A 115343-nucleotide genomic window follows, 5' to 3' on the forward strand; every position below is an offset into this window, starting at 1 on the left:
GGCGAATTTCGCGACAAACTCGTCATGGATTTCATCGACGACGTAGAAGCGTTCCGCCGAGGTGCAGATCTGCCCGCTGAGGTGAAACGCCGCCGTCACCGCCCCCGCCGCTGCCACTTCCAACGGTGCATGCCTGGAGATGATCAGCGGATCGCTGCCACCGGCCTCGATCACGCAAGGTTTCATCCGTTCGGCGCAGGCCACGGCCACCGCTTTGCCTGCCGCCACGCTGCCGGTGAAGGCCACCGCGTGGGTCTGCGCCGACTGCACCAACAACTGCGCGGTGAGCGCATCACCCGGCACACAAGACACCAGCCCAGGCAGCAACGCGGTGAAGTGCTCCATAAACTTGAGGGTGCACAGGGTCGTGGCTTCCGCCGGTTTGATGATGCAGGCATTGCCCGCCGCCAAAGACGCGGCGACGGTCCAGCACATCAGCAGGATCGGAAAGTTGAACGGCATGATATGCACGCTGACGCCATACGGCTCGTAACGCACATGCTGGAACGAGCCGATTTGCGTGGTGCCGGCGACCTTGCCGGCATCGTCCCGGGCCATCTCCGCGTAGTAGCGAAAGATCGGCGCGCAGTTGGCCAGCTCGCCCATGGCCTCGGGAAACGGCTTGCCCATCTCCAGGGTCATCAAGCGTGCGACTTCACGGTTGCAAGCGATGTTCTGTTCGATGGCGTTGGCCAGTTGATGCAGGCGCGCGGCGCGGCTTTTGGCATCCACTACGCGCCATTGTTTTTGCGCGGCGGTGGCGGCATCCGTGGCGGCTTGCACATCGGCTTCGCCACACACGCCGACTTGCCCGAACGGTTGCAGGGTCGCCGGGTCGAGCACTTCGCGCACACGGCCTGCGGTCAGCGGCAGGAATTCAGAATTGATGAAACGCAATGCGGTGTCAGTGTTGAACGTGGCCATGGGATGATCCTTGAACCAATCGATAAGGGGTTTCACGCAACGTCGCCAGGGTCTCGGCTGGCAGTTCTTCACGCCAGCCGGGCACGTGCCGGTCAAGCCATTGGCGCAGCGGCGCAAAGGCCTCGGCGTCCAGGGCGCGGACGAACAAACCCAAGGTGCGCGGCAAGTGCGCCAGGTAACCGTGCTTGCCGTCACGACCGGCCAGGCGCACGAAAATCCCCAGCACCTTGGCGTGACGCTGGGCGGCCAGGCGCCGGTAATCTTCGAGAAAACCCGGTGCATCCAGCTCCGGGCGCTGCAACAGGTAATGGCTGACCAGTGCCGCCCGCAGCGCTTCGGGCACATCGCGCCGGGCGTCTTCGAGCAGCGACATCAGGTCATAGGCCGCCGCCCCGACCAGGGCGTCCTGGAAATCCAGCAAGCCGCAGGCCGCCACGCCTTCACGGCCTTGCAGCAGCATCAGGTTGTCGACATGAAAGTCGCGCAGCACCAGGGCTTCGCGGCGTTTTGCGACATCGCGGCAGGCATCGGCGAACAACGCCAGATACTCCTCGCGCAGGTCTTGCGCCGCGTCCTTGCCGATCAGCAGCGGCACATACCAGTCGATAAACAGCGCGTACTCGTCCGCCAGTCGCTGACCGTCGTAAGGCGCCAGTTCCGTGGCTGGCGCTGCGCGATGCAAGGCCACCAGCGTATCGACCGCCAGGTGATACAGCTGCGATTCCGAATGCCCGGCCAGCAGCAGCCGGGTGTAGGTGTCGTGACCGAAATCCTCGATCAACGCCAGCCCCGCCGCTTCGTCCACTTCCAGCAAGGCTGGCGCAGACAGACCCAGCCCGTGCAACTGCCGGGCGATGCGCACGAACGGGCCGATGGGCTCACTGTCGGGGGGCGAATCCATCAGCAACAGGCCGGCGCCGTCCAGGCGAAAATAACGCCGGCTCGAGGCATCCGCCGGCAAGGCGACCAGCAAGCCACCGGCGTAACCGGCGCGGGCCAGAAAGGCGGCGCGCTGGTCCTCACGGGTTGGCAATGACGCCAGTGCATCTGTCATGGCAGTCACCGGATCATGTAGACCTTTTTGATGGTCTCGTGGACGGTGCACACACCCTTCCAGTCCTTGCCGAAGAAGGCGGCGGTGTCCGGCTTGATCTCGATCACTTCGCCGGACTCGTGGACGTATGTGCAGCGACCTTCGAGAAAGTGGCAGAACTCGTCGCTGGTCACATGGCAGAACCACTTGCCCGGGGTGCAGATCCAGATGCCGCATTCGGACTGGCCTTCGGGGCCTTTGTGCAGCACCACGCCGCAGACACGGGATTCACCTTCAAGCATGGTCGGGATCACGCCCCAATCCTTGACGTCGGTGATGCTCAGCGGGTCGTACAGAAACGGGGTCTTCATCTGTTGCTCTCCAGAAAAATCAGTTCAAAAGGTTCATCGCATAACCTGTGGCGAGGGAACTTGCTCCCGCTGGACTGCGCAGCAGGCCCAATTGTTGGGGCAGCTTCGCTGCCCAGCGGGAGCAAGCTCCCTCGCCACAGGTCCAGTGTCAGGTTCAGGTTCAGGTTCAGGTTCAGGTTCAGGTTCAGGTTCAAGTGCGGTGTCAGGTTCAAGCCAGCATGTAAACGTTGCGCAGGGTTTCCCGGACGTGGCATTCGCCCGTCCAGCCGGCAGGGAACAGCACCAGGGTGTTGGGGCGCACTTCGATCACTTCGCCGTTGTCGTTACGGTAAGTGGCGTGCCCCGCGATGAAATGGCACAACTCGTCCCGGGGAATCGACAGCCGCCAGCGACCGGGGGTGCACACCCACAATCCGGTTTCCGGGCTGTTGTTCGGGCCCTTGAACAGCAAGCGGCCGCTGGAATGCGAAACGCCTTCGACGGCGTCGCTCTGCACGCCCCAGTCCACCAGGTCGGTGCGGCTGCTGACGGCTTCGAGGTACGGCGTGATACCCGCCGTGGTGGATGAATCAGGCATCGTTGAGCACCTTGTCGAGAATCGCGGCCGCGTCTTGCGGCCCCTTGCGGGATTGCATCTGCGCGCTGGTGCGCTGCAGGCGTTGGCGCATCGCCTCGTCGTTGAGGCACGCATGGAGTTTTTCCGCGAGCTGCTCTTCGCTCCACTCATAGCGGTCGAGCTTGAAGCCGTGACCGCTTTCTTCGGCGCGCATGGCGTTGTCGTGGCCGTCCCAAACGTAGGACATGACAATCGCCGGTTTGCCGAAGAACAGGCACTCGGTGAAGCTGTTGTTGCCGCCGTGGTGGATCACCGCGTCGACCTGGGCAATCACCGACGGCTGCGGGAACCAGTTGGAGATCTGCACGTTGTCCGGCAGGTCCGGGTATTCGTCGAGGTGCTCGCCGACGTTGAACAGTGCGCGGTAAGGCAGCTTGCCCACTGCCTCGATCAGGCGCTTGAGCAACTCGACATCGCCGGAACCGAGGCTGCCGAAACTGGCGTACAGCAATGGCTTGTCGTTGTGGGCGCGGAACGGCGGAATCTCGTAGGGCGTATCGTCGCGCACGCAACCCTGCAGGTAATGGAAGCGCTCGGCCGGCAGCGGATGGCGGCGGTCGAACTTGACCGCATCGGGGTACAACAACAGGTTCATGAACGGCGAGGCTTCAAAGAAGGTGCCCAGCGGATACGGCTGCTCGCCATGGGCCTGGAGGAACTGGTTGAAGTCGTCGTGGATCGGCCCGACCACTTCCTCGAAACGCTGGCGGAATTGCGCGTGGCCGGCCTTGTCGTCGATGCTCATGCCCGACAGGTGCGGCGGGATATCCGGGTCTTCGATCTCGTTTTCCGAGCAGGAAATGATCCGCACCCACGGCTTGCCGTATTGCTTGATCGCCGGAAACAGGATCACGTTGTCGACGCAGATCAGGTCGGGCTTGACCTTGTCCAGCACCGCCGGCAGGTCCTTTTGCGCCCACTTGGCGGTTTCGACGATGGCCGCCCAGCATTCCTTGACGTAGTTGTCGATCTGGTCGAGCGGCGACTTGCGGAAGTTCGGAATATGGCCGTTGATGAAATCCACCCAGTAGCGGGCCATCTCTTCGGCCGGCATCGGCGCCGACATGTTGACCATGTGCTCTTCAAAACCATAACCGGCGTAGACACCGCTCATGCCCGGGTCGGTGAGGAACACCGCTTTATGCCCCAGGGCTTCACACGCCTGGGCGATACCCACTGAGTTCAGGGCCGGGCCGTAGGCGGCTTCGGGGAAGAATGCGATCACTTTCTGTTTCATCGAGTGCTGCTCCTGCCTGGTCTTTTTATTGTTCAGCGCGTCAATACGCGGGCATGCCGGGCCTGCCAGCCCAGCCGGATGGTCGTGTCGATTGCAAAATGGGCGAATTCGAACTGTGAGGACGGCACGCGCACGATCAGCGGCTTATCGCTGAGGAGGGTCTGCACGTGCAGGTTGGTGTCGAGGCCGTGGTAAGCGACTTCGACGATCTTGCCGCTGACCTGATTGGCGCAATCGCCGCCCTGCTCCGTCAGCACTTGCAGGCGTTCGGGGCGCACCACCACGGCGACGGATTGGCCGGTCACCAGCGGCGCGTCGGTTTCGACGCTCAGCTCCTGGCCATTGACCCGCACCGAGTGCTGGCCCGAGCGCACGCCTTCGAGCAGGTTGCTGACGCCGATGAAGTTGGCGACAAAACGGCTGTTGGGGTTTTCGTAGAGTTCGGTCGGGCTGCCGCACTGGCACACCTTGCCGCCATCGAGCACCGCCATGCGGTCGGACATCACCAGGGCTTCTTCCTGATCGTGGGTGACGATGATGAACGTGATGCCGCTCTCGTGTTGCAGACGCTTGAGTTCCAGCTGCATCTTTTCCCGTAGCTTCTTGTCGAGGGCGCCCAAGGGTTCGTCAAGCAGCAACACCCGAGGACGCTTGACCAATGCCCGGGCCAATGCCACCCGCTGGCGCTGGCCACCGGAAAGCTGATCGGGCTTGCGCTCGGCCAGCTCACCCAATTGCGCGGTGCTCAGCACCTCATCGACCCGGCGACGGATTTCGCTTTCCGGCAGGCGTTCCATTTCCAGGCCGTAGGCAATGTTCTTGCGCACGGTCATGTTGGGAAACAGCGCGTAGGACTGGAACATCAGGTTCAGCGGACGCTTGTTGGCCGGCAGCGGCGAGATGTCATTGCCGTCCAGGTAGATGCAGCCACCGCTGGGGGTCTCGAAGCCGGCGAGCATGCGCAACAGCGTGGTCTTGCCGCAGCCCGACGGCCCGAGCAGCGCGAAAAACTCGTTCTCGCGGATGCTCAGCGACACCTCGTTGACCGCCAGACCGTTGCCATAAGACTTGCTGACCTTGTCCAGGATCAGTACCGCGGATGAATTATTCATGGGTGCGAGGAGCCTTGTTGAGACGCTGCGAAGCCAGCAGCGCGGTGATGCTGACCAGCATCACCAACGTCGCCAGAGCGTTGATTTCCGGGGTGACGCCGAAGCGGATCATGGCGTAGATCTGCATGGGCAACGTGGTCGAGGCCTGGCCGGAGCCGGAGTTGAAAAAGGCGATGATGAATTCGTCCACCGACAGGGTGAACGAGAGCAAACCGCCCGCCAGCACACCGGGGAAAATCACCGGCAACAGCACCCGGCGAAAGGTGGTGAACCAGCTCGCCCCCAGATCGATCGAGGCTTCGAGGATCGAATAGTCGAAGTGCTTGAGCCGCGTGCGCACCACCGCGCAGACGAAGGCGATGTTGAACACCGCGTGGCTGATGATGATCGAGTGCAGCCCCAGGCCGACCTTCAGCAGGTTGAAGAAGCTGAGCAGCGCAATCGCCAGCACGATGTCAGGAATAATCATCGGCGCCATCAGCAAGGTGTCGACCACCTGGCCTTTGTGGTTGTCCTTGCGGCGCAACTCGATGCCCAGCGCCAGGAACGTGCCGAGCACGCAGGCAATGAAGGTCGCCGACAAGGCAACGATCAGGGTGTTGAGCGCTGCCGACAGAATTGCCGTGTTGTGCGCCAATGCCGCGTACCACTTCAGCGATACGCCGCCCCAGGCGGTGGGCAAGCCGGACTTGTTGAACGACAGCAGGATCAACACCAGGATCGGTATATAAAGGAAGGCGTACACCAGCCCCAGGTGCGAACCCAGCACGGTGCCGCTGACAGAACGAGACTGACTCATGAGCGCGCCCCTTCTGCACGACGGGCCACCAGTGCCTGGATGAACAACAGGATCAACATGATCGCGATCAGGAAGAAGCTCAGCGCCGCACCGAACGGCCAGTCCCGCGCCGTGAGGAATTGCGAATAGATCAGGTTGCCGACCATCTGCACCTGCTTGCCGCCCAGCAAGTCGGCGGTGATGAAGTTGCCGATGCTCAGCACAAAGACAAACACCGCGCCCGCCGCGATACCCGGTACGCTCAGCGGCAGGATGATCCGGCGAAAGGTCATCCAGCCCGACGCGCCGAGGTCTTTCGAGGCGTCCCACAGTTCGTTGTTGATCCGCGAGAGCGACGAGAAAATCGCCAGGATCACAAAGGGGATGTAGTTGTAGACCAGCCCCAACACCACGGACGATTCGGTGTACAGCAGGCTGATGGGTTCGCCGCTGTAGCCGAACAATTGCAGCAGGCGGTTGATCAGACCTTCGCGATTGAGCAGGACGATCCAGGCGTAGGTGCGGATCAGGTAGTTGCTCCAGAACGGCAGCATCACCAGAAACAGATACACCGCCTGACGCCGCCGTGGCGCCCGGGCAATCGCATAGGCTGCCGGGTAGCCGATCAACACCGCGAACACCGTGGCCAACCCGGCGATCTTCGCCGACTTGAGCAGGATGCCCAGGTACAGCGGATCGAACGCGCGCTGATAGTTTTCCCAGGTGAACAACCAGTCGATGCCGCCGTAGGCACCGCGTTCGACGAAGCTGTAGACCAGCACCAGCAGGCACGGAATCACCAGGAACATCAGCAGCCAGCCGAAGCCGGGCGCAAGAAGCCAGGCCGACAGACGCCTGTCAGCATGCAAAGCACTCATTAACCCTATCCTCCCGCCTCAGGACAGAGGCGGCTTGCGAGCGTGGCGAGGCATGCCGGGCATGCCTCGGATCGACGTGGCGTTAGTTCTGCGCTGCCATGATTTCGGTGACGGCGCGGGTGTAGGCCTTTTGCGTGGTGCCGCCCAGGTCGCGCAACTGCTCCATTTTCAGCAGTTCGGCGGGGGCGATGGTCAGGTTGGGGTATTGCTTGAGCAAGTCAGCGGACAACCCGGCCATGGCCGCCTGGTTGGGGACTTTGTAGAGGATGTTTTCAGCGACCCAGGCGTGGTTTTCCTTAGCCAGCATGAAGTTGATGAACTTGAAGGCGTCGTCCTGGTGCTTCGAGCTCTTGAGCACCACCATGGTGTCCACCCACAGGTCGGAACCTTCCTTGGGCACCACGAACTTGATCGCCGCGTTGGCCTGGGTGCCGTAGTTGCACCAGCCGTCCCAGGCGTGGGCCATCAACGATTCGCCGGAGGCCAGCTTGGAATAGAAGGTGGTGTCGTCGAAGGAGAGAATGCGTTTTTTGGTGGCGATCAGTTGATCGCGAACGGCGGCGATTTGCGCGGGGTCGCTGTCGTTGACCGACCAGCCCTTGGCGAGGAAACCGGCGCCGAGCATCCAGCGGTCGGTGGCGAGCATCGTCACCTTGCCCTTGAGGGCATCGCTCGGATTGAGCAGCTCGTTCCAGCTCTGTGGCGCCGGCGTCACCTTGTCGGAGCGGTAGCAGATGCCGGTTGTGCCCCAGGTGTAAGGCACGGAAAACCGGTTGCCCTGGTCATATTCCAGGTGTGTGGCTTCGGGGTAGAGGTTTTTCAGGTTGGGGACCTTGACCGGATCGATGTCCGCCAGCAGCCCCTGTTTGTGCAGGACTTCGGCGAAAGGCGAGGAGACGAACACCACGTCGTAACCTTCACCACCGGACGCCATCAGCTTGCCCATGATTTCTTCGTTGGTGGCGTGCAGCGCCTTGTCGACGTCCACACCGCTGGCAGCCTTGAACTTGTCCAGCGCATCCGGGGCCATGTAGCCGTCCCAGATGGAAATCACCATGTCTTTCGCACTTGCAGCCTGTGAAGCGATCGCCAGGGAAACGGCCAATCCCACGCACAGAAGATCATTCAGCTTGCTCATAAATACTCACCCGACGATTGTTTATTGTTGTGTTCGAAGGCAGTACGGCAAAACGAGAAACGATTGCTGGTGTTTTTTTTTAGAAATTAGGACCAGTATCAAAAGATGTCAACGCATTTTTTCCAGCCTGACGCTTCGCCGGCGCATGACATAAGATGGGCAACTGAGTCCGACAGCGGATCACAACGAGAAAAGACGCTTGAGCACGACAGCCGAAAAAAAACCGCGCACCAATCACCTGGAACTGGCCCGGCGCATCCTCGAGCACACCCAGGAAAGCGGCCTGGTGGCCGGCGACCCGGTGGCCGAACAGGCCCTGGCCCGGACCTTCCAGGTCTCGCGCACGCTGATTCGCGGCGCGCTGAAAGTGCTACTGGAAGAAAACCTGCTGAGTCACGAAGCCGGCAAGGGCTACCGGTTGCTGGCCTCGCCGACGGGCCAGGCCTTCAACGCCGCGCTGCCCCAGGCCGAGGAAGAAGAACTGGCCGCCTCGGTGCTGCGCGACCGCATGGCCGGGCGCCTGGGCGACAGCATCAGCATCAGTGAGCTGATGCGCCGCTACGACATCGGCCGGCCGGCGGCACAAAAGGCCCTGCAGCAATTGAGCGAAAACCAGGCCATCGAGCGCGGCCCCGGCCAGTCCTGGCTGTTTCGTCCGTCACTGAACAGCCTGGCCGCCCTCGAAGAAAGCCTGAAATTCCGCCTGACTCTCGAACCCGAAGCCTTGCTCAGCCCGAGCTTCAACGCCGACCCACAACGCCTTGCGTTGCTGCGCAGCGCCACGCAAAGCCTGCTCGCCCGCCCCGTGGAAGACTTCGACATCCAACAGTTTCGCGAACTGGACATCAGCTTCCACGAACTGCTGGCCCAGAGCTGCGGCAACCGCTTCATCAGCGACGCCCTGCTCAAGCATCAAGGCCTGCGCCGCTTGCCGAACCTGCTGCCATCGGTGAGTGTGCACCGCCTGCAGGAAGCCCTGCGCGAACACCTGCAGATCATCGCGCAGATCGAACGCGGGCAGATGGAGATTGCCGCCGACCTGCTGCGCCTGCACCTGCGCCTGAGCGCCGCGCAACGCCCGCAAACCGCCAACCGTGGCATCCCGCAAAGTCATCTGCTCGGGCGTCGCTAACCGCCTCGCAAAAACATGATGATTTTTTTTTGAAAATAAGACAGCATCAAAAACACCTTCAGGAGCGGCGGGTCTGACCCGCCATGGACAGTCCCTCGCCATGCAAAAACAAAAACTGATCACCCTGTTTCCGGAAGCCAGTTTCGGCGCGGCCTTGAACTGCATTGGTATCGCTCAGTCGCTGCGCGAGATGGGCGCCAAACCGGTGTTCATCTGCCATGAGCATTTCCAGGGGTTGTTCGCCGAATACGGTTTCGACGAGTACCCGATTCCGCAAGCGAGCCCATTGTCGGCAGCGGAACACCAGCACTACTGGGAGCGCTTCATCGAGCGCAGCATTCCCTACTTCGACCAGACCCCGCTGGCACAGATCGACAGCTACGTTGCGCCCGCTTGGGAAGCCATCATCGACACCGCCATCGAAGCGGAAAAACCCTTGCAGCAGTTGCTCGGCCGCCTCAAGCCCGATGTGATCGTGCTCGATAACGTGGTGATGTTCCCGGCCATCGCCAACGCCGGTTGCCCCTGGGTGCGAGTGGTGTCGTGCGCCGAAACCGAACTGCCGGATGCGGCTGTTCCGCCGTACCTGTCCGGATGCCTGGCCAGCGACACCCAGGCCTGCGAGCGCTACACCGAGCAGTACCTCAAGGCCGTCGCGCCGGCCCATGAACGCTTTTCGCAATTCCTCCTCGGCAACAGCACCGCGCCGCGCCCAGCGGGGCAGTTCCTCACTGACTCGCCATGGCTGAACCTGCTGCTGTCACCGACGCCAGTGCGCTATGAGCGCCAGCAACCGCTGGACCCGCAACGCTACGTGTACCTCGACGGTTGCGTGCGCCGCGAAGCGCCGTACATCGTCCCGGACTTTCCACGGCACAACGACGCGCCGCTGATCTACCTCAGCTTCGGCAGCCTCGGTGCCGCCGATACCGGGATGATGAAGCGCCTGATCAGTACAATCGAAACCTTGCCGTACCGCTTCCTGGTCAACGTCGGCGCCTACCGCGACATGTACACCACCGTGCCGGACAACGTGTACCTCGACAGCTGGTTTGCCCAGCCGGCGGTGCTCAAGGAATGCCAGTTGTTCATCCACCACGGTGGCAACAACAGCTTCTGTGAAGCGCTGTATTTCGGCCTGCCGTCGCTGATCATTCCGTACTGCTGGGACGGCCACGACAACGCTGCCCGCGCCGAGGAAGTCGGCGTCGGTCGCTACCTGCCGCGCTTTGCCGATCCCCTGGCCGCCCTGCCCGCCGCCCTCGAACAGCTGCTGGCCGACCAAGCGATGAAAAAACGCCTCAAATCGTTCAGTGAGCCCATGCAGGCGACCCGCGGCACCGACATTGCCGCGCGCGCGATCCTGGCGCTTCCAGACCTCTAGCCAAAACAACAAAAACCGTCGGGCAACCGAACGCAATCGTCGCTGCCCGACACACCGCCGGAGTTTCAGCATGAATGCCCCACCGCGTCTCGATTCCCTCGACCACGTCCTGCCCCATCCCTTCTGGCAGGACACCGTCACCCCGCCACCCGCCGCACCTTCCGTCGCCGGCACGGTGCAGTGCGACCTGGCGGTGGTCGGCGGTGGCTTTACCGGATTGTGGACGGCGCTACTGGCGCGCCAGCGCAACCCCGGGTTGAGCATCGCGATCATCGAGGCGCGACGCTGCGGCGGTGAGGCCAGTGGACGCAATGGCGGCTTCTGCGCACCAAGCATTTCCCACGGAGTGTCCAACGCACTCAAGCGCTGGCCGGATGAAGCAGAGCAACTGATCCGCCTGGGCCGGCAGAACCTCGATGAACTGGCCGCCGACCTGCAACGCTTCGGCATGCACGTCGAGTTCGAACGCCAGGGCAAACTCAACGTCGCCAGCCAGCCGTGGCAGGTCGACGGGCTGCGCTCAATGCAGCGCAACTATGCGCGATTCGGTATCGACTGCCAGTGGCTGGAAGGCAGCGAGCTGGCACAGAAGCTTGATTCACCGACGTATGCAGCCGGCCTGTTCGAACCCAATTACGCCCTGCTCAACCCGGCAAAAATGGCCGCTGAACTGCGCCGCGTGTGCCTTGAGCAAGGCATTCAGCTGTTCGAAAACAGCCCGGTGCTGCAACTGAATGCGGACAAAGACAATTTGCACCTGCGCACAGAAAGCGGCGAAGTGACCGCTGGAAAAGTCGCCCTCGCCACCAACATCGCCCCGCCGCTGCTCGGCCATCTGGCATCGAGCGTGATCCCGGTGTACGACTACAGCCTGGTCAGCGAACCCTTGAGCGATGCGCAACTGCAAGCCATCGGCTGGACCGGACGCTACGGCATCGCCGACGCCGGCAACCAGTTCCACTACCTGCGCAAGACCGCCGACAACCGCATTCTCTGGGCCGGCTTTGATGCCATCTACCATTTCGGCGGTCGCCGCGACGAAGCCCTGACCCAGCGCCCGCAAAGCTTCCAGCGCCTGGCCGAACAGTTTCACCAGACTTTCCCGGCCCTGGGCGACGTGCGTTTCAGCCATGCCTGGGGCGGCATCATCGACACCTCCGCGCGCACCACGATGTTCACCGGTTGCGAGCACCAGGGCCGCGTCGCCTATGCCTTGGGCTTCACCGGGCAAGGGGTGTCCGCCAGCCGCTTCGCCGCGCTGAACATGCTCGACCTGCTGGCCGGCGAGCGCACCGAACGCACCGAACTGCTGATGACCTCCAAGGCTCCGTTCCGCTTTCCGCCCGAACCCTTGCGTTATGTTGGCGTGAAACTGGCCCAGCGTTCACTGGCGCGCGAAGACCGCGACGGTCACCGCGACCTGCTGCTCAAGACCTTCGATGCCTTTGGCATCGGTTTCGATTCCTGATCCGGAGACCACCATGTCCACAGCCCTGCCCCGGCACGTCATCGACTTCGCCAGCGACCTTGCCCCCCGTGAAACCGAAATCAACGACCCGGCCGTGGTCGACGCGACTTGTCGCAGCAAGAGTTGGCGGCACTTTGTACAGCCCGGGAAAAACGCCGTGGCCGGCATCTGGGAGGCAGGACCGCACCGGGAGCGTTGCCAGTGCGATTACGACGAGCTGTGTCACATTCTGGAAGGCAGCGTGCGCCTGACCGATGCCGAGGGCGTCGCGCGCACGTTCGGCCCCGGTGATTCGTTCGTGGTGGCCAGCGGCTTCACCGGCACCTGGGAAAACCTTACGCAGGTGCGCAAGGTCTACTTCATCCTCGGCTAAACGGCCCCGACCGCTACGTCAGGCTGCTGACGCACCTGATTGCGTCCGTTGCGCTTGGCCTGGTACAGCGCGTCGTCGGCGCGGGTCAACAGGCTTTCCGGTGTGTCGCCAGTTTGCGCATGGGCCACGCCGAACGACGCGGTGATGGTGTCCAGCACCGTGTCGGTGCCCCGGGCCTTGACCCGCAGCGACTGGATTTTCAAGCGCAGGCGCTCGGCAAAAGCGCCCGCGGCGGCCAGGTCCGGGCAATCCTTGAGCACCACGCAGAACTCCTCACCGCCATAACGCGCCGCGAACGCTTCTTCGGGCAGAGAATCGCGTAACACCCGGGCGACATGCTGAAGCACGCGGTCGCCCAAGGGATGGCCGTACTGGTCGTTGAATTGCTTGAAGTGGTCGATATCCAGCATCACCAGCGCCACGCCCGTCGCCATGTTGCCCATGGCCTGTTCAAGCTGGCGGTTGAAGGTGGTGCGGTTGAGCAATTCGGTCAGGCCATCGAGGGTCGCGGCCAATTGGGCGCGTTCCAGCTTGTCCCGCAGGCTTTTGATTTCATGCTGCGCCGACTGCAACTGGGCGAGGAAATGCTCCTGCTGCCCCTGCATCAGCCGGGTGCTCTGTTGCAGCTGGATCAGGATGCTCGGCAAGCGCTCGTTGGCGGGTTCTTCGAGCATTTGCAGGTATTGGCCGAGGCTGGCCTGGAAGTTCTGGTTGCCTTTCACGCTGCGCGAAACATCGCGCTCCATGTCGTCGACCAGGTTGATTGCATCCTGCTGCCCGGAGCGGGCGTCCGCCAGTTCATCGCGGATGATGTACTCGCGAAACAGTTTGGTGGCCGACTCCGGCGGAAAATAGTCGAAGTCGTTGACCACCCGGTCCAGGTGCCGGTTGAGCTCCGGCTCCTGGCCCTTGCTGTAGGTGTACCAGAGCGCGTAGTGCACCGGGTTGGGCGGAATGTTGTGACGAACCATCAGCGGCACTGCCTGCTTGAGCAATGCCGCGGCCTCGCGGGAGTCTTCCGGATACTGCGCTAGAACAGTCGCACGCGTGTCTGATTGGCTCATGGTTTCACTGTGATTGTTATCATTGGCGTTTGGCAAACTCGCTGAGCATAGCGATACGCCCGGCAAACGACCATCCCGAATTACACAATCATTTCAACCCGGTACGCCTGTGCCACAGGCCCGATCAACTGTTGGTCGGCATCAGACCGGCCGCGTTCAGGCGCCGGCGATAGGCCGTATCGCGGTTGGCCAGCCAGTAGTACAGCGGTGTGGTGACGATCAGGCCGATTAACTGACTACCATCACCACTGCGCGCAGGCGGCAAAGCTTGAACCCGAGGTTTTTCACCAGGCTTTTTTGTGGGAGCGGGCTTGCTCGCGAAGACGGCGGCACATCCAACATCGATGTGACTGACATACCGCTTTCGCGAGCAAGCCCGCTCCCACAGAGGTTATGCGGTGCCTGTATCAGCGCGCAGCCCAGGCATTGAAGCGCTGTTCAAGCTCCTCGCCATGGTCGACCCAGAACTCCGCGTCCACGGCCCGGGCGCCGGCCAGGTTGGCCTCGGCGGTTGGCAGTTGCTCCTGCACGTCCTTGGGCAGCAATGGCAGGGTCTGGCGATGCACCGGCCCGTAGGGGATGGTTTCAGAGAAGACTTTTTGCGTCTGTGGCTGGCTGGCAAATGCGATGAAGTTTTCCGCCAATGCCTTGTTCGGCGTGCCTTTGACCACCGCCCAGTATTCCGGGTCGTACAGGCTCTGCGGCCAGACGATGCTCAGCTTCATGCCTTCCTTCTGCGCCGAAGCGATCCGGCCGTTGTAGGCGGCGCTCATCACCACGTCCCCGGCCACCAGCCATTGCGCCGGTTGCGCGCCCGCCTCCCACCACTGGATGTTCGGCTTGATCTGGTCGAGCTTGGCAAAGGCCCGCGTCACGCCTTGCGGGGTGTTCAGGACCTTGTACACGTCGTCCGCCTTGACGCCATCGGCCAGCAACGCGATTTCCAGGGTGTACTTGGCGCTCTTGCGCAGGCCGCGCTTGCCCGGGAAGTCGGCGACGTTCCAGAAATCCGCCCAGGACTGCGGCGCCTTGGCCTGCTTGCTCTGGTCGTAGGCCATGACCATCGACCAGACATAGGTTGCGACGCCGCACTCGGTCAACGCACCGGGCACGAAGTTCGCCGAATCACCGAAGCGTCCTTGATCGAGCTTCTCGAACAGGCCCTCCTCGCAGCCGCGCAACAACTCGGGGCTTTCGACTTCGACCACGTCCCAACTGGTGTGGCCGGCGGAGACCATGGCCTTGATCTTCGACAGCTCGCCGTTGTACTCACCGGCGATGATGTTGCCCGCGCCGCTGGCGTTGAAGGGCTGGAAATAGGCCTTATCCTGGGCCTGTTTGGTAGCACCACCGAAGGAAATCACGGTGAGGTCCTGGGGGGCCGCCCACACACTGGCACTCAGCAACGCCAGGGCAAACGGAACACTGCAACGCAAGGATCTGGACATGGATCGCTTCCTCGGGGCTTGTCGGCCCGTTGTTGTTATGGGTGTTCGGATTCACTCAAGTAAGCCGCCAGGCGATCCATCAGGCGGTCACAGGCCGCCATCTGAACAACGCTGACAAATTCATCGGGCTTGTGCCCCTGGTCCATGCTGCCGGGGCCGCAGACCACCGAAGGAATGCCGGCCTGATCGAACAGCCCGCCTTCGGTGCCAAAGGCCACGGTGCTGAACTCGTCGCTGCCGCACAGTTGGGCAATCAGCCGGGCCGCCGCGCTGTCGACGGGTGTCGCAAGGCCGGGGTAGGCGGAAATTTTTTCAAAGCGGATAGCGGTATCGGTGTCCACGGCCTGCATGGCCGGCAGCAGCGTCTGCTCGGCGTAGTCCTGCAGTTCGTCGACGACCACTTGCGGGGCGAAGTCCGGCAAGGCGCGGATCTCGAAATCGAAACGGCAGTCCGCTGGCACGATGTTCAGCGCCGTACCGCCCTGGATCACTCCGACCTGCACGGTCGAGAACGCCGGATCGAAGCGCTTGTCGTGCAAAGTTGGCCGGGCCAGGGTGGCACCGATGTCGCCCAGCCGACCGATCAGGCGCGCGGCCTGCTCGATGGCATTGACCCCGTAAGGCGCGTAGGCCGAATGGCAAGCGGCACCGCGCACGTGGCAACGCATCGCGAGCTTGCCTTTGTGGCCGAGCACCGGCTTGAGTTCGGTCGGCTCGCCAATCAGGCACAAGGCCGGAGCCGGGATGCGCTGGGGCAGCACTTCCAGCAAACCGCGCACACCAAGGCAGCCGACCTCTTCGTCATAGGAAAACGCCAAATGCACCGGGCGCTTCAAAGGGCTGGAGAGAAACATCGGCACCGCCGCCAGCACCGAAGCCAGATAGCCCTTCATGTCCGCGGTGCCACGGCCGTAAAGCTTGCCATTCGCCTCGCTCAGGCTGAATGGCTCGACCGTCCAGGCCTGGCCGTCCACCGGCACCACGTCGGTGTGCCCGGACAGCACGATGCCGCCGGCCACACGCGGGCCGACCGTGGCCAACAGATTGGCCTTGGTTCGCTCGGCGTTGTAGATCAGTTCGCAATCCACGCCCAGTTCGTGCAGATAGTCACGCACGAACTCGATCAGCTCCAGGTTCGAATCGCGGCTGACCGTGGCGAACCCGATCAATCGCGCGAGCATGGCGCGGCTGCGCAACTCACTCATCGCCGGGCACTCCATAGGCGGGGGCCAGGGTCGGATTGAGGGCACGGGTCAGATAATCCTGAAGTTGCGGCTCGTAGGCCGCCCACAGTTTGCCCAGCTCGCCGATCGGGTTTTCATCCGCCCAATCCACCCGCAGGTCGACCATCGGCCAGGTCAGGTCACCCACCACCGACAACGCCGCCGAGTGCACCGCGCCGGCTTCGCCACCGGCATCCTGCCCGGCCTGCAACGCGTTCATCAGCCGGGTGGCGAGGCAGCCTTCGCTGTTTTCGAACTCTGCGACCATGGCCTCGATCACCCCACTGTTGGCCAGCAGGTTACCGGCCGCCACGCATTGGTCACCGGCCACCGCATTATTGATGCCCAGGGCATGGTTGCCGCTGAACACCGCCGTGCGCCCATGGGCATCGACCACCGCCACCTGCCGATACTGGCTGTAGCCGTTGCGGGTCAATGAGTGGTCCAGCGCCTGGGGCGGCGCCGAGCCGCCTGCCAGTTCATCGAGGATCTGCGGACCGAGGGCCGGCAGCGTGATGTTCTGGCTCGACACCGCACCGACACCGGCACGCAGCCACGGGCAGCGCGCGCCGACGGCAATGCTCGAAGAGCTGATGGCAATGCCCAGCTGGCCGGTCTCGGCGCAGCGACCCACGATGGAAAAAGTCATGGCGAATTCCTTATTCAGGGATGACAGCGATCACGTCGATTTCCATCAGCCACTGCGGCTGGCCGAGGGCGCTGACCACCAGGCCGGTGGAAATCGGGAACACACCCTTGAGCCACTTGCCGACTTCCTGGTAGACCGGCTCGCGGTAGCGCGGGTCGATCAAGTAGGTGGTGGTCTTGACGATATGGCTCATGTCGCTGCCCGCCTCTTCCAGCAATTGCTTGACGTTGCGCATGGCCTGCTCGGCCTGGGCACGCGGATCGCCGAGGCCCACCAGTTGGCCGTTGAAATCGGTGCCGACCTGACCACGTACATACACGGTGTTGCCGGCGCGCACGGCCTGGCACAAATCGTTGTCCAGCGTCTGGTTCGGGTAGGTGTCTTTGGTGTTGAACATGCGGATGCGGGTATGAGTAGGCATTAACGAACTCCCATGAGGCTGGCTTTCTGAATAGGTGCACGGGCGGCTTCGGCTTGACGCTGGGTCGCATCCCGATAGTTGAGATAGGTGTGCTGTTTAACGATGTGATCGGCGATGTGCTTGGCGTCGTGCCAAACGCCCCAGATAAACGCGGAGCCGCGGCGGGACTGCCAAGGCAACCCGACGAAATACACCCCCGGCTCGGCCGACACGCCGCGTTGGTGCTGTGGCTTGCCGTTTTCCTTGAAGGCATCGACCTTCAGCCAGCTGTAATCGGTGGAGTAACCGGTGGCCCAGATGATCGTGGTGACGCCGGCCTCGACCAGGTCCAGTTCCAGGATTGGATGGGTCACGCAGTCGGGGTCCGCCAGCATGGCCCGGGCTTCGGGTTCCAGCGGCAGGTCCAGGCCGTTGCGTTCGATGTAGGCGTCAGCCTTGTCGAGCAGCGCCAGGTAGTTTTCATCGCCACGTTTAATGTTGTCGGCGAGGTTGTTTTCGAAGCTCACCACAGCGCCGTTGAACGTCTGGGTCAGGCCGACCAGGGTCATGCCCTGGTGAGCCAGCCGGCGGAAGTCCACGGTGTGGCCGCCACGGGCACCGCTCACGGCGATGGTCACGTGTTCCTTGCCCGGTTGCATGGCTTCGGCATCCCACTCGCCGAGCACCCCCAGCCACCAACAGAAATCACGGTTGCGATAGGCACGCGGCGGACGATCGTGGGCGCCCACCGACAGGTAGACCTGCTTGCCGGAACGTTGCAGTTCATCGGCGATCTGCACGCCCGAGGAACCTGCGCCCACCACCAGCACCGCACCTTCGGCCAGTTGCTGCGGGTTGTAGTATTGGGCGGAGTGAATCTGGGTGATGCCGGCGATTTCGGGAGCAATCGGCGGAATGGCCGGACGCTGGAACGGGCCGGTGGCGACCACCACATGCCGGGCCTCGATCACGCCATCAGAGGTTTCAACGGTGAAACCGGGACGGTCGATGTTACGTTCGACTTTCTTCACGTCCACGCCGGTACGGATCGGCGCGTTGAACTTCTTGGCATAGGCTTCGAAGTACTGAGCCACCTGCTCTTTCCCGGCGAAGGCATCCGGGTCCAGACCGTCGAATTCCAGCCCCGGGAAACGGTCGTGCCAGGCCGGGCCGTTGGCTACCAGCGAATCCCAGCGACCGGTGCGCCAGGCTTCGGCGATACGATTGCGCTCCACAACGAGGTGAGGCACACCGAGCTTGCTCAGGTGTTCACTCATGGCCACGCCGGCCTGGCCGGCGCCAACAACAAGCGTATCAATTGCGGTTTTATCAACTGTCATGGCTGTGCACTTCTGAAAGGTGGTTTGATTCAGGTCGGTCATGGCTGCCGCCTCGATTCTGATCACTGTTGTTCTTCTGCTGCGGCTATCGGTGTCAGGGTGTTGGCCGCATTCTGTTCGGAGCCGGGAAATAGCGAAATTATGTTTTTTGTGGTTGCTGGCGAGGAAAAAGCGTCGAGCCGACCGGTCGGCTGTGGAAGGTTGCGGGAGGCCCGATCCCGGCCTATGGTCCTAGCGATGCAATGTCGGCGATTGACGCCTGATGGCACAGCGCCGGCCGATGTCCACCCAGTGCGAATAGCGCAAGGAAGTGACGACATGCCTGACAACTCTCGCCCCGCCGTGCTCGAACTGATCGGCAACACGCCTTTGGTGCGCGTCAGCCGATTCGATACCGGTCCGTGTACGCTGTTTCTCAAACTCGAATCCCAGAACCCCGGCGGTTCGATCAAGGACCGTATCGGTCTGGCGATGATCGACACTGCCGAACGCGATGGTCGCCTCAGGCCCGGCGGCACCATCGTCGAAGCTACCGCTGGCAATACCGGCCTCGGCCTGGCCCTGGTCGGCCGCGCCAAGGGCTACCGCGTGGTGCTGGTGGTGCCGGACAAGATGTCCACCGAGAAGGTCCTGCACCTCAAGGCCATGGGCGCCGAGGTGCACATCACCCGCTCCGACGTCGGCAAGGGCCATCCCGAGTACTACCAGGACGTCGCCGCGCGGCTGGCGGCGGAAATTCCCGACGCGTTCTTCGCCGACCAGTTCAACAACCCCGCCAACCCGCTGGCCCACGAATGCAGCACCGCGCCGGAGATCTGGGCGCAAACCCAGCATGATGTGGACGCCATCGTCGTCGGCGTCGGTTCGGCCGGCACCCTCACCGGGCTGACCCGTTTCTTCAAACGGGTGCAGCCGGACCTGGAAATGGTCCTGGCCGACCCGGTCGGTTCGGTAATGGCCGAGTACAGCCGCGGCGGCACCCTCCCCACCCCCGGTTCCTGGGCGGTGGAAGGCATTGGCGAAGACTTCATTCCGTCGATTGCCGACCTGTCCAGCGTGCGCCACGCCTATTCGATCAGCGACGAAGAAAGCTTTGATCACGCCCGCCAACTGCTGCGCGCCGAAGGCATTCTCGGCGGCTCGTCGACCGGCACCTTGCTGGCGGCGGCGTTGCGTTACTGCCGCGAACAGACCCAGCCGAAACGGGTGGTGAGCTTCGTCTGCGACACCGGTACGCGTTACCTGTCGAAGGTCTACAACGACCAGTGGATGAACGATCAGGGCCTGCTGCAACGCAAGCACTACGGCGACCTGCGCGACCTGATCGCGCGGCGTTTCGAGGATGGCCGGGTGATCAGCGTCGGCCCGGATGACACGCTACTGACGGCGTTTCAGCGCATGCGCCTGGCGGATGTCTCGCAGCTACCGGTGCTGGTGAACGGCAAACAACTGGTCGGCGTCATCGATGAATCCGACATCCTGCTGGGCGTGCATGAAGACGTTGCGCACTTTCGCAAGGCCGTCTCCAGCGCCATGACCGACAAACTGCAAACCCTGTCCCCCGATGCCACCCTGGCCGAGCTGGAAGCCGAGCTGGGCCGTGGGCTGGTGGCGATCATCCAGGATGCCTCGGGCTTCCACGGCCTGATTACCCGAACCGACATGCTCAACCATTTGCGGAGATCCCTGCCATGAGTCAACAGGACAAAAACACCCCGCCACAGGGCTTCGCCACCCGGGTGATCCACGCCGGGCAAGCGCCAGACCCATCCACCGGGGCGTTGATGCCGCCGATCTACGCCAACTCCACCTACCTGCAACAGAGCCCCGGGGTGCACAAGGGCCTGGACTACGGGCGTTCGCACAACCCGACGCGCTGGGCGCTGGAGCGCTGCGTGGCCGACCTCGAAGGCGGCACCCGGGGCTTTGCCTTCGCCTCGGGGTTGGCGACCATTTCCACGGTACTGGAACTGCTCGACGCCGGCTCGCACATCGTCTCTGGCAACGATCTGTACGGCGGCACCTTCCGCCTGTTCGACAAGGTGCGCCAGCGCAGCGCCGGGCACCGTTTCAGCTTCGTCGACCTGACCGACCTGGCGGCGTTCGAGGCCTCCCTGCAAGACGACACACGCATGGTCATGGTCGAGACCCCGAGCAATCCGCTGCTGCGCCTCACCGACCTTGCCGCCATCGCCCGCACCTGCCGCGCGCGCGGCATCATCTGCGTGGCCGACAACACCTTCGCCAGCCCGTGGATCCAGCGCCCGCTGGAGCTGGGTTTCGACATCGTGCTGCACTCGACCACCAAGTACCTCAACGGTCACTCCGACGTGATCGGCGGCATCGCCGTGGTCGGGCAGAACGCCGAACTGGCCGAACGCCTGGGCTTCCTGCAAAACGCCGTCGGCGCCATCGCCGGCCCGTTCGATGCCTTCCTCACCCTGCGCGGGGTGAAGACCCTGGCCCTGCGCATGGAACGGCATTGCAGTAACGCACTGGACCTGGCGCAGTGGCTGGAGCGCCAACCGCAAGTCGCACGGGTCTACTACCCCGGCCTGCCGTCGCACCCGCAACATGAACTGGCCAAACGGCAAATGCGCGGTTTCGGCGGGATGATTTCCCTTGACCTCAACAGCGACCTGGCCGGCACCAAACGCTTCCTCGAGAACGTGCAGATCTTCGCCCTGGCCGAGAGCCTCGGCGGTGTGGAAAGCCTGATCGAACACCCGGCGATCATGACCCACGCCACCATTCCACCCGATACCCGCGCAGAACTGGGGATCGGCGACGGGTTGGTGCGGTTGTCGGTGGGGGTTGAGGATGTGGAGGATTTGCGGGCGGATCTGGCGCAGGCGTTGGCGCGGATGTAAGCAAGCTCGCTCCCACACTTTTGAATTTCTGTCATACACAAATTTTGTGTTCACCAGAAATCCACTGTAGGAGCGAGCCTGCTCGCGATGGCGGCGGATCAGTCGATATTGATGCTAGCTGACACTCCGCAATCGCGAGCAGGCTCGCTCCTACAGTTCCGTTTTGGCCCTCTCCCCTGCTGCAATGCTGGTCAAGCCCGCAAGAGTCCCTATAATCGCGGCGTTTTCGTCTACCCTCACGAAGCGTCGTGCAGCAATCAGCTTGTGCGGGGCGCATCGACATTTTTCCGCTATTGAACCGGAGAACTTCCATGCTCAAACGTACCCTGGCATTGGCCGTCGGCCTGACCCTATCCTTTTCCACCCTGCTGGCACAGGCTGCCGAGACCCTCAAGGTCAGCGCCATCCCCGACGAAGCCCCCACCGAATTGCAGCGCAAGTTCAAGCCCCTGGGCGAGTACCTGGAGAAGCAACTGGGCATGAAGGTCGAGTTCGTGCCGGTGTCCGACTACCCGGCAGTGGTCGAGGCGCTGGCCACTGACCGCATCGATATGGCCTGGCTGGGCGGCTTCACGTTCGTGCAGGCGCGGCTGAAAACCGGCAATGCCATTCCATTGGTACAGCGTGAGCAGGATGCGCAGTTCACCAGCAAATTCATCACCGCCGACCCGGCCGTCAAGTCGCTGGCCGACCTCAAGGGCAAGTCCTTTGCCTTCGGTTCGGTGTCTTCCACGTCCGGCAGCTTGATGCCGCGTTACTTCATGCTCAAGGACGGCATCAAGCCTGAAACCTATTTCAGCCGTGTCGGTTACTCCGGCGCCCACGACGCCACCGTCGCCTGGGTTCAGGCCGGCAAGGTCGACGCCGGCGTACTCAATGCCAGCGTCTGGGAAAAACTGGTCAAGGCCGGCAAGGTCGATACCGACAAGGTCAAGGTCTTTGCCACCACGCCGGCCTACTTCGACTACAACTGGACCGTGCGCGGCACCCTCGACCCGGCCCTGGCTGACAAAATCAAGGCGGCCTTCCTCGCGCTCGACCCGGCCAACCCGGAGCAAAAGGCGATTCTGGACCTGCAAGCCGCCAGTCGCTTCATCGAGACCAAGCCTGAGAACTACAAGGGCATCGAGGAAGCCGCACGCGCTGCCGACCTGCTGAAATGACACTGCATCTGAACCGGGTCAGCCTGACTCACGGCAACGGCGTGCGTGCGCTGCATGAGGTCGACCTGCACATCGCTGCCGGTGAGCAGGTCGCAATCATCGGCCCGTCCGGTGCCGGCAAGTCGAGCCTGCTCAACGTGCTGGCCACCGCCCTGCGCCCGGACGACGGCGCGGTCGAGGTACTCGGCGAGCACGCCTGGCAGCTTGGCGCCCATCGGCGTCAACAGCTGCGGGCGCGCATCGGCCTGGTTCACCAGGCGCCACCCCTGCCACCGCGGCAACGGGTGGTCACGGCGGTGCTGGCCGGAAAGCTGGGGCAATGGAGTTTTGCCAAAAGCCTGCTGAGCCTGCTGCATCCGGTGGATGTTCCGGGGGCGCGGGCGGCACTGGTCAAGCTGGACCTGGGTGACAAGCTATTTGCCCAGTGCCAGCAATTGTCCGGCGGCCAACTGCAGCGCGTGGGCATTGCCCGGGTGCTGTACCAGGCGCCCGAAGTGCTGCTGGCCGATGAGCCGGTGTCGGCAATGGACCCGGTACTGGCCGGGCACACCCTGTCGATCCTCTGCCGCCACGCCCGGGAGCACAACGTGACGCTGGTCGCCAGCCTGCATGCGGTGGAGCTGGCCCTGACGCACTTTTCACGCATCATCGGTTTGCGTGAAGGGCAGGTCCTGTTCGACCTTCCCGCCAGCGACGTCGACCACGATTTGCTCGACAAGCTCTACGCCAACGAGCAACTGCTATCGCCGCCCGTTCCGGTGGCGCCCTTGAGCCTGCAGATTCCACGATGCTGACGCGCGATACACGAGACCCGGCCACCCTGCCCCGCCTGCTGCTCAGTCTGTTGGCACTTGCTCTGCTGTGGCCGGGTATTCATTTCAGCGAATTGGACCTGGGTGTACTGCTCAAGGCCGACAGCCAGAGTGAGATGGGCCGGTTTGTCTCGGCCTTCTGGCCACCGGCCCATGGCGAAGAGTTCATCCAGTTGCTGTGGCAAGCCACGCTGCAAACCCTGGCCATCGCCACCGCCGGCATGGCCCTGGCCTTGCTGTTGGCCGTGCCTGCCAGCTTGTTGGCCAGTCGAGCGCTGTCGTTGTCGGCAGCTTCGCGCAGCGGTCGCCCGAGCGCCTTGGGCCGACTGTTGCGCTGGCCGGTGCGCGGGCTGCTGATCTTCCTGCGCAGTGTGCCGGAAATCGTCTGGGCCTTGCTGTTCGTGCGCGCCGTCGGCCTTGGCCCTACGGCCGGGGTGCTGGCCATTGCCATCACCTACAGCGGCATGTTGGGCAAGGTCTACGCGGAAATCTTCGAGTCGGTCGACCAGCGTCCCGCCCACTCGCTGCTGCAAGCCGGCAGTGGCCGGTTGGCGGCGTTCTGCTACGGCATCCTGCCTAATGTCGCGGCGGAGTTGCTGTCGTACACGGTGTACCGCTGGGAATGCGCGATCCGCGCGTCGGTGGTGATGGGCTTCGTCGGCGCCGGCGGGCTGGGCCTGCAGATCGACTTGTCGTTGCGCATGTTCGCCGGTGGTGAAGTGGCGAGCATGTTGCTGACCTTTTTCGTTCTGGTGCTGTTCGCCGACCAGATCAGCCGCCTGTTGCGCTGGAGGTTCGCATGAATCGCCTGATCAACCTGCTGCTGATCCTGTGCATTGGCGTAGCGGTCATCGCTTCGTTCCGCTATCTGGGCATCGACCTCGGCGAACTGACCGGCAGCGGTAACCTGAAGCAGATGGGCGCCTACGTGCTGCGTTTTCTCAGCCCGGACCTGAGCACCGGCCATCTGCAAGCCATCGGCCGTGGCGCCGTGGAAACCATGGCCATGTCGGCCCTCGGCACCCTGCTCGCGGCGGTATTGGGCCTGGTGCTGGCACTGCCGGCGGCCGGGCGTTTCGGTTGGCCTCTGCAGAGTGCGTCGCGACTGGTGCTTAACGCCCTGCGCGCCATTCCGGAACTGGTGTGGGCCGCGCTGATGGTGCTGGCAGCCGGACTCGGCCCCAACGCCGGGACCCTGGCACTGGCCATGCACACCACCGGGGTGCTGGGTCGATTGTTCGCCGAAGCACTGGAAAACACCCCGCCGCAACCGGCCGAAGCCATCCGCTTGCAGGGCGGCAACGTCGTCTGGGCCTTCTGCTACGGCACCCTGCCCAACCTGTTTCCGCAGCTGTTGGCGTACATCCTGTACCGCTGGGAAAACAACATCCGCATGGCCAGCGTGCTGGGATTTGTCGGAGCCGGCGGTTTGGGGCAAATGCTCTATGTCAGCCTCAGCCTGTTCCAGGAAGCCCAGGCCAGCACGGTGATCCTCGCCATGCTGCTGCTGGTGTTTGCCGTCGACGGGCTGAGCAGCTGGAGCCGCCAGCGTTGGGTCAAGGCGTGATGGGGAACTGCATAGACTTGCTCACCTGATTGCATTCAGCTTCCCTCCGCCCTCGGTTCCCGACTGGGAGCGCGGCGCCTACAAAGTTGCCATTATCATTTGTCGTCCATCTTTGTTGACGATTGTGGCCGGCGCTCAGTGCTCTCTTCGGCGTTGGGCGCTTCTGGAAAACTCCCTGGCGTGAACACATGGGTCTGCAAGTCGCTGGCATCGACTTCGGCGACACCATGCACCGAACGGGCCAGACCAATGGCCTGTTCACACTGTCTATGAGTGTTGACGCGGCCGCTTAACCCCACTATGCCCGCATGGGTTTTGACATTGATATGCAGGCTAAGGGTCGGATCGGAAAATGCCAGGGCCGACTTCACCCTGGCGGTAATCCATGCATCGTGAACGGCCATTTCCAGACCATGAGAGTAATGCTGGAAGGAGTGAATTTTCATGGCTGAACCCTCTCTCGCGTAATCAGACGTACTGTCCATCCCATTTGCTGTGCCGCCCTCCGCCTGTCAGGTGAACGCTATGGATACCTGATTCGTTTTGGAGCGCTCGCCACGCAAACATTGACAGAAATTAATTATAGTACGGCCGTTGCCTGCGGTCAGAACGCTGTCCCCGTGAATGTCCGCCTTGGTCGCTCAGTGCCAGGCGCAACACCTACAGAGCACTCCAAACAGTCCTTATTGCGATCAGCCCTGATCAACCCATAGCTGCCGATCTCGACCGGCAGAAAACGGCCGATTCTGTTGAAAAACAGGGCGGATAACGCGCCAGCGCTATCCGCCGTGGAGGGGCCGGCGTATTACCTGTTCCGGGTTATGCGCCCTACGGTACTAGCGATGGTTACGATAGCGTTCGGTCAAGGACTGCACGAGGGTGACGTAGGATTGCGTCTCGGCGTAGGGAGGCACCCCGTTGTACTCGACCACGGACGCTTCGCCGGCGTTGTAACCTGCCAACGCCAGCACCTGGTTGCCGTTGAAGCGCTTGAGCAGCCAGGCCAGGTAGCGCACGCCGCCACGAATGTTCTGTTGGGCATCGAACGGATCGTCCACGGCGAAGCGCTCGGCGGTGGCAGGCATCAACTGCATCAGCCCCTGGGCGCCGGCTTCGGAAATGACGTTGGGGCGAAACGCCGATTCGGCATGTATCACTGCGCGGACCAGCGCCCTGTCGACACCATAATGACCCGAAGCGGCTTCGATCTCCCGTCGATAGGACTGGGTGTCCAGGCGCAGTGAGGCGACCTTGAAATCCTTCGTCGCCATGCACAGATAACAGCCCTTGATGTAATAGAGCTCAAGGACATCGACCCGCGCGGAGATCCCGATAGGGCGCCGGCTCACATATTGACGAATACCCTTGTGGATGAAGGTGAACACCCGAATACGCACCGCGTCTGGGTCGTCGTCCCGCACAAGCCGTGGCAGGGCCATTGCCTTGGCACCGACACCGGCGCCCGCCATGCCATTGAGGCGAGTGCAGCGGGCGCTGGCGATGGCTTGGCTGGTGTAGCTGATGGCGCCGTCCCTGGCTTGGCACTTGAACATGGCGCTGGCGCACAGAGGAGCGACCAGCAAGGCCAGTTCGATGCAGCCAAGAAGGCTCTTGCGAGCCCATCGCCATGCTCTGGATCTCATCACATCGCTCCGCGCCGCAGGCGCCGATCAGGCCTGGGGCGCCTGGCCCGGGCGCTGCCTTTGGAGGGCCTATTCTGGGTGGCCCGACTTTTGTTCTGATAGTTATACCCCTTGTAACCGGCCTTGGAACTTGCGTTGACATACGGACTGCCGGCGTTCCCAGGCGAGGCGCAGGCGTGATGTTTTCCCAGGCCAGCACTGCCCACGCAAAAAAACCTTCCTGCGTTTCAACACAGGAAGGTTTTTTTGTTTGCGGCCGATCAGTCTTTAGCCTGGCTCAACTTGGTGAACAGCTCGGTCGGTACTTTCTTGCCGTTGGAAATGAACTGGTTGGTGCGGAACTTGTACACCTCACCCTCGGACAGGAAACCATCGCTGTTGGTGTCCATCGCCTTGAATTCCTCAGTGCCCTTGGGTGCTACCGCCAGCAGTTCCTTGAGCGACACGCGGCCGTCATGATCGGCGTCGGTGCGTGCGAAAGATACATCGCCGCACTTGCCTTCACCGCACTTGCCCTCGGCCTGGGTCTTTTGCGCGCTGGCTTCGGCTCCGCACTTGCCTTCGCCACACTTGCCTTCGCTGGTCTTCTCCGCGGAAGCCAGCTGATAGCCCTGAGGCAAGGCTTCGGCCGAAAACGCGGTGGACGCGAAGTTGATACCGCCGACCAGTGCAACAGCGATCAGGCCAATACGGGTTTTGTTCGACTGGATACGAGACATGTTGATACTCCGGAGCATGTGCGCGGCTGGACCACCATTGGTCGTACCGCAAGGGTTGATAAACCTGGTTGCGAGCTGCGTTGTGCATCTCGCTTTGGCAGGTCTATTTGGCCCCAGTGGTGTATCCGGGCTGTATCCGTGGAGAGCTGGTTTTGTATGGCTGTACGAAGATGTGGTGCCTTGATACACGGCGATACAACAAAAGCCTCAAGCTACTACCCTTCATTGACGACCTAGACCTTACAACTCAAGGAGCGTCAGACATGAACGGTAAACGTATAGCAGCGGGATTGAGTCTTTTGTTCGCATTCAGTGGTGCGTGCCTGGCGGCGCCGGGCACCATCAGGTTTCAAGGCAGCATTGTCGAGCCGGGCTGTCAGTCACGCGTGGGGACGGATGGCACATTCGATCTTTACCAATGCTCTGCCCAGAGTCGCGCGATGGGGGTTGAGGCAAACACCCTCGCGCCAACCGCCAGTGTGAGCGCTGTCGGTCAATCCCGTACCCACGTCAAACTGCTCGCTGACAGTGGTCAAGAAGGTCGCTATTTCGATCAGCAGTATGTGTTGGTGGATGATGCAGGCTCGCCGGTCCGCTCCGGAAACTACTTGATTACCCTGAGCATGCCTTGATCACGGGGCGCGCGCAGGACGTCTTCGTCCGACCGAAAGCACCTGTTTAAAGAGGTTGTAGGTTATTTCCTAAGGGCTACAGGACCTTGCGTCGTTGCCTACGGTTACGCCAGAATCCGCCGGCTTGTGCGTCCGGGAGCTGCTCAGTAACTTGGTTCGCGTCACTGCCCATCAGTGATCGGGTTTAGTCGCCCGTGGTTTTCTAGTGAAGTGCACAAGCTCTGTCAGTCAGGCATTCCCATGCTTGCACTTGATGGTAGCTGTGCGCAGGGCGCCTTCGGGCGCGCCGGTTTGCTAGATCCCCGGTCGACTAACCTGCGTACAGCTGCCTCCCCTTTCGTTTAGTCGCAAGAGGGGTGGCGCTCCATACAAGGATCTAGCTTATGTTCAAGGTCACCCCCAACCCGCCGGACACCGATCCGACTTCCCCATACGAACCCGATTCAAACAAGCTCAACGAGGCCGCCGAACGCGCGCTCGCCTTCCACTTCCCCTCGACTGCCGACATCAAAGCCACACCGCGCAGACCCAGCCACCTGTTTACCGTTGACCCCGAAGCCACGACCGAAACCCTGGTCGTTTATCTGGTCGAAACGCTAGCCTCGGTCGATGTGATGGTGCATCAGTTGGTGGATCATCTGGATGGAGGCTCGCGCAATGCCCTGCTGGGGATTTCCAACAGTGTGATGTTGGCGGAGATCACGGCGAATCGGGTGCTGGACCAAATCGACCCGCGCGAATAAACACTGAATCTATGACTAACACTGCCCCCGTGGCGAGGGAGCTTGCTCCCGCTGGACTGCGCAGCAGGCCCTGCTTTTCAGGTGAAGAGCTGGGGCCGCTACGCGACCCAGCGGGAGCAAGCTCCCTCGCCACAGGTTTTGTGTGTTTGATGTTGGCTGGGCTATCACTAGTTCGGATCCAGCAACCCACCACTCCAGTTACGCGACACCCGGCTGCCGGTGAATTTCGCCACCCCCATGCCCTGGGGTATCAGACGATCGCGATAGCGCGTCACCAGGCGCCCCGCTTGTTCGGCGTGCAACACCACTTCGGAGGATGGATCACCCGGCCGCCCAAGAATCCGTGCAAAGCGTTGGCCTTCCTCGACGAAATCCCCCAGCTCTTTTTCGAAGATCAGCACGCCGGGTTGCGGGGCGATGATGGTTTCCATGTGGCCCATTTCCACGGCTTCGACGGGCCAGTCCGTGGGCGCCACTGACTCATCGATGACGCCGCAACCGCACAGCCAGTTGTACAGCCCTTCGGCATCCGACTCGGCGTAACGATCGCTGACATCGCCCTGCCCGCGCAGCTCCAGGGTCGCGGCCATGCGCCCTGCAGTGACTCCGTCGCGTATCCACGGGGCAATGATGGTTTCCTCGAAGGAGCCATCGCCGCCGTCGTCCCAGATGATCGCCACGTCCATCTTCATCGCCGCCGCCAGTTCGCGGCCACGGGGCCAGAAACTGCGGTGCACGTACAGGTACGGTAGCGCCTCGTCATCGGTATGCAGGTCGAGCATCACATCGGCCGGGGCTGCCAGTTGCACCAGTTTTTTTTGCCACTCCTGAACGCAGGTCGAAGGTCGTTCCATGGCCGCCGACTGATCGAACGAGCGGTTGAAGTTATGCCCAGTGGCGTCGTGATAACGGCCGAGGATCCGCCCCTGGCGAAACTGCCCGATGCCCAGCGGATTGGCCTGCGGCACCACGGTGATGTTGCCCTTGAGCCGGCCTTGGGTTTCGGCGATTTGCAGTCGTTGCATCAGCAAATGCAGGACCAGCATCCCGGCGATTTCATCGGCGTGTACGCCGGCCTGCAGGTGCACGTTTGGCCCGTTGCCGTCGCCTGCATAGCGCCAGGCACCGACCCGCACGGCATCACCGTTGTTGTTGCGAACACTGAACGAAATATCCTGCGGCATTGGCTTTCCCTCCCGTCATGAACGTTGAAAAACGTTGTATCGCTGCTGCCGAGGCTGGTGATTGAACAGACGTTCAACTAAGCTCGGCATCGTGGAACCTCACCCAAGGACAGCCTTGTGACAACCGATGCCCCGAAAAACCGCCGCGTCGAACCCGAGGACCGTCGCGAAATGCTGGTGGCCGCCACCCTGCGCTGCCTGGGCCGCGACGGTCACGCCGGGATATCCGTACGGCGCATTGCCACCGAGGCCGGGGTGTCCGTGGGGCTGCTCAACCATCACTTCGGCAGCATCGAGGCACTGATCGCCGACACCTACCAGCGGCTCGCGAGCGAACTGACCACGGCCCTGCTCCAGGAAATCGAGCAGGCCCAGACACCTGCGAAAAAAATCGATGCTTTTCTCGAAGGCTCGTTCTCGCCCAGGGTCATGGACCCGAAACTGCTCGGCGTGTGGGTGGTGTTCTGGAGCCTGATCCGTCACTCCGAACACGTCAGCCAGTCCCACGAAAAAAGCTACCGCGCTTACCTCGACCTGATCCGCCAGTTGCTCGACGGGCTGGCCGCCAGCGAAGGCTTCGTGATTCACGACACGCGCCTGGCCGCCATCGGCTTATCGGCGATGCTCGACGGTCTCTGGCTCGAGTGGTGCCTGAACCCCGAGACCTTCAGCGCCGCCAACGGACTGCACATCTGCCGTTGCTGGATAAAGGGGCTGCGTCACGGAGCATTCAGCACCGACGACGTCCTGTGACGGATGCCGGCCGAAGATCATCGCCAGGGTGCCGCTGACGGCGATCAGCCCGGCGCCGATCATCAGCGACATGTCCATCAGCGTGCCCCAGACCAGGCTCGACAGCGCAAACGCCCAGATCAGCCCGGTGTATTCGAACGGCGCGAGCAAGGTCGCGGTGGCGCGGCGGAAACTGGCGAACAACAGGAACTGGCCAATGCCGCCCACCAGGCCGGCGCCGAGCATGCCCAGCCAGGCGGGCGTCGGTGATGGCGTGTGGGTCCAGGGCAAGGCGACCGCCATGCAAATCACGAACACCACGTTGGTGATCAGCATCTGCTCCAGCACTGAGGTCTTCTCATCCACCTGACGCAGTTGGATGTAAGTGAACGCCCAGCACATCGCCGCCAGCAGGGTCAGGACGATCGGCAACGGATCGTTCATGTTGTCGGGGCGACAGGCAATGACCACCCCGACAAAACCGATGATCAGGCTGAACCACTGCCAGCCGCTGGCGCGCTCCTTGAGAATCACTGCCGCCAGCACCGTGACCATGATCGGCGCGGAAAAATACAGGGTGGTCATCTCGGCCAGGGTCAGGTCCCGGGCCGCCGTGTAGTACAGCACCCAGGCGACAATCGACAGCAAACCGCGCACCACCAGCAGGCGCCGGCTCGGCGAGCGCCAGGCCCGCTGGATCAGGCGCAGGCGCCCCGCCAGCAACACTGCCACGACCACCACGGCGGCGCGCCAGAACAGAATGGTGACCACCGAATAGTCGGCCACCAGCCACTTGATGACCGCATCCTGCAACGACAGGAATGCGTAACCCAACGTGCACAGGCCAATGCCCTGCAACGACCGGTCAACCCGTGGCGAACTCATCAGGCCGACCTGCGTACCGGCGTCCCGCGCCGCTCGGCAAAGGCAAACAGCGCTTCGATCAGGAACGTCAGGCAGACGTAGACGCCGGCCACCAGCACCAAGGGTTCGTACACCTGCAGGGTCTGCGCGCGGACCACGTTGGCGGCGCCGAGCAGATCGATCACGGCGATGGTCGAGGCCAGCGCCGTGGACTTGAGCAGCATCACGGTTTCCCCGGCCAGGGTCGGCAGCAACAGGCGCATCGCCCGGGGCAAGCGTACCCGCAGCAAGGACTGGCGCGCGGTCATGCCGAAGGCCGAGGCCGCTTCCATTTCACCCTTGGGCACGGCCAGCAGGCCACCGCGAATCACTTCGCCGACATAGGCCCCCACCGACACCACCAGGGCGAACACGATGTACCAGTAACCGTCGCGCAGGTACGGCCAGAGGAAACTGCCGCGAATCAGCGGAAACTGGGCAAACAGGCTGCCCAGGCCGTAGTAGAAAATGTAGATCTGGATCAGCAACGGCGTACCGCGGGTGACGCTGGTGTAGAACAGGCTGACCTTGGCGATCACCTTGTTTTTCGAGATCCGCGCCAACGCCACCAACACCGCCAGGCCAAAACCCAACACACTGGCGATCAACAGGATTGCGAGGGTGGTTTGCAGCCCCCGGCCCAACAGTGCCGCGTATTCAACTATCCACGCTGGAATCATTTCATTCTCTCTGCCGGTTCAGTCAACAAGAGGCATCCAGCGACGAATGCGTCGCTCCAACCGTCCCGAAAGGTAGTTGGACACCAGCGTCACCGCGTAATACAACGCGGCAGCCGTGAGGTAGAACAACAGATAGTGGCGCGTCGATCCCGCACCTTGCTTGGCGGTGTACAGCAGTTCATTGGTGCCAACCACGCTGATCAGCGCACTGTCCTTGATCAGGTTGATCCACAGGTTGGCCATCCCGGCCATGGCGTATGGCGCCATGATCGGCAGCGTGACCCGGCGAAACAGCCCGAAACCGTTGAGGCCGAACGCCTTTCCCGCTTCGATCTGGCCGAAGGGAATCGCCTGGATCGCCGCGCGGAAAATCTCCGAGGCGTAGGCGCCCTGCACCAGCCCCAGCACCACGATGGCCGCCAGCGGACCGCTGACATCGACCACGCCGTAGCCGAGTTGGGTCATCAGCGAATTGAGGAGCATGGAGCCGACGTAGTACAGCAACAGAATCAGCAGCAATTCCGGAACAGCCCGGAACAAGGTGGTGTAGCCGCGCATCAGCGCCGCAATTGGCTTTGGCGCGCCAAGCTTGAGGCACGCCACCACCAGCCCGATGGCCAGCCCGAGCACAAAGGCCCCGGCGGAAATCTGCAGGGTCATCCAGAGCCCCTTCAACAGCGCACTGCCCCATCCCTGCTCGGTGAAATTGATCAGATCGAACATTGCCGGCATATCAGTCTCCAGTTGGAGGACACGGTCCCCTGTAGGAGCGAGCCTGCTCGCGATAGCGGTGGTTCAGCCACCTGGTTGGTGACTGTCATGCCCTCATCGCGAGCAGGCTCGCTCCTACAGGTTTTTGCTTGTATGCCTGGGATCAGAACGCAGGCTTCACGCTGGTGCCGAAGTAGCTCTGGGACAGGTCGTCGTAGTCCTTGCTCGCCAGCAATTCCTGGATGGCCTTGTCGAGTTTGGCCTTGAGTTCGGTGTCGTCCTTGCGCAGGCCGGCGCCCACGCCTTTGCCGAAGATCGGGTCATAAGGCACGGTGCCGAGGTAGGCCAGGTCCTTGGCGTCCGGGGTCTTGATGAACGCGGCCATGGCGGTGCCGTCGGCCATCATCAGATCGATGCGCCCGGCAATCAGGTCGGCGTTGGCCGAGTCCTGGGTGTCGTAGTACTTAACGTCGGCGATTTTTTCGTAATAGGTCTTCAGGTAGCTGGCGCTCACGGTCGAGTTCTGCACGCCAATGATCTTGCCCTTGAGGTCATCCGGGTACTTCTTCACCGACGCCTCTTTCGGGCCGACGAGAGCGATCACCGAGTCGTAGTAGGCCTTGCTGAAGGCGATCTGTTTTTCCCGTTCTTCGGTCACCGACATCGAGGAAAATATCACGTCGATCTTCTTCGCCAACAGCGACGGAATGATGCCGTCCCACGCCACTTCCTTGATCTCGCAATCGGCTTTCATTTCGCTGCACAGCTTGTGGATCAGGTCGACTTCGAAGCCCTTCCACTCGCCATTGGCCTGTTTTTCGGTGTACGGCGGATAGGGTTCCGCTGCCACCGCGAACCTGATCGGCTGTGCTTGAGCTGCGCTCATGCCGGCCAGCATTACGCAGGCCGCACCGGTCAACCAGTTTGCAAAACGTCGATTTCCCATGTTGTTTTCCCGTCTTTTTATGATGAGTTAGCGAGTCTGATGAGCGTTGACGAATTGCCGGCAACGCTCGCTGCGTGGGTGTACGAACACTTCGTCCGGCGAACCGGTTTCCTCGATCAGCCCTTGATGCAAATAGGCGACTTTGGAAGAGACATCGCGTGCAAAAGCCATTTCATGAGTCACCAGGATCATGGTCCGGCCTTCTTCGGCGAGGGAGCGGATCACCCGCAGCACTTCCCCGACCAGTTCCGGGTCGAGTGCCGAGGTGGGTTCATCGAACAGCATGACCTTGGGCCGCATGGCCAGGGCCCGGGCGATGGCCACCCGTTGTTGCTGTCCCCCGGAGAGAAACGCCGGGTACTCGTTGCGCTTGGCCGCCAGCCCGACGCGTTCGAGCAGGGCTTCGGCCCGTTCAGTGGCCTCCGCACGGCTTTCACGCAGGACCTGGGTCGGCGCTTCGATGAGGTTTTCCAGCACCGTGCGATGGGGCCAGAGGTTGAAGTTCTGGAACACCATGCCCAGACTGGAACGGATGCGCACCAGCTGCTTGGCGTCCGACACCAGCGGTGCGCCGGGACGATTCTGGTTAAGGTGAATGCTTTCGCCATCGACCAGGATGCGTCCCTGATCCGGCACTTCGAGCATGTTGATGCAACGCAACAAGGTACTTTTGCCCGAGCCGCTGGCACCGATCAGGGAAATCACGTCGCCCTCGCGGGCGGTCAGGGAAACGCCCTTGAGCACTTCGATATTGCCGAAGCGTTTGTGCAGGCCATCGACCTCGATCATGGTCTTGGCCGCGACCGGTTGGACGGTCGCGGTGCTGGTCACCGTGCCGATCACCGGCCGCCGCGCCTCACCATTGAGTACCTGGACAAAGCCGCGAATGCGCTGACAAGCCTGTGCCAGTCGCTCGTCACTGAGGGTGAACGACAGCCGTACAAACCCCTGGGCCGGCTCACCGAATGCCGCCGCATCCAGCACCGAGACACCGGCTTCGCGCAGCAGGCGCCAGGCGAATTCCAGCGAGGTCAGGCCGGTGCCGCGCACGTCCACCAGCACGAACATGCCGGCATCGGGGTTGAACACGCTGATGCCCGGGCAATCCGCCAGGCCGGACACCACCAGGTCGCGGCGCCGACGATAGATCTCGCGCATGCCGTGGGTGACTTCGTCATGGGACTGCACGGCCTTGAGCGCTGCTTCCATGACAAACCCGGGCAAGCCGTACAGCATGCTCAACACCAGGGTTTCGACATGATTGACCAGGGCTTCATTGGCCACGACCCAGCCGATGCGCCAACCGGTCATGGCATGGGATTTGGACAGGCTGCCGATCACCACGCAGCGCTCGGCCATGCCCGGCAACGCCGCCAGGCTCAGGTGTTCACGCTCGTAGGCGAGGCTCTCGTAGACCTCGTCCACCACCACCCACAGGTCATGGGCGATGGCGAGGTCGGCGATGGCTTGCAGTTCTTCGCGATTGAGTACCACGCCGGTGGGGTTGTTCGGGTTGGAGAAGAATATCGCCCGGGTGCGCGGGGTAATGGCCTTGGCCAACACGGCGGCATCGAGGCGAAAACCCGAGTCCGCCGCACAGGGCACCCGCACCAGCGTGGCGCCGGACGCCTTGAGCGTGGCTTCGTAGGTGACGTACATCGGATCGAAGGCAATCACTTCGTCGCCGGCACCGAGCAGGCACATCGAGGTGGCGAACAAGGCGTTCTGCGCACCGGCCGCGAGAATCACGTTCGACGCCTGCAGTTCGCGGTCGATCAACTGGCTGTAGCGGTCGGCAATGGCCTCGCGCAGGGCCTGGCGGCCGGCGATCTCGGTGTAGTGGGTATCCCCTTCACGCAAGGCGTGGATGGCGGCATCGGTAATGAAATCGGGGGTGGGGAAATCCGGGTCGCCGACGCTGAGGATGATCACGTCCTCGCCTTTGCGTTGTGCTGCGCTGGCCGCGTAGTGGATATCCCAAGCGGCAACGCCTTGGCCACTGATCCGTTCAACAAAGGGTGAAAACCGCATGCCAGTGCCTCGTTCGAATTGAAGAAACGCAAGCCCGCAACCAGCCGGGGGAAGGTGGCCCCCAACATAGTCCAGACTGAACACTCGTTCAACAGAAAACTCGCGAGGCTTCGCGTTCAGCGCAAACAGGTCGTTTTCACGACAGTCGCGCCGTTTTTCAGCACGGCGCAATCAAGCGACGTGAAACGATTTTGCTAATTGCTCCCAGCACCAGAGCCACGAGAATCAGCCCCGCAGCCACCGCAAACGTCAACCGCATCCCCTGCGCGATGGCCTCGGGTTGTGCCTGTAAAATATCGTCGCTGGCCGTGCCGAAGGCGAACACAGCGCCCATGACCGAGGCGCCGGTGATCAACCCGAGATTGCGTGACAGGCCGAGCAAACCGGACATCACGCCACGTTGGTCCGACGCAATGTCCGCCATCACGGCGGTATTGTTCGCCGCCTGGAACAGCGCATAACCGGCGGTAATGACCGCCAGCGGCAGGATGTAGCCGGGCACACCGAACGCCATCGGCAAGGCCGGCATGATGCAAGCGCCGGTCAACATGCCGATCAACCCAATCGTGCTGGCTCGATACGTGCCCAAACGATCGACCCATCGGCCCGCCGGTACGCCTGCCAGCGCGGCCACCAGCGGACCCGTCGACATCGCCAACCCGACGCTCGCAGCATTCAACGCCAGTGCGCCAGAGAGGTAATACGGCCCTACCACCATGGTCGCCATGACCACGGTGGTCACCAGCATGCTCATGACGAATCCTGCGCTCATCTGCCAGTTACGGAACATCGTCAATCGGACCAGAGGCGACTTAGCCGTGTGCTCGACGAATACAAACACGCACAGCCCAAAAACCGTCACCAGCAACAGCGTCATGTTCAGCGCCCCCAGGCTGCCACGCCCAATGGTCATCGCCAGTGCATAAGCCAGCAGCATCAGAACCAGTACCAGCGTGCCGAGCACATCGAAGCCCGCTCGATCCACCCTCCTCTCACTGCGATCACGATCATTCGGCAAAAAGTAGAGCGAGAGCCCAATCGCCAAAACACCCACAGGAACATTGACCAGAAAAATTGCCCGCCACCCCAGATTGGCAATCAAAAAACCTCCAAGGGTCGGCCCCAGCGAAGTGCCAATCGCCGACATCGTGCCGAGCACGCCCATCGCGCTGCCCATTTTTTCCTTGGGCACCGCCCCGCTCACCAGCGCCATGGTCAGCGCCATCATGGTGGCCGCGCCGACGCCCTGTAAGGCCCGGGCGGCAATCAGCAACCACAGATTGGGCGCCAGGGCGCAGAGGAGCGAGGCGACGGTGAACAACGCAATGCCGATCAGCAGCAATCGCCGCCGCCCCATGAGGTCGCCGAGCCGGCCGACGCTGACGATCAGCGCGGTGATGCTCAGCAAGTAGGCGAGCACCACCCACTGCACGGCCTGGAACGACGCTGAAAACGCCTCGGCCAGTGTCGGTAAACCCACGTTGGCAATGCTGGTGCCCAGGGACGACAGCAGCATGGATAACGACAGGCTGGCCAAGGCGCCCCGGATCGATATGGACTTCATTTTCTCGCGACTCCTCAAATAGTTGTCCCGAGCCTAAGCCTGGCCATAACATGGCGGAAGGCGCAGCATTTGCACTTTATACGTGCATATAACGCCATCTCATCCACAAACCAGGGCTCGCTCCTACAGGAATTGATTCGATGCCCGATCTGAATCTGTTGATCACCCTGAACGTGTTGCTCGAAGAAGGCAGCGTGGCCCGCGCGGCAAAGCGTTTGCGCCTGAGCCCCTCAGCCATGAGCCGGGCGCTGGCGCGACTGCGCGAAACCACGGGCGATCCGCTGCTGGTTCGGGCCGGGCGCGGACTGGTTCCCACGCCCCGGGCGCTGGAGTTGCGTGAACGGGTCGGCGCGCTGGTGCAGGACGCCGAAGCCGTCCTGCGTCCCGCCGAGGCACTCGACCTCAGTCAACTGGTGCGCACCTTCACCCTGCGCACCAGCGATGGCTTCGTGGAAAATTTCGGACCGCCACTGATCGCCCGTATCCACCAGGAGGCGCCCGGTGTCCGCTTGAATTTCGTGCAGAAGCTGAACAAGGACAGCACCCTGCTGCGCGAAGGCTCGGTGGATCTGGAAACCGGTGTGATCGGCGAGTCCACCAGCCCGGAAGTGCGCACCCGAATGCTGTTTCGCGACCGGTTCATTGGCGTCGTGCGCAAGGGCCATGCACTGGCTCGAGGTGAGATGACACCTGTTCGTTATGCCGAGGCCCGGCACATCCTGGTCTCGCGCCGGGGCCACGAAAAAGGCGTCATGGACGACGCCTTGTATGAACTGGGACTGCAGCGGGACATCGCCACCATTGTTGCGGGTTTCTCTTCGGCGATTGCATTGGCACGGGCTTCAGACCTGGTCGCCAGCGTACCGCAGCGGCACGTCGGCAACCTGTGCCAGGGGATGCACTGCTTTGCCCTGCCGTTCCCTACGCCGACGATCACGGTTTCGATGCTGTGGCACCCGCGCATGGACGCCGACCCGGCGCATCGCTGGCTGCGCGGTTGTGTGTGGGAGGTTTGCAGTTCGCAATGATCCGGTGGCTCCCCGCCTACTCCTTCAGGATCAGCAGCGGCTCGCCTTTGTTCACGATGTAGGTCGCCAGTTCCGAGGCCTTGCCCTGGCCCACGTTCTTCGCCACATGGGCGACGCCTTCGGGAATGTACAACGAGTCACCGGCCTTGAGCGTCACCGGTGCCCGCCCTTCCAGTTGATACTCGAAGGTGCCGCTGATCACATGCGCCACCTCTACACCCGGGTGAGCATGTTTGGGCGACGTCACGCCCGGATCGAAGTCCACGAGCACCTGAAGGACTTCGCGGTTGGCGGCGCCCAGGTCTTCGTGTACCAGGTCGGTGCGGTGCAGGCCCTGCTGCCAGCTTTTCATCGCCGGGGCCGGCTGGGTTTCCTGGGCTTGAGAGAGGCTCGCTACGGTCGCGAGCCCTGCGGCGGCCAGGACCAGACCAAGCTTGCCGAGGGTGTGACGGGTGTGGGTACGCAACATTGTCTTTCCTCCAGTTGAACCACGCCGGGTCGCGCCGAAAGTGGCGCGATGCCGGTGGTTCCATTTGAAGGCTGTCGTGTATCGCCCGGGTGTCGGGAAACGGCGGTTTTGTATGCTGGGGTAACGGCGGGCGTTGCGGATACCTGCGGATACAAAGCCGCAACTGCCGGCACGTCGTTGGTCTTATTCCCTCGCTGTTACCGGATCGGCCCCGCGACTGCCCTTGAACGCTTCGCGCCGGGCGCTGCGTTCGGCGACATAGGCGGCACTTGGCTCACTGATCAGGTCGGCGCGGCGCAGGGGCTGCCCGCAATGGGCGCAAAGCGGACCGAGCCCGGCGGGCTCGCCGCAACTGCGGTGGGTATACACCACCGCCAGGCCTTCCTCGGGCGACTTGCACCAGGTTTCACCCCAGGCCCGCAACGCCAGGACCACCGAGTAAAACGCGTCGCCTTTTTCCGTGAGGTGATATTCGTAGCGTTTTGGCCGTTCGCTGTAAGCGCGGCGCTCTACGAGCCCGTCGGCCTCCATGCTTTTCAAGCGCGCCGCGACCATTTGCGGCGTACCGCCGGTCTGCGCCTGGATGTCGTCAAAGCGATGGCTGCCCATGAACAGTTCGCGCAAGACCAGCACCGTCCAGCGGTCGCCCACGACGGCTTCGGCCCGGGAAATCGGACACAGGGTTTCAGAAACAGTTGTTTTCACCGACATGCGGTATTGCCTCTTTCCTAGTTACTATGATTATCATATCAACGTAAATTTTGAGCAACTACACTTCACCATCCACGGATTATTTTGCGGAGAACCGTCATGTCCAACGCCACCTACCCTCTTGACCGGACTGCCTATCTGTTGGTCGACCCCTACAACGACTTTCTGTCGGACGGCGGAAAGATCTACCCCTTGATCGAGCCCATTGCCAAGCAAGTCGGCCTGCTCGACAACCTGCGTACGCTTGATCGCACCATTCGCGCGCTCAACATCCCTGTGGTCATCGTACCGCACCGCCGCTGGGAAAAAGGCGACTACGAAAACTGGGATCACCCAAGCCCCACCCAGTGCAAGGTCATGCATATGCACCACTTCGCACGGGGCGAATGGGGCGGTGAATGGCACCCCGACTTCGCGCCGAAGGACGGCGACATCGTCGTGCAGGAGCATTGGGGCTCCAGCGGTTTTGCCAATACCGACCTCGATTTCCGCCTCAAGCAGAAAGGTATCACCCACGTGATCATCGTCGGCCTGCTGGCCAATACCTGCATCGAGGCAACCGCCCGTTACGCTCAGGAACTCGGCTATCACGTCACCCTGGTACGGGATGCGACCGCCGCCTTCAAGCCGGAAATGATGCATTCGGCCCATGAGCTCAACGGCCCGACCTTCGCTCACGCCATCCTGACCACCGATGAACTCGTTGCCGCGCTGGCAAAGGCAGGTGCGTGATGCAGTTGACCGGCAAACTGCTGATCGGTGCCAGCGATGTCGCCGCCAGCGAAGGCACCCTGAAGGCGCTCAATCCCGCGATCAACCAGCCGATTGAACCGGCGTTCGCACTGGGTGGTGTGGCCGATGTCGACCGGGCTGCGACCCTGGCCGATGAAGCATTCGATGTCTACAGCCATACCACGCTTGCCGTGCGTGCGGCGTTTCTCGAACGCATCGCCGACAATCTCGATAGCGTTCGTGGAGCGCTGGCTGCACGGGCCGCCCTGGAAACCGGCGTACCCGAGGCACAACTGGAAGGCGAGGCAATCAAAGCGGCCACCCAGTTCCGCCAGTTCGCCGATGTGGTGCGCACCGGGCGCTTCCTGCAACTGGCCATTGATCCCGCACAACCGGAGCGCCAGCCACGCCCGCGCATGGACCATCGCCTGCAAAAAATCGCCATCGGCCCGGTGGCGATTTTCGGCGCGAGCAATTTCCCCATCGCCTACTCGGTGGCCGGCGGCGATACTGCGTCGGCGCTGGCGGCGGGTTCGACCGTCATTCTCAAGGCGCACAACGCGCATCCCGGCGCCTCGGAAATCCAGGCCCGCGCTATCCGCCAGGCGGTGCAAGACAGCGAATTGCCCGAAGGCGTGTTCTCCATGGTGCGCGGCTCCGGCAATGCCATCGGCGAAGCGCTGGTCGATCATCCGCTGATCAAGGCCGTGACCTTCACCGGTTCCGAACAAGGTGGCATGGCGCTGTATCGGCGTGCGCAGTTACGTTCCGATCCGATTCCGGTCTTCGCCGAAATGACCAGCGTCAACCCGACCTTCATCCTGCCCCAGGCTCTCGCCGAACGCGGCGCGCAGATCGGTGATGGCTTTGTTGAGCGCATGCTGGTCAACGTCGGGCAAGCCTGCCTCAAACCGGCCATTCTGGTTGCCGTCGAAGGTCCAGGATTTGCAGCGCTGCGCCACGCCATGAGCAAACGCGTGAGCGAAGCACCGGCACGCACGATGCTGACACCGGGCATCCATGGGGCGTACCTGAAAGGGCTGTGTACAATGGAAAGCGCCGGCGCCAGCCTCGTCGCCGTTGGCTCGACATCGACCGCAGAATTCGATGGCCGCTCGGCGCTGTTCGAGGTCGATGGCCAACGCTTTCTCGCCGAGACGTTGCTTTCGCAGGAGGTATTCGGCCCGTTCGCGCTGCTGGTGAAGGTCAGGGATGAAGATGAACTGTTGCGGGTCGCGCGCTCATTGAAGGGGCAACTCAGCGCGACCCTGCATCTTGAACAGGACGATTTGCCACTGGCCCGTCGCTTGCTGCCAACCCTGGAGCGACGCACCGGACGCATCGTGGTCAATGCCTTCGCCCATCCGCAGGAAGTGTGTTTCGCCACCGTGCATGGCGGGCCGTTTCCGGCGACCTCGGACAGTCGTTTTACTTCGGTGGGCATGACCGCCATCGAGCGTTTCCTGCGCCCGGTGGCCTACCAGGGCTTTCCCGATGCCCTGCTGCCGGAGGCTCTGCGCGAGGGTAATCCGTTGGGGCTGCCGCGAGTTGTGGATGGTCATTGACGAAAAAAAGACGAACATTCTTTATGTGGTGAGGGAGCTTGCTCCCGCTGGGGCGCGAAGCGGCCCCAAAAATGGGACTGCTACGCAGTCCAACGGGAGCAAGCTCCCTCGCCACAGGTTCTTTATTGTTCGCTCTGTCTCTTGAATGAACGGAATTACGCTCCTGTCAGTTGTTTTTCGCCAGCCTGGTATCGCCGCTGTCCCAACCGCCACCCAGGGATTTGTAGATCGCCACAATGGCGCGGTACTGATCGGTTTCACCCAGTGCCTGGGCATCCTCGGCATTCAGGCGCTCACGTTGCGCATCCAGCAACACCAGGTAGTCCACCACCCCTTCCTTGTATTGCGTCGCTGCCAGATCGGCCGCTGCGCGACTCGACTCGCTTTGCTTGATCAGCGACAGCAGGCGTTGCTGGCGTTTGCCGTAGTCGCTGAAGGCGTTTTCCGATTCCTCCAGTGCGAGCAACACCTGTTGTTCATAGGTCGCCAATGCACCCTCGGCGTCGGCGTTGGCGCCACGAATGCGCGCCCGCACGCTGCCCAGGTCAAACGCGGCCCAGGTGATGCTCGGCCCCAGGCTCCAGGCACGGGCGGCACTGGAGCCAATCTGCGAACCGCGCCCCGCCGTGAACCCGAGGAACCCGCTCAAGCTCACCCGTGGAAACAGGTCGGCGGTGGCCACGCCGACATCAGCCGTTGACGCCGCCAACCGGCGCTCTGCCGCGAGCACATCCGGGCGCCGATGCAACAGTTCGCCGGGATCGCCAATCGGCAATGCCTTGGCGATGGCCGGCAAATCCTTTGGACTCAAGTCGATGCTCAGGGTGTCCGGGCGTTCGCCCAGCAGAGTGGCGATGCGGTTTTTGTCGCGTACCTGTTCCGCCTGCAGTTGCGGCACGCTCGCTTCGACCGCCGCCAATCGGGCATCGGCGCGCACCACGTCGAGTTCGTTACCCACACCAGCGTCACGCAGGCTCACCGTCACGGCGCGCGATTCGCTTTGATTCTTCAGGTTGGCCAGGGCGATTTTTTCCCGCAATTGCGCACCGCGCAGCTGACCATAGGCGTCCACCAACTCGGCGATCATGGTCACCCGCAGTTGATACAGATCCGCCGCCGTGGCGTCTTCCCGGGCGTCGCTGGATTCCAGCTCACGCTGGATGCGCCCGAACAGATCGATCTCCCAGGCCATGTCCAGGCCCAGGTCGTAGCGTTCGGTATTGACCCGACTCTCGGTCAGGCCCGGCACCTGCGACTTGCCCTGCACGCTGCTGACCCGACTGGTGACCACCGGCAGATTGTCGTTGCTGACGTCATCGCGGATGGCCCGGGCGGCTTTCCAGCGGGCGAAGGCCACACGCACATCGCGGTTGCCATTGAGCGCTTTGCCAACCAACTGGTTCAGCGTGGGGTCGTCGAATTGCTGCCACCACACCGTTTCAAAACGCGATTGATCGTAGTGGGCGCCTTGTGCCGAGACGACATGGGCAGGCGCTGTGTCCGGGGATTTGTAATCCGGCCCTACGGTGCAGGCGGCCAATGCCGCGACCAGGAGGCTGGGAAGGAAGAGCTTGAAAGCGTTCATCAGTGTGCCTCCGAATCAATAACGTTGAGTGCTTGAACCCGGGCCGCCTTGCGCGCGGTTTTACGTTCGATGTAGCGACGAATCAGGACGAAGAACACCGGCGTCAGCAGCAACCCGAAGAAGGTCACCCCGAGCATCCCGGAGAACACCGCGACACCCATGGCGCGACGCATTTCCGAACCGGCTCCGGTGGAAGTCACCAACGGAATCACCCCCATGATGAAAGCGATCGAGGTCATCAGGATCGGCCGCAAACGCATGCGGCAGGCCTCCAGCACGGCATCCAGCGGCGACAGGCCCTGGTCCTGCCTGTCCTTGGCGAATTCGACGATCAGGATCGCGTTCTTGCACGCCAGACCCACCAGCACGATCAAGCCGATCTGGGTGAAGATGTTGTTGTCGCCCTTGGAAATGATCACCCCGGCAATCGCCGACAACAGGGTCATCGGTACGATCAGGATCACCGCCAGCGGCAGGCTCCAGCTTTCATACAGTGCAGCCAACACCAGGAACGCCAACAGGACGCAGAGCGGGAACACCAGCAATGCGGTGTCGCCGGACAAGATCTGCTGGTAGGTCAGGTCGGTCCACTCGTAGGTCATACCGTTGGGCAGTTCTTCCTTGAGCAGTTTCTCGATGGCTTTCTGGGCCTGGCCGGAGCTGAAGCCGGGAGCCGCCGCACCGTTGATTTCCGCACTGATGAAGCCGTTGTAGTGCATGACCCGATCAGGCCCCGACGTCGGGCTGACCTTGATGAAGGTGGCGAGCGGGATCATTTCTCCATGGTCGTTGCGCACCTTCAACTGGCCGATCTGCTCCGGTTCCAGGCGGAATTGCTGGTCTGCCTGAACGTTGACCTGGTAGGTGCGGCCGAAACGGTTGAAGTCGTTGGCATACAGCGAGCCCAGGTACACCTGCAACGTGTCGAAAATATCGCTGACGGCGACGCCGTGAGTCTTGGCTTTTTCCCGGTCGATCGCGGCGTCGACCTGCGGCACGTTCACCGTGAAGCTGGTGAACAGGTTGGCCAGTTCCGGAACGCTGCGGCTCTTGGCAATGACGTTCATGGTCTCTTTGTACAGGGCTTCATAGCCCAGGTTGCCGCGGTCTTCGATCTGCAGTTTGAAGCCACCGATGGTGCCCAGGCCTTGAACGGGCGGTGGCGGGAACACGGCGATGTAGGCGTCCTGAATGCTGCCGAACTTGGCGTTCAGTGAAGCGGAAATCGCCTTTGCCGACAGGCTCGGGTCTTTGCGTTCATCGAAGGGCCGCAAGCCGATGAAGGCGATACCGGCGTTCGGGCTGTTGGTGAAGCCGTTGATCGACAGCCCCGGGAACGCCACGGCGCTGTCGAAGCCCGGCTCGTTCATGGCGATGCTGCTCATGCGCCGGATCACCGATTCCGAACGATCAAGGCTGGCGGCGTCCGGCAGTTGCGCGAAGGTCACCAGGTACTTTTTATCCTGGGTCGGCACGAAACCGGTCGGCGTGGTGCTGAAGCCCATGTAGGTCATGGCGATCAGCCCGGCATACACCAGCAAGGCCACGCTGCTGCCACGAATGGCCTTGGCGACGGCAACCACATAGCCATGGCTGGCTTTTTCGAATACGCGGTTGAAGGGTTTGAACAGCCAGCCACCGAACAATCGGTCCAGCACTTTGGAGAAACGGTCTTTCGGCGCGCCGTGGGCCTTGAGCAATACCGCGGCCAATGCCGGCGACAAGGTCAAGGAGTTGAACGCCGAGATCACCGTCGAGATGGCAATGGTCAGTGCGAATTGCTTGTAGAACTGGCCCGTCAAACCGGAGATAAAGGCAGCAGGGACGAACACCGCGCACAATACCAACGCCGTGGCGATGATCGGCCCGGTCACCTCGCCCATGGCTTTCTTGGTTGCCTCGATCGGCTCGAGGCCCAACTCGATGTTGCGCTCGACGTTCTCCACCACCACGATCGCATCATCGACCACGATCCCGATGGCCAGCACCAGACCGAACAGCGACAGGGCATTGAGCGAGAAGCCGAACAGGTGCATCACGGCAAAGGTGCCGATCAACGACACCGGTACCGCCACCAATGGAATGATCGAAGCGCGCCAGGTTTGCAGGAACAGAATCACCACCAGCACCACCAGAATCAGCGCTTCGAACAGCGTGTGAACCACCGCTTCTATCGAACTGCGCACGAAGATGGTCGGGTCGTAGACGATCTCGTAGTCCATGCCTTCCGGGAAGTTCTTCTTCAGCTCGGCCATCTTCGCCCGCACCTGATCGGAGACGTCGATCGCATTGGAACCCGGGCGCTGGAAGATCGGCATCGCCACCGCTTCCTGGTTATTGAGCAAGGCACGCAGGGCGTACTGGTTGGAGCCGAGTTCAATCCGCGCAATGTCCTTGAGGCGAGTGATTTCGCCGTCCGGACCACTGCGGATAATCACGTTCTCGAACTCCTCCTCGGTGACCAGCCGCCCTTGGGAGTTGATCGACATCTGGAAGCTGGTGGCGTTGGGCGCAGGCGGTGCGCCCAGTTGGCCGGCAGCGACCTGACGGTTCTGTTCGCGGACCGCATTGACCACGTCAGTCGCGGTCAGGTTGCGTGAAGCGGTCTTGTTCGGATCGAGCCAGATACGCAGCGAGTAGTCGCCGATACCGAACATCTTCACGTCACCGATACCGTTCAGGCGCGACAGCTCATCCTTGACGTTGAGGATCGCGTAGTTGGACAGGTACAGCATGTCGTAGCGCTTGTCCGGCGAGGTCAGGTGCACCACCATCGTCAGCTCGGGCGACGCTTTGTCCACGGTGATACCAATGCGCGTCACTTCTTCGGGTAGCTTTGGCTCGGTCCGGGTCACGCGGTTCTGCACCTGCACCTGGGCGTTGTCCAGGTCAGTGCCGAGGGCGAAGGTCACCGTGAGGGTAAGCCGGCCATCGGCCGTGGACTGCGAATACATGTACAGCATGTTCTCGACGCCGGTGATCGCTTGTTCGAGAGGTGCAGCTACGGTTTCGCCAATCACCTTGGGGTTGGCACCCGGGTAGTTGGCATGGATGACCACGGTCGGTGGCACTACCTCGGGGTATTCGCTGATCGGCAACTGAAACAGCGCGATGGCGCCGGCGATCAGGATCAGCAGCGACAACACCGCGGCAAAGATCGGCCGCGTGATAAAGAACCGGGAGAACTTCATGGCAGTGTTCCTTTATCCGCGAGGTGAAACGGCAGCATCCGTTTTCACCAGTGCCGGGGACGGAGCGACGGGCTGATTACCCGCCTCGATGGCCTGGCGTTGACGGGCCAGGGTGGCGACGGTTTGCGCATCGGCCATCGGCGCGTCCTGCGGCGCGACCACCGCGCCGGGACGAACCCGTTGCAGGCCGTTGATGACGATGCGGTCTTCTTTCTGCAAACCGCTGCGCACGATGCGCAAGCCTTCGAGCTTCGGTCCCAGATCGACGCTGCGGTACACGGCCTTGTTGTCCTGGTCGATCACCAGCACGAACCTCTTGCCCAGGTCGGTGCCCACCGCTTCGTCTTTGATCAGCAAGCCGGCGTAGGCTGCGCTGCCCACCAGCTTCAATCGGGCATACAGCCCCGGGGTGTATTGGCCGTCGGTGTTGTCGAACACCGCGCGGCCACGGATGGTGCCGGTCTTGGGATTGACCTGGTTGTCGACGAAGTTCATCTGCCCCAGGTGGCTATTGCCCTCTTCGTTCGACAAGCCCATGTACACCGGTGTCGACTGGCTGCGCCGGCCTTGGCGGGAGAGTTGGCCGTACTTGAGGAACAGGCGCTCGTCGGCGTCGAAATAGGCGTAGACCTTGTCGGTGGAGACCACGCTAGTGAGCGCCGAGGTGTCGGCGGTGACGATGTTGCCGGCGGTGATTTCAGCACGACTGACCCGGCCGCTGATCGGCGCGGTGACGCGGGTGAAGCTCAGGTTCAGGCGTGCCAGATCGAGTTGCGCCTGCACGGCATCGACGGCGGCACGGGCTTCCTGAGCGGTGGTATTGCGCGTGTCGGCCAGTTCCGCCGAAATGGCATTGCTGCTCAGCAGGCGCTGGCCCCGTTGCGCTTCATTGCCAGTTCGAACCAGCGTGGCGCGAGCCTGTTGCAATTGCGCCTCTAAACGATGCACTTCGTGTTCGAACGGCCGTGGATCGATCTGGAACAGCAAATCCCCTTTCTTCACCGACTCGCCATCCGTGAAGGCGACTCGATCGATCTGCCCCGACACCCGCGGGCGAACCACGACGGTTTCCGGTGCTTCCAGGCGGGCGGTGACTTCATCCCATTCGGTGATGGGTTGCTCGAGCACTTTGGCGACCGTGACAGGCGGCGCACCCGGAGCCTTGGCGGCATCGGGTGCGTGGCCGCAAGCAGTGAGGGTCGCCAACGCCAATGCAGCAAGGGGATAACGCAAAGGTTTGAGTGACTGTTGCATGGGTAGTGTCCGCCTGACGGTTTAGGGGTTGGAGAATTCTCGGCCGCACAGGGGGCAGCGACGAATTGAACGGAGTGAACTTGGTTATCATCATTAATGATGACTATCATGTTTAAGGGCAAAAAAAATGAATGCTCAGATCAAGCCTCTGAATCAACTGGGTTTTTATTGGAAGCCGTCAGACTGACGACAGCGCAGATACAGTCCAATGCGGGCCCAAGGGTTTGCGCCACCTGCAAGGCCCGGGTGGTCGGTTCCATTTTGTGGCCAATGCGTTTAAACAGAGGGTCGTTGAACAGCGTACGCAATCGACCCAACGCGCCGCTGACCGCCGGCTGGCCCAGGGAAAGTCTTTCCGCGGCCCGCGTGACATTGCGTTCCTGAATGAGCGCCTCGAAAATCACCAGCAGATTGAGGTCGATACTGCGCAGATCATGACGTTTCATGGGGTGGCACCCTGTGAGGTGTTCTGACTTGAGCCACGGGCTCGTCGGCCTGCAAAGCCATTGCCGCGAATTTATATTATGATCATCATCAATGCCAGCCCCTCAGCAAAAATTTGCCAGGGCGCTCATCGGATGACAGGACCCCACTCATGAAAGTGACGAAAGACAAGGCAGCAGCCAACAAGGAAGCGATCCTCGGCGCAGCCTCGAAGATGTACCGGGAAAAAGGAATCGACGGCATCGGTATCGGCGAACTGTCCCGCTCGGTGGGCCTGACCCATGGCGGCTTTTACGGACAGTTCCCCGGCGGCAAGGAGCAGTTGGCGTCAGAGGCGGTCAGCCGCACGTTCGAAACCAACATCGAAGACTGGCGAGCAGCCAAATCCATCCCCGAACTGCTCAAGGGGTACCTGACCCAAAGCCACTTGAGCAACTGGACCGAAGGCTGCCCGATCCCTGCCCTGGGGGCCGATGTCGCGCGCAACGGCGGTGCCGTCAGCCACTCGTTCACCCAAGGCGTGCAGACCCTGATCGAAACGCTGCTGCCTTTGGTCGACGGCCAAACCGATGATGAAAAACACCAGGAGGCCTTGCGCATCCTGTCATCGATCACCGGGGCCATACTGATCGCCAGGGCCCTGGACAACCCTCGGTTGTCGGAGCAGTTCCTGCAATCGGTGATCGATGCCTGGTCTGCCAGCGCCGAGGCTTGATAAGCCTGGATGATTGCCAGAGCCCTGGGCGTCTCGGATAGACCGCACCTTGCTCTGCAAAAAACCAGAGATACAAGTCATGAATGAGGAGTCGCCATCAGCGCTCCAGGCAGCTTCAACAAGTCTGAACTAGCTTTACCTGCAAGTTTCGAGTGCCTGGAGTTCTTCCTGCTAGCGATCCACTGCCTGCCGGCAAGGAGTTGTGATGCGCGCCACAGCGTTTTCAGTCGGTGGACCTGCCCCTTGGTTCCATTGCCGCACTCAACAAAGAGAGCGCTTTTGTTTCGACACTATTGCCGGTCGGTATGTAGTGCTTACTTTTTTTGGTTCTGCGGCTGATCCCACATCAATTAAAGTTCTGGAAGCTGTTCAGGCCCATCGCCAGCGGTTCAATGACGATCACGTCTGCTTCTTCGGTGTGTCCGTAGATCCAGATGATGAAAAGCTGAAGCGGGTAGAAAGTTCGATACCTGGCATGCGCTTCATCTGGGACTTCGATCGGTCAGTCAGTAAGCTCTACGGTACATTGCAGATAGACGGCAGCATCAGGCAAATGACCTATGTGCTGGATCCTGCGTTACGTATCCTGGCCATCGTCCCGATCGAGACGCCGGTTGATAACCATGTCCCCTCTTTAATGCGCTTTCTGGATAGATTACCCGCACTGGCACCGCCACATGCCGCCACTCCACACGCACCAGTCCTGGTGATTCCCCGTATATTTGAGCCCAAGCTGTGTAAAGCACTGATAAGTTACTACGACGAGCGTGGCGGAGAGGAGTCCGGGTTTATGGTGGAGCAGTCGGGTAAAACCGTCCACATCACCGACCATGGCCACAAGCAACGTCGTGACTGCAATGTTGAGGACGAGGCTCTATCCAAAGCATGTTCGTTGCGTATAGCCAACCGTCTGCTTCCAGAGCTACATAAAGCGTTCCAGTTCAATGCCACTCGAATGGAGCGCTATATGGTGGCCTGCTACAACAGCGATGAAGGTGGGCATTTCCGGCCCCATAGGGATAACACCACGAAGGGTACAGCGCATCGCCGTTTTGCCGTTTCCCTGTTTCTTAATACGGGAGAGTACGAAGGCGGTTTTCTGCATTTTCCAGAGTTTGGAAAAATGCATTACAGCGCTCCAACAGGAGGAGCTGTGGTGTTTTCGTGTTCACTTTTGCACGAAGCCACTCCGGTAACCAAAGGTCGCCGTTATATGTTTCTCCCGTTTCTATACGATGATGCTGCTCGCGTCGTTCGAAAAGAGAATCTCCCATTTCTTGACGGCTGACTCGTGCTCAACACAATTGAGCTGTCATTACAGATGGCCTTGAATACCGGCGAACTGATAGTGCTGAAAGCCTTCAGCTGTGATTGGAGCCGGCAGTCGTGCCGGCTCCAAATTTACGACAACCTCTCCTATTTCAGATCGAAGCGATCCAGGTTCATCACTTTTGTCCACGCAGCGACGAAGTCCTTGACGAACTTCTGCTGCGCATCGGCGGTGGCATAGAACTCGGCCAACGCACGCAACTGCGCATTGGAACCAAAGACCAGGTCAACCCGCGTCCCTGTCCACTTCACTGCACCGGTCTTGCGATCACGCCCTTCAAACTCCTGTTGGGCATCCGACACGGGCTTCCACTCCACCCCCATATCGAGCAGGTTGGTGAAGAAGTCATTGGTCAAGGCTTCCGGCCGTGAGGTGAAGACACCGTGTTTGCTCTGGCCGACATTGGCGTTCAACACCCGTAGCCCACCCAACAATACCGTCATTTCCGGCGCGCTGAGCGTCAGCAGTTGCGCCTTGTCGATCAGCAATTTTTCGGCCGGCACACGGTACTGTTGCTTCAGGTAATTACGGAAACCGTCGGCAATCGGTTCAAGGAAACCGAAGGATTCGACATCGGTCTGTTCCTGGCTGGCGTCCATGCGTCCCGGCGTGAAAGGCACCGTCACACTTTGGCCGGCATTTTTCGCGGCCTGTTCCACGCCCACGCCACCGGCGAGCACGATCAGGTCGGCCAGGGAGATTTTCTTGCCGCCACTGTTGAACTCGTTCTGGATGCTTTCGAGTTTTGCCAGCACGCGGGCCAGTTGTTCTGGCTGGTTGGCCTCCCAAGACTTCTGTGGCGCCAGGCGCAGGCGACCGCCATTGGCACCGCCGCGTTTATCGGAGCCACGGAAAGACGAAGCGGCCGCCCAAGCTGTAGATACAAGCTGCGAGACTGACAGCCCCGAGGCCGCAATTTTGCCCTTGAGCGCGGCCACATCGCTGTCATTGACCAGCGGATGATCGACAGCAGGGATCGGGTCTTGCCACAGCAGTTCTTCGTTCGGCATTTCCGGGCCGAGGTAGCGTGAAAGCGGCCCCATGTCACGGTGAATCAGCTTGTACCAGGCACGGGCGAAGGCGTCGGCCAACTGGTCTGGATTGGCCAGGAATCGCCGGGAAATCGGCTCGTAGATCGGGTCGAAGCGTAGCGACAGGTCCGTGGTCAACATGGTCGGATCACGCCGTTTGGACGTATCAAAGGCATCTGGAATGGTGCCGGCGCCAGCGCCGTTTTTCGGCTTCCACTGGTTTGCCCCCGCCGGGCTCTTGGTCAGTTCCCATTCGTAACCGAACAGGTTTTCCAGGTAGTTGTTGCTCCACCGGGTTGGCGTGGTCGTCCAGGTCACTTCCAGACCACTGGAGATGGCGTCGGCACCGCTACCGGTACCGAACGTGCTCTTCCAGCCCAGGCCCTGCAGTTCGAGGCCGGCGCCTTCGGGCTCAGGCCCGACATGGTCGACAGGACCGGCACCGTGGGTTTTGCCGAAGGCATGACCGCCAGCGATCAACGCGACGGTTTCCTCGTCGTTCATGGCCATGCGCGCAAAGGTTTCACGGATGTCCTTCCCGGCGGCGACCGGATCAGAGTTGCCTTCAGGGCCTTCGGGGTTTACGTAGATCAGGCCCATCTGCACGGCGGCGAGTGGGTTTTCCAGATTGCGCTCTACGGGAGCTTGCCCGGCATCTTTGCCATAACGCACGTCGCCCCCCAGCCACTTGCTTTCAGAACCCCAGTAGACGTCTTCGTCCGGTTCCCAGACATCCGGGCGGCCGCCGGAAAAACCAAAGGTCTTGAAGCCCATGGATTCCAGTGCAACGTTGCCGGTGAGGACGATCAGGTCGGCCCAGGAGACTTTGTTGCCGTACTTTTGCTTGATCGGCCAGAGCAGCCGACGGGCCTTGTCGAGGCTGACGTTGTCCGGCCAGCTGTTGAGCGGTGCAAAGCGTTGCTGGCCGGAACCGGCGCCACCCCGGCCATCACCGGTGCGATAGGTGCCTGCGGCGTGCCAGGACATGCGAATAAAAAAAGGCCCATAGTGACCGAAGTCCGCCGGCCACCAGTCCTGGGAATCGGTCATCAGCGCATTCAGGTCTTTTTTCAGCGCCTGGAAGTCCAGGCTCTTGAAGGCTTCGGCGTAGTTGAAGTCGCCCCCCAGCGGGTCAGACTTTGGCGAGTGTTGACTCAGGATCTTCAGGTTCAGTTGGTTCGGCCACCAGTCGCGGTTCGTCGTGCCACCGCCAGCGGCGTGATTGAACGGGCATTTCGATTCAGTTGACATGGCATCTCCTCTTGATTTTGTTTTCAGCTAACCACCCTTGAGCGTGGATCCGGATCACCGATTGATGAAATAGCTTTTCGGTATGGGATCCATAGCATTAAGGCTATGACAGCCCCTTGATCAGTCGCTCCAGACCATCCATTAAAGTACCGGTCGGGGAAACTGTCGCTTCATCTGGGGAGATAGCTGAAAAACAGCGCAAATCAGCAAGAAAGTGCAAGTTCATGAACTCCTGCCACAATGGATTAATACTATTTGCTACAAGGATGTTGGCGATCGGAAGGATTGTTTGACGCGAGAGGTTTCGCCATGCTCCTAAACGCCATTGTCATCTGGTCATTACTGTCGATCATCATCGTTGCCGTGCTCTGCCGCCTGGTGCATAACGCCAAGGTCGCCGACCGGGCACTCAAGATCGCCAAACGGGATCATCAGCCTCAGGGACGAATGCCTGACAATGTTTCCATGACCCGGGACAACGGTGGCGACGACGATTCGCATCGCCCCGGCGCCTGAACCCATCAGGGGGTTCCTGCACTCATAGAAAAATGCTCCGTATCGAAAGATATGGAGCATTTTTCTTTATGGCTTACATCTTGAATGTGACCGGGGGCAGGAACGTTAGAGGGGTTGGACTGAAGCGCACTTCACATGGCCTGTGTTCCTTCCGTGTAGGAAATGGTTTGTTAGTTATTGCGAAATTTCCTATTTGTACATTTGGCTATGCCATTGGATTGCTTTCAGCAAGCGTCCCACCGTCTTATTCGTCGTCGCCCAATATCCTCTCTGCTCAGCGCTTTTGCCGAGATGAGAAGGGATGGCAATTCAAATCGATGACGATAAGGAAGTTGTAAATGAATGCACCTCCCCTTCCCTTGTATACCAACGAAGTCTCTCCTGAGTTTCTCTGCCGCCTGGACGACTCTCCCTTCACCGAAGAGCAACTTGCGGGATTTGACAATGAAGTCATGGCGATCATCCATCTGCAGCAGGCTTACGCTGAAGAACACCGCCCTTACGCCATCTACCGTGTGGCTACCGAGGGCAGTCAAACCCGTTATGGCGGAGTGATCCAACAGGCCGCAGCGCCGCTGGTGTTCACATTGGATAACGGTCAGAAAGTCACTGCGGCACAGAAAGGCGATTATGTCGTGTATGCCGATGGGGGTACGGCGCAGATCATCACGGGCGCGGGAGAAGGAGATAATGATTTGGCGCTGGTCGGCAGCCGACTTTGCAATGGCGACGAAATCATCAACACGTTGCAAGGCAGTTACCTGCTCGTTGCACGTGAAGGTGTATCGATGGCAGAGGATTTTCTGCCCTCTATCGAGGGAGCAGAAACCAATGAGTAAGGGATATTTCATTGGCCTGGACGACAAGACCACCTGTGGCGGCAAGGTCCTGGATGGCGATACCCGGATCATGATGTACGGTATCGCTCATGCCCGCGACGGTGACCGAGTCACCTGTGGCAAGGATGGCGAGACTTACAAAATTATCGGTGGCATTTCGCACATGATCAGTCATGGCAAGGCCATGGCCGGCACGCTGGATAGCCATAGTGGTTGCCCCTGTAAGGCCCAACTGATCCCCTCGGTAACTACGGCCAGCTACCGCAACGAAAGCTCGGCACCGACCGGTGTCAGGCGAGCCGCTCCACCGGTAGAGTCGTCGGTAAGCAGTCGCCCGGTGGCGCCTGCTCAATCCGGTTTCGTTTCGGCTAACCATCCAGCGCCTCCGGCATTCAGCAGCGCCCTGGCTGAGGAACCCGGCTTCTATATCGTGCCCAAAAGCATGACGCGGGAGGCGCTGGAAGCCAGTCTTTTTGGCTGGAGTGATCAGGCGGTGATGAGGAAGTTTCAAGCGCTGAATCCAGGTCTCGGAGACGTCAAAGCGGGTTCGATGATCGTGCTGGGCGATCCGAACAACACCTCCTGCACCTATCAGGAAGCCCTACTGATGCAGGCCGCTCAACAGGTCAAGTTGGCCCTCGATCCCCTGACGCCGGAAGAAGCCGAATTCATGTTCCGCCACGCGGCTGAAATCGCCAGTTTTACCGGCGAGACTTCGACCTGGCTCGGCGTCAGCGCGGTGGTGATGGAAAAACACCTGACACGATTGGGTGAAACCCTGCAAGCCATGGAGCGCCTGCATCAGGAAAGCTATCGTCAGCATGGCCACCTCAAATCGCCACAGTTCTTTGCCGAGCGCCAGCGGCTGCTCGCCCAACTGGACGCCCACCTGTTGAACTCCACTCGCCTGCGTGGCCAGACCACCTTGGGCGATCACCCGAAGTTGAAGACGGCGCTTGGCATTTCCAGCCGTAGTCTGGTGCACCACTGGGACAAGGCGGGGGCGCCGGGGCAGATACCGGGGTATTCCACTCATGTGAATGCAATCAGTCGGGCTGCCAAGTACATGAGCACCGGTGGTTACATCGGAATTGGCATTGGCGGGGTTTCGTCGTTGCTGGCTATTCAGGAGGTTTGTGTTGGTGACTCTGGAACTGCGTGCGAGAAGGTCAGGTTTACTGAAGGTGGGAAATTTGCTGGGTCTACTGTTGGTGGAATTATCGGTGGTGAGATTGGCAAATATACAAGTGGACCTGTCTGCTTGGCGCTTGGATTCTCTACAGGCGTGGGAGGAGTTATCTGTGTGGCAACAGTAATTGGTGTTGGCGCATGGGTGGGTACGACCAGAGGTGCTCAACGGGGAGAGGTCATCGGCGAGACACTGTATGAGGCTGCTCAGCCTTGATCAGCAATTGGCCTGTCTGGGCGATTCTCGTTTTCAATGGCGGGCCACTGCTATTGGGAGTTGCGGGTATCGCGTACTCCCTTTATTTGGGCCGTCATCTGGACGCCATGATGGAAGCGTTGAAGAACAGTCGTTATATCTACATCTGGGGACCGGGTCTGCGAAATCAGGGTTGGCTTGCGCGCATCATGCTGATAGCAAAAATCGCCGGGATGGTGATGATGCCCAAAGCATCAATCCGGATTGGTGAGCTGGACCCCGTGGATATTAAAAACTTCCCTCCGCACCTTAAGCGTCTTCTGAAAATCAAAGCAGTGATGTTGGTTGGTAGCGGTGTTTGGCTGTTGGTTGCATCTCTGCTAGTGGAATTCAGATTATAGGATGGACGAATACTCCAAGCTAAAGACGGCCCTCGGCATTTCCAGTCGAAGCCTGGTGCACCACTGATAAAAGGCCGGTGCACCAGGAGAGATAAGAAACTGGACTGCGGTATGCAAACAGCGCCGGAGCAGACAGCGTGAAAACGCGGCCTGCCAATTTCAAAAACAAATGCCCCGATTTTGTCGGGGCATTTGTTAGGTTGGCCTTAAGTGCATTTTCACACAACCTTTTCAGCCGGTTTTTTATTCACTCAACAGCACTTCGGTCCGGCTTTACTGCCGTAACGGGCTTCCTGGCGCTCGCGGAAGAACGCCTCGTAGTCCATCACCGGTTTGTCCGGGTGCTTGTTCTGCATATGCTCGACGTAGTTGTCGTAGTCGGGCATGCCGACCATCAGGCGCGCGGCCTGACCGAGGTATTTACCGAGGCGACTCAGGTCATTGAACATGATCAGGCATCCGGCAGCGCGTGGAATGGCGCTTCCTTGTCCGTACGTTCCTTGGTGCCCCAGGCAGCGATACCGACCTTGAGCGCGAAGAACAGGATGCTGAACACCACGAACAGGAACAAAGCGGTCAGCGTTGCGTTGGTGTAGGCGTTGAAGATCACGTGCTGCATCTGGTCGATGCTCTTGGCCGGGGCCAGCACCTGACCGTTAGCCAAGGCATCGCTGTACTTCTTCGCCAGTGCGAGGAAGCCGATCGCCGGGTTGGCGTCGAACAGCTTGATGAAGCCCGCTGTCGTGGTGCAGATCAGCAGCCACACGGCCGGCAGCAAGGTCACCCAGACATAACGCTGGCGCTTCATCTTGATCAGCACGACGGTGCCGAGCATCAGGGCGATACCGGCCAGCATCTGGTTGGAGATACCAAACAGCGGCCACAAGGTGTTGATGCCACCCAGTGGATCGATCACGCCCTGGTACAGCAGATAACCCCACATAGCCACGCAACCGGCGGTTGCAAGCAGGTTGGCGGTCCAGGATTCGGTGCGTTTCAGCGCCGGCACGAAGGAGCCGAGCAAATCCTGGAGCATGAAACGCCCGGCGCGGGTACCGGCATCCACAGCGGTCAGGATGAACAGCGCTTCAAACAGGATCGCGAAGTGGTACCAGAACGCCATGGTGTTCTCGCCCGGCAACACGTGGTGCAGGATCTGCGCGATACCGACCGCCAGGGTCGGTGCACCGCCGGCACGGGCCAGGATGGTGGTTTCACCGATGTCGTGGGCTACGGCTTGCAGGGCTTCCGGGGTAATGGCGAAGCCCCAGCTGCTGACGGTTTGTGCAACGGCCACCGCATCGGCACCGACTACAGCCGCCGGGCTGTTCATGGCGAAGTACACACCCGGATCGATCACGGAAGCCGCGACCATGGCCATGATCGCCACGAAGGACTCCATCAGCATGCCGCCGTAACCGATGTAACGGGCATGCCCCTCACTGGCGAGCAATTTCGGCGTGGTGCCGGAAGCGATCAGCGCATGGAAGCCCGACACCGCGCCACAGGCGATAGTGATGAACAGGAACGGGAACAGACCGCCCTTCCATACCGGGCCGGTGCCGTCGATGAACTGGGTCAGGGCCGGCATTTTCAGCTCGGGCATGGTCACCAGGATGCCGATGGCCAGGGCGACGATGGTGCCGATCTTCAGGAAGGTGGAGAGGTAATCACGGGGCGCCAGGATCAGCCACACCGGCAATACCGCCGCGACAAAACCGTAGCCGATCAGCATCCAGGTGATCTGAAGACCGGTAAAGGTAAAGGCCTTGGCCCACACCGGGTCAGCGGCAATCTGCCCGCCGAGCCAGATCGAACCCAACAGCAACAGCACACCGATGACCGAGATTTCGCCAATGCGACCCGGGCGGATGTAGCGCATGTAGATGCCCATGAACATCGCGATCGGGATGGTCGCCATCACCGTGAAAATGCCCCACGGGCTCTCGGCCAGGGCTTTCACGACGATCAGCGCCAGCACCGCGAGGATGATGATCATGATCAGGAAGCAGCCGAACAGCGCGATGGTGCCGGGGATGCGGCCCATTTCTTCGCGGACCATGTCGCCCAGGGAACGACCGTTGCGGCGGGTGGACATGAACAGGACCATGAAGTCCTGAACGGCACCGGCCAGCACCACGCCAGCGATCAGCCACAGCGTGCCGGGCAAGTAGCCCATCTGCGCTGCCAATACCGGTCCGACCAAAGGCCCCGCGCCGGCAATGGCGGCGAAGTGGTGCCCGAACAGCACGTGTTTGTTGGTCGGCACGTAGTCCAGACCATCGTTATTGAGCACAGCCGGCGTGGCCCGATTGGGGTCGAGTTGCATCACTTTATTGGCGATGAACAGGCTGTAGTAGCGGTAGGCAACAAGGTAGATGGCGACGGCTGCGACTACGATCCACAGGGCGTTGATCGCTTCGCCGCGGCGCAGGGCCACGACACTCAGCGCAATCGCTCCCAGGACAGCCACGGCAAACCAGGCGAGGTGTTTAGCCAGACGGGGCATAGCGTGTCTCCTGCCGACAGCCAGTGACTGCGGCGGTAATTTTTATAATTGTGTCCGCAGTGCGGAGCTGGCCCAATATCTGCGCATGTCGTCCACAAATAAATCCGCGTTACTACGTACGTGGTGTCTACGTAGTTCTACGTAGACACCACCGCTCCTACAGGACGCCTCTTTGGCATATGATCCGAGCCTTCGCGTGGGCAGGAGTCAACATGCAGCTCAAACACAAGATCGTCGCCCTCGGGATACTGCCGCTGGTGCTGGCCATTGCCGTCATCTGTGCGCTGGTGATTTCCCTCAATCGCCAACTGGGCGATCAACAGGCGCAACTGATCGAAGACAGCATTCTGGCGAGCAAGCGCGCAGAGCTGAAAAACTACGTGGAAATGGCCCAGAGCCTGATCGCGCCCCTGTACGACGACGGCCACGGCGATGCCCACGCCCAGCAACAAGTGCTGGAAGAACTGCGCAAGCTCAGCTTCGGCATCAACGGCTACTTCTTCGTCTACGACCACGAAGGCCGCAGCCTGATGCACGCACGCCAGTCGGAACTGGTGGGCCAATACCTGTGGGACATGAAAGACCCCCACGGCCTGCCGGTGATCCAGGCGCTGCTGAAAAGCGCACAGTCGGGCGAAGGCTTCCAACGCTATGCCTGGAACAAGCCCTCCTCCGGCCAGGTGACCGACAAGCTCGCCTATGTGGTGATGCTCGATCGCTGGGGCTGGATGCTCGGCACCGGCATCTACCTCGAAGACGTCGAACGCGCCACCCAGCAGGCCCGTGCCGAAGTGGCCATGGGCATTCGCAAGACCATGATGGCGATTGCCGTGGTCGCCCTGGTCGCGGTGCTGTTCGTGTTCGCCACCGGCATGACCCTCAACGTCAGCGAACATCGGCTGGCGGACAAGAAACTGCAGCGCCTGACCCAGCGCATCGTCAGCCTGCAGGAAGAGGAACGATCCCGGGTGTCCCGCGAGTTGCACGACGGCATCAGCCAGGTGCTAGTCTCGATCAAATTCCAGTTCGAACTGGCCAGCCACCTGCTGGAACGCGGACAAGCCCATGACAAGGGCTTGAGCACGCTAAAGGACGCCACCGAGCGCCTGGGCGATGCCATCGGCGAAGTCCGCAGCCTCTCCCACGGCCTGCGCTCATCCTTGCTCGACACCCTCGGCCTGCCGGCGGCCATCGGCCAACTGGCCGCAGAGTTCGAGCAGCGCAGCGGGCTGACCGTGACCTACGACGAAAATGAATTCGACTGCCAACTGGTGGACGGCGCGGCTGTGTCGCTGTTCCGCATCGTCCAGGAAGGCCTGACCAACATCGAACGCCACGCGCAGGCGCAGAACGTGTCCATTACACTGCGCGGCTGCGACGAGTCCGTGCGGCTGACGGTGGTCGATGACGGTATCGGTTTCAACGTCGCCCAGGTCGAACGTCGTCAGGCCGGCATTGGCTTGCGTAACATCCGCGAACGCGTCGAACATTTTGGCGGGCGCTTCGATCTGATCTCGATGCCGGGCAGAAGTGAGCTGGACGTACGGCTGCCGATGAAACCTGGCGCAAAACTACAAGAGTGAGACCTTGCATGAACCTGCCCTCCCCGATCCGCGTCGCCCTGGTCGACGATCACTCCCTGGTCCGCGACGGCATCAAGGCGCTGCTGGCCGTGATGTCGCCCCTGGAAATGGTCGGCGAAGCGGAAAACGGCGCCGAGGCCATCGAGATGGTCGGCCGCTGCCAGCCTGACCTGCTGCTGGTCGACATCAGCCTGCCGGACATGAACGGCCTGGAACTGACCCGTGTACTGCGCAGCCAGTACCCGTCGCTCAAGGTGCTGGTGCTGAGCATGTACGACAATTACGAATACGTCAGTGAATCGGTGCGCTCCGGCGCCAGCGGCTACGTGCTGAAGAACGCACCGTCACGGGAAATCATCGCCGCCATCGAGGCCATCAGCAGCGGCGGAACCTTCTACAGCGCGGAAATCGCCCAACGGCTGATCGCCGACAGGAACACCGACAACGAACTGACCCCGAGGGAAAGCCAGGTGCTGTCGAAGATGGCGCAAGGCTTGAACAACAAGGAAATGGCCCGGGAACTGGACATCAGCGTGCGCACGGTGGAGACACACCGCTTGAGCATCCGGCGCAAGCTCAACATCGACAAGCCGGCGGCGCTGGTCAAATACGCCCTTGATCATGGGCTCATCTCCCGCTAACACCTCACCCTCCTGTGGGAGCGAATCATCCATTGACTGCATCAATAGTCACCATCAACTCAATGAAGTTCTCTTAAAAAATCTCCGGCGTAACATCTGCTCCATACCACCCCATAAGCACCCCGGAGCACACGATCATGAAACGCCAGACCCTCCTCAGCATCGCTTTCTCGGTTTTCGCAGTTAACGCTTTCGCCGCAAACTCCGCTCAACCAGTGGTCGCTGAAGGCGGCTCGGATCGTCTGATTGAAAGCCGTGTGGCCGAGGGTGGTTCCGATCGCCTGATCGAAAACCGCGTCGCCGCCGATGGCTCCGACAAGTTGATGGAGAACCGCGTCGCTGAAGGTGGTTCTGACAAACTGCTGCAGAACCGCGTCGCTGAAGGCGGTTCTGACAAACTGCTGCAGAACCGCGTCGCCGAAGGTGGCTCTGACAAACTGCTGCAGAATCGCGTTGCCGAAGGTGGCTCGGATCGTCTGATCCAGAATCGCACCGCCTGAATAAATTGCTCTACCACCGCCCCAAAAAAAAACCGGCCTGATCAGCCGGTTTTTTTGTTGTTCAGCCTGAGGGTACCTTGAGAACTTCAGGCCAGGCTCTCGACAGTCTCGTCGCTGCTTGCTCGTTGAGCATCCAGCAGGACATCTCCAGGCACCACACAATAAAACACAAGAACCCATCGTATTTAATCAATGAAAAATATGATAGTTCATGACATCAATACAGATAGAGCATTTCTGATAACTCTGTTTTGGTGCCAAGGATGACTACATCCTTCATAAATAAAGCCAAACCAATGCCCATGAAACATCAATTATCCAACTGTCGATCTACTTCCTTATCGGCAGCATCCAATATACCGCCGACGAGTGCAGCATCAACCTCCCAAGTCTGGAGCTGCGAATTACCGGCATACTGCTCGCCAAAAGGAATTTCATAAAATTTCGCAACTAGATGCTCTTCATGAATAATTTTAAGGACTGAGCGTATAATCTTTGCTTTCTCTTGGTAATCTCCTTCAAAAATCTCCACCTCCACAATCGGACGTTCGTTCAACCACGAGTCCTTCAACGAATGCAGTGATACACCAAGCGTTTTGTGAAATTTCAGAAGACTTTGTGCCTGAGTTACTTCCCCTTCAAGAACTATTGCTATAACAGGCATAAAAAGCACTCCAAAAATCAACTTAATGACGCCGCCGTTCCATCCAAATCGAATATATCGACCTCTTGACCAGACAACAGTTTCTCGAAATCCAGCTTGGTGGTATGGCCCAGCACGTCGGTGACGGCGATCAGGTCCTGGCGCTCGTCGAACCGAAACGTGGTGTTTTACCCAAGGAACTCTGGAGGCGCTCGACCTATGCCAGGTGTTCCACCACGGGTATTTTGACTTGTGGCTGGCATCAATGAAGGTGCGGCAGGCCGTCATCACCGTTAAGGTGTTCGGTTGTGTGACCGAAGGCGTCGACTTCGGCGATGAGGTTGCTATTGGGGTGCGCCAGGCCCTGTTGTCGGGTTAACTCACCTAGGTGTCACACGCCAAGCTACTTGCTTCAGACGAATTTAAGCTTTGAAATTAGATTCTTCTATCAATATATCACTTCGCAATTGTGTGTCTTCCAGAAATATAGAGATCCACGTATCCATAACCTCAAAAACATCTATTCCCAATTCCGGCTCCATGGTTTGCTCATGCCACCAGATAACACCTTTATCTTCCGCCTGGTTATTTATATCCACGGCTAAATAATCTCCACCCCCATTAGAAAAAACTGTAATCCAACTCTCCGCAAAGCTCGTTTCTTCTTCATCAATTAAATGTGCTACACGTGATAAATCTTCTATTTTTTGAGGCCCCATTGATTGCGCGGGGAAAAAAGTGAACCCATTGTGTACATGCAAATAGAAATCCGACAACCTACCCGCAACCAGGTTAATCTTATCAGACTTCAATGGACAACTACTTAGTGGCAACCCACCCACATAGTAATAAAGACCATTGGCGTCATGAAAAACATATAACAATTCAATTTTTTCCCCACCCAAGACAAACGTGCCGATCAAGCAAGTATCTAGCAAGGACAACACCCAAGGCAATTTATCGGCAAAAGAATACCATGCAACGGAAAACTTGGGTTGCTCAGAAAAAACGGCACCAAACTCTTTCCACCCCGTCGGAACAACCACATCCGCGGGCAATTCATCCGGCGAAAAATACACATCACGATCGACAAAACAAGTTTTAACTTGTTCCACCACGTTTTCCAATATAATCATTTACGACACTCAAGCTCATCCTCCGCAATGGTGTCCCACAAAAGTTTTTTTAAAGGCAGAATCAGTTCGCCTGACGGCGAATTCCTAACCTCACCTATTAGTTGCTTAACTAACATTTCTGGTTTTTTGTTCATTCCCATCTCAGAGCTTTATAAACTGCCCAATCAGACTTGAAGTTCTGGACATCAAAAATTTTAAGCATTGAAAAAAGTAGTTGAACATAGCGGCGCAGCGAACTATACAACGCCGCATCCGACGCTGACAAAATGTCCTGATAGCCCTTTAGCTACCGCAAACACTAAATCTACCCAACGAAATTCTCAAAATCAGCATACTGCAACTGATGTTTTTCCAAAGCGCTTTTAGCCTTATCCGAAACTTCTGGCTCTAAATAATAAAACATTGAAAACCCCCACATTAGTTCCGCAACAAAAAAACAACATAAAAGCTCCAGACTAATAGAAATTCAAACCACCTGATTTATTGCACTCGACAAATACCACTCCCAAAATCTACGCCGCAACTCAGAATCGCCACTATCGTCCAATCCCCCGGCGAAAGCAGAAGCCATTAAAAAGCTAGGTTCGAATGCGTCAGGATCGAGGTCACGATCATCACGATCATCAGAAGGATCAAACACAAAATCAGCTGTTGCTGTAGCAATTGTATTGGCAGCAGCATGACCAACGAACATTGCTGGATACTCGTCAGGTTCGTATTCTTGATTTTCAACTACCTCAACATAGAAATCATCTCGAATACTCAGGGCCTTCACTTCAGAGAGCTTCCCCTCAACGGTATCAAGCGCTACAGTTAGAACCGTGATTAAATTCTGAGAACTTCCAAACTTATGTGACCAGATGGCTGCGCCATGATTTACACAAATATAATCCAGCTTGGTAAGAATCAGCCTTTTCACCTCGTCAGGCTCATCAACCGTAATGGTGTTCCACAAAAGCTTTCTTAAAGGTAAAATCAGCTCACCCGACGGCGAGTTTTTCACCTCAACCAATAATCTTTTAACTAACACTTCAGACTTTTTGTTCATTCCGACCTCAAAATTGTCTCAACTGTCCCATCAGGCTTGAAGATCCGAACCGCCTTTGGATCGGCAACAACCTGCTCCGCATTCTTATACTGCGCTAATTTTGAAAAATAACCTTGGCAGTCATTACACATTGGTTTAGAAACGCCTATAGGATGATCCGGGCTGATTATAGACATTTGTTTTTCCGCATGAGACGAATAATATTGCCCTTTGTAGTCTCTATCATATGGGTGTGACTTCACTTCGTGCCCAATTTCTTCTGACTTCGCCTTTACATGCTCTGCTGATACTTTTTCGTACCCCTCGGGTTTCTTGTCACCCCATCCACTCAATGTTTTTTTGTCGTTCGATGATACGGTTTTTACTTTATATTCTTTGCTCGAAGGTAGTTCTGTTTTGGCATGATTCGCGCGACCTAATGCGGCTTCTGATTCCGCAATGCTCGCAACTTTTTCTGAACCTTTTGGGACAATCTTCACATTCGCAAGATTCGACCCAACCCCCTGAACCTTAATCTCATACCGCGCATCAAACCACTTCCCCCCTTTAGCCCCTAGCCCTCCTCCCAACAAAGCGCCACCAAAGGCCATCAGTTTCTGTCCATCGGACCCTTGACCAAACAACTCCCCGCCAGCCCAGTGTCCAGCCAATCCGCCTGCGACAGCGCCAACAAGCCCTGCAACCACGACCACCGGGCTTGCCAATACGAAGGCACTTCCCAAACCAACGACGAGAACTGCTCGCTCCAGCCACTCCGGGACTTCGGGATTTATCGGGTCGGTCGTATCGGTGCCCCCTCCGATGAATACATTGCCAGATCCGGAACTGATTTTCCCATCACACACGGTGCGATCACCGACCCGGGCCGCTGGTTGACCGTTGATATGAACGGTACTGCTCCCCTGCGCAACTATTTGCGGCGCAGAGCCGTGCTCGTCACATTTCGCCTTGTCCAGGTGCGCTCTGGCGGCGGGCTTGCCATTGGTATGAACGTTGCCAGACCCACTGACGATTTGGCCGGCTTCGTGACTGCAAAACGACAAACTTCCAACCAACTGACCTATGCCTGCTCCCGTCGCCGCGGCAGCGCCGACAATTGCGACCGCTGCCAATCCGCCGGTACCCACGATCAGAGCAGCGCCAATGGCACCAACGGCGAGTCCTGCCAGCAACCCCGTTAGTGATCCGGTGTGCTCAATCGGATCATCCAGGCGTGCAGCAGCGCTCATGCCTGCTCTACCGATTCACCGCCATCTTGGACGTGCCGCAGTTCAAGCGATTCGACTAACTCATAGAACGCGCTTCGCTCTTCAGATGTCATGCCGTTGGGATTGTTGCTTGTACCTGTGATTTGCATCAGAAGCGGCTGCCGAAGTTCGTCGTGATGGAGAAAGATCAACTGAAGTTGGTGCACCGGTTGGCCTTGTTGCCGCCATTTGAATTCGACACGTCTAGCTTCAACACCTGCAAGTTCGGCAGGGCTCAAAGGCTCAACCCACTCCAGATGTGATAGGGCTTTTTTCAGATCAGCAAGCAACTGCTGCGCCATTGATTCAAGATCACTGTCGCTTTCGATAGGTGTTCGACCAATTACCACGGATAAGGGGCTTGGCCCTATATCAGTGAGCGTAAATACATGAAATGTTTTGTCCTTGAAACCTGGCGGACGAACAAAGCTCAACTCATTGGTCTGAAAGCGTTCGGGAGGTGGAGGTGGTGCGTCGAGTGCCTCCTGCTCCAAGCGCTCTGTTTCGAGTCGCTGTTCCTCACGAATCCTTTGCTCGGAGATTCGGTCGTAAATACTGGTTCGCATGCGGCAGTCCCTTATCCGTCAGCTTATTTGTTCAGGTTGATGACGGTTTTACCTTCCACATCAACCACGATGCCGGACAGGGTAATCGTCCCGTCCTTATTCATGACTAGCTTGCTGGCGCCGACTTCCAGAGTGATGGATGTCGCAGCCTTGATCTTCACTTCGCCTTTATCGACGGTGACGTAATACGATCCCTCCTCTACGGCAATGCTGGTCTCCAGCTTGATTGTTTCCGAGTGCTTGCCTTCGACCTTGATCTGGCGACTTCCACCAACCTTAAGGGTTTCGTCAGCTTCGATTTCCGTATCCATATTGCGTTCGGCATGGACAATTATCTGCTCGGCACCCGCCTTGTCGTCGAAGCGGAAAAAATTCGCATTGCTGCCCTTCCCCTTCATCGACCGCGTCAAAAACCCGCTCTGGGTCTTGTTCGCCGGTAGCGACCACGGCGGCGTGTTCTGGCTGTTGTAGAGGCTGCCCATGACCAGCGGGCGGTCGGGGTTGCCGTCGAGGAACACCACCACGACCTCATCGCCCACACGGGGAATCTGGATGCTGCCGAAGCCGCCGCTGGCACCGGACTGGGCGACGCGGACCCAGCAGGAGCTCTTGTCGTTGTGCTCACCCTTGCGGTCCCAGTGAAACTGCACCTTCACGCGGCCGAGTTCGTCGGTGAAGATTTCCTCCCCCGGCGGACCGACGATGATCGCGGTTTGCGGGCCGGAGATGGTCGGGCGCGGGGTGGTGAGCTGAGGGCGGAAGACGATCTTTTTGCGCACGCAGGCGAAGGTGTTGTAGTAACTCGCCTGGTGCCCGCTGAGGTAGTTGTTGTGGCCTTCGCTTTCGACGCTCATCAGCAGGAACTGACGATCATCGGCGGGGCCTTGATCGTGATCGTAATGCTGCAGCAGTTCGAAGGTATAACCGGGTTTCATTGCGCGGCAGTTACTGGCGCCATGAAAGCTCTTGCCCTTGAGTTCAAGCGCTTCGACCCGCAACCGCAGCAGCGCTTCACCTTCGTCGTAGGTGCCGTGGGTGTATTGGCCGGGGAAGTCATAGATTTCGAATTCGTCGACATCGCCCTGTTTGTTCAGGCTCTTCATGGCGACCGGCAAGCGGTTGGACGGCTGGCGATAATCGAAGGTCTGGACCGCGATTTTCCCGGACTGCAACTGGCGGTTGCCGCTCCATTGGGTAATGGAGTCGGCGGTCTCGGTGACCGATGCCGTGTGGAAACGGATCTGCGGTTGTTCAGGCAACGGCACCAACGTGCTGGAGTCGTCGCAGATGATCATGGTGTGGCCTTCGGCGGTGTGCTCGAAGTAGTAGAGCATCCCCTCTTCTTCGAGCAGGCGCTGGACAAAATTGAAGTCCGATTCACGGTACTGGGTGATGTAGGTGTAATGCTTGAGCGGCTTGCTCAGGCGGAACTCATGGCGGGAAAACGCGGTGCACAAGGCAAACACCTGGGTGACGACATCTTCAACCGTGCAGCCCTGGAAAATGCGCGTGTCGAAGCGGTTCTTCAGCATCGAGAACCAGGGGTTCAGCGTCGCCGTATAACGCGCCATGCCGCCGTCGCTGCCGATGCTGGCAAACCGCGTGAGGTAGCCTGCCAGGTAACGAGGCGAGGCATCTGCCAGCTCGATTTCCAGAACCACGTGCTGGCCCATCATCGACTTCAACTCGACGTCGGAGTCCTGGCACACCAGCAGCAATTCGAAGTTGTACGCACGGGACAGACCTTCAGTCCCCTTGAAGGACTCAAGCAACAATTGCTGTTCGGGGTTGGCGAGGTTCTTGAATTTGAACAGGCGCCGATTTTGCGGGGAAAGCATTGCGGCAAGGTCCATCAACATGTGTATCTCCTTGAAAACAGTGGAAAGCTACCGCCCTCTCTCAACCACTGCGCATAACGAATCAGATAAGGGGGTTAAACCCTGTTTGCCGCAACATTGATTTGGGCGAACACTTCGCCACCCTATGTTTTCGGACTGCGGCATGAATCATTCTGTATGTTTTGTAAGAGACGACCTACAGAACACTCTTCATTTTCATCGAACTCGCTTAAACATCGAGCGAAACTGCTCACACGAAATGTCACGTCAGGAACTGCGACCACAAGACAGTATGAAAGTGCCATCACCCAGAAAAATATTTGAGAAATTTGTCACACTTTTGCAGGTATCACAGGTTCTGAACGCGGGAAGGAGACACCCATGTCATGCACTGTGTCAACCCACTCTCAGTGTATGCGGGTACTTCCACGCACTTCGAACTCAGTTCAGGACAATCCCTGAAAAATAATTATCGCCCCGCTGGCTGGCCAGAAACGCCGATATATCAAGGATGAACGGGAAGTCAGGTACCACTGATTGGCAACTAATGCCTTATTGCCATCATTGCCGAATGTAATGCGAATAACAAAAAATGGGATCCATGTTGAATTTTCCATCCCGCCGCGCAGTCTGAAGTGCGGCAGATAGCCATCACTTCGGCATTGATGATAAGTCGGATATTCGACAGCTCGACCGCAGCAACAAGGAAGCGCCTTTCCCCCAAGGACAGTGACGAGTAAATGGATCTTTTAGCCAACGTGCCCAGCTGGGCCGAAGTCGAACGCAACCTCGACCAGAAATTCAGCGAGCTGAACCAGGGCGTCAACGACGGCCTGCAGAGCGTTCACGACAACTGGAACGGCTTCACCCGGCGTGTCAGCAATGGCGCGAGCCAGGCCTATGGCTACATGGGCGGTCATCGCATCGATGCGGTGCATCAGGCGATGACCCTCTCCTACCCGATCATCCAGATGGACCTCAAGCGCAAGTGGGCCTCGATTGAAATCAAGCAGATCCTGCCGGTACTGCTGCAACTGGTCAAAGAAGTTTCGATGATTCTCGGCGGCAGCGTGGCGATCGGCACCGTGGCCGGCGGCACAGCGGGGGCCTTCGCATTTGGCGTCGGCGCGGCCCCCGGAGCCGCTGCCGGGGCCGGTATCGGCCTGCAGCTCGGCAACCTGATTCTCATGGGCCTGGGCCTGTCCGCCATCGCCGAATACTTTTACCAGGGCCTGCCCGCCTGCCTCTCGACCTTGCAGGAAGGCATCGCCACGGCCTGGCACGCCGAAGAAGGCGTCAAACCGTCCGGCCTGGACCCCAGCGGCGGCTCCGCCGCACTGGTACAGGAACGCGTCGAACGCGCGGCACGACAACTGGCCCGCGGACAGGAGCAGCTTGTACTGCTGTTGCTCACCGCCATCGTCACCTACCTGACCCGGGGCCAGATGAAAGCGGGTGTGATGAACAGCATGGAAAGCATCGCGACCCGCAGCGCGAAGCTTCAGGCAGAGATTTCGAACAAGCAGTTGGCGGGTTGGTTGGCAAGGAATGAGCAGAAGTTGCTGGCTCAGGCTGAGTTGCAGGTGAAGGAACCAGCGCCTTTGGTGAAGGCTGAGCCGGAACCGCAAACGCTAAGGGAGCAATATGCACGGCAAGATCCAGATTTTGTACCTTTGGCAGAACAGATTAAAGACGTCAAAACCTTAGAGACATTGGGCGTTAAAACCAGCAAAATCGAGGCCTACTTGATGACTCCCGAGGGCAGAATGTACCTCAATGAGGTTGCTACGGCAGACCCAGCCAAATCTGACTACATTCTTTATGCGAGGGCCGCAGGTCAGCTTGCATCCGGGAAGACCTTGCCAACTGCAAAGGTCGTAAATACACCTCTCGTCAAAATCGTGGTCCATGGAGGTGACAAGCCAGATCACTCACCTTACTTCACGACTTACGAAGAGTTAAATAAAGCAGCTAATTCGGGAAAAACACTAGCAGACTCGCTGGGTCTACCACTTGGTAGTGAGGCCCCAAAATACGACCTATATGAGATAGCTCCATTCTCGCCGAGCAAAGTATATGTGAGTGAAGTAGCTCCGACCCGCGAACTGGGAGGCGCGATTGTTCGATCCGGAGGTGCTTTACAATACGTTATCCCCAACCGGACAAATTGGTCAGAAGCCAAGCTAATTGGCAACATAGGAAATTAGCCATGAATATTAAAAACCTGGAAGCCTCAGCAATAGACCTAGAGCAACAACTCATCAGACACTCAACTCTGACGCCTGATGCCGCAGACTTGTACAGGGGCTTGAAACCCTTATTAGAATTAGTAAAAACCGGAAAAATCGTAACGCCCATTGAATGGGGCGAAATCCCAGGCCAATATTTTTTCACTGAAAAAGGCCTTCAAATTTTTGAAGAGCTTGAAGAGGCTTACGCAAAATTTTCAATTGAGATTACAGGTGGAGAATCTCCGGCACTGAAGCTCTTTCGTGAGCAACGCAGGCAGCAATAACGTAAACTCCAGACCGACTTTAGAACCCAACAGTGAGCTTGGTATCGGAAAGCGCATGACAAACTCACATCTGATCGAAGTGCTTATTTCGCTCACAGAGATTTTTCACGGTGAGAACTGCCGAAATTTTGATTCGGGAATAAACGCGATAATCCGCCTACTTTCCGATGACCCTTTGCCGAACAGCAATGAATGGGCACAAGCGACTTCAATTTATAGAACAATGGCAGGCAGTAAATCAGGTTTCTCAGACGTCTACATTGTTCGAGGTACCTCTGAGCAACGTGTCGCAGCTAACGCAAGACTGGATGCTATTCGACAGATGTTATGGGACGCATTTGAACGGGTCTGAAATCAGGCGATATGTCGTGACAGATCATTGCCTGGTGCCGAGATTTTTAAAAGTTCTTGTTGTTCTTGGGTTTTCAGATGGGGTTCACGATCAGCGATCGCAGTACTACAGCGTCGCGAGAGAATTAAATGGCAATTGAGAAAGGTGAGCGTTTCGCAAACGAAGACATTTTTATTGACTACCCATACGAAGAAGTTACCTATCGTTGGGATCATCATTCAAAGCAGATATTCGTACGTTTCTACGGCAACGAAGAGAGCACTCAACCAGTCCCTCATGACAACCGTTTATTCAATGAAGCGCTGCGCTTCGGTGAGGGAATCACCCGCCAAGATTACAATAGAGGTCGCTCTCGCCGATGATGGTACGTGATGTCACACTATCGACGGTTACACCTCCGTAATGTGGCAAATACCGCTTCACAAAAATTTCTGACCTTCACCGCACGATGAAAAAAAATGAACATTGAGCGACTGACAACAGCGACCCGCAAAAGAACTCGAAATGCTCGTCGCACACCATCAAAACTGAATCCAAAACGACTATTTACGGACAAAAAACCCTCACTTAAAAACAAAAAAAACAACGTCCGAGACAGGCAATGAATAAACCAACATTACTTGAACTAGAGAACCTGATCAAACAACATCCGGATATCGCCGCGTTTGGATCACCCGCTGACGCCGTGTCTGATGACTGGCTGGTAAAAGCCGAGAAAAAAATCCGCCATAAACTGCCTGCATCCTACAAATGGTTCCTTCTCAATTATGCAGGAGGAGAAGTCGGGACGGAGGAAATATATAGCATCTATGGAATGGACTTCGAAGACATCAATGGTGGAGATATAGTTTTCCAGCACCTCAATGGCCTCAAACATAAATCAACAACCGCTAAAAAAGTAGTCATCAGCGAAACCGACTTGGGCGAGGTTTTTTTCTTCGACTACGACACATACAACGGCGAAGAATGCCAGATTTTCATTAGAATCCCGTCGGGGCAGAACTTATTGTATGCGAACAATTTTTACGAATTTCTCGCCAAGAGAATTAAGGCGTTTTTGCCATAAGGGACGCTTTGTCGTGTCCCCGGTGTCAGGGTAGTTGTCGCCGCGGAGAGCTGGATGATCTGCTGATTGTGCAGCCGGGGACCAATAGAGGAACGGCTATCTAAGACAAACCGTCACTCCGGCCCTTTGGATCGCTGTCCTCAAAATCAAAATCCTTGAACGGATATCCCATGTCAAAACTACTGCATCGTTTGAAAACCCTTTTCGGGCAAAAGACCGCTCTTCCACCCGCCCCCACCGAGCAGGTTGTCGATGCAGCCCCCCACACCGAAGCGGACAAGCCACTTTCCCGAGTGGAAAGGAACCTGTCCTGGCTGCCGATCAATCGTGAGCCAGATGTTTTTGTGCCGCTGATGCCTCCCGCCTGCCCGGACCTGAAGCTTGTGGATGCCCTCCTGTTGCAGCGCTATCGGGTTTTCGTCATCGCGAATGATCCGGCCGACCGGACTTCAGAGACCACGATAAACCGCGATTACGCCAGCCAATTGGCGAGTGACTTGTACGGCAAAGCGACAGACCTTGGTTATTGTCGAGGCACTGAATCCTCGTTCGAAATCTATTGGCTCACGCAATGTGCGGCGATTGTTTCGCTGCTGTCCCATGGACCAGAATCAGAACAATTCCTGACCTATAGAAAACACGTTGGTTATGATCGAGACTGCGCCCTGACCGGTGTGCAGATTCGTATGTTTGATGAATACGTAGCGTCGCGCAGCTATCAAACCGCTGGAGCCGGGAAGGACCGCCTTCTGAAAACGCCGATAACGGCCCTCGACTACATCGACAATGCGATAGCCATCACCGCCCTGAGATACAACGGCTGTCCAGAGTTCCAGATTTACTCAAGCTCGTTGATCCAATTGCAATTCATCAGGAACGTGTTGCTGGGCGTTGAAAAAGATAAAGCCCGGTTGCACCAATTGACTATCGGCGTTTGGGCCAGCAAGGAGTTTGAAGCCGACGATCCTGAACTTGCCAGCGCACTGGGGGATGCCTTCTACATAGGCATTCAGATTGCACGCGGCCTGAAGATTCAGCTGCCGAATGGATTGCCGCCGGAAAGTCTTCCACGCACATAGCATTGCTGCGACTTCATCGATAACACTAAAGGTAACGTTATGACCGAAACGTGGTACCGCGTTGACAACGGAATCCTATGGATAGCGAATCAACCCATTCACCTGCCTCACCCGGTCAACGTCGCCTTGCCGCATGACGACAGGCTAGCGATCCTGATCGAGCCCCCACCAAATGTCATTTCCAACAAAAACATCCTTGCCCTATCGCGGCATGGAACAGTGCTTTGGTACATCCAGGAAAGTCCCCACGGTACACAAGCCGATAAACCCTACATGAGCCTTCACTGCGACAAAAACGCGGCGCTGATCGCTGGCAACTGGAATGGCGTCAGTTATTCGGTCGCTTGGCACAATGGCGCCATCAGCGTTGTGAGCGTTGATAAGTGACCCACCGAAAACACAACGGCTCAGGGCTGTCACCATGAAAGACCTCCACAAGATCTCCACGACCCTTGCCCGAACAGCAGAACTGCTGAGGACATTCGGCCACCCGCACTGGGCAGACAGACTTGAGGAGTGCAGCTTAGCGCTGCCCCAGGATACGGCGTACGCGTTTTCTCGACTGATGTCGCTGTACGGCGGCATGGGCTCGATCAACGACGTTGTTCTGTATGAAAACGCAAAACCCTTGCTGGACGAAAACAACGAACTGCAAGGGCTGCTATCAGTTCTTCATCAGCTTTGCGCAGGGAGCCATTGAACCCGGCGTCCCACGCTTGCCAATGCTGAAAGCATTCAGGCCTGCTCAAATCGCTGCTGCAGCAGATGTCGCGCAGTGCCTGCATTGAGGTAGGTTCCGATCAGTTCCGCCAATTGCTCATTCTTGAGCTTTTTGTCGTCCCGGCAGAACTGAATCAACTGTAACTGGACCCAGCGCTTTTTCTTGTCGAGCTTCGCATCAGGCGAAAAGAACGAGCGCGAGGCCAACTCAGGCATCGGAGCATCGTCTTCCAGCAGCAGATTCAAGTGCAGCCCCTGGCCCATTTGCAGACCAAAATCAGCGACGTGCCGGATCGGCAGTGGTGCCTTGAGGTTGGCAAAAACGAAGTGCTCGGGCGTCAGCAACAACGCTGTCTTGTTCGCCCGCTTGAGCAAGCGCAACGAGAACGGCAGCAGGCATGCCATCAATACGACGAGCCCCCCACCAGCGACCAGTATCATCGATTTGTTACTCCCTGAAGCCTGCGGCAACAGCCACGGCAAGACCAGCAGGCCCAAGCCCAGCAACATGAAAAACGAGAAACAAATCAGGGTAATCCACCCGCGCAATCGTGCGCCTTCATGTAGCCGGACTTCCTCCGTGGCATTGCTGGCATGGCTACGTAACTCTTGCACAACCGCCGCATCCTGCTCCATGTAGTGGCCGAGAAAGTCCTCGGTAATGCGGGCACGCAATGCCTGGGGATCGGCGAAATAGTGATCCATCGCGGCGCAGGCTTGTGCCGCGATAATCGGGCGGGTGCCGCGGCTGACGGCCTCTTCGACCGTGACTTGCAGGGACGCTAGCCGCTCGCGATTGGAGGGATGAGTGTCCGACGGATGAGGCAGGCTGGTTGCCATTTCCTCTTCGGGCAGGGTCAGCGGCTGCGCGGCCAGCTCCTGCACCAGGCTGCCTGGCAAGTCGCCGGTCAGCACGTATTCAGCACTGGGGTTGGTCACGCGGGCAACATGGGTCGATACACCCTGCTGCAACAAGGGGTCGATGGCAGAGATGCGCACCAAGGCCGAAGCGATGGCGATATTCCCCGTCAGCTTCGCGCCCGCCGCGTCCGCCGCCAGCTCCCGCACGCGGCTCCAATGGTTCACCGCGTGATCGAAACGCTCCATGAAATACTCACCGAGCATGAACGCCGGCCACAGCGTCGTGCGTTGCAGCACATCGCTTTGCAGCATGGTTTCGGCAATCACGCCGAGGCTGCGACCGATACCCTGATAGATCGGTACGAAACGCAGGCTGAACTCGGTATCGGCACCGGCGAAGTGGGCCAGTTCGTGACCGATGACCGCGCCGGTTTCTGCCGAATCGAGCAAGCCCAGGTACAGAATCGGCACGTGCAGGGTGCGGCCTTTGAGCGCGGTGCCTGCCGGGAGCAGGGTGACGTCGCTGGAGGTGACGTAAAAGCCTTCGGTCATGCCCAGCACGATGTGCTCGGGTGCCAGCGCGCCGAGCTGGTCCGCCAGCTCGCGAACATAGGCCCACAGCGCCGGCGCCTGTTGCGGTGTGACCACCTGGCCCAGAACGTTCATCGGCGTGGACTGGAACATGCGCAGCATGACCGGCAGCTGCTTGCCCATCTGCCAGATCGAATACAGGAAACCGAGCATCAGCATCAACACGATGAGCATCAGCTTGAATTCACCGGTGGCCATTTTCCCCATGTGCCACAACCCCAGGCCTTCGAAACCGAGGATGGCCGCCACCGCCGCGCCCATGGCGACGATGTGCCCCACCAGCAGGTACGGCAACAGGCGGCTCACCCGGCTGAAGGTGTGCAGCAATCGTTCACGGGAATGACTCGCGCGGGCACCTGCCCATCGCAACCCCGACAGCCCCAGTACGCCGACCAGCGAGGCCAGCAGGCCGAGGACGATGACGCCTTTGGCCAGGTTGCTCATCACGGCACTTACCGGTTGCAGGATGGTCAGGTCGTGCTCGGCGTCAGTAATACGCGATAGAGCCATGGCAACACTCATGCGCTTGCCATTGATATCGACCATTGCCGAGCTCGATCCCGGCTTTGCAGCCATCGCTTGGAGTTCAACACGCATCTCGCTCAGTTCGGCGTTGATATCCGCGAACTCCGTGATGCTCTCGGTACTGCGTTGTAACTCCCAGACACCAAACAAACCCAGGCAAAGTGGCAGGAGAATAAGTACGGCAATGAGTTTCAACGTTCTCATGAGACAGGGCCTCAATAGTCGCGTCGCCTTACATCCGTGGCGAGCATAAATTCCATTTAACGAAGGCCGAAAGCCCTCACGCTATTGCACGGCCCGACATGAAAGTTACGGGGCGCACTCGTACCCGGCGCGTTATACAGAAATATCGACGATATGTAACGCCATATTGCCCGAACACTCGTTCAGCAATGGAAAGGATGCGTTGTATATCCCGCCCCCCTGAGATGCCATCACTTCCTTGCCGGTTATATGACACTTATCCTTCAACCTTTTCCTCAGCGGAACATCAAGCGGGCTTTGGGTGAACCGGTTCACCTTTTTTCAATTTTTTTCAATTAAAAATTGGATCCATTATCGACCTGAAACCATTGAATTAATTGGGTTTCAGACACTTCCGGCATTCAGTTCGAGCAAGTGATGGCAACAAGACATCATTGCGACATGTATCAAAAAAAAGAAAAAATCCGCGCCGCGTAGGAACTTTCCTACACATCCTGTTGCCATACACGACGTTACTGGCAACTCGATATCCATATGCCAGCATCGCACTCCCAATGATTCCTGGCAGTGTGATTTTTTGATGTCAAACATCAGCGATCACAACTCGTGAACAGGTGTTCAATCGAGAAATTAGTCGCTGCGCACGCACTCCCGTGTATATCCGGGTAGTCGTCGCGTAGTGTTCAAGGACGATGTACCGATGACTCAGACGTTTTTTGATGTTGAAGCATTGATCAAGCTGCGAAGCCAGACCCGGGCCATTTCCGATGCGCTCAAGGCGCAGGCTTCGGACTATCTGGCGACCCTGGCTTTGCTGATCCGTCCGCAAGCGTTTTTCGGTGAGTACCTGCAGGGTGCGCAACGCAGCAGCGGGCGCGAGACCCAGCACCATTTCAAGGAACTCAAGGAGCTCTACGACCGCATCGGCTCGGGCGCTCCGTTCCAGCTGGTCAACGAACTCGAAGTGCCCCTCAACCTGCTCAGCACCACTCCGCAACTGTTTGCGCTGGAGTACGACAAGGTGCTGTCCCAAAGCGGCCAATCCATTCGCATCACCAGCCCCGTGCGCTGGGTGGTGGGCTTCAGTTCGTTCGACCTGGCCCGTTTTCGCACTGTCCTCAAAGACCCCAATCGCAGCAGCGCCGAGCTGTACCGCTTCGTGGTGCATTACCTGGTGCTGTTCTACTGCCTGAGCAAGTCGCCCGGCATCAGCCGCCTGCTCGAAGGCCTGCGTTTTCCCGTCAGTTTCGAACGTTTGAAGGAGTTCGGCGACCTGCCCTTCTGCGTCATCAGCTCGCCGGTTCGCTCGCAGTTGCCCGACGAGGCCGTGATCCGCAGCAGTACCCAGATTGCCGGCAACACCAGCTTCGAAGAATTGGTGGGCTTTGAAAACATCATGGAAATGAACGATGAAATCCGTCAGCGCCTGCTGCTGACGATCGAAGGAATGTAACGCGCTCGGCCACCCATTGAACCGACACGCAAACGACTTGCAGCGAATTGTTCGCACAGGAGATCACGATGGCGAAGAAGGAAAGTACCCAGCACAAACTCGACCGCGTTCGCGCGCCTCGGGTCCACATCACCTACGACGTGGATATCGGTGACGCTCAGGAAAAGAAAGAGCTGCCCTTTGTCGTCGGTGTGCTGGGCGATTTCTCCGGCAACCCGCTGGAGCCGCTGCCGAAGCTCAAGGACCGCAAGTTCATTTTCATCGACCGCGACAACTTCAACGGCGTGCTCAAGGGCATCAAGCCGCGCCTGACCTACCGCGTCGACAACACCCTGGCCAAGAACGGCACGCAACTGGGCGTCGAGCTCAACTTCAACGCCCTCGAAGACTTCGAACCACAGAACGTGGTCAAGCAGGTCGAGCCGCTGCGCAAGCTGCTGGAAGTGCGCAACAAGCTGGCGGACCTGCGCAACAAGATGGGCGGCAACGACAAGCTCGAAGAGCTACTGATGGACGTGTTGCAGAACACCGAGAAGTTGAAAACCCTGGGCAAGGAATTCGGCCGCGAAGCCGCCGTTCCAGCCACCGACGGCAAAGCGTAGGAGCCTGACGATGAACGACAAGCAAACCGTGACTCAACAGGACAGCACGCTGGTTGAAGTGGACAGCTTCACCGCGCAATCCTCGTTGCTCGACAGCATCATTTCGCAAAGCCGCGTGGCCCGTTCCGAGACCGAGCGCACTCGCACACGCGACCTGATCGGCGAATTGGTCAACCAGATCCTGGAAGGCGAAATGACGCCGAGCAAGGACCTGATCGCCGTGCTCGATGCGCGCATCGCCGAGATCGACGCGATGCTCTCCGAGCAGATGAACGAGATCATGCACGCCAGTGAGTTCCAGCAGCTGGAAGCCTCCTGGCGCGGCCTGAAGTATCAGGTGGACCAGACCGAGACCAGCACCACGCTGAAGATCCACCTGCTCAATGCGTCGAAGAAAGACCTGGTGCGCGACCTCAAGGCCGCTTCCGAATTCGACCAGAGCGCGCTGTTCAAGAAGATCTACGAAGAAGAATACGGCACCTTCGGTGGTGCACCGTTCGGCATGCTGCTGGGTGACTACGAGTTCAACCGCAGCCCGGAAGACATGTACCTGCTCGAAGAGATTTCCCACGTCGCCGCGGCCGCCCACGCACCGTTCATCTCGGCGGCCTCGCCTGAGCTGTTCGGCTGGGATTCGTTCACCGACATGTCCGGCCCACGGGACCTGGCGAAGATTTTCGACACCGTCGAATACGCCAAGTGGAAGTCGTTCCGCGCTTCCGAAGACTCGCGTTATGTCGGCCTCACCCTGCCCCACGTGCTCGGTCGCCTGCCTTACGGCCCGGATACCACGCCGGTCGAGGAATTCAACTTCGTCGAAAGCGTCGATGGCCGTGACCACAACAAGTACCTGTGGATGAACGCCGCCTACGCGCTGGGCACCCGGGTCACCGATGCGTTTTCCCGTTACGGCTGGTGCGTGGCGATCCGTGGTGTCGAGGGTGGTGGCCTGGTGGAAGGTCTGCCGACCCACACGTTCAAGACCGATGACGGTGAAATCGCCCTCAAGTGCCCGACCGAAATCGCCATCACCGACCGCCGTGAAAAAGAGCTGTCGGACCTCGGTTTCATTCCGCTGGTGCACTGCAAAGGCACCGACTACGCCGCGTTCTTCGGCACCCAGTCGGCGCAGAAACAGAAGCAGTACAACACCGACATCGCCAACGCCAACGCCCGGCTTTCCGCGCAGTTGCAGTACATCTTCGCCACCTCGCGCATCGCCCACTACATGAAGGCGATCATGCGCGACAAGATCGGCAGCTTTGCTTCGCGCAAGGACGTCGAGCTGTTCCTCAACAAGTGGCTGTCGAGCTACGTGCTGCTGGACGACACCGCCAGCCAGGAAGCCAAGGCCAAGTTCCCGCTGCGCGAAGCCCGCGCCGAGGTGTTCGAAGTACCGGGCAAGCCGGGGGTGTACAAGGCTGTGACCTACCTGCGCCCGCACTACCAACTGGACGAGCTGACCGCTTCATTGCGCCTGGTCGCTGAATTGCCGCAATCGACCCGCGGCTGATCGAGCACATTGCCAGGGAGGCACCATGACCAGTCAACACAAGCTGTTGCCATCACTGCTGGACCGATTGCTGGACGATCGTCCGCATCAGTCCATCGAAGCGTCATCGCAGCGCTTGTGTTCGCTGGCCGATTACAAGGCCAGCATCGTTCGCGACCTAGAAATCCTGGTCAACACCCGCCAGTCCCTGGTCGCCAACGAACTGGACGGTTTCGTCAACCTGAGCGGCAGCATCCTCGACTACGGCATGCCGGACTTCACCAGCCGCAGCGTGCTTGATCCGAAAGATCGCCTGCTGATCCAGCGGCAACTGGAGAAAGCGATCACGGTCGGCGACCGGCGCTTTCGCAGCGTCAAAGTGCAACTGCTCGCCCAACAGACCGGCCAACGCATGCTGACCTTTCGCGTGGACGCGGTCCTGCGCCTGCAAGACGTCACCCGTCAGGTGTCCTTCGACGCGGTGCTGCAGGTCAACACCCAGGAATACAAAGTGCAGAACCTCAACTGATGCTCGACGATCTGCTGCCCTATTACGAAAAGGAACTGTCGCACCTGCGCTTTTTGGGCCAGGAGTTTGCGAGCCAGTATCCGAAAATCGCTTCGCGGTTGCTCATCGAGGGCGATAACTGCGAAGACCCGCATACCGAGCGCCTGATCGAAGCGTTCTCGTTCCTGTCGGCGCGGGTGCATAAAAAACTCGACGACGAGCTGCCGGAAATCGTCGAGTCGTTTCTCGAAGTGCTGTACCCGCATTACCTGCGCCCTACCCCGTCGATGTCGATCGTCGAGTTCAACCTGGGCAAGCAGGAAAAAGTCACCGAAGCCTTCCGCGTGCCCCGGCATACCGAGCTCAGTGCCAACCCGATCGATGGCGTGGTGTGTAAATTCCGCACCTGCTACCCGGTCGAGCTGTGGCCGGTGGCGGTGCAACAGGCATCGTTCATCGAGATGGAACGCTCGGCGTTCAACGGCCACAGCGCTGACCTGGTCGCACGCTTGCGCATCGGCCTGATGGCCACCTCCGACGTGATGTTCGGCAAGCTGGAACTGGACAGCCTGCGGTTCTTCCTCGACGGCGAAAGCACGTTGATGCTGCAACTGTACGAACTGCTGTTCAACAACCTGGCCAAGGCCACGCTGACCTTCGAAGATCAGGGGCGTACCCGCGAAGTCGTCTTGCCGGCCAACGCCTTGAAAGCCGTCGGTTACGGTCTGGACGAAGGTCTGGTGGACTACTCCGAGCGCTCGTTCCTCGGCTATCGCCTTCTGCACGAGTACTTCACCTTCCCCGACAAATTCATGTTCTTCGACCTGTCGGGCTTTGCACGGATTCTGGCGGGCAAGGATGTCGAGAAAGTCGAGGTCAATTTCTACTTTTCCGACTACGACCTGAGCGACCGCCTGGCGCGCCTGACGCAAAACATCGGGCGCAATAACTTCAAGCTCAACTGCACGCCGATCATCAACCTGTTCCGCCAGCAGGCCGAGCCGATCAAGTTGACCCACGCCCAGCACGAGTACGCGGTGACGCCGGATGTGCGCCTGCAAGGCTCGGCCGAGGTGGTGTCCATCGATCGCGTGCGGCGCGTGCGCAAGGTCGGCGGCATCGATCAGGTCGGCACCTGCCATCCGTTTTTCGAACCCCGAGGCGATCAGGGCCCGGGCCAAAGCTTCTGGATTGCCCGGCGCCGTGCGGTACAGAGCGGCCAGCGCGACGGTTCGAACGTGTTCATCCGGGTGGTGGATCGCGAGTTGGGGCTGATGGAGTCCAACAACGATGCGTTGAGCATCCGCCTGACCTGCAGCAACCGTGACCTGCCCCTGATGTTGCCGTTCGGTGGCGAGCGTGGCGATTTCAATATTCCGGGCAACTCGGTGATCAAGGACATCCGCTGCCTGCGCAAGCCCACCGCCACCGCGCGCGTACCGCTGGGCAACGGCGTGATCTGGCGGCTGATTTCACACCTGTCGCTGAACCACATGTCGCTGGTGTCCCGTGGTCGCGAAGTGCTGCTGGAACTGTTGTCGCTCTACAACTATCGCAACGTGTCGGCGATCCGCAAACAGATCAACGGCATTGTCTCGGTGAGCAGCGAACCGGTGGTTGCGCGCATCGGCCACCCGCGGCCGAACTTCGTGCGCGGCGTCGGCATCACCCTCAATTTCGATGAAAGCCAGTACACCGGCAGCGGTGTGTTTTTGTTCGGCATGGTGCTCGATCACTTCTTTGGTCAGTACTGCTCGATGAACAGTTTTACCCAATTAACCCTTCGCACCTTGCAGCGCGAAAAGAGAGTCGTCCAATGGCCACCGCGAACCGGCGATCAACCCCTGGTCTGATCGACCAGGCACGGGCTGAGCCGCACCGATTCGAGTTTTTCCAGTTGGTGCGCTTGCTTCGCCTGCATTACAGCAGAACCGGGCGTATGGACCTGGAAACCCGACCGCACGAAGACCCTTTGCGTTTTCGCTCGCAGCTGTCGCTCAACTTCCCGGCCAGTGAAGTCAGCGATCTGCAGTTCGAGCGTGAAGGCAAGGTCTCCGTGGCCGGCCTGCCGCTGTCCGAGATGCAAGTCACCTTCATGGGGCTGGTCGGGCCGTCGGGCGTGTTGCCGCGCCCGTACACCGAGCTGTTGATCGAGCGACACATCCAGTACCGGGACGACGCGGCCCACGCGTTCCTCGACATCTTTTCGCACCGCATGACCACGCTGTTCTACGAGGCCTGGCAAAAGTACAAGTTCTACATCGAGTACGAACGCAACGGCACCTCGGATTTCGACCGTTACCTGCTCAATCTGGTGGGTTTCGGCCCCGAGGCGCAGAAGCAGAAATTCGACAAACAAGGCTCGCCCCTGCGCCGTGAATTGTTCAGCTACTTCTCCGGCCTGTTCGCCCAGAAACCACGCAACGCGCTGAACCTGGAAGTGATGCTCAGCTTCTATTTTTCCCTGCCGTTCAAGGTCAAGCCGTTTGCCGGTCGCTGGCTGAAACTCGACGCCAGCCAATGTACGCAGCTAGGGCGCAAGAACGCCGTGCTCGGGCAAAGCGCCGTCGCCGGCAATCGGGTCTGGGACTACCAGTCATGCGTGCGCATCGAGATGGGCCCGCTGGAACTGGGCGACTATCAACGCTTCCAGCCAGGCACCGAGGACTACCAGAAGCTGGTGGAACTGGTGCGTTTCTATGTCGGCGCGGAACTCGACTTCCAGTTGGCGCCAAAGCTCAAACCGCAGTCCGTACCCGTCGCCCGCCTGGGTCGCCAGGGCAACCTTTCGCTGGGCCGGCTCGGCTGGCTCAAACGACCAGGCGTCGACGTGGAACCCTCCCGTTGCGCGCTCTTTCACATTCCTTTTGATGGGGTCTCCCTGTGAACCTGAAGTCCCTGTTCGCCAAGCTCAACGACACCAGCCGTACCGCCACCGAAAGCGCCGCGGCGCTGTGCCTGTCGGAACACCACTACGATGTCGAAATCGAGCACCTGCTGTTGCAGTTGCAGGGCAGCCACGATAACGACCTGCCGGCCATCCTGCGGCATTACGACGTGGTGCCTGAGCGCCTGCAGGCGCAGTTGGTGACGGCACTGGGGACGTTCAAGAAGGGCAACACCCGCACCCCGGCACTGTCGCCGCACTTGACCCGCATGATCGAACAGGCATGGGTCCTGGCGTCCATTGAGTTCGGCCAGGCGCAGATCCGCACCGGCCATCTGTTGCAAGCCTTGCTCGATGACGACGAACTGCGCCGGGTGGTGATCGCGGGTGCGGCCGAGCTGGAGAAGATCAACGCCGACGATTTGCGCGTGAACCTCAACGCCTTGGTGGAAGGCAGCGCCGAATCGGCCCTGGCCAAACCGCTGGGCACTTCAGACGCCGCCAGCACCAGCCCGATCAAAGGCAACGGCAAGACCCCGGCCCTCGATCAATACACCATCAACCTCACGCAAAGCGCTCGCGAAGGCTGGATCGACCCTGTGCTCGGTCGCGAGTTCGAGGTGCGGCAGATGGTCGACATCCTCACCCGCCGCCGCCAGAACAACCCGATCCTCACTGGTGAGGCCGGCGTCGGCAAAACCGCCGTGGTCGAAGGCCTGGCCCTGCGCATCGTGCAAGGGGACGTGCCGTCGGTGCTCAAGGGCGTTGCCATCCATACCCTGGACCTCGGTTTGTTGCAGGCCGGAGCCGGGGTGAAAGGCGAATTCGAAAACCGCCTCAAGTCAGTCATCGAAGAAACCAAGCGCAGCCTGCACCCGATCATTCTGTTCATCGACGAAGCGCACACCCTGATCGGCTCCGGTGGCCAGGCCGGGCAGAACGATGCCGCCAACCTGCTCAAGCCAGCCCTGGCTCGCGGCGAACTGCGCACCATCGCGGCGACCACCTGGGCCGAGTACAAGAAGTACTTCGAAAAAGATGCCGCCCTCGCCCGCCGCTTCCAGGTGGTGAAGGTCGAAGAGCCGGACGAAGACAAGGCGATCCACATGCTGCGCGGCCTGCTGGCCAAGATGCAGGAGCATCACAAGGTCACGGTGATGGACGAAGCGCTGGTGCAGGCCGTGCGCCTGTCCAATCGCTACATCACCGGGCGCCAACTGCCGGACAAGGCTGTCAGTGTGCTGGACACCGCGTGTGCCCGGGTCGCCCTCGGGCAATCGGCGCAGCCGGGGCCGCTGGAAGACTGCAAACGCCAGATCGACAATTTGCAGGCGGAAATCTCGGTACTGCAGCAGGAAGCCGCCAAAGGCAGCGACCATGCCCGACGCCTGGCCACCCTCAACACCGAACTGCTGAGCGAACAGCAGACTCGCGATGCCCTCGAGCAACAGTGGCAACGCGAGCTGCAACTGGTGGAAAAACTCGGCGCCCTCAGCCACCCGGAGAACCAGGCACCGGATACCCAGGAGATTGCCGCGGTGCGCGCCGAACTGGCCAGCGTCCAGGGTGAGCAACCGCTGGTGCATGCCCTGGTGGATGGCGGCACCATCGGCGAAGTGATCTCCGGCTGGACCGGCATCCCGCTGGGCAAGATGCTGCGCGACGAAATCGAAACCGTGCAGCGCCTGCCGGCTTTGCTGGGCGAGCGTGTGCTCGGCCAGGACCACGCACTGCAGGAAATCGGCAAGCGCATCAAGATTTCCCGAGCTCGCATGGAAGACCCGAACAAACCGATCGGCGTGTTTCTGTTGCTCGGCCCGAGCGGCGTCGGCAAGACCGAAACCGCATTGGCGCTGGCCGACACCCTGTACGGCGGCGAGCGTAACGTCATCACTATCAACATGTCCGAGTACCAGGAAGCCCACACGGTTTCGAGCCTCAAGGGTTCGCCACCGGGTTATGTCGGCTATGGCGAGGGCGGCGTGCTGACCGAAGCCGTGCGACGCAAGCCCTACAGCGTGGTGCTGCTCGATGAAGTGGAAAAAGCCCACCCGGACGTGCTCGAACTGTTTTTCCAGGTGTTCGACAAAGGCGTGCTGGATGACGGCGAAGGTCGCGAGATCAACTTCCGCAACACCGTGATCATCCTCACTTCCAACACCGGGACCGACCGCATCATGCAGTGGTGCCTCAATGCGCAGCCACAACCGACGCCGGAAGACATCGTCGAAGGGCTGCGTGACGAGTTGAACCAAGTGTTCAAGCCGGCCTTCCTCGGCCGCCTGACCATCGTCCCCTACTACCCGGTCAAGGACGCGATCCTGGAGCGCATCGTCGCGCTCAAGCTTGCGCGCATTCGCCAGCGCTTCGAGCGCAATCATCAGGCCGTCCTGAGCTATGACGAGGCGCTGGTCAAGGCCATTGCCTCGCGCTGCACGGAAGTCGACAGCGGCGCCCGCAACATCGACAACATTTTGTCCAAGACCCTGATGCCGGAACTGGCCCAGCGGGTCCTGGAGCGCATGGCGCAGGACAAACCGATTCAGAGTTTGAACATCGAGTTGGGCAGCGACGGCGATTTCGCCTATCGCCTGAACTGATCGGGCATTTACAGGTAGTGGTCATGGACAAGAGATATCCAGGGAAGCGTCCCGAAAAGACGGCGTTGGCTAAATGCCTGACGGCGGTGGTGATGATGGCGGTACTGAGCGCCTGTGGCGTCACCGACCGGGTCGGCAAGCGGGTCGACGACACGTGGGCCGGCGACATGCTGTTCGACGACAACGAGAAAGTCATCCTGACGTCCGACGGCGGCAACCAGCTCAATCCCGACGCGGCCGGCAAGCCGCTTTCGGTGGTGCTGCGCGCGTACCAGCTGACATCGCTGGAGCGCTTTGCGTCGGTGGATGCCGACTCGCTGTGGGACGACCCGCAAAAGGCTCTCGGCAATACCCTGCTGGAAAACCGCGAAATCACCTTGTTGCCGGGCATGGGGCAAGTCGACAAGTGGCCCCTGAACAAAGCAGCCGGCTATGTCGGCGTCGCGGCTTTTTTCCGCACTGATGAGAACAGTCGCTGGAAGGTCGCGTTTGACGCCAACTCCCTGCGCAAGGACGGCATCTGGTTCTCCTCCGACGGCCTGCGGGTGCTGGTGGACAACAACACCGTGTCGGCCGTCAGCGGCGTCGACGTGCTGGACAAACCCAAGACCCAGGAACAACTGGCCAAAGCCGCTGAGCAACCGGCCGAACCCACGCTGACCGACCGTGTGCAGGACGCTGTGGTGCAGAAGGCCCAGGACCAGGCGAGTGCCTCCGCGCAAAAAGCCGTGGACTCGAAATTGAATTCATTATTGGAAGGCGCTCAATGAGTAAGCAAAGCCGGGTGATGTGGTCCGAAGGCATGTTCCTTTTGCCACAGCATTTCCAGTATCAGGATGAGTTCCACCAGCATCAGCTGGCGCAGGCGACCCTGCGCAACACGCCTTTTCACTGGGGCGTGCAGTTGCTGGAAGTGGACGAGGAAGCCCTCGCCACCGGTTCCCTGCAGCTCAAGCGGCTGAAACTGGTGTTTCCCGACGGCAGCCTGTTCGACGCACCGCAGCACGATCCGCTGCCTGCCGCCCGGGACTTGAAGGACCTGCTCAAGGGTAACGACCTGAAGGTCTACGCCGCGCTGAAACTGCCTGAGCCTTTCGGCCTGAACTACGTCGAAGACGGCCAGGAGCAAAAAACCGGGCGGCGCTTTCGCAAGCAGTTCGACACCTTGCCGGACCTCAACGAAGGCGACCTGGAAAACGAAATCACCAGCCTGCGCCTGAACGTGGTGATGCTGATCGACGGCGACAACCTCGATGGCTACACCTGGTGCCCGATTGCCCGGCTGTCGCGCAACAACATCGGCGGTTTCAACCTCGATGGGCATTTCGTGCACCCGACGCTGCACCTGGGCACCCACGACACCCTGATCGGACTGGGCAAGCGTTTGCTCGGTGCCTTGCAATCCAAGAGCAAGGCGCTGTCGGGCCGTCGCCGCGAGCGTGCGGATCAGATCGCCGAGTTCGGCTCCAGCGACGTGACCCTGTTCTGGCTGTTGAACACAGTGAACCGTGCCCACCCGGCCCTGGCGCACCTGCTTGCGCACCCGCGCTTGCACCCCGAGCGCTTGTATCTGTTCCTGGCCGAACTCGCCGGCGGATTGCTGACGTTCTCGCTGGACACCCAACTCAACGACATCCCCGAGTACGACCACCACGACCCGGCGGCCTCGCTGGTCAAGCTCGACGAAATGATTCGCGTGCTGCTCGACAACGTGGTGCCGAACCAGTGTGTGGTGATCAACCTGACCCAGACCAAACCCTCCTACTGGCAAGGGCAGTTGCACGACCCACGGTTGGCGGAGGCGGACTTCTATATCTCCGTGCACGCCGACATGCCGGGGGCGAGCCTGCTGGAACTGGTGCCTCGGGCGTTCAAGGTCGGCTCGCCGGAAGACATCGAAGTGGTGGTCAACAGCGCCATGCCTGGGGTCACCCTCAATCATTCGACCCGCCTGCCCAATGCGATTCCGGTGCGACTGGACAATCACTACTTCTCCATCGAGCCCCATGGTCGGGTCTACGAACGAATGATGAGTGCCCAGGCCATCTCTTTCTATGCGCCCAGCGCGTTCACCAACCTCAAGCTTGAACTGATGGCGGTACTCAAATGACCGAAGCCGTACTGCAAGGCGCCGTTGCGGCCGCCCGTGAAAAACCGACACTCAAAGACCTGGTGCAGGACTTCATCAGCATGGCGCTGATCGTGCGCAAGGGTCGCCAGGTGACTTCGGTCAGCGCCTTCGAGGCGAGCGTCGATACCTTCTTCAAGGCGCTGGAACGCGATGCCCGTGGCGCCAACTACAGCGTTGAACAGGTGAAGGACACCCAGTACGCCCTGTGTGCGTTCCTTGATGAAAGCGTGTTGCGCTCCGGGGACAACGAGTTGCGTCGGCACTTTGAATTGCAGCCGCTGCAGTTCCGCTATTTCGGCGTGCACCTGGCCGGCGAAGGCTTCTTCGAAAAAATCGATGCGCTGCGTGGCGACGTCAAACAGAACCTCGATGTGCTCGAGGTTTACCACCTGTGTCTGGCCCTGGGTTTCGAAGGCAAGTTCAGCCTCGGGCAAAAGGACCAGCTGCGCTACCTGGCCAATACCCTGGGCCAGGACATCGCGCGTTTTCGCAAGACGCCCAAGGCCCTCTCGCCTGACTGGGCGTTGCCCGACCAGGTCTCGCAGATGCTGCACCATGAAGTGCCCCTCTGGCTCTACCTGGCGCTGATTGCGCTGGTCTGCGCGGGTGTCTACCTGACGCTGGACTGGTTGCTGGCCAAAGACGTAGCCGCATTGTCCGAACAAATCAGCCAGCTGTTCAGTGCCTGAAAACAGGTCAGGTAATCGAGTCAGGAAGACATGAAGACATTATTGCGTTCGTTGAAAAGTTTTTGGTTCCTCGTTCCCGTCCTGTGGCTGGCGAGCCTGGCGGTCTGCTGGTTCGTGGCCCCGCACGTGAGTTGGCTGCGCGGTTATGCGCTGGAAGCGATGGCGATCGTCAGTGCCTTCTATCTGCTGATCATTGTGCTGCGTCAGTACAAGCGCATCCGCGCCGAGCACAACCTTGAAAACCTGGTGCAGATCGAAGTCGATCGCTCGCTCAAATCCGCCGGTGAATTCCGCGATCAGCAAGTGCTGCGCGAACGCCTCAAGCACGCCATCGCGATGCTGCGCGCTGATCGCTCGGCCGGTGGCGGCGGCTCGTCGGCGCTTTATGATTTGCCGTGGTACCTGGTCATCGGCATGTCGGCAGCGGGCAAGACCTCGTTGCTGACCCGCTCCGGCCTGTCCGCGAGCATTGCCAGCAGCGCCAACGACACCGAGAGCGGCACCCAGCATTGCGATTGGTATTTCAGCCCCGAGGCCGTGATGATCGACACGGCCGGCCGTTACCTGCGGGACGACCCGTCGGCCAGCGAGTTCGCCGCCTTCCTGCGCATGCTGAAAAAGCAGCGCAGCAAAGCCGCGGTCAACGGCTTTGTGTTGGTGGTGAGCCTGCCGGAACTGCTGGCGTGTAGCGCCACCGAGCGCAACGAACTGGCCGCACAACTGGTGTCGCGCATCGAGGAATACAACGAGTGCCTGGACGCCAGTCCACCGATCTACCTGATGCTGAGCAAGACCGATCAACTGCCGGGCTTCAGCCAGGCGTTTGAAGGCCTGGACCTGAACGAGCGCCAGCAACCGCTGGGCATGACCTTCGGTTTGTCCGAGATCCGCAACCAGGGCCTGCGCCCGGTGCTGGATGCCAAGCTGGCCAACCTGCACGGCCATATTCGTCGTCACGTCGACGCCCAGATGATTGCCTTGGGTGCCGATGCCAACAGCGCCCTGCTGAACTTCCCGAACTATTTCGCCGAGCTGTCGGGGGTGCTGGAGCAGTTTCTCCAGCACTTCGCCGAGAGCGGTCGCAACGGTGCGCCGCTGTTGCTGCGCGGGCTGTATTTCACCAGCGCCTTGCAGACCGACCAGCAGTTGAGCCAGGTGTATGAAGACGACCTGGCCGAGTCGTTTGCCTTGCAAGCGGAGCATGAGCAACTGGAGCAAAGCAGCGGCAAGAAAATCAGCGACCGCAGCTACTTCATCACCGATACGTTCCGTCGGGTGATCTTCCCGGACCGTGACCTGACCCTCTATCAGTCGCGCCTGGGCAAGAACACCTCCGCCAGCCCTGCCCTGCTGGGCCTGGCGGTGCTGGCCGGGGTTGCGTTCATTGGCTGGCAAGCCCTGTCGTTCCAGAACAACCGTCAGTGGCTGGCCACACTGCGCGAGCAACTGACCGAACTGCAACAGTCCCCGGACCGTGCCGGGCTGCTCGCCTCGGGCCAGGGCCTGGAACTGCTGCGCGATCAACTCTCGGCCATCGAGAAGTACCGTGCCAAAGGTGTGCCGCTGCAACTCGGCGCGGGCCTCTATCGTGGTGACGACATCTACCGCGTCGCGCAGACTGCCTACTTGCAGCAACTGCGCACCCAGGCGCTGGAACCGGTCACCTTGCAACTGCAATTGCAGATGCGCGCCTTCAATGAGTTCGCCAAGACCATGGACGCGCAGAACAGCTTTGCGCCTGCGCCAAACAAAGCCGACCCGGTCAAAGCCCGCGCGCAAGGCCAGAAACTGCCAGTGCGCTTGAACAACCTGCCGCGCAGTGGCGGTGATGTGGCCAGCCGCCTGACCGGTGCCGCCAAGGGTGCCGCCAACAAGGCACGGGGGGATGCGCTGACGGCACTGCGCAACCCAGCCACGGCGAGCGATGCCGCTGATTTGTCGGCGACCACCGGCGGGCTGTCGTTGTCCGAGGAAATGCTCGGCCGGCTGGATGAGCGCCAAGTCGCGTCCATCATCGAGTCCTACAACGCGCTGAAGCTCTACCTGATGCTCACGCAACCCGGCACCCATCCAGATCCGGAGTTCGTCGGCGCTGCATTGCCGGTGGCCTGGGCCAATACCGCCAGTGCCGACAATCCTGTCAGCACCGCGGTGATTCAGGACAACTCACCGGTCTACGTGCAATTGCTCAAGAATGGCCAGGCACCGACCTTGTCGCGTAACGAGCAGCTGATCAGCGAAACTCGCAACAGCCTCAAGTCCTTCATGATTTCCAGCTCGCTGGTGGACCGTGAATACCTGCGTCTGCAACTGGAATCCAGCCGTCAGTTCCCGGCCGTGGGCTTGAGCGACCTGGTGCCGATGCCAGGCCGTCAGTTGCTGTACGGCACCGAGGCGGTCCCGGCGATTTTCACCCGCCAGGGCTGGGAACAGTTCGTCAAGCCCGAGCTGATCAAGCTGGTGTCGGGCAACCTGCAAAATGAATCGGACTGGGTGCTCGACGGCGAAGGCGGCGACAGCATCGTGCAGAAAGCCAACTTCATCCGTGAGTTCATGACGCGCTACAAGCGCGACTACACACAAGCCTGGTACACCTTCATCGACAGCGTTGGCGTTCGTCATTTCACCGACATGGCCAATGCGACCCAGCAACTGTCGCTGTTCAGCGACGTGCAGAACTCGCCGGTGAAAATCCTCCTGGCGGCGATCAACGACAACACTCAATGGGACGTCCCTGCCCCCCGCGAAACCCTGCCAGCGGGCATCAAGCCCGATGACGGATTCTGGAGCAGCGTCACCGGGATCTTCGATGGAAAGAATTCATCGGCAAGTACGTTGATTTCGCCTTTACCGGCGGTCGACGACGGCAGCCTGGCCAAACGCTTCGAGCCAGTGTCGCGGGTGTTTGCGGTGCAGAACGCCGAAGGCGCCGACAGCACGATCATGGACCGCTACCTGGCGGCCTTGCGCAAACTCAAAGTGCGGATGAACAACATCCAGCGCTCCCAGGACGTTGGCAAGAGCAGCAAGCAGCTGATCAGCGAAACCCTCGAAGGGTTGCCAAGTGAAGTGACCAGCGTGCGCAACTATGTCGAGACCACCGTCGACACCAGCCAGGGCGGTCTGTCCGATTCGTTGCAGGGCCTGTTCAGCCTGCCGATCCAGTTTGCCTGGGAAACCCTGCGCGACCCGGCCGGCCAACAGATTGCCAAGGCCTGGGCGCAGCAGATTGCCAAGCCCTGGGAGCAGGTCATGGCGCACCGTTACCCGATTGCGCCCGGTAGCCGCAATGAAGCCTCGGTCAAGGATCTACAGCGTTTCGTCGACCCGGAATCCGGGCTGCTGCCGAACTTCAAGCGCAACGAAATCGGCAATCTGTCCGGTGGCGAAGGCCTGGGGATGAGCAGCAACAGCAAGGCAACGCCGCTGGTCAACCCAAACATGGTCAACAGCATCGACAAGGCCAGTTCGTTGGGCCAGGTGATCGCCAGCCTGTCGGACCGCGACAACGGCTTCGAGATCATGCTCGAACCTTCCGCCAACCTGACCGACATCATCTTCACCCTCGATGGCCAGGTGCAGCACTACCGCAACGGCAAGACCAGCTGGAGCCGCTTCTCGTGGCCGGGCACGACCACCACGCCGGGCGCACGCCTGGATGTGGTCACCCTGACCGGCGAGCGCATCACGGTGTTCGACTACCCGGGCCGCTGGGGTCTGCTGCGCATGAACGACAGCGCGCGGGTCAGCGATCTTGACGGCATCCAGCAGCGCTTCAGCTGGAACACCAGCAGTGGCCCGGTCAGCCTCGCCGTGCGCAACTACGGCGGCGTCAAGTTGACCGACCTTGCCAACGTCAAGGCATTGAGCGCGCTCAACAGCAAAGAAGGTCAAGCGCTGTGAGCCGCCGAGCCTTGAAGCAGGGTTGCGGCCAATGATCGGCTGCTTCGGAAAGGTGCCCGCGAGCCCGGACTTCGTCAGTCTGCAAGGTGCGGGTGACGACGTCTGCGAGTTCGATAGCTGGCTGCAAGGGGCGCTGGCCGCCCTGCAGCATCGCGACGACTGGCGCGAGCTGTTCGACGGGTTGCCGCTGTGCTTTTTCAGCTACCGCGCGCGCAGCGGCAACTGGTTACTGGGTGGGCTGATCAGCTCGAGGGATTCGAGTGGACGGCGCTATCCGTTCTTCATTTTCCAGACCCTCAAGGCCAGTGAAGCCGAGCCTCTGGTCAATCCGTTCACCCTGGGTGAATTGTTCAGCGGGCAGATCCGGCCACTGCTGCACATGGCCGTCCAGGGTGAAAGCACCTCGGTGCTGTTCGAACGCATCAAGGCCCTGCGCCCGTTGCAAGGCCAGGACTTCGAGTTGTTCCGGCGCGTGCATGACAAGTTCCTGGTGAACTTCAACCTGCGCGATATCAGTACCGCCCTCGAAGGCGCCTACCCGGAGTTCGTCACCAATGCCGTGCTGACCCGTCTTCAGGCCCTGAGAAGGCACCTGGCTCACGCGACGCCAATCGGCATCGCCCTGCCCTTGCCGGCGGAAAGAGGCCTGAAGAATCCGACCGCCGATCTGTGGGTCACCTGGCTGACACAAATGACACCGGAACGCGCCGTGCCGCAGATCAGCCTGCTGGCGGACGACTTCATGCGTCCCCGGCTGATCTGTTTTGCATCGCGCCAGACCAGCGACGCCTACCGCGTGCTGACGGGCATCAGTGACCGTTCGCAGAGCTACGACGTGCTGGCGTCCTTCGATGCCTTTGACGAGCACCACCGCACACACGCCTTTCCCGAAATCGACCGCCCTCTGGGTGACGTTATCGACCGTTTTGTCGATGCCCTGGATTCGAAGCCTGTATGAACAAGATCAAGTACTACTTCTTGCGCTATCAACCCTACATCCTGGGGGTGTGCTTTTTCCTCACGATCTTCGTGGTGTGGGGCATCGGGCGTGCATTTGATTTCAGTTCGCTCAACAGCCTGCTGACCGGCATCGCTGTATTCCTGGTGCTGTCCGCCGGTTATGTGCTGCTGCTCTATCGGGGCGTGTCGCGGCATCACAACCTTGAAGGACTGCTGCGCGAGGATGCCGATCAGGCGGTGTTGAACGCGAGCCCGGCGGATCGCGAAGAAGTCAGCCTGTTGCGCGAGCGCCTGTTGCAGAGCATCGAGCGCTTGCACAGCAACAAGCCACGGGGCAGCAATCCCAAGGATGCGCTGTATGCCCTGCCCTGGTACCTGGTGGTCGGTCAGCCTGCGGCAGGCAAAAGCACCATGCTCTACCAGTCGGGCCTCAACTTCCCCTACGCCGAGCGCGAAGGTGTGCGCGTCGCTGGCCTGGGTGGCACCCGCAACTGCGACTGGTTCTTCAGCTCCGAAGCCGTGCTGCTGGACACCGCCGGCCGCTACATGAACAACCAGGAAGAGGCCGGCAAATGGCGCGCATTCCTGCAACTGCTGCGCCAGCATCGCCAGCGCCGGCCGCTCAATGGCCTGATCGTCACCGTCAGCATCCACGACATCCTGCAAGCCTCGCTCGAAGATCAGGAGCGCATCGCCAAGCGCCTGCGCGAACGCATCCAGGAAACCCATGCCCTGCTGGAAGTGCGGTTGCCGGTGTACCTGGTGTTCACCAAATGCGACCTGGTGCCGGGTTTTGCGCCCTTCTATCGCCAACTCGATGAAACCGCACGCGGCGAAGTCATGGGCAAGACTTTCTCCCACAAGGGCTATGAGCAAGCCGACTGGGGCCAGCGTTTCGGCATCGCGATGGACGAGCTGGTCAGCTATTGGCAACAAGTGGCGAGCCAGCAACTGGTCACCCAGGACATCCAGATCACCCGGCAGGATTCGGCGGTGTATCGCTTCCCGCTGGAACTGGCAGCCCTCAAGCCACGGCTTCAACTGTTCGTCGATGCCCTGTTGCGCGCCAACCCTTATCAAAGTGCGGAACTGCTGCGCGGCTTCTATTTCACCAGCGCGCTGGACGCAGACCAGCCGGAACTGGGTGGACACGCACGGCAGGTGACCGAGCGCTTTTCGCTGGAAGGTGATCGGGAGATCGCCAACGGTCACGCGCAACCGCGCCCATTGTTCATCAACAGCCTGTTCCGCAAAGTCATCATTCCCGACCAGCACCTGGTGGCGCTGTACACCACCAACCACCGCGAACGTCGGCGCCGGGCGACCTGGATCGGCGGTGCCGGATTGGTTGCGGTGCTGCTGTGCAGCTTGTTGGGCTGGTCGTATGTGAACAACAGGAACACCTTGCAGAGTCTCTCGGCAGAACTGACTCAGGCTGGCGTCGACGACCGCTCAGTTCCCGCTCAGTACACCGATTGGCAAACCCTGGATCGCCTGCGCTTCTGGACCGCGCACTACTACGCGCAACACCACGACGAAGGCGTGCCGCTGCGCATGCGTCTGGGGCTCTATCAAGGGCACAAGGTAGAACCACTGGTGCGCAGCCGCTATTTCGATCGGCTGGAAAGCGTGATGCTCAAGCCCACGGCCGACAACCTGACCCGCTCGTTGTACTTGCTGACCACCCTCAAGGTCTATCAGCGCAACGCCAAAGAGCTGATGCCCGTGACCGGCGTGGACAGCGTCGAGCCCAAGGCCCTGCCCAACGACAATCGGGCGCAGTCCATTGCGCAGTTCGGCAAGGCGACGCTGGACACCTACGTCATGTTGTCCCGCGCACAACGGGAAAAGGTCGACCCTGGGTTCCTGAAAGCGAAAATCCCGGATTACTGGTACCCGGCGATTGCCCGTCAGGTCGGCAACGCCAGTGTCGCCGCCTCGGACTATGAATTCGCCAGCCGCCAGATCAATTTCTACAGCGACCAGATTCACGAGCCGGACGTGCCACGGATTCTCGACAACGCGTTCCTGATCTCCAGCTCGCGCAACTACATCAACAGCCTGCTGACCCAGTCGTTGCGCTCGATCGAAACCATCACGCTGGAGTCGGACACCCTGTTCGCTTTCGCCCGTGCGGACTTCCAGAGCCTCAAGACTGAAGGCCAAAGCCAGCTCAGCGCGATTGCCGGCAAGCTGCTGAGCACCCCCAACATCGGAAAAATCATCATCGCCGGGCACGCCGATCAGCTCGGCGATCCCCAAGGCAACCTGCAGGTTTCCAAACAACGGGCACAAACCATCAAGACCTACCTGGTGGGCAAAGGCGTACCCGGCGAGCTGGTCGAAGCCGTCGGCGAAGGCAGCAACAAGCCCTTGGTCAAGTGCGATATGCAGCAGCCAAGGGCCCAGCTGATCCGCTGCCTTGAGCCTAACCGGCGGGTAGAAATCGAAGTGCGGGCACTCAACTGAGTAGGCGCGCCTTGTGTAGAAATACCGGTATCCGGGTCATCTCGACGAGAGGCCCGGGCCGGCATAAGACACCTCTGTTGATCGATTCAAAGAGGTTAAAACGAAGGGTTGCGACCTGCTTGCAGGTGACATCCCTTTAAATGAAGGTAAGGAGAAAATAGAAATGGCATTTGACGCATACATCCAGATCGACGGCATTCCAGGTGAAGTTCTGGACGACAAACACAAGGATTGGATCGAAGTGCTGGGCTACGAGTACGGCGCAACCCAGGCGACTTCCGCGACGGCCAGCTCTTCGGGCGGTGCTTCGTCGGAGCGTGTTGCGTTGAGCGACTTCAGCATCCGCAAAGCCGTGGACAAGGCTTCTGCCAAGCTGTTCGAAGCCTGCTGCAAAGGCACGCACATCGCCAAGATCCAGTTGAACGTGAACCGTGCCGGTGGCGACAAGGTGACCTACCTGACCATCAACCTGGAAGAAGTCGTGGTGTCGTCCGTGAAAGCGGTCGCTGGCGGCAGCCAGAACGGTGAAGACAAAGCGGTTGGCGATCTGCCGATCGAAGAAATCAGCTTCAACTTCGCCCGCATCAAGACCACCTACACCCAGCAGAGCCGTGCAGATGGCCAGGGCGGCGGTAACGTCACCGGTGGCTGGGATCGCACCGCGAACAAGGTTTTCGCATAACACCGTAGTAATGACGGGCCGTACAAGCGGCTCGTTTTCGGCACCGTGCCTGCCCGGCGGGCGCGGTGTTCTTTTAGTCTGATCAGAGTTTCCCATGTCTGAATTTCTCAACGACCTTTCGCTGGCCGAACTGACCGCGCCCATCAATGAGGGGAGCGGCGAAGACCTGAGCTTTTCCACCTTGTTCGATCAGGTGAAAGAAGCACGGCGAGCAGACCCCGATTACCTGACCCAGGGTGACTGGCAAACCGATCTGAAGTCATCCGACTGGGATCTGACCCTCACCCTGGCTGCCCAGGGCCTGGCTCGCCAGAGCAAGGACCTGATGCTCGTCGCCTGGCTCAGCGAAGCCTTGGCGCACAAGTACCATTTCACCGGTATCACCTTTGGCCTGACCCTGGCCGAACGCCTGCTGGACAATTTCTGGACCGGCCTCTTCCCTTCCCTCGAGAACGGGGTCGATGAACGCGCTGCCCGCCTGGCGTGGATGAAAACCTCGCTGGCGGATGTGGTGGGCGGACTGCCCATCACCCAGGGTCAACAGTACGGCCTGCTGCGTTATGACGAATCCCGGCACGTCGAAAACCTGGCATTGCAGAACCCCCAGGCCATGCGCACGGCCCTCGACGAAGGCAAGATCAACGCCGAGGTATTCCAACGCTCGGTAGTGCTGACCGACTCCGATCACCTGCGCCAGAAGGCCAGCGAAATCGCCGCCAGCCTCAATGCCTGCCAGCAACTGCAGAGCACCGCCGACAGGCTATTCGGCAATGACGCGCCGAGTTTTGCCGGGCTCCACGACGTGTTGTCCCGCGCCGGGCAACTGGCCGAGAAGCTGCTCAAGGATCGCGGCATCGAACTGAACCCGGCCCCTGTCGCGCCCACCCCGACCGTCGCCGAAAACGCTGGCGCACAACCTGCAGGTGCCGCAATGACCCAGACCCAGCAAGACATCCCCGTCACACCGCTGCGCACCACCCCGCAAACTCGCGACGAGGCATTCACCCTGCTGGCGGGCATCGCGCAGTTCTTCAAGCAGACCGAACCCCAGAGCCCCGTCCCCTACCTGATCGAACGGGCGATCAAATGGGGCAACATGCCGCTCGAGGGTTGGCTCAACGATGTGATCAAGGACAGCAGCGTGGTGGACAACATCCGGGATGTGCTGGGGACGAAGGAAGCGAAGTCCTGATTGTTCAAACGCCGAGAAACCTGTGGCGAGGGAGCTTGCTCCCGCTGGGCTGCGCAGCAGCCCCCCAAAAAAAGACACCACCGCACATCACAGTGAGCACCCACTCATTCAAACGAACTGCACCTACGCAGGCGGATCAATCTGATCCAGCACCCGGTTCGCCGTAATCTCCGCCAACATCACACTGTTGGAAATCCCCAGCAGCGCATTGCGCGATCCACCGTCCAAGTGATCCACCAACTGGTGAACCATCACATCCACCGAGGCCAGCGTCTCAACCAGATAAACCACCAAGGTTTCGGTATCAACCTGCGGGTCGACGGTAAACAAGGTACTGACCGTACGCGGCGTGGCTTTGATATCGGCGGACGAGGGGAAGTGGAAATCGAGGGCGCGCTTGGCGGCTTCGTTGAGTTTGTTTGAATCGGGTTCGTACGGGGATACCGGATCGGTGTCCGGCGGGTTGGGCGTTACTTTGAACATATGCTGAGTTTCCTGTTGGTGTGCCACCCCTCTTGCGACTAAACGAAAGGGAGGCAACTGTACGCAGGTTAGTCGACCGGGAAACTCAGCAATCCGGCGCGCCCGAGGGCGCCCTGCGTACAGTCACCATCAATTACAGGTAATGAAAGACCTGCAAGACAGATGCATGCACAACTGAGTTAACGCGAGCGACTAAACCCGACCACTGATGGGCAGTGGCAGGGAAACGATAGAGGCCAGCCCCAAGACGCACAAGCCGGCGGATTCTGGCGTAACCGTAGGCAACGGCGCAAGGTCTTGTAGCTTTCATCGAGTAAGCCTGACAACATTTAAACACCCGCGTTCCTGAAGTTTTTCAATGCGAAAAAATTACAACGTGGGTGCTTGAGTAAGCCAACCAAGGTACCGGTAGCGCACATGGTCCTCGGAGATCTGACCAACGTCACTCTGCGTGACCGGATCCGGGAAGTGCCCAAGGCTGTTGAAGTCAAGCACAAGGAACCGGCCACCAAACAACTGATCTAGTACACCATTGTCAATGATGTAACGGTTGCTGTGCCCAGCAGTGCCAGTAAGGCCACGACCAGCGGCGACCGAAAAACGAGCGCCTGTACCGCCATGGGCCGACTCAACTTGGTCAGAGGAAGCATCGTGACGCTGGCAGCGGCTGGCAACCGTGCGGCCGGGGTGATGACGCTAGATTGCGTGGAGCGTTGCTTGTGAAGTGCAGCCGGAGTATCACGTTTGAAGCCGGTGAACCGGTGATGGTGAAAGAACCTTCAGCGACTCTGGATATCCCGCAGGTCACTCTATACGGCAACCTGTAGGTGAATGGCGACGTCAACGCAACAGGGACTGTCTTGGATGTCGGTGGAAACTCGAACCATCACAGTCACTAGACCTGCTGAGCGGGGACTACGGTTTTTTTAGGGTCCGTTGTTGTACCGAATAGATATCCTGCAATCGCCCCCAATATGCCTAACGCGACACTGAAATCGCTAATGCTCGCCAACGCTAACAACGAGCTGAAAATTGCAATCAAGACGATGCCTATGGCTCGAAGGTTCATTGGTCCGCCCCCCCTTGCATTCTCCAAAAGATCCCTAACAAGGTGACAAAGCCTATAACGGCAATGATCCAGGTGATTTGCTGTTCCATAGTAAGCGTATGGCTGATTCACCTTGCGTGACTAAGCCAGATACCAGAGATGTGGTATCAGTTCCGCAATTTCACTCGCCCGCTACGCCAGCAGGGCCGACTAAATCAAACTCATAATCGCGGCTACGCGCTTGCCGCTGCGCAGCAACCTGCGGAGAGCTAGTTCTTAACCTCGAGCGCCCACGGCGTTATCTGGTACGGCTGGCGCCTTTGTGTCAGGGAACATTTTGGTGAGACAAAGTGTCATAACCATTCATCAGATTTCAACCCGACCATTACCAAGGAGAGGTAAGCATGGCTTTCGACGCCTTCATACAAATCGACGAAATCCCTGGCGAAGCGCTGGATGAGCAGTACCCCAACTGGATCGAGATCACGAGCTACAACTTCGGCGTCAATCAAAGCACCTCTGCCACCGCGAGCTCTTCTGGCGGTGCAACCTCAGGGCGTACGACCCTGACCAATTTTACCTTCACCAAGTTTCTCGACATCGCCAGTTGCAAGCTGCTGGAAGCAAGCTGTGCGGGTCAACATTTTAAGGAAGTGAAGCTCGTGCTTTGTCGGGCGGGCACGGACAAGCTTAAGTACTACGAAATTGTCTTGGAAGAGGTGATCATTGCCGACTACTCGCAGAACGCCAGTTCGGGCGTTCCCATCGAAGTCATTCAGTTGAACTACGGGCGTATCAAAACCACCTACACCCGGCAGAAACGTTCCGATGGTAGTGGTGGCGGTAATGTGGCGGGGGGTTGGGATCGGATCAACAACAAGAAGTACGCGTGAGGTAAGGCAATGTCTGAAGCACGCAGTTTCATCAACCCAAGAACCCAGTCGTACCAGTCGTTGAAAGCTAGTACACCGGTGTCGGGGTACGCCAAAGGCAAGTTCGATGTCTTGAATGTGCATATTGCCAACAGCGTGGTCATGGCCGGGGAGTTGGTTATTGTGGGCGACTCCGATACGCCATCTTGCACCAGCCACGAAGCGTTCCTGATGGCCAAGGCGGCTCAGGTGCACACGGGGCTGCTGACTAGCGGGGTGGAGGCGGACGATTTTTTTCTGGAACACTTCGACTTGCTGCAGAGCGTGCTGGCCAACGCTTCAATGGGAGCTGGTGCCGCCAGCGAGGGATGGAGCAAGCATCTGGAAAATATCAAGGCCACACTTGAGGAGATCGAGAAACTACACCGCGATTACCTCGGCTCTGGCACCCTCAGTGCCCGCGACGCGTTTTACGCCAAGCGCACCACTTTGTTCATGAAGCTCGAAAAACAGTTGGGGAACATTGCCGCGTACGGCTCAGGGTTACGTAACCTGGGAAAGATCAAGCAGGCATTGGGCATTTCGACCCATAGCTACCTCCATACAGGCGAGATCGCCGGCTATGCCGACAAAGTGTCTGGCGTTGCCAAAGCGTCGAATCTGGTCAAGAAAGGCACGTATATCGGTACTGCGCTGGATGTGGCATCCACAGGTTTGTCGATTCATAAAGCCTGCACGATGGGCCGAGAGGACCAATGCCGCCGCGCCAGATATGTCGAAAGCTCGACATTGATGGGTAGCCTGGCGGGCGGCAGCGCCGGCGGGTATCTGGGCGGTATGGCAGGGACTGCTGTTTGTGCAGTCGTTCTGGGGGTTAGTACAGGCGGCCCAGGAGCACTGGCTTGTGCTGTGGTAGGCGGTGCGGTGGGCGGTAAGATCGGCGGTGACATCGGTAGCGACAGAGGCGAGGTGCTGGGTGACTTTTTGTATCGTGAGGTATCGGAGTGAATGAAGTCGACCCTGGACTGGTTGCGCTGCTGATCATCGTCCCTATGGTGTTGGCCATCGTCGTGCAGTGTTACGTTGCGCATAAGTACACCGAGCGCTTTGAGTCATTGCTGACGAACTGCACCTTCGTGACCGGCAATAAAAATGCATTCCAGCATGCAGGTTTGCTGGGCAAGGTCATGCGCACTGGGTTGATCTCTATGGTGTTGGCCATACCGAAAGTCTTCGTGCGCAGGGGGTTGATTGACTTCAATGAAGTGAAACGCTTCCCGTCGCGGATGAGGCGGTTACTGGTGAGCCTGTTGGGCATTCACATCGTGTTGTTCGCCGCGCTGGTCATTTCCCATTATGCATAGCCCCTGAACCTTATAAGTCAGGTCGGCATCCACCGATGCGGCAACAGTTGTCCAATCTCGCTCGCCCGATATGTCGGTAGCCGAATCAGCACATCTTTGAGATAGGCATATGAATCATGCCCATTCATACGTGCCGCCCCCTTGATCCCTAGGCTGCATAGCGCTGCCCATTCAGCACTGACGCACCCGAACCAAAGCAACCAACTGAATACCTGAAAGCAGCTGCATTAAGCGGGCTTTCAATGTGAGTTATGGTCGGGCCGCTCTGCTGCGGGGATGAGTGCTGATCTACGACAATCCAGGGAGATGCAAAAAAATCGAAGGCAACTGATATTCAGTTTGGAGCTACAGGCCGAACACGTCGGCCTGTTTTGATATTCTGTTGCAACTGGCGCAAAAGAACGTGAAGCTATTTATCTCACATCATGTATATCGCGGATTTTTCGCGCACGGCATCAGCTTGACGCAGCTTCACCGCTGATCCCCTTCCTTACCCTTCTCTTCTCCCCCATGCCGGGCCTGCGCCCGGCATAAACCCGTGCCTGCCGTTTGTCCGCTGCTGCCCGTGGCGCACATTTTTGCATGCCATCCAGCCAGAAACTCCATTCGGGGACTTGTGCTTCCGGTATTATGGTATACCATCAGACGCACAGACACCCAAAACCTCTACGGAGCAGCTCATGAGTTTCGAAATCCGCAAGATCGTCAGCTATGTCGAAGAAACCTTTATTGAAGGCGGCAAAGCCACCGATAAGCCCGTGACCATGGTCGGTCTGGCCGTGGTGATGAAGAACCCCTGGCTGGGCAACGGTTTCGTCGAAGACCTGAAACCGCAGATCCGCGCCAACTGCTCCGACCTCGGTGCGCTGATGGTCGAGCGCCTCGTGGGCATCATTGGCGGTGCCGAGAAAATCGAGGCTTACGGCAAGGCTGCGGTGGTCGGCGCCGACGGCGAGATCGAGCACGCTTCGGCGGTGATCCACACCCTGCGCTTCGGCAACCATTACCGCGAAGCGGTCAAGGCCAAGAGCTACCTGAGCTTCACCAACAAGCGCGGTGGCCCGGGTACTTCGATCCAGATCCCGATGATGCACAAGGACGACGAAGGCCTGCGTTCGCACTACATCACCCTGGAAATGCAGATCGAAGACGCACCGCGTGCCGACGAAATCGTCGTGGTCCTGGGTTGCGCCGACGGTGGCCGCCTGCACCCGCGCATCGGCAACCGCTACATCGACCTGGAAGAACTGGCTGCCGAAAAAGCCCAGTAACCGGCCAGCAAAACGACAACAAAAAAGGCTGTAGGAGTGCTCCATGATTCGGCTCACCGCTGAACTCACCCCGGCTGGCACCAGTTACCTGGCGACCGGCCAAGGCCAGCCCGTGGTCTTGATCCACGGCGTGGGCCTGAACAAAGAAATGTGGGGCGGCCAGATCGTTGGCCTGGCCACGAAGTACCGCGTCGTCGCCTACGACATGCTCGGCCATGGCGCTAGCCCGCGCCCTTCGATCGGCACGCCGCTGCTCGGCTATGCCGACCAGTTGCTGGAGCTGCTCGACCACCTGCAATTGCCCAAGGCAACGGTGATCGGTTTTTCCATGGGCGGGCTGGTGGCGCGGGCGTTTGCCTTGCACTACCCGCAACGCCTGGAGGGCCTGGTGGTGCTCAACAGCGTGTTCAACCGCAGCGCCGAACAGCGTGCCGGGGTCATCGCCCGCACCAGCCAGGCTGCCGAACACGGGCCGGACGTCAATGCCGAAGCGGCGCTGTCGCGCTGGTTCAGCCGCGAATACCAGGCCGCGAACCCGGCGCAGATCGCCGCGATTCGCCAGACCCTGGCCGGCAATGACCCGCAGGGTTACCTGACCACTTATGAACTGTTCGCCACCCAGGACATGTACCGCGCCGACGACCTGGCCAGTATCCAGGTGCCGACGCTGATCGCCACCGGCGAGCTGGACCCCGGTTCGACCCCGGAAATGGCCAAGCAACTGGCCGAACGCATTCCCGGTGCGACCGTTGCCGTGCTCGCCGAGCAACGGCATATGATGCCCGTAGAGTCGCCGCGCCTGGTCAACCAGCTGTTGCTGGAGTTTCTGCAGACCGCGCACTCCCAACAAAACCAGATCAAGGGGATCGTTGCATGACACTCGCACGCTTCCAGATGTGCATCGGCGGTGAATGGGTCGATGCCCTGTCCGGCAAGACCTTCGAAAGCCTCAATCCGGCGCTGGCCGAGCCTTGGGCCGAACTGCCCGATGCCGACGAAGCCGATGTCGAGCGCGCGGTACAAGCCGCGCAAACCGCTTTCGACAGCCCGGCATGGCGCGGTTTGACCGCCACCGCTCGCGGCAAATTGCTGCGACGCCTGGGCGACCTGATCGCCGAGAACAAAGAACAACTGGCGCAGCTGGAAAGCCGCGACAACGGCAAGCTGATCCGCGAAACCCGTGGCCAGGTCGGCTATCTGCCGGAGTTCTTCCACTACACCGCAGGCCTGGCGGACAAGCTCGAAGGCGGCACCCTGCCGCTGGACAAGCCGGACCTGTTTGCCTACACCGTGCACGAAGCCATGGGCGTGGTTGCCGCGATCATTCCATGGAACAGCCCGCTGTACCTGACCGCGATCAAACTCGCCCCGGCCCTCGCGGCGGGCAACACCATCGTGATCAAGCCGTCGGAACACGCTTCGGCGACCATTCTTGAACTGGCACGCCTGGCGCTGGAAGCCGGGATTCCGCCGGGGGTGGTCAACGTCGTCACCGGTTACGGCCCGAGCACCGGCGCCGCCCTCACCCGCCATCCGCTGATCCGCAAGATCGCCTTCACCGGCGGCGCGGCCACGGCGCGGCATGTGGTGCGCAGCAGCGCGGAGAACTTCGCCAAACTGTCGCTGGAACTGGGGGGTAAATCGCCGAACATCATCTTCGCCGACGCCGACCTCGACAGCGCGATCAACGGCGCCATCGCCGGGATCTACGCCGCCTCCGGGCAGAGCTGCGTCTCCGGTTCGCGCTTGCTGGTGCAGGACGAGATCTACGACGAATTCGTCGGCCGTCTGGTGGAACGCGCCCAGCGCATCCGCATCGGCAACCCCCAGGACGACAGCAGCGAAATGGGCCCGATGGCCACCGCGCAGCAACTGGCCGTGGTCGAAGGTCTGGTGGCCGATGCCATTGCCGAAGGTGCGCGCCTGCGCTTGGGCGGCAAGCGCCCAGAGAATCTGGGTGAAGGCTGGTTCTACGAACCAACGCTGTTCGAGTGCGACCGCAATTCGATGAAGATCATGCAGGAAGAAGTCTTTGGTCCGGTGGCTTCGGTCATCCGTTTCAAGGACGAAGCCGAAGCCCTGGCGATCGCCAACGACTCGCAGTTCGGCCTCGCCGCCGGTATCTGGACCCGCGACCTGGGCCGTGCCCATCGCCTGGCCCGGGACGTGCGTTCGGGGATCATCTGGGTCAACACCTACCGCGCCGTCTCGGCCATGGCGCCGATCGGCGGCTTCAAGAACAGTGGCTATGGACGCGAAAGCGGCATCGATTCGGTGCTGGCCTACACCGAGCTGAAAACGGTGTGGATCAACCTGTCCCAGGCGCCGATGCCTGATCCCTTCGTGATGCGCTAGGAGTCCTGGAAAATGATCGAACCCGGCATTTACAAAGACGTCATGAGTTCGTTCCCGTCCGGGGTCACGGTGGTCACCACCCTGGACCCGGACGGCGGCATCGTCGGCATCACCGCCAGCGCCTTCAGTGCGCTGTCGATTGACCCGGCACTGGTGCTGTTCTGCCCCAACTACGGCTCCGACACCTACCCGGTGCTGCGCGACAGCAAGCAGTTCGCGATTCATTTGCTGTCCGCCGAGCAGACCGCCGAGGCCTATGCCTTCGCCGGTAAAGGCAAGGACAAGGCCAAAGGCATCGAGTGGCACCTGAGCGAACTGGGTAACCCGATCCTGGCCAAGGCGACGGCGATCATCGAGTGCGAACTGTGGCGCGAATACGACGGCGGTGATCACGCGATCATCGTCGGCGCGGTGAAGAACCTGATCCTGCCCGCGCAACCGGTCACGCCGATGATCTACCACAAAGGCAAGCTGGGGCCGTTGCCCACTTTGGCCTGATGGTTGAACACAATCCCACAGGGTCCACCACTTTACTCAGGAGCCGGCATGAGCCCAGCAGCCTCGTTACTGTTCCGCCAGCAGGCCTACATCAATGGCCAATGGCTGGACGCGCCGGATGGCGCCTGTCAGGACATCTTCAACCCGGCCACCGGTGAACTCATCGGCCGGGTACCGAACCTCGGCGCCGAACACGCACGCCTGGCTATCGAGGCCGCCAACAAGGCCTGGCCGGCCTGGCGCGCACTGACCGCCAAGGAGCGCAGCAATACGCTCAAGCGCTGGCATGCCTTGATGCTGGAAAACGCCGACGCCCTGGCAAACATCCTCACCCTCGAACAAGGCAAGCCACTGGCTGAAGCCAAGGGCGAAATCCTCTACGCCGCGAGCTTCATCGAGTGGTTCGCCGAAGAGGCCAAGCGCATCTACGGCGACACCATTCCCAGCCACAAGGGCGACGCGCGCATCGTCGTCAGCAAGGAGCCGATTGGTGTCGTCGCGGCCATCACGCCGTGGAACTTCCCGGCGGCGATGATCACCCGCAAGGCCGGCCCCGCGCTGGCGGCCGGTTGCCCGTGCATCGTCAAACCGGCCCCGGAAACGCCGTTCTCGGCACTGGCCATGGCCGCACTGGCGGAACAGGCTGGCATTCCAGCGGGCATTTTCAACGTGATCACTGGCGATGCCATTGCCATCGGTGGTGAGCTGACTTCAAGCCCACTCGTGCGCAAACTGTCGTTCACCGGCTCCACCGGGATCGGAAAATTGCTGATGGCCCAGTGCGCGCCGACCCTGAAAAAAGTCTCGCTGGAACTGGGCGGCAACGCGCCGTTCATTGTCTTCGACGACGCCGATCTGGAGCGCGCGGTAGACGGCGCGCTGATCGCAAAATTCCGCAACGCCGGGCAGACCTGCGTCTGCGTCAATCGCTTCCTGGTGCAGGACGGCATCCACGACGCCTTTGTCGCACGCCTGGCCGAGCGGGTTTCGCAACTCAAGGTCGGCAGCGGTTTCGATGATGGCGTCACCCAAGGGCCGCTGATCAACGAGCGTGCCGTGGCCAAGGTGGAAGACCATGTGCAAGATGCCCTGGCAAACGGCGCACAATTGCTGTGCGGCGGCGAACGCCATGCATTGGGCAACGGCTTCTTCCAGCCAACCGTTTTGGCGGGCGTTACCACGCAAATGAAAGTCGCCCAAGAAGAAACCTTCGGCCCGCTGGCAGCGGTGTTCCGTTTCGACACCGAGGCCCAGGCCGTCGAGATGGCCAACGACACCGAATTCGGCCTGGCCGCCTACTGCTACACCCGCGACCTGGGCCGCGCCTGGCGCATGAGCGAGGCACTGGAATACGGCATGGTCGGGATCAACGAAGGGCTGATTTCCACCGAAGTCGCGCCGTTTGGCGGTATCAAATCCTCGGGGCTGGGCCGTGAAGGGTCGAAGTACGGCATCGAGGACTACCTGGAACTCAAATACACCTTGATGGGCGGCCTCTGAGCCCACGGGAGCTACGCAAATGAACAACGAAAAATACGAAAAAGGCCTGAAGATCCGCACCCAGGTGCTGGGCGAGGCCTACGTCAACCGTTCCATCGAAAACGCCGACGACTTCACCCGACCCTTGCAGGAAATGGTCACCGAATATTGTTGGGGTCATGTCTGGGGTCGTGAGGGTTTATCGCTCAAGGAGCGCAGCATGATCAACCTGGCGATGATCTCGGCCCTCAACCGGCCCCATGAACTCAAGCTGCATGTGCGCGGCGCCTTGCGTAACGGCCTGAGTCGTGAGCAAATACGCGAAATATTGCTTCAGGTCGGCATTTATTGCGGTGTCCCCGCTGCCGTAGACAGTTTCCGGCTCGCCCGTGAAGCCTTCGCCGAAGCCGATGCCGAGGCCTCCAGTTAACCCTTGGCTGTTTGATCCGACCGAGCACATGGATTCCCGTAATCGAAGTGTTCTTTTTGCATGGACAGCCACAATCAGAGCGGACCCCATGAAACGCCTGCCACTCGACGACAGCTTCAAGGTCAATCGCAACCCCGTTACCCTGCGCGAAATCGTGCTGGATAAACTGCGAAGCGCCATCATGAACTTCCAGCTCCTGCCGGGAGACCGTCTGGTCGAACGCGATCTGTGCGATCGCCTGGGCGTCAGCCGTACCTCCGTGCGCGAAGCCTTGCGTCACCTCGAATCCGAAGGCCTGGTGGAATTCGCCGACGCCAAGGGCCCGCGTGTCGCGATCATCACCCTGGCCGATGCCGTGGACATCTACGAGCTGCGCTGCGTACTCGAAGGGCTGATCGTGCAACTGTTCACCCTGCGCGCCAAGGCCAAGGACATCAAGGCCCTGGAAAAAGCCCTCGAAGAAAACCGCAAGGCGCTGAAAGACGGCGAGCTGCAACAGGTCATCGACTCGGTGCAGGGTTTCTACGACGTGCTGCTCGAAGGCTCGGGCAACCATGTCGCGGCCACTCAGCTGCGCCAGCTGCAGGCACGCATCAGCTACCTGCGCGCGACCTCGGTGTCCCAGGAAAACCGTCGCGGCGCGAGCAACCAGGAAATGGAGCGCATGGTCGAGGCGATCAAGGGCGGCGATCCGCTGGCCGCCCACCAGGCTTGCGTCGACCACGTGCGTGCGGCCGCTGCCGTGGCCCTGGACTACCTCAAGCGCAAGCAGGAAGAAACCGGCGACATCCCGGCGATCACCCAGCCCATCGCGCTGAAAGAACCGCGCATAGGTCGCTGAAATGTTCAACCCGAGCTTTTGCCCCAAGTGCGGTAGCGCTGATCTCGGTCAGCAGGTGCCGCCGGGCGATACGCACGAGCGCCTGATGTGCCGCGGTTGCGGCTACATCCACTACATCAATCCGAAGATCATTGCCGGCTGTATCATCGAGCAGGACGGCAAGTACCTGCTGTGCCAACGCGCGATTCCGCCGCGTCCTGGCACCTGGACCTTGCCGGCGGGCTTCATGGAAAGCGGCGAGACCACCGAGCAGGCGGCCTTGCGCGAGGTCTGGGAAGAAAGCGGCGTGCGTGCGGAAATCGTCTCGCCCTATTCGATCTTCAGCGTGCCGCAGATCAGCGAGGTGTACATCATCTTCCGCGCCATCGCGCTGGAGATTACCGGGCAGTACGGGCCGGAGACCCTCGACTACAAGTTCTTCGCGCCTGAGGATATTCCCTGGGACAGCATCTACTACCCGGCGATCCGGCAGATTCTTGAGCGCTATATCGAGGAGCGTCAGGCCGGGGTGTATGGCATTTACATGGGCAATGATGACAGCGGGAAGATTCACTTTATTCGCTAGCTGTTTTGGAGAATCCCCTTCTTCGGCTGTTTTCTGGTCGGTGTACATATCCATTGCTGCGGTAACGGCCACTTAGGGTTCCGCCCTTACGGCGGGTCACTTGGAAGAGCCCCAAGTAACCAAGGGCTCTTGCCCCTGACATTCGGTGCCTCGCCGTGGCTCGGCATGCCCTCGCTCCGGTCCTGCTCCGTGGGCCCGCCGCCATCGGCCATCCATGGCCGGCGGCGGCTAACCCGGCATCCATGCCGGGTTGCCCACTGCGCAGAACCTCCACTCGGCCTCACGAGGGGGCGTACACCGCAACAGCGCCCGAGGCGGCCTACCGGCCGGCCTGTTTGCTGGGGTCGTTCGTCTGTGATGTACCTGGTCGACTTGCAGGCCGCTATCGCGAGCAGGCTCGCTCCTACAGTTGGATTGGGTACATTCAAAAGAAATTGGTCGGCCGGCAGGCCGCCTTCGCGAGCAGGCTCGCTCCCACAGAAGAGCAAAGGCAGGTCGGCGTACACCCACGCTCCTCACCACTCATCAGGCCGAGCGTTAGCTCGCCTGCAGCTCTTGATCTTGATCCACCCGCCCCCTCGGCAGGCTGAGCGAAGGTGTTCATCCGGGGATTGGCGCGCAGCGCCGTTCGACGCAGTCGAACTCATTGCATGTAGGTCGAAGCGAAGCCGACCGGAGGGCAATGCCCCCGGATGAATACCGGAGCGAAGGAACCCCGAGCCTCAGCGAGGGGCCGTACGTAAGGGGCGAGACCTTTTGGTTCCTTTTGGGGCGTTTGCCAAAAGGGACTCGCCGTAAGGGCGAAACCATAAGCCGCCGTTACCAAAAAACCGGATATGTACTCAATCACCCAAGAACCTGGTCGGCCCAAAGGCCGCCAAGGTCAAAGAAGATCAACCTACCCCAACAACCCCCTCCCCATGCATCTGCCGCAACAACCCCAGACCACCCTCGAAAAACGCCGAAGAGCCAATCTGCCCCGCCTCCACCGCCAATCCTTGCAACTGCTCACGCCCGGTCAACTCGGGAAACTCACCTACACGCAGCAACAACCGCCACGCCAACGGACTCAGTTCAGAAAACCTCACACTCCAGTCCTCGGCGCGACGCACCAGCAACAACGTCGGCTGAGCAGGCGCCACATCAGGCTGGTAATCCTGCCCCACCCGCTGCACCGGCCAGGCGTAAGCCAATGGCCAGGCCAGCGGCGACACCTGCAAGCGCCGATCCAGCAGCAACGCGTCATCACCGCCAACCAGAGGCTCAGCGTCAGACTGTTGCAGCGCCATTTCCACCCACTCGTAATGCGCCAGCTCCACCATGAACGGCGGCCACGGCCCATCGCTCAACTCCAGAGATTCAGAGGCGAGAAACTCGACAAACTCCTGAGCAATCTCACCAAATTTCGGCGTGCGGGCGCGGTAGTCCCGCAGAAAGATCCGCACCAGCGACCGCCAGCGTTCATTGCCCAGAATCTTCACCAGCACCGGAAAGGTGCCACTGAGCAACGACGACAGGTTGGCAAACACCAGGTCGCGATAAACCTGCGCCCGAGCGGGGTCCATTTCGCTGGGTGGCGCGTTGTGCTCAGGGTCGCGCAGGTACAGGCCCATGGCGGTTTGTTGATGCAAAAGACTCGACTTACCCACGGTTCACGCCCTCCTGTTGCAGCCGGCGAATGGTCTGCAATTCCGCCACCAGTTCAGTGAATGCCGGAAAGTTGAAATCCCGCTCCAGCAAGGTCGGTTGCGTACCGAAGCGGGCATAAGCCTGGGCCAGCAACGACCACACCGCTGGTTTGACCGAAGCGCCATGGGTGTCGATCTTCAAGGAATCGGACTCGTCGAAGTGCCCGGCAATGTGCATCGCCACCACCCGGCCCGAATCGATGCCCGCCAGAAACACCTGCGGATCGAAGCCGTGGTTGATCGAATTGACGTAGACGTTATTGACGTCCAGCAACAGGTCGCAATCGGCCTCGCGCAACACCGCATTGGTGAACGTCACCTCGTCCATGTCCTGTTGAGGCGCGGCGTAATAAGAGACGTTTTCCACCGCCAGGCGCCGACCAAGAATGTCCTGGGCCTGACGAATACGCGCAACGACGTGGTACACCGCTTCTTCAGTGAACGGCAGTGGCAACAGGTCATACAGGTGGCCGTCATCGCTGCAATAGCTCAGATGCTCGCTGTACAGCGGCACGTTGTAGTGATCAAGAAAACCCCGGACTTCCTGCAAAAAACCGACGTCCAGCGGCGACGGCCCGCCCAGGGACAGGGACAGGCCATGACAGGACAATGGATAGCGTTCAGCCAGGGCGCGCAATGCCGCACCATGGGCGCCGCCAATGCCGATCCAGTTTTCCGGCGCGACTTCCAGAAAGTCGAAATCGCCTGCCGGTGCGGCCTGGAGGTCTTTCATTAAACCGCGACGCAGGCCCAGGCCGACGCTGGCCTTCGCTACAGGAATGACGGGGGTTTGCATGAAGTCGATCTCGGACGGTGGCTGGGGAGCGGGCACCGAATGGATGCCCGCCGTCAGACACAGTTAATCGAAGCGGTGTATCGGGCCTGTGTTCACTTGTGCCGGAAAATGCCAGCGTGTGTATCGCCAGCAAGTCCATACACACTGTGATACAGACCCGCCGCTGGCTGTCAGGCCAAGTCGTATTTCTCACGCACCAGATGGCCGATGCCCATGCGATCGAGCACATTCATCGGGCACAGGAACGTCACACGCACAGTGCCCGGCAGGCGACTGATGTCGATCGATCCGGTGATGGTGGCGCGGTTGAGGACTTCGTCATAAGGCAGGCCGGTAACGGAAGCGGCGCGTTGCAGGCCGTTTTCCACCGCCAGGTTGAGGTTCTCGCCGCTGCCGATGAAGGTGATCGGCCCACTCTGTTCGATCTCGTGCTGGCCCCAACGCTCACCCAGCTCACGGACTCTTGCCCGTTGTTCGGCGTTCATTGGCCGGGCCATCGGCGGCAAGTCATCGAGATTTTGCAACAGGATCGGCCCTTCCAGGGTCAGGTTCTTCACCACTTGCACCACCACTTCGGTTTCCCCGGAACAATCGGTGGCGTGCCCGGCGATTTCGCCGTTGCCCTGTTGGGCATGCATGTCGCCCATGTACACCCCGGCACCGGGAACTTTAACCGGGCAAATCAGCACGCAGCCTTCGCGAATCGAGTTGGTGTCCATGTGGCCGTCGGTTTTCGCCGCGTGCAGTTCTTCGCGGGTCATGCCGAAACGGTGCGGTGCGTTGATCAGGTACTGGCCGAAGTCGGCGCAGTTGTGGGAATCGGGCAAATCCCGGGATGGCAGGGTGCCGATGTTGCCGAGAAACGGCCGCATGTGTGCCGCAACACCGGGAATGTCGGCACGGGCCAGGGACAGGATCGAATGCTGGGCGGCGAATTCCGGCAGCGCCGACATTTCTGATGCGTTACCTGCCAGTCGATTGGCGATGTCCTGATTGACCGTCAGGCTGACCTGGTTCTGCGCATCGAACACAATCACATAGCCGTGGCTGAAACGAAACGCGCTGACCTCGGCACCACAATGGTTGCAGCGAATGGCCTCGGCGCCGATGCCTTCGACATGGCTGGCGGGATGATCGGTGCCGCACATGGAGCAGAATTTAGAAACGAACGGATCGCCGTTGTACCGCCCCTCAACAAAGCTCATCACTCCGGATGAAGTCGCCAGCGACGTCACACGCATGCTTTTGATCTTGATGGCCACGGCATCACCGATTTGCGCCCCGGCGATCGCCACCGGTCGCGTCACTTCATGCCCGCCCTCGAAGGCGGGCGTGATCATCGGTCCCCAACAGCCCGGTGGCGTACCGGTGATCAGCGTACCGCCGTCGACCAACGGCCCGAGCATCGGCTGGCTCGGGCCAATGATGCCGTTGGTGTAGTGATCGACCCGCAGTCGATCCACGGGTGTGACGTTGGGATCGGGTTGAGACACAAGCGTTGTCATGGAAGTCCCCTTGACCGCATCAGGCGCGGAACAGAGTCGAGCGTACGGCCGCCGGTTGCGACGGCCAGGGAAGGAGTCTTGGCCGCCACGGTTTAACGGCGCCAAAACGGCCTTCACAGCTCATCGCAGGTTTGTATCGGTTCTGTGTTCGGCTGGGGTCTGAAGTTGCGCGGGACTGTATCGAAAGGCCGGTGAGATACAGTGAGATACATCACGCCTCCCTGTGGGAGCGAGCCGGCTCGCTCCCACAGGGAGGCGTAGCGGCAGGAAAAACGTTGCTTTCGTCGCGTCAGACCGCGCGGTACAAGGCTCGGACTAAACTTACTGCACACAGGGCCCGCTTGGTGCCCTGTACATTCCCACGACCACCGCCCAGCGGCGAACGCCTCGCCAAACAATGCCCCTGGACCGTGATCCTGCTGAAGGAGCACACATGATGGACGAGGCCAGACTCAACGATTTCATGGGCAAACTGGTGAATGACATGGGCGGCGCGGCGATGCTCGCCAACGTCATCCTCGGCGAAGAGCTCGGTCTGTACCGGGCGATGGCCGACAGTCAGCCGATGACCCCGGAAGCACTCGCCGCCAAAACCGGCTGCAACACCCGCCTGCTGCGCGAATGGCTCAGCGCCCATGCCGCCTCCGGCTACATGGAACACCGCGACGGCCAGTTCCGTCTGCCCGAAGAGCAAGCCATGGCTTTGGCAAACGAAGACTCACCGGTTTATGTGGCGGGCGGAATCGGCGTGGTCGCGTCGTTTTTCCATGACAAGGACAAACTGGTCAACGCCATGCGCGGCAACGGCGCCCTGCCCTGGGGCGATCACCATCCGTGCATGTTCAGCGGGACCGAACGCTTCTTCCGCCCCGGCTACAAGGCCCATTTGGTCGCCGAATGGTTGCCGGCACTCGACGGCGTGATGGCCAAACTGGAGGCCGGGGCCAAAGTGGCGGACATCGGCTGCGGGCACGGCGCCTCGACAGTGATCATGGCCCAGGCGTTTCCGGATTCGCGCTTCGTCGGTTTCGACTACCACGCGCCGTCCGTTACCGTTGCCACCCAACGGGCCGAAGAAGGGGGTGTGTCCAGCCGGGCCAAGTTCTTCCAGGGCACCGCAAAAAGTTACCCCGGCAGCGACTATGACCTGATCTGCTACTTCGACTGCCTGCACGACATGGGCGACCCGGTGGGCGCGGCCAAGCATGCCTATGAGTCGCTGAAGGACGATGGCACGGTGCTGCTGGTCGAGCCCTACGCCAACGATTTGCTCGACGACAACGTCAACCCGGTCGGACGCCTGTTCTACGCGGCGTCGACCTTCATCTGCACGCCCAACTCGTTGTCCCAGGAAGTCGGCCTCGGCCTCGGAGCTCAGGCCGGTGAAACGCGGTTGCGCAAAGTGTTCAGCGAGGCCGGATTCACCCGTTTCCGCCGGGCCACGGAAACACCGTTCAACCTGATCCTGGAGGCGCGTAAATAATCCCCGCCGCCATCTCTGTAGGCGCGAGCTTGCTCCGGGCGGCGTTCCGACGATGGTGTGTCAGCTATATTGATGTCGACTGACACTCCATCGCGAGCAAGCTCGCTCCTACAGGTTTCCCGGTATGCTCGACCGCCAGACCCGTGACCAACTCGATCGCCTCCATCAGCTCATGACGGATCAGCCGTTTGCCGTGCTGACCGGTGCCGGTATCAGCACGCCCTCGGGCATCCCGGATTATCGCGACAACCAGGGCGTGCGGCGTGGCCGGCAGCCGATGATGTACCAGGAATTTCTTTCGGCCCCGGAGTCCCGGCGGCGCTATTGGGCGCGGGCGATGCTCGGCTGGCCACGGGTGCGACTGGCACAACCGAACGTGGCCCACGCCACCCTGGCCCGTTTGCAAGGCACGCGACAGATCAGCGGGTTGATCACCCAGAACGTCGACACCCTGCACGACCAGGCCGGCAGCCGTGACGTGATCGAACTCCACGGCAGTCTGCACCGGGTGCTGTGCCTGGATTGTGGCCAGCGTAGTGAGCGCGATTCGATCCAGCGCCTGATGGAAACACAGAACCCGTACCTGGCCGGCGTCGATGCGGTGCAGGCGCCGGACGGCGACACCTTGCTCGACCCGGCCTTCGAGGCACGCTTCCAGGTCCCGCACTGCCCGCATTGCGCCGGGGAACGGATGAAGCCAGACGTGGTGTTTTTTGGCGAGAACGTCGCACAGGCCACGGCGGCCAAGGCGATGGCCGCCGTCGAACAGGCTGCCGGGCTGTTGGTGATTGGCTCGTCGTTGATGGCCTATTCGGCGTTTCGCTTGTGTCGGGCGGTGGTGGATCAGGGCAAGCCGTTGATTGCGATCAACCTGGGCAAGACCCGGGCCGATGAGATGCTGGATTTGAAGATCGAGGGGTCGTGTGAGCAGCTTCTTCCGTTATTGGCCCAACGCCTTAACCACTGACAAAACCCAATCTCTGTAGGAGTGAGCCTGCTCGCGATGGGGCCAGCACATACAACATCTCTGTCGACTGACACACCGTCATCGCGAGCAGGCTCGCTCCTACAGGGGATCGTGATCAGCTCATGGCAACTCGCTGCCCAAGGTTTTCCTCTTTGAGCACATCAAACAACGCCTGCGCCGCCGCCGACAGTTCTCCCCCCGGTAACGTCAGCACCCCCAGCGCCCGCTCCACCACCGGGTCGCGCAAGGTAATGCAACGCGCCCCCAGTTCACGCATCTGCCCGGCACACAAAGCCGGCACTGCGCTCACGCCCAGGCCACTGGCGACCATGCGCCCGACCGTCGCCAGTTGATGGCTTTCAAACTCCACCGGCAGCTTCATGCCCCGGGCCTGCAAGTGTTCTTCCAGCATCACCCGCACCGTCGACGGACGCTGCAGGGTAATGAACGGCTCCTTGAGCAGGGTCTGCCAGTCGATGTCATCGAGTTCGGCCAGCGCCGAATCCAGGGGAACCACCGCGACGAAGCGGTCGATGTACAACGGCGTGAATTGCAGCGACGAACTCTGGGTCGGCTCGAACGCCACCCCCAG

The 115343-nt window shown here is 60.0% G+C and carries 108 protein-coding genes and 2 pseudogenes (2 of these 110 running past the window's edge); 62 read left to right on the forward strand and 48 right to left on the reverse strand.

All coding sequences use genetic code 11. The features are described 5' to 3' along the window. From KGA96_RS12475 to KGA96_RS12515, 9 genes are all read right to left on the reverse strand, one after another. Positions 1-924: the 5' portion of an aldehyde dehydrogenase family protein gene (locus KGA96_RS12475; RefSeq protein WP_223512995.1), read on the reverse strand. The gene continues 585 nt to the left of window position 1, outside the view; only the first 924 of its 1509 coding nucleotides appear in the window; its start codon is at positions 922-924; its stop codon lies off the left edge, out of view. Next, complete coding sequence (locus KGA96_RS12480; protein ID WP_223512997.1) at positions 905-1978, reverse strand: aminoglycoside phosphotransferase family protein; 1074 nt, start codon at positions 1976-1978, stop codon at positions 905-907. Before KGA96_RS12480 ends, KGA96_RS12475 begins: the two co-directional genes overlap by 20 nt. Positions 1979-1983: 5 nt before the next feature. After that, positions 1984-2328: a cupin domain-containing protein gene (locus KGA96_RS12485; RefSeq protein ID WP_046042458.1), complete on the reverse strand. Its 345-nt coding sequence runs from the start codon at positions 2326-2328 to the stop codon at positions 1984-1986. 208 nt (positions 2329-2536) lie between these two features. Further along, the gene (locus KGA96_RS12490; protein ID WP_008049636.1) at positions 2537-2905 is read right to left on the reverse strand and encodes a cupin domain-containing protein; all 369 of its coding nucleotides are present in this window, start codon (positions 2903-2905) and stop codon (positions 2537-2539) included. Then, entirely contained in the window at positions 2898-4181 is a 1284-nt protein-coding gene (locus KGA96_RS12495) for a nucleotide disphospho-sugar-binding domain-containing protein (protein WP_046042459.1), read from the reverse strand. Before KGA96_RS12495 ends, KGA96_RS12490 begins: the two co-directional genes overlap by 8 nt. Positions 4182-4213: 32 nt before the next feature. Further along, complete coding sequence (locus KGA96_RS12500) at positions 4214-5293, reverse strand: ABC transporter ATP-binding protein (RefSeq protein ID WP_046042460.1); 1080 nt, start codon at positions 5291-5293, stop codon at positions 4214-4216. Further along, positions 5286-6092: an ABC transporter permease gene (locus KGA96_RS12505; RefSeq protein ID WP_046042462.1), complete on the reverse strand. Its 807-nt coding sequence runs from the start codon at positions 6090-6092 to the stop codon at positions 5286-5288. The genes KGA96_RS12500 and KGA96_RS12505 overlap by 8 nt, the downstream gene beginning before the upstream one ends. Further along, entirely contained in the window at positions 6089-6949 is an 861-nt protein-coding gene (locus KGA96_RS12510) for an ABC transporter permease (protein ID WP_046042463.1), read from the reverse strand. The genes KGA96_RS12505 and KGA96_RS12510 overlap by 4 nt, the downstream gene beginning before the upstream one ends. 82 nt (positions 6950-7031) lie before the next feature. Beyond that, entirely contained in the window at positions 7032-8087 is a 1056-nt protein-coding gene (locus tag KGA96_RS12515) for a spermidine/putrescine ABC transporter substrate-binding protein (RefSeq protein WP_046042465.1), read from the reverse strand. 199 nt (positions 8088-8286) lie between these two features. On the opposite strand from KGA96_RS12515, the gene KGA96_RS12520 reads away from it, so the two are divergent. From KGA96_RS12520 to KGA96_RS12535, 4 genes are all read left to right on the forward strand, one after another. Next, the gene (locus KGA96_RS12520; RefSeq protein ID WP_223464616.1) at positions 8287-9219 is read left to right on the forward strand and encodes a GntR family transcriptional regulator; all 933 of its coding nucleotides are present in this window, start codon (positions 8287-8289) and stop codon (positions 9217-9219) included. Between the two features lie 100 nt (positions 9220-9319). Beyond that, positions 9320-10603, forward strand: a complete 1284-nt coding sequence (locus KGA96_RS12525; protein WP_223513000.1) for a nucleotide disphospho-sugar-binding domain-containing protein — start codon at positions 9320-9322, stop codon at positions 10601-10603. Positions 10604-10673: 70 nt separating this feature from the next. Beyond that, complete coding sequence (locus tag KGA96_RS12530) at positions 10674-12071, forward strand: NAD(P)/FAD-dependent oxidoreductase (protein WP_046042468.1); 1398 nt, start codon at positions 10674-10676, stop codon at positions 12069-12071. Between the two features lie 13 nt (positions 12072-12084). Then, positions 12085-12444, forward strand: a complete 360-nt coding sequence (locus KGA96_RS12535) for a cupin domain-containing protein (RefSeq protein WP_046042469.1) — start codon at positions 12085-12087, stop codon at positions 12442-12444. Here KGA96_RS12535 and KGA96_RS12540 read toward each other — a convergent pair. The 7 genes from KGA96_RS12540 to KGA96_RS12570 form a co-directional block, all read right to left on the reverse strand. Next, positions 12441-13508 (reverse strand): GGDEF domain-containing protein, encoded by a 1068-nt coding sequence (locus KGA96_RS12540; RefSeq protein WP_223464617.1) that lies wholly within the window; start codon positions 13506-13508, stop codon positions 12441-12443. The genes KGA96_RS12535 and KGA96_RS12540 overlap by 4 nt on opposite strands. A 124-nt stretch (positions 13509-13632) precedes the next feature. Continuing rightward, positions 13633-13773: a hypothetical protein gene (locus KGA96_RS12545; RefSeq protein WP_185754831.1), complete on the reverse strand. Its 141-nt coding sequence runs from the start codon at positions 13771-13773 to the stop codon at positions 13633-13635. Between the two features lie 142 nt (positions 13774-13915). After that, a complete protein-coding gene (locus tag KGA96_RS12550) occupies positions 13916-14956 on the reverse strand; it encodes an ABC transporter substrate-binding protein (RefSeq protein WP_046042472.1) in 1041 nt (346 codons plus the stop codon). A 35-nt stretch (positions 14957-14991) separates the two neighbouring features. Beyond that, complete coding sequence (gene argE / locus KGA96_RS12555) at positions 14992-16161, reverse strand: acetylornithine deacetylase (RefSeq protein ID WP_223513002.1); 1170 nt, start codon at positions 16159-16161, stop codon at positions 14992-14994. Further along, positions 16154-16828, reverse strand: a complete 675-nt coding sequence (locus tag KGA96_RS12560) for a DUF1028 domain-containing protein (protein WP_223513004.1) — start codon at positions 16826-16828, stop codon at positions 16154-16156. The genes argE and KGA96_RS12560 overlap by 8 nt, the downstream gene beginning before the upstream one ends. A 10-nt stretch (positions 16829-16838) precedes the next feature. Continuing rightward, positions 16839-17249: a RidA family protein gene (locus KGA96_RS12565; RefSeq protein WP_046042476.1), complete on the reverse strand. Its 411-nt coding sequence runs from the start codon at positions 17247-17249 to the stop codon at positions 16839-16841. Further along, complete coding sequence (locus KGA96_RS12570; protein WP_185754825.1) at positions 17249-18610, reverse strand: flavin-containing monooxygenase; 1362 nt, start codon at positions 18608-18610, stop codon at positions 17249-17251. Before KGA96_RS12570 ends, KGA96_RS12565 begins: the two co-directional genes overlap by 1 nt. A gap of 276 nt (positions 18611-18886) precedes the next feature. Between KGA96_RS12570 and KGA96_RS12575 the strand changes: the two genes are divergently transcribed. The 6 genes from KGA96_RS12575 to phnE all read left to right on the forward strand — a co-directional run bounded on the left by KGA96_RS12575 (position 18887) and on the right by phnE (position 24980). Beyond that, positions 18887-20263: a pyridoxal-phosphate dependent enzyme gene (locus KGA96_RS12575; protein WP_056727372.1), complete on the forward strand. Its 1377-nt coding sequence runs from the start codon at positions 18887-18889 to the stop codon at positions 20261-20263. After that, positions 20260-21438, forward strand: coding sequence for a trans-sulfuration enzyme family protein (locus KGA96_RS12580; protein WP_223513007.1), 1179 nt, complete (start codon positions 20260-20262; stop codon positions 21436-21438). The genes KGA96_RS12575 and KGA96_RS12580 overlap by 4 nt, the downstream gene beginning before the upstream one ends. Before the next feature lie 311 nt (positions 21439-21749). Next, positions 21750-22601: a putative selenate ABC transporter substrate-binding protein gene (locus tag KGA96_RS12585; RefSeq protein ID WP_046042479.1), complete on the forward strand. Its 852-nt coding sequence runs from the start codon at positions 21750-21752 to the stop codon at positions 22599-22601. After that, positions 22598-23395 (forward strand): phosphonate ABC transporter ATP-binding protein, encoded by a 798-nt coding sequence (locus KGA96_RS12590; protein ID WP_223464620.1) that lies wholly within the window; start codon positions 22598-22600, stop codon positions 23393-23395. Before KGA96_RS12585 ends, KGA96_RS12590 begins: the two co-directional genes overlap by 4 nt. Beyond that, positions 23389-24216, forward strand: coding sequence for a PhnE/PtxC family ABC transporter permease (locus KGA96_RS12595; RefSeq protein ID WP_223513010.1), 828 nt, complete (start codon positions 23389-23391; stop codon positions 24214-24216). Before KGA96_RS12590 ends, KGA96_RS12595 begins: the two co-directional genes overlap by 7 nt. Next, positions 24213-24980, forward strand: a complete 768-nt coding sequence (gene phnE, locus KGA96_RS12600; RefSeq protein WP_046042483.1) for a phosphonate ABC transporter, permease protein PhnE — start codon at positions 24213-24215, stop codon at positions 24978-24980. Before KGA96_RS12595 ends, phnE begins: the two co-directional genes overlap by 4 nt. Positions 24981-25075: 95 nt before the next feature. On the opposite strand, the gene KGA96_RS12605 is transcribed toward phnE, so the two are convergent. The 3 genes from KGA96_RS12605 to KGA96_RS12615 all read right to left on the reverse strand — a co-directional run bounded on the left by KGA96_RS12605 (position 25076) and on the right by KGA96_RS12615 (position 27342). Continuing rightward, complete coding sequence (locus KGA96_RS12605; protein WP_046042568.1) at positions 25076-25426, reverse strand: BON domain-containing protein; 351 nt, start codon at positions 25424-25426, stop codon at positions 25076-25078. A 390-nt stretch (positions 25427-25816) separates the two neighbouring features. Further along, positions 25817-26623 carry a lytic transglycosylase domain-containing protein gene (locus KGA96_RS12610; RefSeq protein WP_046042484.1) on the reverse strand — a complete coding sequence of 269 codons (807 nt, stop codon included), beginning with the start codon at positions 26621-26623 and terminating at the stop codon, positions 25817-25819. 260 nt (positions 26624-26883) lie between these two features. Continuing rightward, entirely contained in the window at positions 26884-27342 is a 459-nt protein-coding gene (locus KGA96_RS12615) for a hypothetical protein (RefSeq protein ID WP_223513015.1), read from the reverse strand. A gap of 263 nt (positions 27343-27605) precedes the next feature. On the opposite strand from KGA96_RS12615, the gene KGA96_RS12620 reads away from it, so the two are divergent. Both KGA96_RS12620 and KGA96_RS12625 read left to right on the forward strand, forming a co-directional pair. Beyond that, positions 27606-27974, forward strand: coding sequence for a type 1 fimbrial protein (locus KGA96_RS12620; RefSeq protein WP_046042487.1), 369 nt, complete (start codon positions 27606-27608; stop codon positions 27972-27974). 383 nt (positions 27975-28357) lie between these two features. After that, positions 28358-28717 carry a DUF6124 family protein gene (locus KGA96_RS12625; RefSeq protein ID WP_046042489.1) on the forward strand — a complete coding sequence of 120 codons (360 nt, stop codon included), beginning with the start codon at positions 28358-28360 and terminating at the stop codon, positions 28715-28717. 167 nt (positions 28718-28884) lie between these two features. On the opposite strand, the gene KGA96_RS12630 is transcribed toward KGA96_RS12625, so the two are convergent. Then, complete coding sequence (locus KGA96_RS12630; RefSeq protein ID WP_223513018.1) at positions 28885-29901, reverse strand: succinylglutamate desuccinylase/aspartoacylase family protein; 1017 nt, start codon at positions 29899-29901, stop codon at positions 28885-28887. A gap of 171 nt (positions 29902-30072) precedes the next feature. Between KGA96_RS12630 and KGA96_RS12635 the strand changes: the two are divergent. After that, positions 30073-30558: pseudogene (locus tag KGA96_RS12635) on the forward strand (TetR family transcriptional regulator C-terminal domain-containing protein); the annotation flags it as partial. On the opposite strand, the gene KGA96_RS12640 reads toward KGA96_RS12635, so the two are convergent. From KGA96_RS12640 to KGA96_RS12670, 6 genes are all read right to left on the reverse strand, one after another. Continuing rightward, a complete protein-coding gene (locus KGA96_RS12640; protein ID WP_046042491.1) occupies positions 30514-31518 on the reverse strand; it encodes a DMT family transporter in 1005 nt (334 codons plus the stop codon). The pseudogene KGA96_RS12635 and the gene KGA96_RS12640 overlap by 45 nt on opposite strands. After that, positions 31518-32216, reverse strand: coding sequence for an ABC transporter permease (locus tag KGA96_RS12645; RefSeq protein ID WP_223464627.1), 699 nt, complete (start codon positions 32214-32216; stop codon positions 31518-31520). The genes KGA96_RS12640 and KGA96_RS12645 overlap by 1 nt, the downstream gene beginning before the upstream one ends. An 18-nt stretch (positions 32217-32234) precedes the next feature. Continuing rightward, positions 32235-32948, reverse strand: a complete 714-nt coding sequence (locus KGA96_RS12650; protein WP_046042493.1) for an ABC transporter permease — start codon at positions 32946-32948, stop codon at positions 32235-32237. 142 nt (positions 32949-33090) lie between these two features. Then, the gene (locus KGA96_RS12655; RefSeq protein ID WP_046042494.1) at positions 33091-33873 is read right to left on the reverse strand and encodes a transporter substrate-binding domain-containing protein; all 783 of its coding nucleotides are present in this window, start codon (positions 33871-33873) and stop codon (positions 33091-33093) included. Between the two features lie 27 nt (positions 33874-33900). After that, positions 33901-35904 carry an aminotransferase class I/II-fold pyridoxal phosphate-dependent enzyme gene (locus tag KGA96_RS29730; RefSeq protein WP_317850344.1) on the reverse strand — a complete coding sequence of 668 codons (2004 nt, stop codon included), beginning with the start codon at positions 35902-35904 and terminating at the stop codon, positions 33901-33903. A 157-nt stretch (positions 35905-36061) separates the two neighbouring features. Further along, a complete protein-coding gene (locus tag KGA96_RS12670) occupies positions 36062-37486 on the reverse strand; it encodes an MFS transporter (RefSeq protein ID WP_404942369.1) in 1425 nt (474 codons plus the stop codon). 122 nt (positions 37487-37608) lie between these two features. Here KGA96_RS12670 and KGA96_RS12675 point away from each other — a divergent pair, with 122 nt between their 5' ends. Then, the gene (locus KGA96_RS12675; RefSeq protein WP_223513019.1) at positions 37609-38496 is read left to right on the forward strand and encodes a LysR family transcriptional regulator; all 888 of its coding nucleotides are present in this window, start codon (positions 37609-37611) and stop codon (positions 38494-38496) included. Positions 38497-38512: 16 nt separating this feature from the next. Here the strand turns inward: KGA96_RS12675 and KGA96_RS12680 are convergent, their stop codons facing one another. Beyond that, entirely contained in the window at positions 38513-38965 is a 453-nt protein-coding gene (locus KGA96_RS12680; RefSeq protein WP_223513020.1) for a cupin domain-containing protein, read from the reverse strand. 183 nt (positions 38966-39148) lie between these two features. Continuing rightward, a complete protein-coding gene (locus tag KGA96_RS12685; protein WP_223464640.1) occupies positions 39149-39676 on the reverse strand; it encodes a winged helix-turn-helix transcriptional regulator in 528 nt (175 codons plus the stop codon). A 99-nt stretch (positions 39677-39775) separates the two neighbouring features. On the opposite strand from KGA96_RS12685, the gene KGA96_RS12690 reads away from it, so the two are divergent. Next, positions 39776-40408, forward strand: a complete 633-nt coding sequence (locus tag KGA96_RS12690; protein WP_046042501.1) for an isochorismatase family cysteine hydrolase — start codon at positions 39776-39778, stop codon at positions 40406-40408. Then, positions 40408-41973 (forward strand): aldehyde dehydrogenase (NADP(+)), encoded by a 1566-nt coding sequence (locus KGA96_RS12695; RefSeq protein ID WP_223513111.1) that lies wholly within the window; start codon positions 40408-40410, stop codon positions 41971-41973. Before KGA96_RS12690 ends, KGA96_RS12695 begins: the two co-directional genes overlap by 1 nt. 166 nt (positions 41974-42139) lie before the next feature. Here KGA96_RS12695 and KGA96_RS12700 read toward each other — a convergent pair whose 3' ends face one another. The 4 genes from KGA96_RS12700 to KGA96_RS12715 form a co-directional block, all read right to left on the reverse strand. Further along, positions 42140-43558 carry an efflux transporter outer membrane subunit gene (locus KGA96_RS12700; protein ID WP_223513021.1) on the reverse strand — a complete coding sequence of 473 codons (1419 nt, stop codon included), beginning with the start codon at positions 43556-43558 and terminating at the stop codon, positions 42140-42142. Continuing rightward, positions 43558-46749, reverse strand: coding sequence for an efflux RND transporter permease subunit (locus KGA96_RS12705; protein WP_223513022.1), 3192 nt, complete (start codon positions 46747-46749; stop codon positions 43558-43560). The genes KGA96_RS12700 and KGA96_RS12705 overlap by 1 nt, the downstream gene beginning before the upstream one ends. A 12-nt stretch (positions 46750-46761) precedes the next feature. After that, the gene (gene mexE / locus KGA96_RS12710) at positions 46762-48003 is read right to left on the reverse strand and encodes a multidrug efflux RND transporter periplasmic adaptor subunit MexE (RefSeq protein WP_223513023.1); all 1242 of its coding nucleotides are present in this window, start codon (positions 48001-48003) and stop codon (positions 46762-46764) included. 140 nt (positions 48004-48143) lie between these two features. After that, entirely contained in the window at positions 48144-48449 is a 306-nt protein-coding gene (locus tag KGA96_RS12715) for a LysR family transcriptional regulator (protein WP_046042509.1), read from the reverse strand. A 149-nt stretch (positions 48450-48598) separates the two neighbouring features. On the opposite strand from KGA96_RS12715, the gene KGA96_RS12720 reads away from it, so the two are divergent. Both KGA96_RS12720 and KGA96_RS12725 read left to right on the forward strand, forming a co-directional pair. Then, complete coding sequence (locus tag KGA96_RS12720; protein ID WP_223464643.1) at positions 48599-49162, forward strand: TetR/AcrR family transcriptional regulator; 564 nt, start codon at positions 48599-48601, stop codon at positions 49160-49162. Positions 49163-49367: 205 nt separating this feature from the next. Beyond that, positions 49368-50450 (forward strand): 2OG-Fe(II) oxygenase, encoded by a 1083-nt coding sequence (locus tag KGA96_RS12725; protein WP_223513024.1) that lies wholly within the window; start codon positions 49368-49370, stop codon positions 50448-50450. A 128-nt stretch (positions 50451-50578) separates the two neighbouring features. Here KGA96_RS12725 and katG read toward each other — a convergent pair whose 3' ends face one another. Next, positions 50579-52774 (reverse strand): catalase/peroxidase HPI, encoded by a 2196-nt coding sequence (gene katG / locus KGA96_RS12730; protein ID WP_046042512.1) that lies wholly within the window; start codon positions 52772-52774, stop codon positions 50579-50581. A gap of 309 nt (positions 52775-53083) precedes the next feature. Here katG and KGA96_RS12735 point away from each other — a divergent pair, with 309 nt between their 5' ends. The 4 genes from KGA96_RS12735 (at position 53084) to KGA96_RS12750 (ending at position 55914) form a co-directional block, all read left to right on the forward strand. Continuing rightward, a complete protein-coding gene (locus KGA96_RS12735; RefSeq protein WP_046042513.1) occupies positions 53084-53290 on the forward strand; it encodes a hypothetical protein in 207 nt (68 codons plus the stop codon). Between the two features lie 338 nt (positions 53291-53628). Continuing rightward, positions 53629-54129 (forward strand): hypothetical protein, encoded by a 501-nt coding sequence (locus KGA96_RS12740; protein ID WP_223513025.1) that lies wholly within the window; start codon positions 53629-53631, stop codon positions 54127-54129. Further along, positions 54122-55534 (forward strand): PAAR domain-containing protein, encoded by a 1413-nt coding sequence (locus tag KGA96_RS12745; RefSeq protein ID WP_046042515.1) that lies wholly within the window; start codon positions 54122-54124, stop codon positions 55532-55534. The genes KGA96_RS12740 and KGA96_RS12745 overlap by 8 nt, the downstream gene beginning before the upstream one ends. Beyond that, positions 55531-55914, forward strand: coding sequence for a hypothetical protein (locus KGA96_RS12750; RefSeq protein ID WP_046042516.1), 384 nt, complete (start codon positions 55531-55533; stop codon positions 55912-55914). Before KGA96_RS12745 ends, KGA96_RS12750 begins: the two co-directional genes overlap by 4 nt. Positions 55915-56165: 251 nt before the next feature. On the opposite strand, the gene KGA96_RS12755 is transcribed toward KGA96_RS12750, so the two are convergent. Next, a complete protein-coding gene (locus tag KGA96_RS12755; RefSeq protein WP_046042517.1) occupies positions 56166-56363 on the reverse strand; it encodes a YbdD/YjiX family protein in 198 nt (65 codons plus the stop codon). Between the two features lie 2 nt (positions 56364-56365). Further along, positions 56366-58423, reverse strand: a complete 2058-nt coding sequence (locus KGA96_RS12760) for a carbon starvation CstA family protein (protein WP_046042518.1) — start codon at positions 58421-58423, stop codon at positions 56366-56368. 212 nt (positions 58424-58635) lie between these two features. On the opposite strand from KGA96_RS12760, the gene KGA96_RS12765 reads away from it, so the two are divergent. The 3 genes from KGA96_RS12765 (at position 58636) to KGA96_RS12775 (ending at position 61147) form a co-directional block, all read left to right on the forward strand. After that, positions 58636-60006 (forward strand): cache domain-containing protein, encoded by a 1371-nt coding sequence (locus KGA96_RS12765; RefSeq protein WP_046042520.1) that lies wholly within the window; start codon positions 58636-58638, stop codon positions 60004-60006. Positions 60007-60014: 8 nt separating this feature from the next. Beyond that, positions 60015-60647: a response regulator gene (locus KGA96_RS12770; protein WP_046042521.1), complete on the forward strand. Its 633-nt coding sequence runs from the start codon at positions 60015-60017 to the stop codon at positions 60645-60647. Between the two features lie 137 nt (positions 60648-60784). After that, on the forward strand, positions 60785-61147 hold the full coding sequence (locus KGA96_RS12775) for a hypothetical protein (RefSeq protein ID WP_046042522.1): 363 nt from the start codon (positions 60785-60787) through the stop codon (positions 61145-61147). A gap of 310 nt (positions 61148-61457) precedes the next feature. Here the strand turns inward: KGA96_RS12775 and KGA96_RS12780 are convergent, their stop codons facing one another. The 6 genes from KGA96_RS12780 to KGA96_RS12810 form a co-directional block, all read right to left on the reverse strand. After that, a complete protein-coding gene (locus tag KGA96_RS12780) occupies positions 61458-61811 on the reverse strand; it encodes a hypothetical protein (RefSeq protein WP_046042524.1) in 354 nt (117 codons plus the stop codon). A 401-nt stretch (positions 61812-62212) separates the two neighbouring features. Then, entirely contained in the window at positions 62213-62926 is a 714-nt protein-coding gene (locus KGA96_RS12790; RefSeq protein ID WP_052960576.1) for an SMI1/KNR4 family protein, read from the reverse strand. 466 nt (positions 62927-63392) lie between these two features. Further along, positions 63393-63974, reverse strand: a complete 582-nt coding sequence (locus tag KGA96_RS12795) for an Imm5 family immunity protein (RefSeq protein WP_046042525.1) — start codon at positions 63972-63974, stop codon at positions 63393-63395. Then, positions 63971-65203, reverse strand: a complete 1233-nt coding sequence (locus KGA96_RS12800) for a PAAR domain-containing protein (RefSeq protein ID WP_223513026.1) — start codon at positions 65201-65203, stop codon at positions 63971-63973. Before KGA96_RS12800 ends, KGA96_RS12795 begins: the two co-directional genes overlap by 4 nt. Further along, on the reverse strand, positions 65200-65787 hold the full coding sequence (locus KGA96_RS12805; protein WP_223513028.1) for a DcrB-related protein: 588 nt from the start codon (positions 65785-65787) through the stop codon (positions 65200-65202). The genes KGA96_RS12800 and KGA96_RS12805 overlap by 4 nt, the downstream gene beginning before the upstream one ends. A 23-nt stretch (positions 65788-65810) precedes the next feature. After that, the gene (locus KGA96_RS12810; protein WP_046042528.1) at positions 65811-67646 is read right to left on the reverse strand and encodes a type VI secretion system tip protein VgrG; all 1836 of its coding nucleotides are present in this window, start codon (positions 67644-67646) and stop codon (positions 65811-65813) included. A gap of 719 nt (positions 67647-68365) precedes the next feature. Between KGA96_RS12810 and KGA96_RS12815 the strand changes: the two genes are divergently transcribed. From KGA96_RS12815 to KGA96_RS12850, 8 genes are all read left to right on the forward strand, one after another. Beyond that, entirely contained in the window at positions 68366-69832 is a 1467-nt protein-coding gene (locus KGA96_RS12815; protein ID WP_223513038.1) for a DUF6861 domain-containing protein, read from the forward strand. Between the two features lie 2 nt (positions 69833-69834). After that, the gene (locus KGA96_RS12820; RefSeq protein ID WP_046042530.1) at positions 69835-70140 is read left to right on the forward strand and encodes a hypothetical protein; all 306 of its coding nucleotides are present in this window, start codon (positions 69835-69837) and stop codon (positions 70138-70140) included. Beyond that, the gene (locus KGA96_RS12825; RefSeq protein WP_223464654.1) at positions 70118-70492 is read left to right on the forward strand and encodes a hypothetical protein; all 375 of its coding nucleotides are present in this window, start codon (positions 70118-70120) and stop codon (positions 70490-70492) included. The genes KGA96_RS12820 and KGA96_RS12825 overlap by 23 nt, the downstream gene beginning before the upstream one ends. A gap of 128 nt (positions 70493-70620) precedes the next feature. Beyond that, positions 70621-70854 (forward strand): hypothetical protein, encoded by a 234-nt coding sequence (locus KGA96_RS12830; protein WP_080925365.1) that lies wholly within the window; start codon positions 70621-70623, stop codon positions 70852-70854. Between the two features lie 239 nt (positions 70855-71093). Further along, positions 71094-71558, forward strand: a complete 465-nt coding sequence (locus KGA96_RS12835; protein WP_046042531.1) for an SMI1/KNR4 family protein — start codon at positions 71094-71096, stop codon at positions 71556-71558. 170 nt (positions 71559-71728) lie between these two features. Further along, the gene (locus KGA96_RS29735) at positions 71729-72637 is read left to right on the forward strand and encodes an immunity protein Tsi6 family protein (protein WP_317850345.1); all 909 of its coding nucleotides are present in this window, start codon (positions 71729-71731) and stop codon (positions 72635-72637) included. 39 nt (positions 72638-72676) lie between these two features. Beyond that, entirely contained in the window at positions 72677-73024 is a 348-nt protein-coding gene (locus KGA96_RS12845; RefSeq protein ID WP_223513039.1) for a hypothetical protein, read from the forward strand. A 34-nt stretch (positions 73025-73058) separates the two neighbouring features. Further along, positions 73059-73337 (forward strand): DUF6966 domain-containing protein, encoded by a 279-nt coding sequence (locus tag KGA96_RS12850; protein WP_223513041.1) that lies wholly within the window; start codon positions 73059-73061, stop codon positions 73335-73337. A 35-nt stretch (positions 73338-73372) separates the two neighbouring features. On the opposite strand, the gene KGA96_RS12855 is transcribed toward KGA96_RS12850, so the two are convergent. After that, entirely contained in the window at positions 73373-75538 is a 2166-nt protein-coding gene (locus tag KGA96_RS12855; RefSeq protein WP_223513043.1) for a M48 family metallopeptidase, read from the reverse strand. 700 nt (positions 75539-76238) lie between these two features. Here KGA96_RS12855 and KGA96_RS12860 point away from each other — a divergent pair. The 15 genes from KGA96_RS12860 to tssA all read left to right on the forward strand — a co-directional run bounded on the left by KGA96_RS12860 (position 76239) and on the right by tssA (position 97106). Next, the gene (locus KGA96_RS12860) at positions 76239-76991 is read left to right on the forward strand and encodes a hypothetical protein (RefSeq protein WP_223513045.1); all 753 of its coding nucleotides are present in this window, start codon (positions 76239-76241) and stop codon (positions 76989-76991) included. A gap of 68 nt (positions 76992-77059) precedes the next feature. Then, positions 77060-77593 (forward strand): type VI secretion system contractile sheath small subunit, encoded by a 534-nt coding sequence (gene tssB / locus KGA96_RS12865; RefSeq protein ID WP_007978739.1) that lies wholly within the window; start codon positions 77060-77062, stop codon positions 77591-77593. A gap of 10 nt (positions 77594-77603) precedes the next feature. Further along, complete coding sequence (tssC, locus tag KGA96_RS12870) at positions 77604-79106, forward strand: type VI secretion system contractile sheath large subunit (protein ID WP_056723981.1); 1503 nt, start codon at positions 77604-77606, stop codon at positions 79104-79106. Between the two features lie 25 nt (positions 79107-79131). After that, a complete protein-coding gene (gene tssE, locus KGA96_RS12875) occupies positions 79132-79614 on the forward strand; it encodes a type VI secretion system baseplate subunit TssE (protein ID WP_034150988.1) in 483 nt (160 codons plus the stop codon). Next, positions 79614-81446 carry a type VI secretion system baseplate subunit TssF gene (tssF, locus tag KGA96_RS12880; RefSeq protein WP_223513047.1) on the forward strand — a complete coding sequence of 611 codons (1833 nt, stop codon included), beginning with the start codon at positions 79614-79616 and terminating at the stop codon, positions 81444-81446. Before tssE ends, tssF begins: the two co-directional genes overlap by 1 nt. Next, entirely contained in the window at positions 81410-82480 is a 1071-nt protein-coding gene (gene tssG / locus KGA96_RS12885; RefSeq protein WP_223513049.1) for a type VI secretion system baseplate subunit TssG, read from the forward strand. The genes tssF and tssG overlap by 37 nt, the downstream gene beginning before the upstream one ends. Continuing rightward, entirely contained in the window at positions 82477-85080 is a 2604-nt protein-coding gene (tssH, locus tag KGA96_RS12890; protein ID WP_223513051.1) for a type VI secretion system ATPase TssH, read from the forward strand. Before tssG ends, tssH begins: the two co-directional genes overlap by 4 nt. Positions 85081-85103: 23 nt before the next feature. Further along, complete coding sequence (tssJ, locus tag KGA96_RS12895; RefSeq protein ID WP_223513054.1) at positions 85104-85850, forward strand: type VI secretion system lipoprotein TssJ; 747 nt, start codon at positions 85104-85106, stop codon at positions 85848-85850. After that, positions 85847-87190: a type VI secretion system baseplate subunit TssK gene (gene tssK, locus KGA96_RS12900; RefSeq protein ID WP_046042543.1), complete on the forward strand. Its 1344-nt coding sequence runs from the start codon at positions 85847-85849 to the stop codon at positions 87188-87190. Before tssJ ends, tssK begins: the two co-directional genes overlap by 4 nt. Continuing rightward, on the forward strand, positions 87187-87900 hold the full coding sequence (gene icmH / locus KGA96_RS12905; protein WP_223513057.1) for a type IVB secretion system protein IcmH/DotU: 714 nt from the start codon (positions 87187-87189) through the stop codon (positions 87898-87900). The genes tssK and icmH overlap by 4 nt, the downstream gene beginning before the upstream one ends. Positions 87901-87930: 30 nt before the next feature. Beyond that, complete coding sequence (locus KGA96_RS12910) at positions 87931-91803, forward strand: type VI secretion protein IcmF/TssM N-terminal domain-containing protein (RefSeq protein WP_223513060.1); 3873 nt, start codon at positions 87931-87933, stop codon at positions 91801-91803. A 31-nt stretch (positions 91804-91834) separates the two neighbouring features. After that, positions 91835-92761, forward strand: coding sequence for a type VI secretion system-associated protein TagF (tagF, locus tag KGA96_RS12915; protein WP_046042546.1), 927 nt, complete (start codon positions 91835-91837; stop codon positions 92759-92761). Then, entirely contained in the window at positions 92758-95232 is a 2475-nt protein-coding gene (gene tssM, locus KGA96_RS12920) for a type VI secretion system membrane subunit TssM (RefSeq protein WP_223513061.1), read from the forward strand. Before tagF ends, tssM begins: the two co-directional genes overlap by 4 nt. A 163-nt stretch (positions 95233-95395) precedes the next feature. Further along, positions 95396-95914, forward strand: a complete 519-nt coding sequence (locus tag KGA96_RS12925) for an Hcp family type VI secretion system effector (RefSeq protein ID WP_007978712.1) — start codon at positions 95396-95398, stop codon at positions 95912-95914. A 94-nt stretch (positions 95915-96008) separates the two neighbouring features. After that, complete coding sequence (tssA, locus tag KGA96_RS12930; protein ID WP_223513062.1) at positions 96009-97106, forward strand: type VI secretion system protein TssA; 1098 nt, start codon at positions 96009-96011, stop codon at positions 97104-97106. Between the two features lie 123 nt (positions 97107-97229). Here the strand turns inward: tssA and KGA96_RS12935 are convergent, their stop codons facing one another. Next, positions 97230-97589 carry a DUF6124 family protein gene (locus KGA96_RS12935; RefSeq protein WP_046042549.1) on the reverse strand — a complete coding sequence of 120 codons (360 nt, stop codon included), beginning with the start codon at positions 97587-97589 and terminating at the stop codon, positions 97230-97232. Positions 97590-97973: 384 nt separating this feature from the next. On the opposite strand from KGA96_RS12935, the gene KGA96_RS12940 reads away from it, so the two are divergent. From KGA96_RS12940 to KGA96_RS12955, 4 genes are all read left to right on the forward strand, one after another. Beyond that, positions 97974-98114: a hypothetical protein gene (locus KGA96_RS12940; protein WP_223513063.1), complete on the forward strand. Its 141-nt coding sequence runs from the start codon at positions 97974-97976 to the stop codon at positions 98112-98114. A gap of 927 nt (positions 98115-99041) precedes the next feature. Continuing rightward, entirely contained in the window at positions 99042-99530 is a 489-nt protein-coding gene (locus KGA96_RS12945; protein WP_223513064.1) for an Hcp family type VI secretion system effector, read from the forward strand. A 9-nt stretch (positions 99531-99539) separates the two neighbouring features. Then, positions 99540-100517, forward strand: coding sequence for a hypothetical protein (locus KGA96_RS12950; RefSeq protein WP_046042551.1), 978 nt, complete (start codon positions 99540-99542; stop codon positions 100515-100517). Next, positions 100514-100873 (forward strand): hypothetical protein, encoded by a 360-nt coding sequence (locus tag KGA96_RS12955; protein ID WP_046042552.1) that lies wholly within the window; start codon positions 100514-100516, stop codon positions 100871-100873. Before KGA96_RS12950 ends, KGA96_RS12955 begins: the two co-directional genes overlap by 4 nt. Before the next feature lie 17 nt (positions 100874-100890). Here KGA96_RS12955 and KGA96_RS12960 read toward each other — a convergent pair. Beyond that, positions 100891-101007 (reverse strand): annotated as a pseudogene (locus KGA96_RS12960) (transposase domain-containing protein); the annotation flags it as partial. 546 nt (positions 101008-101553) lie between these two features. On the opposite strand from KGA96_RS12960, the gene KGA96_RS12965 reads away from it, so the two are divergent. The 8 genes from KGA96_RS12965 to KGA96_RS13000 all read left to right on the forward strand — a co-directional run bounded on the left by KGA96_RS12965 (position 101554) and on the right by KGA96_RS13000 (position 108312). Further along, entirely contained in the window at positions 101554-102144 is a 591-nt protein-coding gene (locus tag KGA96_RS12965) for an amino acid synthesis family protein (RefSeq protein ID WP_007978708.1), read from the forward strand. Positions 102145-102187: 43 nt separating this feature from the next. Beyond that, the gene (locus KGA96_RS12970; RefSeq protein ID WP_046042553.1) at positions 102188-103021 is read left to right on the forward strand and encodes an alpha/beta fold hydrolase; all 834 of its coding nucleotides are present in this window, start codon (positions 102188-102190) and stop codon (positions 103019-103021) included. Then, positions 103018-104499: an aldehyde dehydrogenase gene (locus KGA96_RS12975; protein ID WP_046042554.1), complete on the forward strand. Its 1482-nt coding sequence runs from the start codon at positions 103018-103020 to the stop codon at positions 104497-104499. Before KGA96_RS12970 ends, KGA96_RS12975 begins: the two co-directional genes overlap by 4 nt. 12 nt (positions 104500-104511) lie before the next feature. Further along, the gene (locus KGA96_RS12980) at positions 104512-104997 is read left to right on the forward strand and encodes a flavin reductase family protein (RefSeq protein ID WP_046042555.1); all 486 of its coding nucleotides are present in this window, start codon (positions 104512-104514) and stop codon (positions 104995-104997) included. A 48-nt stretch (positions 104998-105045) separates the two neighbouring features. Further along, complete coding sequence (locus KGA96_RS12985) at positions 105046-106497, forward strand: NAD-dependent succinate-semialdehyde dehydrogenase (RefSeq protein ID WP_046042557.1); 1452 nt, start codon at positions 105046-105048, stop codon at positions 106495-106497. Between the two features lie 19 nt (positions 106498-106516). Continuing rightward, complete coding sequence (locus KGA96_RS12990; RefSeq protein WP_007991919.1) at positions 106517-106906, forward strand: carboxymuconolactone decarboxylase family protein; 390 nt, start codon at positions 106517-106519, stop codon at positions 106904-106906. An 88-nt stretch (positions 106907-106994) separates the two neighbouring features. Continuing rightward, positions 106995-107747, forward strand: coding sequence for a GntR family transcriptional regulator (locus KGA96_RS12995; RefSeq protein WP_046042558.1), 753 nt, complete (start codon positions 106995-106997; stop codon positions 107745-107747). A 1-nt stretch (position 107748) separates the two neighbouring features. Then, on the forward strand, positions 107749-108312 hold the full coding sequence (locus KGA96_RS13000) for an NUDIX hydrolase (RefSeq protein ID WP_223513065.1): 564 nt from the start codon (positions 107749-107751) through the stop codon (positions 108310-108312). An 893-nt stretch (positions 108313-109205) separates the two neighbouring features. On the opposite strand, the gene KGA96_RS13005 is transcribed toward KGA96_RS13000, so the two are convergent. From KGA96_RS13005 to KGA96_RS13015, 3 genes are all read right to left on the reverse strand, one after another. Then, entirely contained in the window at positions 109206-109961 is a 756-nt protein-coding gene (locus tag KGA96_RS13005; RefSeq protein ID WP_223513066.1) for a DUF2063 domain-containing protein, read from the reverse strand. Continuing rightward, positions 109954-110796, reverse strand: a complete 843-nt coding sequence (locus KGA96_RS13010) for a DUF692 domain-containing protein (RefSeq protein WP_223513077.1) — start codon at positions 110794-110796, stop codon at positions 109954-109956. Before KGA96_RS13010 ends, KGA96_RS13005 begins: the two co-directional genes overlap by 8 nt. A gap of 170 nt (positions 110797-110966) precedes the next feature. Beyond that, positions 110967-112301, reverse strand: coding sequence for an acetamidase/formamidase family protein (locus KGA96_RS13015; RefSeq protein WP_046043271.1), 1335 nt, complete (start codon positions 112299-112301; stop codon positions 110967-110969). A 436-nt stretch (positions 112302-112737) separates the two neighbouring features. On the opposite strand from KGA96_RS13015, the gene KGA96_RS13020 reads away from it, so the two are divergent. Next, positions 112738-113784, forward strand: a complete 1047-nt coding sequence (locus tag KGA96_RS13020) for a class I SAM-dependent methyltransferase (protein ID WP_046043275.1) — start codon at positions 112738-112740, stop codon at positions 113782-113784. Positions 113785-113908: 124 nt separating this feature from the next. Then, the gene (locus KGA96_RS13025; RefSeq protein WP_046043269.1) at positions 113909-114751 is read left to right on the forward strand and encodes an NAD-dependent protein deacetylase; all 843 of its coding nucleotides are present in this window, start codon (positions 113909-113911) and stop codon (positions 114749-114751) included. 115 nt (positions 114752-114866) lie between these two features. Here KGA96_RS13025 and KGA96_RS13030 read toward each other — a convergent pair whose 3' ends face one another. After that, positions 114867-115343, reverse strand: partial view of a LysR family transcriptional regulator gene (locus KGA96_RS13030; protein WP_046043268.1) — the 3' portion only. 426 nt of this gene lie beyond the right edge of the window; the window shows 477 of its 903 coding nt (coding positions 427-903); the start codon falls outside the window, past its right edge — the gene reads right to left on this strand; it ends in the stop codon at positions 114867-114869.

The sequence above is a fragment of the Pseudomonas sp. GL-R-26 genome, assembly GCF_019947365.1.
Lineage (GTDB): Bacteria > Pseudomonadota > Gammaproteobacteria > Pseudomonadales > Pseudomonadaceae > Aquipseudomonas.

Excerpts from the sequence above, each read along its gene's own strand:
- KGA96_RS12480 (WP_223512997.1), bottom strand. The coding sequence starts at position 1,978 with ATGACAGATGCACTGGCGTCATTGCCAACCCGTGAGGACCAGCGCGCC.
- KGA96_RS12485 (WP_046042458.1), bottom strand. The coding sequence starts at position 2,328 with ATGAAGACCCCGTTTCTGTACGACCCGCTGAGCATCACCGACGTCAAG.
- KGA96_RS12490 (WP_008049636.1), bottom strand. The coding sequence starts at position 2,905 with ATGCCTGATTCATCCACCACGGCGGGTATCACGCCGTACCTCGAAGCC.
- KGA96_RS12495 (WP_046042459.1), bottom strand. The coding sequence starts at position 4,181 with ATGAAACAGAAAGTGATCGCATTCTTCCCCGAAGCCGCCTACGGCCCG.
- KGA96_RS12500 (WP_046042460.1), bottom strand. The coding sequence starts at position 5,293 with ATGAATAATTCATCCGCGGTACTGATCCTGGACAAGGTCAGCAAGTCT.
- KGA96_RS12505 (WP_046042462.1), bottom strand. The coding sequence starts at position 6,092 with ATGAGTCAGTCTCGTTCTGTCAGCGGCACCGTGCTGGGTTCGCACCTG.
- KGA96_RS12510 (WP_046042463.1), bottom strand. The coding sequence starts at position 6,949 with ATGAGTGCTTTGCATGCTGACAGGCGTCTGTCGGCCTGGCTTCTTGCG.
- KGA96_RS12515 (WP_046042465.1), bottom strand. The coding sequence starts at position 8,087 with ATGAGCAAGCTGAATGATCTTCTGTGCGTGGGATTGGCCGTTTCCCTG.
- KGA96_RS12525 (WP_223513000.1), top strand. The coding sequence starts at position 9,320 with ATGCAAAAACAAAAACTGATCACCCTGTTTCCGGAAGCCAGTTTCGGC.
- KGA96_RS12530 (WP_046042468.1), top strand. The coding sequence starts at position 10,674 with ATGAATGCCCCACCGCGTCTCGATTCCCTCGACCACGTCCTGCCCCAT.
- KGA96_RS12535 (WP_046042469.1), top strand. The coding sequence starts at position 12,085 with ATGTCCACAGCCCTGCCCCGGCACGTCATCGACTTCGCCAGCGACCTT.
- KGA96_RS12540 (WP_223464617.1), bottom strand. The coding sequence starts at position 13,508 with ATGAGCCAATCAGACACGCGTGCGACTGTTCTAGCGCAGTATCCGGAA.
- KGA96_RS12550 (WP_046042472.1), bottom strand. The coding sequence starts at position 14,956 with ATGTCCAGATCCTTGCGTTGCAGTGTTCCGTTTGCCCTGGCGTTGCTG.
- argE (WP_223513002.1), bottom strand. The coding sequence starts at position 16,161 with ATGAGTGAGTTGCGCAGCCGCGCCATGCTCGCGCGATTGATCGGGTTC.
- KGA96_RS12560 (WP_223513004.1), bottom strand. The coding sequence starts at position 16,828 with ATGACTTTTTCCATCGTGGGTCGCTGCGCCGAGACCGGCCAGCTGGGC.
- KGA96_RS12565 (WP_046042476.1), bottom strand. The coding sequence starts at position 17,249 with ATGCCTACTCATACCCGCATCCGCATGTTCAACACCAAAGACACCTAC.
- KGA96_RS12570 (WP_185754825.1), bottom strand. The coding sequence starts at position 18,610 with ATGACCGACCTGAATCAAACCACCTTTCAGAAGTGCACAGCCATGACA.
- KGA96_RS12575 (WP_056727372.1), top strand. The coding sequence starts at position 18,887 with ATGCCTGACAACTCTCGCCCCGCCGTGCTCGAACTGATCGGCAACACG.
- KGA96_RS12580 (WP_223513007.1), top strand. The coding sequence starts at position 20,260 with ATGAGTCAACAGGACAAAAACACCCCGCCACAGGGCTTCGCCACCCGG.
- KGA96_RS12585 (WP_046042479.1), top strand. The coding sequence starts at position 21,750 with ATGCTCAAACGTACCCTGGCATTGGCCGTCGGCCTGACCCTATCCTTT.
- KGA96_RS12590 (WP_223464620.1), top strand. The coding sequence starts at position 22,598 with ATGACACTGCATCTGAACCGGGTCAGCCTGACTCACGGCAACGGCGTG.
- KGA96_RS12595 (WP_223513010.1), top strand. The coding sequence starts at position 23,389 with ATGCTGACGCGCGATACACGAGACCCGGCCACCCTGCCCCGCCTGCTG.
- phnE (WP_046042483.1), top strand. The coding sequence starts at position 24,213 with ATGAATCGCCTGATCAACCTGCTGCTGATCCTGTGCATTGGCGTAGCG.
- KGA96_RS12605 (WP_046042568.1), bottom strand. The coding sequence starts at position 25,426 with ATGAAAATTCACTCCTTCCAGCATTACTCTCATGGTCTGGAAATGGCC.
- KGA96_RS12610 (WP_046042484.1), bottom strand. The coding sequence starts at position 26,623 with ATGAGATCCAGAGCATGGCGATGGGCTCGCAAGAGCCTTCTTGGCTGC.
- KGA96_RS12615 (WP_223513015.1), bottom strand. The coding sequence starts at position 27,342 with ATGTCTCGTATCCAGTCGAACAAAACCCGTATTGGCCTGATCGCTGTT.
- KGA96_RS12620 (WP_046042487.1), top strand. The coding sequence starts at position 27,606 with ATGAACGGTAAACGTATAGCAGCGGGATTGAGTCTTTTGTTCGCATTC.
- KGA96_RS12625 (WP_046042489.1), top strand. The coding sequence starts at position 28,358 with ATGTTCAAGGTCACCCCCAACCCGCCGGACACCGATCCGACTTCCCCA.
- KGA96_RS12630 (WP_223513018.1), bottom strand. The coding sequence starts at position 29,901 with ATGCCGCAGGATATTTCGTTCAGTGTTCGCAACAACAACGGTGATGCC.
- KGA96_RS12640 (WP_046042491.1), bottom strand. The coding sequence starts at position 31,518 with ATGAGTTCGCCACGGGTTGACCGGTCGTTGCAGGGCATTGGCCTGTGC.
- KGA96_RS12645 (WP_223464627.1), bottom strand. The coding sequence starts at position 32,216 with ATGATTCCAGCGTGGATAGTTGAATACGCGGCACTGTTGGGCCGGGGG.
- KGA96_RS12650 (WP_046042493.1), bottom strand. The coding sequence starts at position 32,948 with ATGCCGGCAATGTTCGATCTGATCAATTTCACCGAGCAGGGATGGGGC.
- KGA96_RS12655 (WP_046042494.1), bottom strand. The coding sequence starts at position 33,873 with ATGGGAAATCGACGTTTTGCAAACTGGTTGACCGGTGCGGCCTGCGTA.
- KGA96_RS29730 (WP_317850344.1), bottom strand. The coding sequence starts at position 35,904 with ATGCGGTTTTCACCCTTTGTTGAACGGATCAGTGGCCAAGGCGTTGCC.
- KGA96_RS12675 (WP_223513019.1), top strand. The coding sequence starts at position 37,609 with ATGCCCGATCTGAATCTGTTGATCACCCTGAACGTGTTGCTCGAAGAA.
- KGA96_RS12680 (WP_223513020.1), bottom strand. The coding sequence starts at position 38,965 with ATGTTGCGTACCCACACCCGTCACACCCTCGGCAAGCTTGGTCTGGTC.
- KGA96_RS12685 (WP_223464640.1), bottom strand. The coding sequence starts at position 39,676 with ATGTCGGTGAAAACAACTGTTTCTGAAACCCTGTGTCCGATTTCCCGG.
- KGA96_RS12690 (WP_046042501.1), top strand. The coding sequence starts at position 39,776 with ATGTCCAACGCCACCTACCCTCTTGACCGGACTGCCTATCTGTTGGTC.
- KGA96_RS12695 (WP_223513111.1), top strand. The coding sequence starts at position 40,408 with ATGCAGTTGACCGGCAAACTGCTGATCGGTGCCAGCGATGTCGCCGCC.
- KGA96_RS12700 (WP_223513021.1), bottom strand. The coding sequence starts at position 43,558 with ATGAACGCTTTCAAGCTCTTCCTTCCCAGCCTCCTGGTCGCGGCATTG.
- KGA96_RS12705 (WP_223513022.1), bottom strand. The coding sequence starts at position 46,749 with ATGAAGTTCTCCCGGTTCTTTATCACGCGGCCGATCTTTGCCGCGGTG.
- mexE (WP_223513023.1), bottom strand. The coding sequence starts at position 48,003 with ATGCAACAGTCACTCAAACCTTTGCGTTATCCCCTTGCTGCATTGGCG.
- KGA96_RS12715 (WP_046042509.1), bottom strand. The coding sequence starts at position 48,449 with ATGAAACGTCATGATCTGCGCAGTATCGACCTCAATCTGCTGGTGATT.
- KGA96_RS12720 (WP_223464643.1), top strand. The coding sequence starts at position 48,599 with ATGAAAGTGACGAAAGACAAGGCAGCAGCCAACAAGGAAGCGATCCTC.
- KGA96_RS12725 (WP_223513024.1), top strand. The coding sequence starts at position 49,368 with ATGCGCGCCACAGCGTTTTCAGTCGGTGGACCTGCCCCTTGGTTCCAT.
- katG (WP_046042512.1), bottom strand. The coding sequence starts at position 52,774 with ATGTCAACTGAATCGAAATGCCCGTTCAATCACGCCGCTGGCGGTGGC.
- KGA96_RS12735 (WP_046042513.1), top strand. The coding sequence starts at position 53,084 with ATGCTCCTAAACGCCATTGTCATCTGGTCATTACTGTCGATCATCATC.
- KGA96_RS12740 (WP_223513025.1), top strand. The coding sequence starts at position 53,629 with ATGAATGCACCTCCCCTTCCCTTGTATACCAACGAAGTCTCTCCTGAG.
- KGA96_RS12745 (WP_046042515.1), top strand. The coding sequence starts at position 54,122 with ATGAGTAAGGGATATTTCATTGGCCTGGACGACAAGACCACCTGTGGC.
- KGA96_RS12755 (WP_046042517.1), bottom strand. The coding sequence starts at position 56,363 with ATGTTCAATGACCTGAGTCGCCTCGGTAAATACCTCGGTCAGGCCGCG.
- KGA96_RS12760 (WP_046042518.1), bottom strand. The coding sequence starts at position 58,423 with ATGCCCCGTCTGGCTAAACACCTCGCCTGGTTTGCCGTGGCTGTCCTG.
- KGA96_RS12765 (WP_046042520.1), top strand. The coding sequence starts at position 58,636 with ATGCAGCTCAAACACAAGATCGTCGCCCTCGGGATACTGCCGCTGGTG.
- KGA96_RS12770 (WP_046042521.1), top strand. The coding sequence starts at position 60,015 with ATGAACCTGCCCTCCCCGATCCGCGTCGCCCTGGTCGACGATCACTCC.
- KGA96_RS12775 (WP_046042522.1), top strand. The coding sequence starts at position 60,785 with ATGAAACGCCAGACCCTCCTCAGCATCGCTTTCTCGGTTTTCGCAGTT.
- KGA96_RS12780 (WP_046042524.1), bottom strand. The coding sequence starts at position 61,811 with ATGCCTGTTATAGCAATAGTTCTTGAAGGGGAAGTAACTCAGGCACAA.
- KGA96_RS12790 (WP_052960576.1), bottom strand. The coding sequence starts at position 62,926 with ATGATTATATTGGAAAACGTGGTGGAACAAGTTAAAACTTGTTTTGTC.
- KGA96_RS12795 (WP_046042525.1), bottom strand. The coding sequence starts at position 63,974 with ATGAACAAAAAGTCTGAAGTGTTAGTTAAAAGATTATTGGTTGAGGTG.
- KGA96_RS12800 (WP_223513026.1), bottom strand. The coding sequence starts at position 65,203 with ATGAGCGCTGCTGCACGCCTGGATGATCCGATTGAGCACACCGGATCA.
- KGA96_RS12805 (WP_223513028.1), bottom strand. The coding sequence starts at position 65,787 with ATGCGAACCAGTATTTACGACCGAATCTCCGAGCAAAGGATTCGTGAG.
- KGA96_RS12810 (WP_046042528.1), bottom strand. The coding sequence starts at position 67,646 with ATGTTGATGGACCTTGCCGCAATGCTTTCCCCGCAAAATCGGCGCCTG.
- KGA96_RS12815 (WP_223513038.1), top strand. The coding sequence starts at position 68,366 with ATGGATCTTTTAGCCAACGTGCCCAGCTGGGCCGAAGTCGAACGCAAC.
- KGA96_RS12820 (WP_046042530.1), top strand. The coding sequence starts at position 69,835 with ATGAATATTAAAAACCTGGAAGCCTCAGCAATAGACCTAGAGCAACAA.
- KGA96_RS12830 (WP_080925365.1), top strand. The coding sequence starts at position 70,621 with ATGGCAATTGAGAAAGGTGAGCGTTTCGCAAACGAAGACATTTTTATT.
- KGA96_RS12835 (WP_046042531.1), top strand. The coding sequence starts at position 71,094 with ATGAATAAACCAACATTACTTGAACTAGAGAACCTGATCAAACAACAT.
- KGA96_RS29735 (WP_317850345.1), top strand. The coding sequence starts at position 71,729 with ATGTCAAAACTACTGCATCGTTTGAAAACCCTTTTCGGGCAAAAGACC.
- KGA96_RS12845 (WP_223513039.1), top strand. The coding sequence starts at position 72,677 with ATGACCGAAACGTGGTACCGCGTTGACAACGGAATCCTATGGATAGCG.
- KGA96_RS12850 (WP_223513041.1), top strand. The coding sequence starts at position 73,059 with ATGAAAGACCTCCACAAGATCTCCACGACCCTTGCCCGAACAGCAGAA.
- KGA96_RS12855 (WP_223513043.1), bottom strand. The coding sequence starts at position 75,538 with ATGAGAACGTTGAAACTCATTGCCGTACTTATTCTCCTGCCACTTTGC.
- KGA96_RS12860 (WP_223513045.1), top strand. The coding sequence starts at position 76,239 with ATGACTCAGACGTTTTTTGATGTTGAAGCATTGATCAAGCTGCGAAGC.
- tssB (WP_007978739.1), top strand. The coding sequence starts at position 77,060 with ATGGCGAAGAAGGAAAGTACCCAGCACAAACTCGACCGCGTTCGCGCG.
- tssC (WP_056723981.1), top strand. The coding sequence starts at position 77,604 with ATGAACGACAAGCAAACCGTGACTCAACAGGACAGCACGCTGGTTGAA.
- tssE (WP_034150988.1), top strand. The coding sequence starts at position 79,132 with ATGACCAGTCAACACAAGCTGTTGCCATCACTGCTGGACCGATTGCTG.
- tssF (WP_223513047.1), top strand. The coding sequence starts at position 79,614 with ATGCTCGACGATCTGCTGCCCTATTACGAAAAGGAACTGTCGCACCTG.
- tssG (WP_223513049.1), top strand. The coding sequence starts at position 81,410 with ATGGCCACCGCGAACCGGCGATCAACCCCTGGTCTGATCGACCAGGCA.
- tssJ (WP_223513054.1), top strand. The coding sequence starts at position 85,104 with ATGGACAAGAGATATCCAGGGAAGCGTCCCGAAAAGACGGCGTTGGCT.
- tssK (WP_046042543.1), top strand. The coding sequence starts at position 85,847 with ATGAGTAAGCAAAGCCGGGTGATGTGGTCCGAAGGCATGTTCCTTTTG.
- icmH (WP_223513057.1), top strand. The coding sequence starts at position 87,187 with ATGACCGAAGCCGTACTGCAAGGCGCCGTTGCGGCCGCCCGTGAAAAA.
- KGA96_RS12910 (WP_223513060.1), top strand. The coding sequence starts at position 87,931 with ATGAAGACATTATTGCGTTCGTTGAAAAGTTTTTGGTTCCTCGTTCCC.
- tagF (WP_046042546.1), top strand. The coding sequence starts at position 91,835 with ATGATCGGCTGCTTCGGAAAGGTGCCCGCGAGCCCGGACTTCGTCAGT.
- tssM (WP_223513061.1), top strand. The coding sequence starts at position 92,758 with ATGAACAAGATCAAGTACTACTTCTTGCGCTATCAACCCTACATCCTG.
- KGA96_RS12925 (WP_007978712.1), top strand. The coding sequence starts at position 95,396 with ATGGCATTTGACGCATACATCCAGATCGACGGCATTCCAGGTGAAGTT.
- tssA (WP_223513062.1), top strand. The coding sequence starts at position 96,009 with ATGTCTGAATTTCTCAACGACCTTTCGCTGGCCGAACTGACCGCGCCC.
- KGA96_RS12935 (WP_046042549.1), bottom strand. The coding sequence starts at position 97,589 with ATGTTCAAAGTAACGCCCAACCCGCCGGACACCGATCCGGTATCCCCG.
- KGA96_RS12945 (WP_223513064.1), top strand. The coding sequence starts at position 99,042 with ATGGCTTTCGACGCCTTCATACAAATCGACGAAATCCCTGGCGAAGCG.
- KGA96_RS12950 (WP_046042551.1), top strand. The coding sequence starts at position 99,540 with ATGTCTGAAGCACGCAGTTTCATCAACCCAAGAACCCAGTCGTACCAG.
- KGA96_RS12965 (WP_007978708.1), top strand. The coding sequence starts at position 101,554 with ATGAGTTTCGAAATCCGCAAGATCGTCAGCTATGTCGAAGAAACCTTT.
- KGA96_RS12970 (WP_046042553.1), top strand. The coding sequence starts at position 102,188 with ATGATTCGGCTCACCGCTGAACTCACCCCGGCTGGCACCAGTTACCTG.
- KGA96_RS12975 (WP_046042554.1), top strand. The coding sequence starts at position 103,018 with ATGACACTCGCACGCTTCCAGATGTGCATCGGCGGTGAATGGGTCGAT.
- KGA96_RS12980 (WP_046042555.1), top strand. The coding sequence starts at position 104,512 with ATGATCGAACCCGGCATTTACAAAGACGTCATGAGTTCGTTCCCGTCC.
- KGA96_RS12985 (WP_046042557.1), top strand. The coding sequence starts at position 105,046 with ATGAGCCCAGCAGCCTCGTTACTGTTCCGCCAGCAGGCCTACATCAAT.
- KGA96_RS12990 (WP_007991919.1), top strand. The coding sequence starts at position 106,517 with ATGAACAACGAAAAATACGAAAAAGGCCTGAAGATCCGCACCCAGGTG.
- KGA96_RS12995 (WP_046042558.1), top strand. The coding sequence starts at position 106,995 with ATGAAACGCCTGCCACTCGACGACAGCTTCAAGGTCAATCGCAACCCC.
- KGA96_RS13000 (WP_223513065.1), top strand. The coding sequence starts at position 107,749 with ATGTTCAACCCGAGCTTTTGCCCCAAGTGCGGTAGCGCTGATCTCGGT.
- KGA96_RS13010 (WP_223513077.1), bottom strand. The coding sequence starts at position 110,796 with ATGCAAACCCCCGTCATTCCTGTAGCGAAGGCCAGCGTCGGCCTGGGC.
- KGA96_RS13015 (WP_046043271.1), bottom strand. The coding sequence starts at position 112,301 with ATGACAACGCTTGTGTCTCAACCCGATCCCAACGTCACACCCGTGGAT.
- KGA96_RS13020 (WP_046043275.1), top strand. The coding sequence starts at position 112,738 with ATGGACGAGGCCAGACTCAACGATTTCATGGGCAAACTGGTGAATGAC.
- KGA96_RS13025 (WP_046043269.1), top strand. The coding sequence starts at position 113,909 with ATGCTCGACCGCCAGACCCGTGACCAACTCGATCGCCTCCATCAGCTC.